General features: G+C 72.0%; 103 protein-coding genes, 3 tRNA genes, 1 pseudogene and 1 riboswitch (2 of these 108 running past the window's edge). Of the genes and pseudogenes, 59 read left to right on the top strand and 48 right to left on the bottom strand.

What is annotated here, in order from left to right; translation table 11 throughout:
* The 6 genes from FHS37_RS25785 to FHS37_RS25760 all read left to right on the top strand — a co-directional run.
* Positions 1–1,110, top strand: the 3' portion of a protein-coding gene (locus FHS37_RS25785; protein WP_184825364.1) for an MFS transporter. The gene continues 363 nt to the left of window position 1, outside the view; 1,110 of the gene's 1,473 nt are visible here — the last part of the coding sequence; its start codon lies off the left edge, out of view; it ends in the stop codon at positions 1,108–1,110.
* 32 nt (positions 1,111–1,142) lie between these two features.
* Positions 1,143–1,340, top strand: a complete 198-nt coding sequence (locus FHS37_RS25780; RefSeq protein ID WP_184825362.1) for a hypothetical protein — start codon at positions 1,143–1,145, stop codon at positions 1,338–1,340.
* Positions 1,340–1,714, top strand: a complete 375-nt coding sequence (locus FHS37_RS25775) for a type II toxin-antitoxin system death-on-curing family toxin (RefSeq protein ID WP_184825360.1) — start codon at positions 1,340–1,342, stop codon at positions 1,712–1,714. The genes FHS37_RS25780 and FHS37_RS25775 overlap by 1 nt, the downstream gene beginning before the upstream one ends.
* Before the next feature lie 117 nt (positions 1,715–1,831).
* Entirely contained in the window at positions 1,832–3,637 is a 1,806-nt protein-coding gene (locus FHS37_RS25770; RefSeq protein ID WP_184825358.1) for a DEAD/DEAH box helicase, read from the top strand.
* A gap of 304 nt (positions 3,638–3,941) precedes the next feature.
* Complete coding sequence (locus FHS37_RS25765) at positions 3,942–4,583, top strand: IclR family transcriptional regulator (RefSeq protein WP_184825356.1); 642 nt, start codon at positions 3,942–3,944, stop codon at positions 4,581–4,583.
* Between the two features lie 79 nt (positions 4,584–4,662).
* The gene (locus FHS37_RS25760; protein WP_184825354.1) at positions 4,663–5,454 is read left to right on the top strand and encodes a S16 family serine protease; all 792 of its coding nucleotides are present in this window, start codon (positions 4,663–4,665) and stop codon (positions 5,452–5,454) included.
* Between the two features lie 15 nt (positions 5,455–5,469).
* On the opposite strand, the gene FHS37_RS25755 is transcribed toward FHS37_RS25760, so the two are convergent.
* The 4 genes from FHS37_RS25755 to FHS37_RS25740 form a co-directional block, all read right to left on the bottom strand.
* The gene (locus tag FHS37_RS25755; RefSeq protein ID WP_375372320.1) at positions 5,470–6,363 is read right to left on the bottom strand and encodes an ABC transporter permease subunit; all 894 of its coding nucleotides are present in this window, start codon (positions 6,361–6,363) and stop codon (positions 5,470–5,472) included.
* Positions 6,360–7,601 carry an ATP-binding cassette domain-containing protein gene (locus FHS37_RS25750; protein ID WP_229889824.1) on the bottom strand — a complete coding sequence of 414 codons (1,242 nt, stop codon included), beginning with the start codon at positions 7,599–7,601 and terminating at the stop codon, positions 6,360–6,362. Before FHS37_RS25750 ends, FHS37_RS25755 begins: the two co-directional genes overlap by 4 nt.
* 91 nt (positions 7,602–7,692) lie before the next feature.
* Positions 7,693–8,340, bottom strand: a complete 648-nt coding sequence (locus tag FHS37_RS25745) for an ABC transporter permease (protein ID WP_184825345.1) — start codon at positions 8,338–8,340, stop codon at positions 7,693–7,695.
* 30 nt (positions 8,341–8,370) lie between these two features.
* Complete coding sequence (locus tag FHS37_RS25740; protein ID WP_184825343.1) at positions 8,371–8,841, bottom strand: Lrp/AsnC family transcriptional regulator; 471 nt, start codon at positions 8,839–8,841, stop codon at positions 8,371–8,373.
* Positions 8,842–8,963: 122 nt separating this feature from the next.
* Here FHS37_RS25740 and hppD point away from each other — a divergent pair, with 122 nt between their 5' ends.
* Complete coding sequence (gene hppD / locus FHS37_RS25735) at positions 8,964–10,112, top strand: 4-hydroxyphenylpyruvate dioxygenase (protein ID WP_184825341.1); 1,149 nt, start codon at positions 8,964–8,966, stop codon at positions 10,110–10,112.
* A 52-nt stretch (positions 10,113–10,164) separates the two neighbouring features.
* Here the strand turns inward: hppD and FHS37_RS25730 are convergent, their stop codons facing one another.
* Entirely contained in the window at positions 10,165–11,568 is a 1,404-nt protein-coding gene (locus FHS37_RS25730; RefSeq protein ID WP_184825339.1) for a tetratricopeptide repeat protein, read from the bottom strand.
* Between the two features lie 104 nt (positions 11,569–11,672).
* Between FHS37_RS25730 and FHS37_RS25725 the strand changes: the two genes are divergently transcribed.
* The 3 genes from FHS37_RS25725 (at position 11,673) to FHS37_RS25715 (ending at position 15,580) form a co-directional block, all read left to right on the top strand.
* On the top strand, positions 11,673–13,100 hold the full coding sequence (locus tag FHS37_RS25725) for an FAD-binding oxidoreductase (RefSeq protein WP_184825337.1): 1,428 nt from the start codon (positions 11,673–11,675) through the stop codon (positions 13,098–13,100).
* Between the two features lie 161 nt (positions 13,101–13,261).
* Complete coding sequence (locus tag FHS37_RS25720; RefSeq protein ID WP_184825336.1) at positions 13,262–14,773, top strand: RDD family protein; 1,512 nt, start codon at positions 13,262–13,264, stop codon at positions 14,771–14,773.
* An 84-nt stretch (positions 14,774–14,857) separates the two neighbouring features.
* Complete coding sequence (locus tag FHS37_RS25715) at positions 14,858–15,580, top strand: RDD family protein (protein WP_184825333.1); 723 nt, start codon at positions 14,858–14,860, stop codon at positions 15,578–15,580.
* Positions 15,581–15,619: 39 nt separating this feature from the next.
* Here the strand turns inward: FHS37_RS25715 and FHS37_RS25710 are convergent, their stop codons facing one another.
* Positions 15,620–15,898, bottom strand: coding sequence for a hypothetical protein (locus FHS37_RS25710; protein WP_184825331.1), 279 nt, complete (start codon positions 15,896–15,898; stop codon positions 15,620–15,622).
* 417 nt (positions 15,899–16,315) lie between these two features.
* On the opposite strand from FHS37_RS25710, the gene FHS37_RS25705 reads away from it, so the two are divergent.
* Both FHS37_RS25705 and FHS37_RS25700 read left to right on the top strand, forming a co-directional pair.
* The gene (locus FHS37_RS25705; protein WP_184825329.1) at positions 16,316–18,673 is read left to right on the top strand and encodes an immune inhibitor A domain-containing protein; all 2,358 of its coding nucleotides are present in this window, start codon (positions 16,316–16,318) and stop codon (positions 18,671–18,673) included.
* A 122-nt stretch (positions 18,674–18,795) separates the two neighbouring features.
* Positions 18,796–19,140: a hypothetical protein gene (locus FHS37_RS25700; protein WP_184825321.1), complete on the top strand. Its 345-nt coding sequence runs from the start codon at positions 18,796–18,798 to the stop codon at positions 19,138–19,140.
* 3 nt (positions 19,141–19,143) lie between these two features.
* On the opposite strand, the gene FHS37_RS25695 is transcribed toward FHS37_RS25700, so the two are convergent.
* Both FHS37_RS25695 and FHS37_RS25690 read right to left on the bottom strand, forming a co-directional pair.
* A complete protein-coding gene (locus FHS37_RS25695; protein WP_184825319.1) occupies positions 19,144–19,731 on the bottom strand; it encodes a nicotinamidase in 588 nt (195 codons plus the stop codon).
* A 142-nt stretch (positions 19,732–19,873) separates the two neighbouring features.
* Complete coding sequence (locus FHS37_RS25690) at positions 19,874–21,220, bottom strand: nicotinate phosphoribosyltransferase (RefSeq protein WP_184825317.1); 1,347 nt, start codon at positions 21,218–21,220, stop codon at positions 19,874–19,876.
* Between the two features lie 56 nt (positions 21,221–21,276).
* Here FHS37_RS25690 and clpS point away from each other — a divergent pair, with 56 nt between their 5' ends.
* From clpS to FHS37_RS25660, 7 genes are all read left to right on the top strand, one after another.
* A complete protein-coding gene (gene clpS / locus FHS37_RS25685; protein WP_184825316.1) occupies positions 21,277–21,594 on the top strand; it encodes an ATP-dependent Clp protease adapter ClpS in 318 nt (105 codons plus the stop codon).
* A gap of 12 nt (positions 21,595–21,606) precedes the next feature.
* On the top strand, positions 21,607–22,209 hold the full coding sequence (locus FHS37_RS25680; RefSeq protein ID WP_184825314.1) for a DUF2017 domain-containing protein: 603 nt from the start codon (positions 21,607–21,609) through the stop codon (positions 22,207–22,209).
* 386 nt (positions 22,210–22,595) lie between these two features.
* The gene (locus FHS37_RS25675) at positions 22,596–24,020 is read left to right on the top strand and encodes an amino acid permease (RefSeq protein WP_184825312.1); all 1,425 of its coding nucleotides are present in this window, start codon (positions 22,596–22,598) and stop codon (positions 24,018–24,020) included.
* Positions 24,021–24,153: 133 nt separating this feature from the next.
* On the top strand, positions 24,154–24,576 hold the full coding sequence (locus FHS37_RS25670; RefSeq protein ID WP_184825310.1) for a M67 family metallopeptidase: 423 nt from the start codon (positions 24,154–24,156) through the stop codon (positions 24,574–24,576).
* A gap of 79 nt (positions 24,577–24,655) precedes the next feature.
* On the top strand, positions 24,656–24,751 hold the full coding sequence (locus FHS37_RS40845) for a putative leader peptide (protein ID WP_311136956.1): 96 nt from the start codon (positions 24,656–24,658) through the stop codon (positions 24,749–24,751).
* A 119-nt stretch (positions 24,752–24,870) separates the two neighbouring features.
* On the top strand, positions 24,871–25,149 hold the full coding sequence (locus tag FHS37_RS25665) for a MoaD/ThiS family protein (protein ID WP_184825308.1): 279 nt from the start codon (positions 24,871–24,873) through the stop codon (positions 25,147–25,149).
* Between the two features lie 6 nt (positions 25,150–25,155).
* On the top strand, positions 25,156–26,106 hold the full coding sequence (locus FHS37_RS25660) for a PLP-dependent cysteine synthase family protein (protein ID WP_184825306.1): 951 nt from the start codon (positions 25,156–25,158) through the stop codon (positions 26,104–26,106).
* A gap of 79 nt (positions 26,107–26,185) precedes the next feature.
* On the opposite strand, the gene FHS37_RS25655 is transcribed toward FHS37_RS25660, so the two are convergent.
* The gene (locus FHS37_RS25655; protein ID WP_184825304.1) at positions 26,186–26,647 is read right to left on the bottom strand and encodes a type II toxin-antitoxin system PemK/MazF family toxin; all 462 of its coding nucleotides are present in this window, start codon (positions 26,645–26,647) and stop codon (positions 26,186–26,188) included.
* A 203-nt stretch (positions 26,648–26,850) separates the two neighbouring features.
* On the opposite strand from FHS37_RS25655, the gene FHS37_RS25650 reads away from it, so the two are divergent.
* The gene (locus FHS37_RS25650) at positions 26,851–27,603 is read left to right on the top strand and encodes an MBL fold metallo-hydrolase (protein WP_184825302.1); all 753 of its coding nucleotides are present in this window, start codon (positions 26,851–26,853) and stop codon (positions 27,601–27,603) included.
* A gap of 71 nt (positions 27,604–27,674) precedes the next feature.
* On the opposite strand, the gene FHS37_RS25645 is transcribed toward FHS37_RS25650, so the two are convergent.
* Both FHS37_RS25645 and FHS37_RS25640 read right to left on the bottom strand, forming a co-directional pair.
* A complete protein-coding gene (locus FHS37_RS25645; RefSeq protein ID WP_184825300.1) occupies positions 27,675–28,922 on the bottom strand; it encodes a PTS transporter subunit EIIC in 1,248 nt (415 codons plus the stop codon).
* Positions 28,923–29,134: 212 nt separating this feature from the next.
* Entirely contained in the window at positions 29,135–30,448 is a 1,314-nt protein-coding gene (locus FHS37_RS25640) for a PTS transporter subunit EIIC (RefSeq protein WP_184825298.1), read from the bottom strand.
* A gap of 183 nt (positions 30,449–30,631) precedes the next feature.
* Here FHS37_RS25640 and FHS37_RS25635 point away from each other — a divergent pair, with 183 nt between their 5' ends.
* From FHS37_RS25635 to rdgB, 4 genes are all read left to right on the top strand, one after another.
* Positions 30,632–30,865, top strand: a complete 234-nt coding sequence (locus FHS37_RS25635) for a PTS sugar transporter subunit IIB (protein WP_030868674.1) — start codon at positions 30,632–30,634, stop codon at positions 30,863–30,865.
* Between the two features lie 75 nt (positions 30,866–30,940).
* Positions 30,941–31,678, top strand: coding sequence for a ribonuclease PH (gene rph, locus FHS37_RS25630; RefSeq protein ID WP_184825296.1), 738 nt, complete (start codon positions 30,941–30,943; stop codon positions 31,676–31,678).
* 144 nt (positions 31,679–31,822) lie between these two features.
* Complete coding sequence (locus FHS37_RS25625; protein ID WP_184825294.1) at positions 31,823–32,221, top strand: hypothetical protein; 399 nt, start codon at positions 31,823–31,825, stop codon at positions 32,219–32,221.
* Positions 32,222–32,286: 65 nt separating this feature from the next.
* Complete coding sequence (gene rdgB, locus FHS37_RS25620) at positions 32,287–32,889, top strand: RdgB/HAM1 family non-canonical purine NTP pyrophosphatase (protein ID WP_184825293.1); 603 nt, start codon at positions 32,287–32,289, stop codon at positions 32,887–32,889.
* Positions 32,890–32,942: 53 nt separating this feature from the next.
* Here the strand turns inward: rdgB and FHS37_RS25615 are convergent.
* From FHS37_RS25615 to bcp, 4 genes are all read right to left on the bottom strand, one after another.
* A tRNA-Leu gene (locus FHS37_RS25615) sits at positions 32,943–33,015 on the bottom strand.
* 15 nt (positions 33,016–33,030) lie between these two features.
* Positions 33,031–33,690, bottom strand: a complete 660-nt coding sequence (locus FHS37_RS25610; protein ID WP_184825291.1) for an HNH endonuclease — start codon at positions 33,688–33,690, stop codon at positions 33,031–33,033.
* Positions 33,687–34,337 (bottom strand): HNH endonuclease signature motif containing protein, encoded by a 651-nt coding sequence (locus tag FHS37_RS25605; RefSeq protein WP_184825289.1) that lies wholly within the window; start codon positions 34,335–34,337, stop codon positions 33,687–33,689. Before FHS37_RS25605 ends, FHS37_RS25610 begins: the two co-directional genes overlap by 4 nt.
* A 142-nt stretch (positions 34,338–34,479) precedes the next feature.
* The gene (bcp, locus tag FHS37_RS25600; protein ID WP_184825286.1) at positions 34,480–34,947 is read right to left on the bottom strand and encodes a thioredoxin-dependent thiol peroxidase; all 468 of its coding nucleotides are present in this window, start codon (positions 34,945–34,947) and stop codon (positions 34,480–34,482) included.
* A 139-nt stretch (positions 34,948–35,086) separates the two neighbouring features.
* Here bcp and FHS37_RS25595 point away from each other — a divergent pair, with 139 nt between their 5' ends.
* The 3 genes from FHS37_RS25595 (at position 35,087) to FHS37_RS25585 (ending at position 36,343) form a co-directional block, all read left to right on the top strand.
* Entirely contained in the window at positions 35,087–35,416 is a 330-nt protein-coding gene (locus FHS37_RS25595) for a DUF3618 domain-containing protein (protein WP_184825284.1), read from the top strand.
* A 44-nt stretch (positions 35,417–35,460) separates the two neighbouring features.
* The gene (locus FHS37_RS25590; protein WP_184825282.1) at positions 35,461–35,817 is read left to right on the top strand and encodes a GroES family chaperonin; all 357 of its coding nucleotides are present in this window, start codon (positions 35,461–35,463) and stop codon (positions 35,815–35,817) included.
* Positions 35,818–35,921: 104 nt separating this feature from the next.
* Positions 35,922–35,988: riboswitch (guanidine-III (ykkC-III) riboswitch) on the top strand.
* Between the two features lie 34 nt (positions 35,989–36,022).
* Complete coding sequence (locus FHS37_RS25585; RefSeq protein WP_184825280.1) at positions 36,023–36,343, top strand: DMT family transporter; 321 nt, start codon at positions 36,023–36,025, stop codon at positions 36,341–36,343.
* Positions 36,344–36,401: 58 nt separating this feature from the next.
* Here FHS37_RS25585 and FHS37_RS25580 read toward each other — a convergent pair whose 3' ends face one another.
* From FHS37_RS25580 to FHS37_RS25565, 4 genes are all read right to left on the bottom strand, one after another.
* A complete protein-coding gene (locus FHS37_RS25580) occupies positions 36,402–39,407 on the bottom strand; it encodes a hypothetical protein (RefSeq protein ID WP_184825278.1) in 3,006 nt (1,001 codons plus the stop codon).
* A gap of 2 nt (positions 39,408–39,409) precedes the next feature.
* Positions 39,410–41,245, bottom strand: coding sequence for an HSP90 family protein (locus FHS37_RS25575; protein ID WP_184825276.1), 1,836 nt, complete (start codon positions 41,243–41,245; stop codon positions 39,410–39,412).
* Between the two features lie 88 nt (positions 41,246–41,333).
* Complete coding sequence (locus FHS37_RS25570) at positions 41,334–42,314, bottom strand: hypothetical protein (protein ID WP_184825274.1); 981 nt, start codon at positions 42,312–42,314, stop codon at positions 41,334–41,336.
* Between the two features lie 132 nt (positions 42,315–42,446).
* The gene (locus FHS37_RS25565; RefSeq protein WP_184825272.1) at positions 42,447–44,849 is read right to left on the bottom strand and encodes a transglycosylase domain-containing protein; all 2,403 of its coding nucleotides are present in this window, start codon (positions 44,847–44,849) and stop codon (positions 42,447–42,449) included.
* A gap of 277 nt (positions 44,850–45,126) precedes the next feature.
* On the opposite strand from FHS37_RS25565, the gene FHS37_RS25560 reads away from it, so the two are divergent.
* The 4 genes from FHS37_RS25560 to FHS37_RS25545 all read left to right on the top strand — a co-directional run bounded on the left by FHS37_RS25560 (position 45,127) and on the right by FHS37_RS25545 (position 48,620).
* The gene (locus FHS37_RS25560) at positions 45,127–45,927 is read left to right on the top strand and encodes an ABC transporter permease (protein ID WP_229889822.1); all 801 of its coding nucleotides are present in this window, start codon (positions 45,127–45,129) and stop codon (positions 45,925–45,927) included.
* A 49-nt stretch (positions 45,928–45,976) separates the two neighbouring features.
* Positions 45,977–46,741 (top strand): ABC transporter permease, encoded by a 765-nt coding sequence (locus tag FHS37_RS25555; RefSeq protein WP_184825487.1) that lies wholly within the window; start codon positions 45,977–45,979, stop codon positions 46,739–46,741.
* 3 nt (positions 46,742–46,744) lie between these two features.
* Positions 46,745–47,770: an ABC transporter ATP-binding protein gene (locus FHS37_RS25550; protein WP_184825268.1), complete on the top strand. Its 1,026-nt coding sequence runs from the start codon at positions 46,745–46,747 to the stop codon at positions 47,768–47,770.
* A gap of 64 nt (positions 47,771–47,834) precedes the next feature.
* Entirely contained in the window at positions 47,835–48,620 is a 786-nt protein-coding gene (locus FHS37_RS25545; RefSeq protein WP_184825260.1) for a DUF1707 SHOCT-like domain-containing protein, read from the top strand.
* A 92-nt stretch (positions 48,621–48,712) separates the two neighbouring features.
* Here the strand turns inward: FHS37_RS25545 and FHS37_RS25540 are convergent, their stop codons facing one another.
* Positions 48,713–50,080: an SGNH/GDSL hydrolase family protein gene (locus FHS37_RS25540; protein WP_184825258.1), complete on the bottom strand. Its 1,368-nt coding sequence runs from the start codon at positions 50,078–50,080 to the stop codon at positions 48,713–48,715.
* 223 nt (positions 50,081–50,303) lie between these two features.
* On the opposite strand from FHS37_RS25540, the gene FHS37_RS25535 reads away from it, so the two are divergent.
* Both FHS37_RS25535 and FHS37_RS25530 read left to right on the top strand, forming a co-directional pair.
* Positions 50,304–51,662 (top strand): DUF445 domain-containing protein, encoded by a 1,359-nt coding sequence (locus FHS37_RS25535; protein ID WP_184825256.1) that lies wholly within the window; start codon positions 50,304–50,306, stop codon positions 51,660–51,662.
* Between the two features lie 83 nt (positions 51,663–51,745).
* Positions 51,746–53,224, top strand: coding sequence for an MFS transporter (locus FHS37_RS25530; protein ID WP_184825254.1), 1,479 nt, complete (start codon positions 51,746–51,748; stop codon positions 53,222–53,224).
* A gap of 33 nt (positions 53,225–53,257) precedes the next feature.
* On the opposite strand, the gene FHS37_RS25525 is transcribed toward FHS37_RS25530, so the two are convergent.
* The gene (locus tag FHS37_RS25525; protein ID WP_184825252.1) at positions 53,258–53,560 is read right to left on the bottom strand and encodes a hypothetical protein; all 303 of its coding nucleotides are present in this window, start codon (positions 53,558–53,560) and stop codon (positions 53,258–53,260) included.
* Between the two features lie 204 nt (positions 53,561–53,764).
* Between FHS37_RS25525 and FHS37_RS25520 the strand changes: the two genes are divergently transcribed.
* The 5 genes from FHS37_RS25520 to FHS37_RS25500 all read left to right on the top strand — a co-directional run bounded on the left by FHS37_RS25520 (position 53,765) and on the right by FHS37_RS25500 (position 56,714).
* Positions 53,765–54,190 carry an Hsp20/alpha crystallin family protein gene (locus tag FHS37_RS25520; protein ID WP_184825250.1) on the top strand — a complete coding sequence of 142 codons (426 nt, stop codon included), beginning with the start codon at positions 53,765–53,767 and terminating at the stop codon, positions 54,188–54,190.
* Positions 54,191–54,305: 115 nt separating this feature from the next.
* On the top strand, positions 54,306–54,833 hold the full coding sequence (locus tag FHS37_RS25515) for a DUF2267 domain-containing protein (RefSeq protein WP_184825249.1): 528 nt from the start codon (positions 54,306–54,308) through the stop codon (positions 54,831–54,833).
* A 258-nt stretch (positions 54,834–55,091) separates the two neighbouring features.
* On the top strand, positions 55,092–55,466 hold the full coding sequence (locus tag FHS37_RS25510) for a VOC family protein (RefSeq protein ID WP_184825247.1): 375 nt from the start codon (positions 55,092–55,094) through the stop codon (positions 55,464–55,466).
* Between the two features lie 107 nt (positions 55,467–55,573).
* Complete coding sequence (locus tag FHS37_RS25505; protein WP_184825245.1) at positions 55,574–56,158, top strand: sugar O-acetyltransferase; 585 nt, start codon at positions 55,574–55,576, stop codon at positions 56,156–56,158.
* Between the two features lie 10 nt (positions 56,159–56,168).
* The gene (locus FHS37_RS25500; RefSeq protein ID WP_184825243.1) at positions 56,169–56,714 is read left to right on the top strand and encodes a TetR/AcrR family transcriptional regulator; all 546 of its coding nucleotides are present in this window, start codon (positions 56,169–56,171) and stop codon (positions 56,712–56,714) included.
* A 46-nt stretch (positions 56,715–56,760) separates the two neighbouring features.
* Here FHS37_RS25500 and FHS37_RS25495 read toward each other — a convergent pair whose 3' ends face one another.
* Positions 56,761–57,384, bottom strand: coding sequence for a hypothetical protein (locus tag FHS37_RS25495; protein ID WP_184825241.1), 624 nt, complete (start codon positions 57,382–57,384; stop codon positions 56,761–56,763).
* A 555-nt stretch (positions 57,385–57,939) separates the two neighbouring features.
* Between FHS37_RS25495 and FHS37_RS39845 the strand changes: the two genes are divergently transcribed.
* From FHS37_RS39845 to FHS37_RS25480, 3 genes are all read left to right on the top strand, one after another.
* On the top strand, positions 57,940–58,086 hold the full coding sequence (locus FHS37_RS39845) for a hypothetical protein (RefSeq protein ID WP_229889831.1): 147 nt from the start codon (positions 57,940–57,942) through the stop codon (positions 58,084–58,086).
* A gap of 193 nt (positions 58,087–58,279) precedes the next feature.
* Positions 58,280–59,116, top strand: a complete 837-nt coding sequence (locus tag FHS37_RS25485; RefSeq protein WP_184825239.1) for an aldo/keto reductase — start codon at positions 58,280–58,282, stop codon at positions 59,114–59,116.
* A 96-nt stretch (positions 59,117–59,212) separates the two neighbouring features.
* Positions 59,213–59,671: a pyridoxamine 5'-phosphate oxidase family protein gene (locus tag FHS37_RS25480; protein ID WP_184825237.1), complete on the top strand. Its 459-nt coding sequence runs from the start codon at positions 59,213–59,215 to the stop codon at positions 59,669–59,671.
* 502 nt (positions 59,672–60,173) lie between these two features.
* Here FHS37_RS25480 and FHS37_RS25475 read toward each other — a convergent pair.
* Both FHS37_RS25475 and FHS37_RS41140 read right to left on the bottom strand, forming a co-directional pair.
* A complete protein-coding gene (locus tag FHS37_RS25475; RefSeq protein ID WP_229889820.1) occupies positions 60,174–60,470 on the bottom strand; it encodes a DUF6247 family protein in 297 nt (98 codons plus the stop codon).
* 194 nt (positions 60,471–60,664) lie between these two features.
* Positions 60,665–60,766 carry a DUF397 domain-containing protein gene (locus tag FHS37_RS41140; protein ID WP_184825235.1) on the bottom strand — a complete coding sequence of 34 codons (102 nt, stop codon included), beginning with the start codon at positions 60,764–60,766 and terminating at the stop codon, positions 60,665–60,667.
* Here FHS37_RS41140 and FHS37_RS25465 point away from each other — a divergent pair.
* Positions 60,758–61,252: pseudogene (locus FHS37_RS25465) on the top strand (ATP-binding protein); the annotation flags it as partial. The gene FHS37_RS41140 and the pseudogene FHS37_RS25465 sit on opposite strands and share 9 nt — an antisense overlap.
* An 8-nt stretch (positions 61,253–61,260) precedes the next feature.
* On the opposite strand, the gene drmB reads toward FHS37_RS25465, so the two are convergent.
* The 5 genes from drmB to FHS37_RS25440 all read right to left on the bottom strand — a co-directional run bounded on the left by drmB (position 61,261) and on the right by FHS37_RS25440 (position 73,401).
* Positions 61,261–63,129, bottom strand: coding sequence for an MrfA Zn-binding domain-containing protein (gene drmB / locus FHS37_RS25460; RefSeq protein ID WP_184825231.1), 1,869 nt, complete (start codon positions 63,127–63,129; stop codon positions 61,261–61,263).
* Positions 63,126–66,371: a helicase-related protein gene (locus FHS37_RS25455; protein WP_184825229.1), complete on the bottom strand. Its 3,246-nt coding sequence runs from the start codon at positions 66,369–66,371 to the stop codon at positions 63,126–63,128. The genes drmB and FHS37_RS25455 overlap by 4 nt, the downstream gene beginning before the upstream one ends.
* Positions 66,368–68,272, bottom strand: a complete 1,905-nt coding sequence (locus FHS37_RS25450) for a UvrD-helicase domain-containing protein (protein ID WP_184825227.1) — start codon at positions 68,270–68,272, stop codon at positions 66,368–66,370. Before FHS37_RS25450 ends, FHS37_RS25455 begins: the two co-directional genes overlap by 4 nt.
* The gene (locus FHS37_RS25445) at positions 68,269–73,035 is read right to left on the bottom strand and encodes a DEAD/DEAH box helicase (RefSeq protein WP_184825483.1); all 4,767 of its coding nucleotides are present in this window, start codon (positions 73,033–73,035) and stop codon (positions 68,269–68,271) included. The genes FHS37_RS25450 and FHS37_RS25445 overlap by 4 nt, the downstream gene beginning before the upstream one ends.
* A 156-nt stretch (positions 73,036–73,191) precedes the next feature.
* Entirely contained in the window at positions 73,192–73,401 is a 210-nt protein-coding gene (locus FHS37_RS25440; RefSeq protein ID WP_184825225.1) for a hypothetical protein, read from the bottom strand.
* 489 nt (positions 73,402–73,890) lie between these two features.
* Here FHS37_RS25440 and FHS37_RS25435 point away from each other — a divergent pair, with 489 nt between their 5' ends.
* The 3 genes from FHS37_RS25435 to FHS37_RS25425 are packed head-to-tail and all read left to right on the top strand — an operon-like array spanning position 73,891 to position 77,894.
* Positions 73,891–76,035 (top strand): helix-turn-helix transcriptional regulator, encoded by a 2,145-nt coding sequence (locus FHS37_RS25435; RefSeq protein WP_184825223.1) that lies wholly within the window; start codon positions 73,891–73,893, stop codon positions 76,033–76,035.
* Between the two features lie 3 nt (positions 76,036–76,038).
* Positions 76,039–77,034: a hypothetical protein gene (locus tag FHS37_RS25430; RefSeq protein ID WP_184825221.1), complete on the top strand. Its 996-nt coding sequence runs from the start codon at positions 76,039–76,041 to the stop codon at positions 77,032–77,034.
* Positions 77,031–77,894, top strand: a complete 864-nt coding sequence (locus tag FHS37_RS25425; protein WP_184825219.1) for a DUF6339 family protein — start codon at positions 77,031–77,033, stop codon at positions 77,892–77,894. The genes FHS37_RS25430 and FHS37_RS25425 overlap by 4 nt, the downstream gene beginning before the upstream one ends.
* Positions 77,895–77,909: 15 nt before the next feature.
* On the opposite strand, the gene FHS37_RS25420 is transcribed toward FHS37_RS25425, so the two are convergent.
* Genes FHS37_RS25420 through FHS37_RS25400 form a run of 5 tightly spaced genes read right to left on the bottom strand, consistent with a single transcriptional unit; the run spans position 77,910 to position 85,232 of the window.
* Complete coding sequence (locus FHS37_RS25420) at positions 77,910–79,220, bottom strand: DNA cytosine methyltransferase (RefSeq protein ID WP_184825217.1); 1,311 nt, start codon at positions 79,218–79,220, stop codon at positions 77,910–77,912.
* 11 nt (positions 79,221–79,231) lie between these two features.
* Complete coding sequence (locus FHS37_RS25415; protein WP_184825215.1) at positions 79,232–80,227, bottom strand: DNA cytosine methyltransferase; 996 nt, start codon at positions 80,225–80,227, stop codon at positions 79,232–79,234.
* Positions 80,215–80,625, bottom strand: coding sequence for a very short patch repair endonuclease (locus FHS37_RS25410; protein WP_184825213.1), 411 nt, complete (start codon positions 80,623–80,625; stop codon positions 80,215–80,217). Before FHS37_RS25410 ends, FHS37_RS25415 begins: the two co-directional genes overlap by 13 nt.
* A gap of 54 nt (positions 80,626–80,679) precedes the next feature.
* On the bottom strand, positions 80,680–83,625 hold the full coding sequence (locus FHS37_RS25405; RefSeq protein ID WP_184825211.1) for a Z1 domain-containing protein: 2,946 nt from the start codon (positions 83,623–83,625) through the stop codon (positions 80,680–80,682).
* A gap of 53 nt (positions 83,626–83,678) precedes the next feature.
* Positions 83,679–85,232, bottom strand: coding sequence for an ATP-binding protein (locus FHS37_RS25400; RefSeq protein ID WP_184825209.1), 1,554 nt, complete (start codon positions 85,230–85,232; stop codon positions 83,679–83,681).
* A 510-nt stretch (positions 85,233–85,742) separates the two neighbouring features.
* Between FHS37_RS25400 and FHS37_RS25395 the strand changes: the two genes are divergently transcribed.
* A complete protein-coding gene (locus FHS37_RS25395) occupies positions 85,743–86,780 on the top strand; it encodes a PP2C family protein-serine/threonine phosphatase (RefSeq protein ID WP_229889819.1) in 1,038 nt (345 codons plus the stop codon).
* 17 nt (positions 86,781–86,797) lie between these two features.
* On the opposite strand, the gene FHS37_RS25390 is transcribed toward FHS37_RS25395, so the two are convergent.
* The 3 genes from FHS37_RS25390 to FHS37_RS25380 form a co-directional block, all read right to left on the bottom strand.
* The gene (locus tag FHS37_RS25390; protein WP_184825205.1) at positions 86,798–86,956 is read right to left on the bottom strand and encodes a hypothetical protein; all 159 of its coding nucleotides are present in this window, start codon (positions 86,954–86,956) and stop codon (positions 86,798–86,800) included.
* Positions 86,957–87,098: 142 nt separating this feature from the next.
* Positions 87,099–88,451: a S28 family serine protease gene (locus tag FHS37_RS25385; protein ID WP_184825202.1), complete on the bottom strand. Its 1,353-nt coding sequence runs from the start codon at positions 88,449–88,451 to the stop codon at positions 87,099–87,101.
* A gap of 112 nt (positions 88,452–88,563) precedes the next feature.
* Positions 88,564–89,577, bottom strand: a complete 1,014-nt coding sequence (locus FHS37_RS25380) for an SEC-C domain-containing protein (RefSeq protein ID WP_184825200.1) — start codon at positions 89,575–89,577, stop codon at positions 88,564–88,566.
* Positions 89,578–89,741: 164 nt separating this feature from the next.
* On the opposite strand from FHS37_RS25380, the gene FHS37_RS25375 reads away from it, so the two are divergent.
* The 4 genes from FHS37_RS25375 to FHS37_RS25360 all read left to right on the top strand — a co-directional run bounded on the left by FHS37_RS25375 (position 89,742) and on the right by FHS37_RS25360 (position 92,953).
* Entirely contained in the window at positions 89,742–90,065 is a 324-nt protein-coding gene (locus tag FHS37_RS25375) for a DUF6412 domain-containing protein (RefSeq protein WP_184825198.1), read from the top strand.
* Between the two features lie 131 nt (positions 90,066–90,196).
* Positions 90,197–90,913 carry a YidC/Oxa1 family membrane protein insertase gene (locus FHS37_RS25370; RefSeq protein ID WP_184825196.1) on the top strand — a complete coding sequence of 239 codons (717 nt, stop codon included), beginning with the start codon at positions 90,197–90,199 and terminating at the stop codon, positions 90,911–90,913.
* A 215-nt stretch (positions 90,914–91,128) separates the two neighbouring features.
* Complete coding sequence (locus tag FHS37_RS25365; RefSeq protein WP_184825481.1) at positions 91,129–91,986, top strand: fumarylacetoacetate hydrolase family protein; 858 nt, start codon at positions 91,129–91,131, stop codon at positions 91,984–91,986.
* Positions 91,987–92,230: 244 nt separating this feature from the next.
* On the top strand, positions 92,231–92,953 hold the full coding sequence (locus tag FHS37_RS25360; RefSeq protein WP_184825194.1) for a S1 family peptidase: 723 nt from the start codon (positions 92,231–92,233) through the stop codon (positions 92,951–92,953).
* A 73-nt stretch (positions 92,954–93,026) separates the two neighbouring features.
* Here FHS37_RS25360 and FHS37_RS25355 read toward each other — a convergent pair whose 3' ends face one another.
* Positions 93,027–93,551 carry a heme-degrading domain-containing protein gene (locus FHS37_RS25355; RefSeq protein WP_184825192.1) on the bottom strand — a complete coding sequence of 175 codons (525 nt, stop codon included), beginning with the start codon at positions 93,549–93,551 and terminating at the stop codon, positions 93,027–93,029.
* Positions 93,548–94,624: a Gfo/Idh/MocA family protein gene (locus FHS37_RS25350; RefSeq protein WP_184825190.1), complete on the bottom strand. Its 1,077-nt coding sequence runs from the start codon at positions 94,622–94,624 to the stop codon at positions 93,548–93,550. Before FHS37_RS25350 ends, FHS37_RS25355 begins: the two co-directional genes overlap by 4 nt.
* Before the next feature lie 79 nt (positions 94,625–94,703).
* Between FHS37_RS25350 and FHS37_RS25345 the strand changes: the two genes are divergently transcribed.
* From FHS37_RS25345 to FHS37_RS25320, 6 genes are all read left to right on the top strand, one after another.
* Complete coding sequence (locus FHS37_RS25345; protein WP_184825479.1) at positions 94,704–95,801, top strand: ROK family transcriptional regulator; 1,098 nt, start codon at positions 94,704–94,706, stop codon at positions 95,799–95,801.
* 207 nt (positions 95,802–96,008) lie between these two features.
* Complete coding sequence (locus tag FHS37_RS25340; protein ID WP_221500273.1) at positions 96,009–96,854, top strand: hypothetical protein; 846 nt, start codon at positions 96,009–96,011, stop codon at positions 96,852–96,854.
* 310 nt (positions 96,855–97,164) lie between these two features.
* Positions 97,165–97,944, top strand: a complete 780-nt coding sequence (locus tag FHS37_RS25335) for an HAD-IIA family hydrolase (protein WP_184825477.1) — start codon at positions 97,165–97,167, stop codon at positions 97,942–97,944.
* 134 nt (positions 97,945–98,078) lie between these two features.
* Positions 98,079–98,660 (top strand): hypothetical protein, encoded by a 582-nt coding sequence (locus FHS37_RS25330; protein ID WP_184825186.1) that lies wholly within the window; start codon positions 98,079–98,081, stop codon positions 98,658–98,660.
* A 2-nt stretch (positions 98,661–98,662) separates the two neighbouring features.
* Entirely contained in the window at positions 98,663–99,406 is a 744-nt protein-coding gene (locus tag FHS37_RS25325; RefSeq protein WP_184825178.1) for a class F sortase, read from the top strand.
* A 181-nt stretch (positions 99,407–99,587) separates the two neighbouring features.
* On the top strand, positions 99,588–100,622 hold the full coding sequence (locus FHS37_RS25320) for a glycoside hydrolase family 6 protein (RefSeq protein WP_184825176.1): 1,035 nt from the start codon (positions 99,588–99,590) through the stop codon (positions 100,620–100,622).
* Positions 100,623–100,724: 102 nt separating this feature from the next.
* Here FHS37_RS25320 and glxA read toward each other — a convergent pair whose 3' ends face one another.
* From glxA to FHS37_RS25305, 3 genes are all read right to left on the bottom strand, one after another.
* Positions 100,725–102,665 carry a radical copper oxidase GlxA gene (gene glxA, locus FHS37_RS25315; RefSeq protein ID WP_184825175.1) on the bottom strand — a complete coding sequence of 647 codons (1,941 nt, stop codon included), beginning with the start codon at positions 102,663–102,665 and terminating at the stop codon, positions 100,725–100,727.
* Complete coding sequence (locus FHS37_RS25310) at positions 102,662–104,695, bottom strand: glycosyltransferase family 2 protein (RefSeq protein ID WP_184825173.1); 2,034 nt, start codon at positions 104,693–104,695, stop codon at positions 102,662–102,664. Before FHS37_RS25310 ends, glxA begins: the two co-directional genes overlap by 4 nt.
* A 464-nt stretch (positions 104,696–105,159) precedes the next feature.
* A tRNA-Lys gene (locus tag FHS37_RS25305) sits at positions 105,160–105,233 on the bottom strand.
* Between the two features lie 224 nt (positions 105,234–105,457).
* Between FHS37_RS25305 and FHS37_RS25300 the strand changes: the two genes are divergently transcribed.
* The 3 genes from FHS37_RS25300 to FHS37_RS25290 all read left to right on the top strand — a co-directional run bounded on the left by FHS37_RS25300 (position 105,458) and on the right by FHS37_RS25290 (position 108,807).
* Positions 105,458–106,813 carry a peptidoglycan-binding protein gene (locus tag FHS37_RS25300; RefSeq protein ID WP_184825171.1) on the top strand — a complete coding sequence of 452 codons (1,356 nt, stop codon included), beginning with the start codon at positions 105,458–105,460 and terminating at the stop codon, positions 106,811–106,813.
* Positions 106,814–106,892: 79 nt separating this feature from the next.
* Positions 106,893–108,077: an SPFH domain-containing protein gene (locus tag FHS37_RS25295; protein ID WP_184825168.1), complete on the top strand. Its 1,185-nt coding sequence runs from the start codon at positions 106,893–106,895 to the stop codon at positions 108,075–108,077.
* 124 nt (positions 108,078–108,201) lie between these two features.
* A complete protein-coding gene (locus FHS37_RS25290) occupies positions 108,202–108,807 on the top strand; it encodes a lytic polysaccharide monooxygenase auxiliary activity family 9 protein (protein ID WP_184825166.1) in 606 nt (201 codons plus the stop codon).
* Positions 108,808–108,886: 79 nt separating this feature from the next.
* Here FHS37_RS25290 and FHS37_RS25285 read toward each other — a convergent pair.
* The 6 genes from FHS37_RS25285 to ehuB form a co-directional block, all read right to left on the bottom strand.
* Positions 108,887–108,960, bottom strand: a tRNA-Lys gene (locus FHS37_RS25285).
* 97 nt (positions 108,961–109,057) lie between these two features.
* Positions 109,058–109,816: an IclR family transcriptional regulator gene (locus tag FHS37_RS25280; protein WP_184825164.1), complete on the bottom strand. Its 759-nt coding sequence runs from the start codon at positions 109,814–109,816 to the stop codon at positions 109,058–109,060.
* A gap of 194 nt (positions 109,817–110,010) precedes the next feature.
* Positions 110,011–110,802 carry an ectoine/hydroxyectoine ABC transporter ATP-binding protein EhuA gene (gene ehuA / locus FHS37_RS25275; protein ID WP_184825162.1) on the bottom strand — a complete coding sequence of 264 codons (792 nt, stop codon included), beginning with the start codon at positions 110,800–110,802 and terminating at the stop codon, positions 110,011–110,013.
* Positions 110,792–111,442: an ectoine/hydroxyectoine ABC transporter permease subunit EhuD gene (ehuD, locus tag FHS37_RS25270; RefSeq protein WP_184825160.1), complete on the bottom strand. Its 651-nt coding sequence runs from the start codon at positions 111,440–111,442 to the stop codon at positions 110,792–110,794. The genes ehuA and ehuD overlap by 11 nt, the downstream gene beginning before the upstream one ends.
* Positions 111,442–112,155 carry an ectoine/hydroxyectoine ABC transporter permease subunit EhuC gene (gene ehuC, locus FHS37_RS25265; protein ID WP_184825158.1) on the bottom strand — a complete coding sequence of 238 codons (714 nt, stop codon included), beginning with the start codon at positions 112,153–112,155 and terminating at the stop codon, positions 111,442–111,444. Before ehuC ends, ehuD begins: the two co-directional genes overlap by 1 nt.
* Positions 112,152–113,040, bottom strand: the 3' portion of a protein-coding gene (gene ehuB, locus FHS37_RS25260; RefSeq protein ID WP_184825156.1) for an ectoine/hydroxyectoine ABC transporter substrate-binding protein EhuB. The gene runs 26 nt beyond the window's last position; 889 of the gene's 915 nt are visible here — the last part of the coding sequence; its start codon lies beyond the right edge, outside the window; the stop codon is at positions 112,152–112,154. Before ehuB ends, ehuC begins: the two co-directional genes overlap by 4 nt.

Here is a 113,040-nt window from a genome sequence, read left to right as displayed (position 1 = left end):
GGCGCGATGTGGCCGTTCATCCTCGGGCGGGCCGTGCAGGGGCTCGGCGGCGGGCTGGTCATCGTCGCGCTGTACGTGGTGGTCGGGCGGGCCTACCCGGAGCGGCTGCGGCCGGCGATCATGGCCGCGTTCGCGGCGAGCTGGGTCGTGCCGTCGATCGTCGGCCCGCTGGCCTCCGGCGCGGTGACCGAGCAGCTCGGCTGGCGGTGGGTGTTCCTCGGCATCCCGGTGCTGGTGGTGTTCCCGCTGGCCCTCGCGCTGCCCCAGATACGCCGCCTGGCGTCCGGCCCGGTGGGCGGCGGCACGGACGCGCCGGCCTCCTTCGACCGCCGCCGCATCCGGCTCGCCCTGGCGATCTCCTTCGGCGCCGGCCTGCTCCAGTACGCGGCCCAGGACCTGCGCTGGCTCTCCCTGCTGCCGGGCGCGGCGGGCGTGGCGCTGCTCGTCCCGGCGGCGCTGGGGCTGCTGCCGCGCGGCACGTACCGGGCGGCCCGTGGGCTGCCCTCGGTGGTGCTGCTGCGCGGCGTCGCCGCCGGGTCCTTCATCGCCGCGGAGTCCTTCGTGCCGCTGATGCTGGTCACCCAGCGGGGGCTCAGCCCCACGCTCGCCGGGTTCTCGCTCGCGGCGGGCGGCGCGACCTGGGCGCTGGGCTCCTGGCTGCAGTCCCGGCCGCGGCTGGAGCCGTACCGGGAGCGGCTGATGACCCTCGGGATGGTGCTGGTGGCGGGGGCCATCGCGGGCGCCCCGACCGTGCTGGTCCCCGCGGTGCCCGCCTGGACGACGGCCGTCGCCTGGGCCTTCGGCTGCCTCGGGATGGGCCTGGTGATCTCCTCCACCAGCGTGCTGCTGCTCCAGCTCTCCGCCCCCGAGGAGGCCGGAACCAACTCCGCCGCGCTCCAGATCTCCGACGGCCTGTCCAACGTCCTGCTCCTGGCCGTGGGCGGCGCCGCCTTCGCCGCCCTGGGCGGCGGCGCGGCCGGCCACGCGGCCGTGGAGGCCGCCGGCACCGGCTCCCACCCGGCCGCCTTCGCCGCGGTGTTCCTGCCGATGGCGGCGGTGGCGCTGGCGGGGGCGTGGGTGACGACGCGGCTGCGGGCGGAATCGGTATGACACCGAGTGGTACCACTCGGTGCCGTGGGAGCATGGCCGGACTGAACCTGCGCTTCACCGACGAAGAACTCGACGCCCTGCGTGAGCGTGCCGCTGCGGAGGGACGCGGCATGCAGGCCTGCGCGCACGACGCGGTGATCGCGGCCGTGAACGAACATTCGCGGCTGTTCGACGAGGCGGCCGAGCACGTGCTGAAGGCGGGTGGGGAGCTGAACCGGAGGCTCGCCTGATGCACCACCTCACCTTGCCCGAGCTGCTGAACCTGGCCCAGCGGCTCGGGGAGAGCGAGGTGCGCGACTACGGGTTGCCGGATTCGGCACGGGCGCGCCCGCAGTCGAGCGTCTTCGGCCAGGACGCCTACCCGGACGTGTGGCAGAAAGCCGCGGCCCTGAGGGAGTCCCTCGCCCGCCGTCACGCCCTCGTGGACGGGAACAAGCGCCTGTCCTGGTATGCGACCTGGGTCTTCCTCCACAGGAACGGGCATCCGCTGGACGCGGAGTTCGACGTCGACGAGGCGGAACGGTTCGTGTTCGACGTCTGCCGGGGCGTGCTGGACGTGCCCGAGATCGCAGCTCAGCTGCCGCGCTTCGCGCGCTGGCTGTGACGTCGGTCCCACCCCCGGGTGGCCCGGCACGGTCCGCGCGTCGACCGTGCCGGCCCGCCGGTAGGGTGGCCCGGTTGTCCTACGTAGCCGAGCCGCCCGACCCCCACGACGGAGACCGTGACTACCACCGCCAGCGCCAGCGCCGCCCCCCACTCGCACCACCTGTCGCCCGCCTTCCCCGGCCGCGCCCCCTGGGGCACCGCCAGCAAGCTGCGCGCCTGGCAGCAGGGGGCGATGGAGAAGTACGTCCAGGAGCAGCCGCGCGACTTCCTGGCGGTCGCCACCCCCGGCGCCGGCAAGACGACCTTCGCGCTGACGCTGGCCTCCTGGCTGCTGCACCACCACGTCGTGCAGCAGGTGACCGTCGTCGCGCCCACCGAGCACCTGAAGAAGCAGTGGGCCGAGGCCGCCGCCCGGATAGGCATCAAGCTGGACCCCGAGTACAGCGCGGGCCCGCTCGGCAGGGAGTACCACGGCGTCGCCGTCACCTACGCCGGTGTCGGCGTGCGCCCCATGCTGCACCGCAACCGCGTCGAGCAGCGCAAGACCCTCGTCATCCTCGACGAGATCCACCACGCCGGTGACTCCAAGTCCTGGGGCGAGGCCTGCCTGGAGGCGTTCGAGCCGGCCACCCGGCGCCTCGCGCTCACCGGCACGCCGTTCCGGTCCGACACCAACCCCATCCCCTTCGTGACGTACGAGGAGGGCGACGACGGGATCCGGCGGTCGGCCGCCGACTACACCTACGGGTACGGCTCCGCGCTCGCCGACGGCGTCGTCCGCCCCGTCATCTTCCTCTCCTACAGCGGCAACATGCGCTGGCGCACCAAGGCCGGCGACGAGATCGAGGCCCGCCTCGGCGAGCCCATGACCAAGGACGCGATCAGCCAGGCCTGGCGCACCGCGCTCGATCCGCGCGGCGAGTGGATGCCGTCCGTGCTGCGCGCCGCCGACCAGCGCCTCACCGAGGTCAGGAAGGCCATCCCGGACGCCGGCGCCCTCGTCATCGCCTCCGACCAGGAGTCCGCGCGGGCCTACGCCAAGCTCATCCGCGACATCACCGGCCACAAGGCCACCCTCGTGCTGTCCGACGACACCGGCGCGTCCAAGCGGATCGACGAGTTCAGCGCGAGCGACGACCGCTGGATGGTCGCCGTGCGCATGGTGTCCGAGGGCGTCGACGTGCCGCGCCTCGCGGTCGGGGTGTACGCCACCACCATCTCCACACCGCTGTTCTTCGCCCAGGCCGTCGGCCGTTTCGTGCGGTCCCGGCGGCGCGGCGAGACCGCGTCCGTGTTCCTGCCGACCGTCCCGGACCTGCTCGGCTTCGCCAACGAGATGGAGCGCGAGCGCGACCACGTCCTCGACCGGCCGAAGAAGGACGGCGAGGAGGACCCGTACGCCGAGTCCGAGAAGGAGATGGACGAGGCGAACAAGCAGCAGGACGAGGACACCGGCGAGCAGGACATGCTGCCCTTCGAGGCGCTGGAGTCCGACGCCGTCTTCGACCGGGTCATGTACAACGGCGCCGAGTTCGGCATGCAGGCCCACCCCGGCAGCGAGGAGGAGCAGGACTACCTCGGCATCCCCGGACTCCTCGAGCCCGACCAGGTGCAGCTGCTGCTGCAGAAGCGGCAGGCCCGGCAGATCGCGCACAGCAAGAAGAAGCCGGCCGAGGAGGCCGACCTGCTCGAACTGCCCGCCGAGCGGCGGCCCGTGGTCTCCCACAAGGAGATGATGGAGCTGCGCAAGAAGCTCAACTCCCTCGTCGGCGCCTACGTCCACCAGAGCGGCAAGCCGCACGGCGTCATCCACACCGAGCTGCGCCGGGTGTGCGGCGGCCCGCCGTCCGCCGAGGCGACCGCGGGGCAGCTGCGCCAGCGGATCGCGAAGGTGCAGGAGTGGGCCACGCGCATGCGGTGACACCGCGCCCGCACGCCGACCCGAGGGGCGGCCGTGCGTACCCGGACAAACGGGACCACTTTGTCGGCGGATGCGCCCGGATTCTGGACGGAGCCTTCCGCTGACCGAACCGGCTCGCTACTGTCCCGCTACGCACACGCCCCGTGGCAGCGCCGCCGCGGAGCGCAGCCGTGAAGCGACTGTGCCCGGAACACGGCCGGGCCGCCGGCCGATCGGCGGCCTCTGAAGCGCGTGACCGACGGGACTCGGTGACGTGTCTCCCGCAAGAGGGCCGCCGACCTCACCACTGTAAGGAGTGGGCGTCGTGACCGCGGAGACCTCTCAGACGCTCGACAGGGGCCTGCGGGTCCTCAAGCTGCTCGCCGACACGGACCACGGGCTGACCGTCACCGAGCTTTCCCACAAACTGGGCGTGAACCGGACCGTCATATACCGGTTGCTCGCCACGCTGGAGCAGCACGCCCTGGTCCGCCGCGACCTGGGCGGGCGGGCCCGCGTCGGGCTCGGCGTGCTGCGGCTGGGCCGGCAGGTGCATCCGCTGGTGCGCGAGGCGGCGCTGCCGGCGCTGCGGTCGCTGGCGGAGGACATCGGCGCGACGGCGCACCTGACGCTGGTGGACGGGGCGGAGGCGCTGGCGGTGGCCGTGGTGGAGCCGTCGTGGACGGACTACCACGTGGCGTACCGGGCGGGGTTCCGGCACCCGCTGGACCGGGGGGCCGCCGGCAAGGCGATCCTCTCGGCCCGGCAGCAGCGGTCGGACGACCCCGGCTACACCCTCACCCGCGGTGAGCTGGAGGCCGGGGCCTGCGGGGCGGCGGCGCCGCTGCTGGGCGTCACGGGCGTCGAGGGCAGCGTCGGCGTCGTCATGCTGGCGGACGTCGTCCCGGAACGGGTCGGTCCCCGGGTCATGGACGCGGCCAGGGAGGTCGCGGAGGCGCTGCGCTGAGGCGTACGCCGGTGCGGGCGGGACCCGGTCCCGCCCACCGCCGCCCGGCCGGACCCGGCCACCACGTTAGATTGATCCCGTGTTCTCTCGTCTCACGCGCCCCCAGGCCCTGGCCGTCTGTGCCGCCCCCGTCGTCGCCCTGCTGGCCACGGCGGTGTTCGCGCCGCTGCCGTTCTCGGTGGCGCAGCCCGGGGGGACGGCGGACGTGCTCGGCGAGTACCGGGGCGCGCAGGTGATCACGGTCTCGGGCGCACCGGTGCGCGAGACCAGCGGCCGGCTGCTGATGACGACCATCGTGGCGACCTCCCCGGACACCCGCGTCGCCCTCCCGGACGTGGTCGACAGCTGGTTCGACACCGACCGGGCGGTCATGCCCCGCGACGCGGTCTACCCGAGCGGGGACGACGTCGAGGAGATCGAGCACTACAACCGGAAGCAGATGGAGGAGTCCCAGGACGAGGCGACCGAGGCCGCCCTGAACCACCTGGACCGCGAGGACGAGGGCATCGAGGTCGACCTGGAGCTGGCCGACGTCGGCGGCCCCAGCGCCGGCCTGCTGCTCTCCCTCGGCATCGTCGACAAGCTGGACGGCGACGGCAGCGGCGGCGACCTCACCGGCGGCCGGGTCGTCGCCGGCACGGGCACGATCGACGCGGACGGCACGGTCGGCCCGGTGGGCGGCGTACCGCTGAAGACCCAGGCCGCCCGCCGGGACGGCGCCACCGTCTTCCTGGTCCCCGAGACCGAGTGCGCCCAGGCGCAGGCCGAACTCCCCGAGGGGCTGCGCCTGGTCCCGGTCACCACCCTCGGGGGCGCGATCGACGCCCTGGTCGCACTGGAGAAGGGCACCGGCAAGGTCCCGAGCTGTTAGGGCCCGCCCGGCGGATCACGCGTCCGCCTTCGACCCCCCCGGCCGCAGCAGCAGTTCGGCCAGGGAGGCCAGCCAGTCCACCAGCAGGGCCAGGGCGACGGCGAGGACCGCGCCCAGCACCAGCACCGGCATCCGCCGGCCGGTGATCCCGGCGACGATCAGTGTGCCCAGGCCGCCGCCCCCGCCGAAGGCCGCCAGCGTCGCCGTACCGACGTTCAGGACGAGCGCCGTCCGCACCCCGGCGAGGAGGAGCGGCACGGCCAGGGGCAGCTCCACCCGGACCAGCACGTCCAGCGGGGACATGCCGATGCCGCGCGCCGCCTCCGGCAGCGCGGGGGCGCCGGCCCGCAGCCCCGCGACGGTGCGGGACAGCACCGGCGGCACGGCGCAGGCGACGATGCCCGTCAGGACGGCCCCGCGGCCGCCGCCCAGCCAGACCACCGGCAGCGCGAGCAGACCGATCGCCGGGGCCGCCCGGACCGGGCCGGCGAGCGCCCGCGCGGCCCGGGCGGCCCCGCGGAACGTCCGGCGGGTCAGCAGGACGCCTAGCGGGACCGCGACGACCAGCACGAGGAGCGTCGAGACCGCGGTGAGCTCGACGTGCTGCCACAGTGCCCTGGACACCCGGCCGCCCGCCAGCGCGTCCCGGGAGGGCGCGTCGAGGTCGGCCCGCTCGAACCACAGCCAGGTCGCCAGCAGCACGACGACCAGCACCGCCGGCCGGAGCGTCAGCTTCTGCCAGGTCACCCGGGGCGGCTCCGCCACCGCGGGCGGGGGAGCGGACTGCGTCCCGTCCGAAGGCCCGCCGTCCTCGTCCCGGGGGGCGGGTCCCCGCACCCCGTCGTCCCGGAGGGCGGGTCCCCGCTCCCCGTGCCCACCCCGGGGCCGCCGTCCGGAAGAGGTCCTCACGCCCTCGCCTCCCCTCCGACGCCCTCCTGCGCGGCGTACGTCCGGTCGGCGCGCAGCTCCTCCAGTCCGTACCGGGCCTCCAGCGCCTCCAGCCGGCCGGCCTCCAGCAGTTCGCGCACGGAGTCCATCAGCGTCTCCACGCCGACGACGCCCTCGTACGCCCCGCGCCGCCCGGTGACCACCACCCGCCCCGCGCGGTCGGCGAGCACCGCCTCCAGCGCGTCCCGCAGGGTCGCGTCCCGGGTCACCGTGGAGCGCACCGGCCTGCCCGCACGGGCGGGCGAGCCCCCGGCCCGCAGCAGGTCGCCGCGCCCGAGCCAGGTGCGGGGGCGGCCCCACCGGTCGAGCACCAGGATCTCCTCGGTGCCGTCGGCGCACAGCCGGTCGAGGACGTACCGGGGCGGGTCGTCCACGGTCGCCGTCGGGCAGTCGGTGATCTCCACGTCCCGCACCCGGGCGAGGCCGAGCCGCTTCAGCGCCGCGCCCGCGCCGGCGAAGCCCGAGACGAAGGCGTCCGCGGGGTGGACGAGGACCGCCTCCGGGGTGTCGAACTGGGCGACGCGCGCGTGCTCGCCCAGCACCGCGACCCGGTCGCCCAGCTTGACCGCCTCCTCGACGTCGCGGGTGGCGAGGACGATCGTCCTGCGCGGCTCCCGCCGCAGCCGGACCAGCTCGTCCTGGAGGCGGCTGCGGGTGGTCGGGTCCACCGCCCCGAACGGCTCGTCCATCAGCAGCACCGGCGGGTCCGCCGCCAGCGCCCGGGCCAGGCCCACCCGCAGCCGCTGGCCGTCGGAGAGCCGGTGCGGACGGCGGTCGTGGAACGCGCCGGGGTCCAGGCCGACCAGGTCCAGCACCTCCTCCACCCGCGCCCGCACCCGGTCCGCCGGTTCGCCCAGCATCCTCGGCACCAGCGCGACGTTCTGCGCCACGGTCAGGTGCGGGAACAGCCCGCCGCCCCGGACCACGTAACCGATCCTGCGGCGCAGCCGCACCGGGTCCGTGCGGGCGACGTCCCGGCCGTCGATGCGGACGCGGCCTTCGGACGGCTCGACCAGCCGGTTGACCATCTTCAGCACGGTGGACTTCCCGCAGCCGGGCGGGCCGACGAGGACCACCGTCTCGCCCGCCCCGATCTCCATGCCGACGCGGTCGACGGCCGGCCGCGCACCGCCCGGGTACCGCTTGGTCAGGCCCTCCAGCTCGACGGTCGCCCCGGCGGCGGAGGGCCGGGACGACAAGGACGACCGCCACGACCGCAACGACCGCCACGACCGCAACGACAGGGACGGCCAGGACGAAAGGGGGGACCGGGGCGCCGTCCCGGGTGGCTCAGGCACGGATCCCCCCGGGCACGGTCAGCCGCCCGACCAGGACGTACGCGGCGTCGAGGAGGAGCGCGAGGACGACGATCCCGAGCGTGCCGGCGAGCACCTGGGCGAGCGCGTCGCCGCCGTCCGGCGAGGCGATCCCGCGGAGGATCGGGTTGCCGAGGCCGGGACCGGAGACGCAGGCGGCGAGGGCGGCGACGCCCGTCAGCGTCCGGGTGGCGCCCCGGATCCCGGTCAGGACCGCCGGCCAGGCCAGCGGCAGTTCCACCCGCGCCAGCCGGGCCGGCCGCGACATGCCGATGCCGTCGGCCGCGTCCAGCAGCGCCGGGTCGACCCCGCGCAGGCCCACGACCGCGCTCCGCGCGACCGGCACCAGCCCGAGCAGCGTCAGCGCCGTCACCGTCGGCGGCAGGCCGGGCCCCGCGACCGGGACCAGCAGGCCGATCACGGCCAGCGCCGGAACGGCCGACAGGGCCGCGGTGGCGTTCGCGGCGAGGGCGCCCGCCCGCGCGCCGCGGTGGGCGGCCACCCCGATCAGCACCCCGAGCACGGTCGCCGCCACCGTGCACGGCAGGACGACGGCGGCGTGCCGGCCCGCGTCGGTGAGCAGCTGCCGGTGGTGCTCGCCCAGGTACTCCCAGAAGTTCACGTCCGCTCACCCCCGCTCGGCCGGATCGGGTCACTCGCCGAGCGCCGCCTGCTCCACCAGCGGGATGATCCGCAGCGGAACGGGGTTCTCCATGACGATCGCCGTGGAGGCCCGGACGATGCCATCAAAACCGACGACGCGGTCGATCACCCGCTGGAGATCGGCGTTCGAGCGGGCCACCAGCCGGCACAGCATGTCCCCGGTGCCGGTGGTGGTGTGCAGCTCCAGCACCTCCGGCACGGTCGCCAAGTGGGCCCGGACGTCGGCTCCTTGCCCCTGCCGGATCTGCAGCGTGGCGAACGCCGTGACCGGGTAGCCGAGCGCCGCCGGATCCACCTCGGGACCGAATCCGCGGATGACTCCGTTCGACTGAAGCCGGTCCAGACGGGCCTGCACGGTCCCGCGCGCCACCCCGAGCCGGCGGGACATCTCCAGCACGCCGATGCGCGGCTCGCGCGCCAGCAGCACGATGATCCGGCCGTCCAGATGATCGATCGCCATTCCGCCCCTCCCGATGGTCATCCTGTACAGAGAGCCCGCCGGTACGGGCACACGACTGAGCACATTGCCCAGTGAATACGCGAACTATTGCGCACCTTGCAGGGCTGCACCACCCTGCCCCTATGACGCAGACCACACACCACACTCCCGAGACCACCGCCCGGCAGGCCGACCCCTTCCCGGTCAAGGGAATGGACGCGGTCGTCTTCGCCGTGGGCAACGCCAAGCAGGCGGCGCACTACTACTCCACCGCCTTCGGCATGAAGCTGGTCGCCTACTCCGGACCGGAGAACGGCAGCCGCGAGACCGCGAGCTACGTCCTGGAGAGCGGCTCGGCCCGCTTCGTCCTCACCTCGGTGATCAAGCCGTCCACCGAGTGGGGCGCCTTCCTCGCCGACCACGTGGCCGCGCACGGCGACGGCGTGATCGACCTCGCCATCGAGGTGCCGGACGCGCGCGCCGCGTACGCCTACGCCGTCGAGCACGGAGCCCGCTCGGTCGCCGAGCCGTACGAGCTCAAGGACGAGCACGGCACCGTCGTCCTGGCCGCGATCGCCACCTACGGCAAAACCCGCCACACCCTGGTCGAGCGCACCGGCTACGACGGTCCCTACCTGCCCGGCTACGTCGCCGCCGACCCGATCGTCGAACCGCCCGCCCAGCGCTCCTTCCAGGCCGTCGACCACTGCGTCGGCAACGTCGAGCTCGGCCGGATGAACGAGTGGGTCGAGTTCTACAACAAGGTCATGGGCTTCACGAACATGAAGGAGTTCGTGGGCGACGACATCGCCACCGAGTACAGCGCGCTGATGTCGAAGGTCGTGGCCGACGGCACGCTCAAGGTCAAGTTCCCGATCAACGAGCCCGCCATCGCCAAGAAGAAGTCCCAGATCGACGAGTACCTGGAGTTCTACGGCGGCGCCGGCGTCCAGCACATCGCGCTCAACACCAACGACATCGTGCAGACGGTCCGCCAGATGCGCGCGGCCGGCGTGCAGTTCCTGGACACCCCGGACTCGTACTACGACACCCTCGGCGAGTGGGTCGGCGACACCCGGGTGCCGGTCGAGACGCTGCGCGAGCTGAAGATCCTCGCCGACCGCGACGAGGACGGCTACCTGCTGCAGATCTTCACCAAGCCGGTCCAGGACCGTCCGACCGTCTTCTTCGAACTCATCGAGCGGCACGGCTCGATGGGCTTCGGCAAGGGCAACTTCAAGGCCCTGTTCGAGGCGATCGAGCGCGAGCAGGCCAAGCGCGGCAACCTGTAACGCCCGCGACGCGCGGGGCCGCGCGATCCGCCCGGCCCCGCACCGGGGCGCCTCAGGAGGACTCGGGCCCCGCCTGGACGGACGGTTCCCCCAGGCGGGCCAGCGCCGCCTTCGCCCGCTCCACCCGCAGCGGCGAGAAGTACGGGTTGATCCGCAGCGCCTCCCGCAGGTGCCGCCGGGCCGCCCCGTACCGCTCCGCCTCCCGCTCGATCAGGCCCCGGTGGAACACGTACAGCGCGCTGCGCACCCCGCCGCCCCGCGTCCCCTCCGTCGCCCGCACCGCGTACGGCAGCGCCTCCTCGGACCGGCCCGCCCGGTGCAGCGCCCAGCCCAGCGCGTCCGCCACCTCCGTCGACGGCTGCCGCTCCCACTGCGCCCGCAGCCGCCGCACCGCCGCCCGCGGGTCCCCGTGGTCCGCCTCGAACCGGCCCAGGACCAGGTCCTCGTCGCCCCCGTGCGCCGCGGCCAGCCGGACCCGGTCGCGCAGCAGGTCGTACTGCGCCCCGGCGGCCTGCCGCCGCCCCAGCGACTCGTACAGCTCGCCCAGCTCCAGCGCGTACTCGGGCCGGGGCTGCCGGGCCAGCGCCGCCCGGTAGGCGCTCAGCGCCTCCGCCGTCCGGCCCAGCGCCGCCAGCGCCCTGCCCTGTCCGGCCAGCGCCGCCCCCTGGTCGGGGTCGATCCGCACCGCCTCCCGGAAGAGCCGCAGCGCGTCCTCCCGGTCGCCGCGCTCCCAGGCCAGCTGACCGGCCCGCTCCAGGTACGCCGCCCGCTCGGCCGGCTCCCCGGCGGCCGACGCCGCGTCCGCCAGCTCGACCGCCGCGTCCTCCCGCCAGCCCCGGTCCCGGTGCATGGCCGCCGCCCACGCCATCGAGACGGGACCGGAGCGCAGCTCGGTCAGCCTCTCCAGCAGCTTCTCCGCCTCCTCGCGGTCGCCGAGCCCGGCGGACGCCTCGATCAGCAGCGGATACGTCGTCCACCGCTTCGGCTCCAGCTTCCGCGCCGCCTCGCCCCACCGGCGCGCCCCCGCGTAGTCCCGGCGGGCGTTCGCCAGCGCCGCCAGGCCCCGCAGCGCCGGTGCGTTCCCCTCGGGCCGCACCTCCAGCGAGGTGCGCAGCGCCTTCTCGGCCCGCGGCCAGTACGCCGGATCCGCCAGCCGCCGCGCCTGCTCCACCCGGGCCGCCCCGAGCACCGCCCAGGACTCCGCGTCCTTCGGATGCTTCTCCAGGTGCCGCCCGCGCTCCTCGACCAGCACCTCCAGATCGGGCAGCGAGGCCGGCACCCCGTTGGTGACCGCCGCGGCCGCCCGCGCCCCCGGATCCGGCGCGTCCGGCACCCCGGGCTCCCCCGGCAGCAGCACCAGTACCAGCCCTCCGCCGAGCACCGCGCACCCGGCGACCGAGGAGAGCAGCACCCGGCGGCGGGTCCGCCCGCCGGGTCCTCGTGGCTTGTCGTCCATGGCGCCCACTGTGTGCCACACCCCGCGTTCGTACGATGAACACACTCCGGCGTGACGCGGCTGCCGTACGCGGGGTTCACACCGATGGCCCCCGGTGCGACGCTGTGATCATGAGCCGTATCGAAGCGCGACGCGACGAAGACCGCGGCGAGGGCACGGTGACGGCCGGCCCCCTCGTCGACCGGCTGCTCGGCGGCCTGCCCCCCGAGGCCGTCCTCACCGACCCCGACGTCACGGCCTCCTACGCCCACGACATGGCGAGCTTCTGCCCGGCCGGCAGCCCCGCCGTGGTCGTCCTGCCCCGCACGGTCGAGCAGGTCCAGCACGTCATGCGCACCGCCACCGAGCTCCGGGTCCCCGTCGTCCCGCAGGGCGCCCGCACCGGCCTGTCCGGCGCCGCCAACGCCGCCGACGGCTGCATCGTGCTCTCCCTGACGAAGATGGACCGCATCCTGGAGATCAACCCGGTCGACCGGATCGCCGTCGTCGAACCCGGCGTCGTCAACGCCACCCTCTCCCGCGCCGTCGGCGAACACGGCCTCGCCTACCCGCCGGACCCCTCCAGCTGGGAGACGTGCACCATCGGCGGCAACATCGGCACCGCGTCGGGCGGGCTGTGCTGCGTGAAGTACGGGGTGACGGCCGAGTACGTGCTCGGACTGGACGTCGTCCTCGCCGACGGCCGGCTGATGTCCACCGGCCGCCGCACCGCCAAGGGCGTCGCCGGATACGACCTGACCCGCCTGTTCGTCGGCTCCGAGGGCTCCCTCGGCATCGTCGTCCGCGCGGTCCTCGCGCTCCGGCCCAAACCCCCCGAGCAACTGGTGCTGGCCGCCGAGTTCGCCTCCGGGGCCGCCGCCTGCGACGCCGTGTGCCGCATCATGGCCGGCGGACACGTCCCCTCCCTGCTCGAACTCATGGACCGCACGACGGTCAAGGCCGTCAACGACACGGCCCGCATGGGCCTGCCGGAGTCCACCGAGGCCCTGCTGCTCGCCGCCTTCGACACCACCGACCCGGCCGCCGACCTCGCCGCCGTCGGCGCGCTGTGCGAGGCCGCCGGCGCCACCCAGGTCGTGCCGGCCGAGGACGCCGCCGAGTCCGAACTGCTGCTCCAGGCACGGCGGCTGTCCCTGGTCGCCCTCGAGGCGGTCAAGGGCACGACGATGATCGACGACGTGTGCGTGCCCCGCTCCCGGCTCGGCGAACTCATCGACGGCGTCGAGCGGATCGCCGAGAAGCACCGGCTCACCATCGGCGTCGTCGCCCACGCGGGCGACGGCAACACCCACCCGACGGTCTGCTTCGACGCCACGGACCCGGAGGAGTCGCGGCGGGCCCGGGAGTCCTTCGACGAGATCATGGCGCTCGGCCTGGAGCTCGGCGGCACCATCACCGGCGAGCACGGCGTGGGCGTCCTGAAGAAGGAGTGGCTGGCGCGCGAGATCGGCCCGGTGGGGGTGGAGATGCAGCGGGCCGTCAAACAGGCCTTCGACCCGCTGAACCTCCTGAACCCGGGCAAGCTCTTCTGACCCCCCCCGCACCGCGCGCGGCTTCCCGGAAAACCTTTCGCCGGGTACCACAACGGTGCCCGAAAGGGGTGGGTCCGGCCGGACGGGCGGTCAGGTCCGCGCCCGTCTGATAGATGTGGTTCCCCCCGACCCACCCCTCGAGCAGATACGGGACGACGGACATGAGCGCCCCACCCCCGGCCCCCGGCGACGACACGCCCCGCGAAGGGTATTACCCGGACCCGTCCATTCCTGGATATGTCCGGTACTGGAACGGTGCCGCCTGGGTACCGGGCACGAGCCGTCCGGCGCCCAAGGACGGCGAGCCGCTCGTCCCGCCGCCCGGTGTGCGCCCGGCGCAGCCCTCCGTCGAGGAGACCGGCCCGCACTTCTTCGACGAGGACCCGGTCGACGAACCGGCCGCCTCCCCGGCCGAGTCGCAGCACGGCAGCCGGCCCGAACCCGCCTCGGCCTGGGGCGCCGACCGCTCCCGCCAGTCCGGCTTCGGCGGCGACCGGGACCGCAGGATCTCCTGGGGCGCCGACCCGAGGGTCCCGCACGCCCCCGGACCGGAGGCGGCGCCCGCGGGGACGGACACGGCGTCCGCGGGGACGGGCACGGCGTCCGCGGGGACGGGCACGGACCGGCCGGAGGCGGGTGCGGCGGTTCCGGACGGCACCTTCGTGTTCCGCAGGCCGACGGCGGAGCCCCGGCAGACGGCGGCCGCCCCGGCCGACGCCTCCGGGGGAGACCTCCGGGACGAGGGCACCATGACCTTCCGGGCCGTCACCCCGCGCACGACCGCGCCGGGCGGGGGGACGGCGCCCTCCGGTGCGGGCGCAGGCGCCGGGGCCCAAGGGGCCGCTGGACCGGGTGGGCCGGGCGCGGGCGCCCCGGCGGGGTCCGCCGCTTCCCAGGGGCCCGGGTTCGGGGCCGGGAAGGCGGCCGCCGCCCGTGCCGCCGCGGCCGCCCCCACGGCGCCGTCCGGTCCGCAGCAGATCGCCCCGGCCGTCCCCCCGCAGACCGCCCCGACCGTTCCTCAGCAGACCGCTCCGACCACCCCCGGCGCGCCGCTGACGAGCGGTCCCGGCGGCGGTCAGGCCTCCTGGGCGCAGCAGGTGCACCGGCTCGCGGGCGGCGAGGAGCCGCCGGTCGCGCCGTGGAAGCCGCCGGTCGAGGACCCGTTCCAGGCCGCCGCCCGGCGGCAGGCCGCGGCCCGGCCCGCGGCGCTCGGCAAGCGGCTGGTCGCGCGGCTGCTGGACACCGTCGTGCTCGGCGGCGTCACGGCCGTGGCGGCCGTACCGCTGGGCGCCAGGGCGGTGGACCACGTCGACGCGAAGATCGACGCGGCCAAGCTGTCCGGCGAGACCGTCACGGTCTGGCTGCTCGACGGCACGACCTCGGTGTACCTCGGCATCGTCCTCGCCGTCCTCCTCCTCGCCGGTGTCCTCTGCGAGGTGCTGCCCACCGTCAAGTGGGGCCGCACCCTGGGCAAGAAGCTGATGGGCATCGAGGTGCGGGACATCGAGGGGCACGAGGCGCCGGAGTTCGGCGCGGCCCTGCGCCGCTGGCTCGTCTACAGCGTCCCCGGCCTCCTCGTCGTCGGTGTCGTCGGCGTCCTGTGGTGCCTGTTCGACAAGCCCTGGCGCCAGTGCTGGCACGACAAGGCCGCGCACACGTTCGTGGCGGGCTGACGGCCCGCACCGCCCGGGAACACCGGTACTCCGGACGGCCGCTCGCCGGATGCGGGGCCGGGGGGTTCGCGGTCGACTCGGGCCATGAGCACCGAACCGCCCTCCGGCTCCGGCCAGCAGCCGCCGGACGACGACCCGTTCAGGAAGCAGCCTCCGCCGGGCGGCCCCGGAGGCACCGGCGGCCCCGGGACACCGGGAGAGGGCTCTCCGTACGACACCCCGTACGGCAGCCGGCCCCCGCCGTACCCGGGAGGCGGCGACCCGTACGGCGGTGGCGGTCCCTACGGCGGGGGCGGTGGCCCGTACGGCGGCGGTGGTCCCTACGGCGGCGGACAGGGTCCCGCCGACCCCCTCGCCGGCATGCCCCCGCTCGCCGACAGCGGCAGGCGCACGCTCGCCCGCATCATCGACATGGTCCTCGTGGGCATCGTCGTCTGGCTGCTCACCTGGCCGTTCGGGGTCAGCGAGTACGACGTCGACGGCGGTGAGATCAACGTCGGCAACTCCTTCTGGCAGTCCCTCATCGCCGCCGTCCTCTACGTCGCCTACGACACCTTCATGATCAACCGCTCCGGCCAGACCCTGGGCAAGAAGTGGCTGAAGCTGCGGGTGGCCAACCTCGACGACGGCGCCACCCCCTCCGGACAGACCGCGCTGATCCGCGCGGCCGTGCTGTGGCTGCCGTTCGCGTTCTGCTGCGCCTGCGTCTGGACCGCGATCTCCGGCGGCTGGAGCTTCTTCGACCGGCCCTACAGACAGGGCCTGCACGACAAGGCCGCCAGAACGGTGGTCGTCAGCACGAGTTGACGCGCACCGGACCGACGCGCACCGGACGGGACCGCCCGGTCAGGACGCCGCCCGCTCCCGCACCGGCTCGTGGGCCGCAGAGGGGACGGTGGCCCGTACCGGCTCCGGGGGAGCGGGCTGCCGCGCCGCGGCGGGGCGGGACCCGGAGGGCGGGACCGTCATGGCCACCAGCAGTCCGAGGCCGAGCGCCACGACGGCGACGAGGGCGATGCCCACGGCCGAACCCGTCCGTGACACCAGCAGCATGGCGAAGGTCGAGAAGACCACGGTGCACGAACCGTAAGCGAGCTGAGCGACAGTCGGACGGGGCATGGCCATCGTGTCCTAGGAAGTCGGGGGGTGTCGGCCTGGCTTTCCACCGGCTCAAGGGCGTTCCACCGGACGACTCTAACCGCGAGCGTGCCCGAGGGGAACGGACAGTAAGCGTGACCTAACCGACAGGTCCGATGCACGGGGGGCGCACGGATTCACGGTGTCCACATGGCGGGCGCATATGCGCGCCCGTCCGGGTCCGCGCGGGCATGTCCCGCATCCTCGGATCCGCACGGATGTGTCCGGAAAGCGGACGCGGCCTCCGCATAACGTGATTGAACTGTTCAAGTCAAGGTCTGTTTTTTCTGTCGAACCTCTAGTCAAATGTGGTCACTTGACTACACGCGTTGATCACGTGCGACGCGGGCCCTCCATCAACGGACCCTACTCGGCCGCGCGCACGAACGCGGGAGGGGACATCAAGTGACCAGTAGACCCTGGACGTTCAGAGCGGCCGCGATAGGCGTGGCCCTCGCGGCGGTCACCGCCACCTGCTCTGCGTTCACCGTGGCCCAGGCCGACACGGCCGACAAGGCCGACCGGCCCGGCACCGTGGACCGGCACGACCCGGCGGAGCACAACCACGTCGAGCACGACCTCGAGGGCCCGCTCTCCAAGACCCAGGAAGCCCAGCGCGAAGAGGCGCTGAAGCAGGTCATCTCCGGCAAGGCCGAGGTGAAGGAGAAGAACGGCTCGAAGGTCGTCCAGCTCAAGAGCAGGAAGGGCGACGCCAAGTACGTCGAGCTCGGCCGCGAGAAGACCGACAAGATCTTCACGATCCTGGTCGAGTTCGGGGACCAGATCGACAGCCGCTACGGCGGCACCCCGGGCCCGCTGCACAACCAGATCGCCAAGCCGGACCGCAAGAAGGACAACTCCACGGCCTGGCAGGAGGACTACGACCAGCAGCACTTCGAGGACCTGTACTTCGGGTCCGGCAAGGGCGTCGACTCGGTCAAGACGTACTACGAGAAGCAGTCCTCCGGCCGCTACTCGGTCGAGGGCGAGGTCTCCGACTGGGTCAAGGTCCCCTACAACGAGGCCCGTTACGGCAACAACGCCTGCGGCGACACCAACTGCCCGAGCGTGTGGAACGTCGTCAGCGACGGCCTGAACGCCTGGGTCGCCCAGCAGAAGGCGGCCGGCCGCACCGACGCCCAGATCAAGGCGGACGTCACCCGCTTCGACGAGTGGGACCGCTACGACCACGACGGCGACGGCGACTTCAACGAGCCCGACGGCTACATCGACCACTTCCAGATCGTGCACGCCGGTGAGGACGAGTCCGCCGGCGGCGGCGCCCAGGGCGAGGACGCGATCTGGGCCCACCGCTGGTACGCCTTCGGCACCGACGCCGGCGCCACCGGCCCCGAGCAGAACAAGCTCGGCGGCGCGCAGATCGGCTCCACCGGCATCTGGGTCGGCGACTACACCGTCCAGCCGGAGAACGGCGGACTCGGCGTCTTCGCCCACGAGTACGGCCACGACCTCGGTCTGCCGGACCACTACGACACCGCGGGCGGCGAGAACTCCACCGGCTTCTGGACGCTGATGTCCTCCGGCTCCTGGCTGGGCACCGGCAAGAAGGAGATCGGTGACCTGCCCGGCGACATGACCGCCTGGGACAAGCTCCAGCTCGGCTGGCTGAACTACGACACGGCCAAGGCCGGCGTCAACTCCTGGCACAAGCTGGGCCTCGCGGAGTACAACACCAAGCACAAGCAGGCGCTGGTCGTCGAGCTCCCGAAGAAGGCGGTCACCACCGAGATCGTCCCGCCCGCCCAGGGCGAGACCCAGTGGTGGAGCGGCAGCGGTGACAACCTCAAGAACACGCTGAGCCGTTCGGTCGACCTGACCGGCACGTCGAAGGCCGAGCTGACCTTCGACGGCTGGTACGAGATCGAGGCCAACTACGACTACCTCTACACCGAGGTCTCCACCGACGGCGGCGCCAACTGGACCGCCGTCGACGGCACGGTGGACGGTCAGCCGATCCCGCGCGACGCCGCCGACAAGCCGGCCCTGCACGGCACCCTCGACGGCCACAAGAAGTTCGCGTACTCCCTCGACGCCTACGCGGGCCAGAAGATCGACCTGCGCTTCCGCTACCAGTCCGACGGCGGCGTGGCCCTCAAGGGCTTCACGGCCGACGCGATCACGGTCACCGCGGACGGCGCGCCGGTCTTCTCCGACGACGCCGAGACCGCGGACGAGGCGTGGACGAAGAACGGCTTCTCCCGCGTCGGCGGGTCCTTCACCGAGGACTACGCGCAGTACTACATCGCCGAGAACCGCCAGTACGTGTCGTACGACAAGACCCTCGAGGTCGGCCCGTACAACTTCGGCTTCACGGCCCGCCCGGACTGGGTCGAGCACTACGCGTACCAGAACGGCCTGCTGATCTGGAAGTGGGACACCTCCCAGGCGGACAACAACACCAGCCAGCACCCGGGCACCGGCCTGGTCCTCCCGGTCGACTCGCACCCGACCGCGCTGAAGTGGTCCGACGGCACGCTGATGCGCAACCGCATCCAGACCTACGACGCGCCGTTCAGCAAGTACCGCACCGACGGCATGACGCTGCACAAGGCGGACGTGGCGACGTGGATCCCGGGGTCGAAGGGTGTGTCGGTCTTCAACGACCGGACGAACGACTACTACGACGAGTCGAACCCGACCGGTGGCGTCAAGATCACTGACACCAACACGAAGATCAAGATCCTCAAGGAGGCCCGGGACGGCTCGACGATCGAGCTCGAGGTCGGGCCTGCGGGCAGGTAAATAGCGTCTTCGCAGGTCAGAGTATGATCGGCGGCGACCCCCTGGCGGGTCGCCGCCGATCCGTGTTTAGGTGCGTCCTGTGGTTCTCTTATTGACACCGGATGACACGGGGGTATGACCGCATGGCCGCAGGAGGCTTCTGCAAGTTGCCGAACGGCACCGTGGTGGTGGCGCTGAACCTGCCCAGCCCCGCCGCCGACGGACCGGCCGGGGTCCGCGTGCTCGTCCACGCGCAGAACCGGGCGCGCGCCCTGACCAGGCTGCGCAACCTGGGCCTGCGGTCGGTCTACCTGCGGGGCAACGCCGCCCCGCCGACCCCCGACGAGATCACGGCGGTGCTGCACCACCCCGACGGCCTGATATGGCGCACGGCGCCCGGCGGCGGCGTGCTGACCGGCCCCGCGCCGTCCGTGGAGCTGTGGCGTCCGATCAGGTCCCTGCTCGGACGCCCCACGGCACCCGCGTGACGGTCACTGGACGACCGGCTTGCCCGAGAGCTCCACGCCCGCCGCGCGCATCTCCTCGATCGCCCGCTCGGTGGTCTCCTGGGCCACCCCGGCGGTGAGGTCGAGCAGGACCTGGGTGCGGAAGCCCTCGCGGGCGGCGTCCAGGGCGGTGGCGCGCACGCAGTGGTCGGTGGCGATGCCCACCACGTCCACCTCGTCGACCTCCCGGGCCCGCAGCCAGTCGGCCAGGCCCGTGCCGTTCTCGTCGGTCCCCTCGAACCCGCTGTACGCCGCCGCGTACGCCCCCTTGTCGAAGACGGCGTCGACCGCGCCGGAGGCGACCGCGGGGGCGAAGTTCGGGTGGAAGCCGACGCCCTCGGTCCCGGCGACGCAGTGCGCGGGCCAGGAGTGGACGTAGTCGGGGTTGTCGGCGAAGTGCCCGCCGGGGGCGATGTGGTGGTCGCGGGTGGCCACCACGTGCCGGTAGCCGGCCGGGGCCTGCCCGATCAGCTCGGTGATGGCGGCGGCCACGTCGGCGCCGCCGGTCACCGCGAGGCTGCCTCCCTCGCAGAAGTCGTTCTGCACATCGACGACGATCAGGGCGCGGCGCATGGTCGGTGTCCTTCGGCTATGGGGTCGGGTGGGGAGCGGCCCGGCCGGTGAACCTCCGAGCCTATGGAACGACGGTCGGTGCGGACGGGGGGACGGGAGGGAGGGCGGGAGTCCTGACCCGCCCGTGACGGCACATGCCGTTCTAGCTACCCGAGCCTCCGTGCACGTACTCCGTCGGAATGACGGGTTCCCCCCGGGAGAGCTGTGTAGCCGACAGGGGGAGACCCGCACGGGCCGCCACGTGCCGGTCGCGGACCGCGTCCAGCGGCTCGCGCGCGACCACCTCGCCGCCCTTCACCAGCTGCACCAGGAGCTGCCGGTCGGCCAGGTCGTCGGGCACCTCGCCGGTGCCGACCACCTCGGCCTCGGCGACGCCGTACGCGTCCAGCCGCCGGGCGGCCCACTTCCGGCCGCCGACGGAGGTCTTGCCGCCGGAGGACCTCTTCGCCACCGGCACCAGCGGCGCCCGGGGGTCGTCGGAACCGGCGCGGGCGACGAGCTTGTAGACCATGGAGGCCGTCGGGTGCCCGGAGCCGGTCACCAGCTGGGTGCCCACCCCGTAGGCGTCCACGGGCGCCGCCGCCAGCGAGGCGATGGCGTACTCGTCCAGGTCCGAGGTCACGAGGATCCTCGTGCCGGTGGCGCCCAGCTCGTCCAGCTGCTGCCGCACCCGGTGCGCCACCAGCAGCAGGTCACCGGAGTCGATGCGCACGGCCCCCAGCTCCGGCCCGGCGACCTCGACGGCCGTACGGACCGCCTCGGCCACGTCGTAGGTGTCCACGAGCAGCGTCGTGCCCCGGCCCAGCGTCTCCACCTGGGCCCGGAAGGCGTCCCGCTCGCTGTCGTGCAGCAGGGTGAAGGCGTGGGCGGAGGTGCCCACGGTCGGGATGTTGTAGCGGAAGCCGGCCGCCAGGTCGGAGGTGGAGGTGAAGCCGCCGACGTACGCGGCCCGGGCGGCGGCCACCGCGGCCAGCTCGTGGGTGCGCCGGGCGCCCATCTCGATCAGCGGCCGGTCACCGGCGGCGGACGACATCCGGGAGGCCGCCGCGGCGATCGCCGAGTCGTGGTTGAGGATCGACAGGATCACCGTCTCCAGCAGCACGCACTCGGCGAAGCTGCCCTCGACCCGCATGATCGGCGAGCCCGGGAAGTACACCTCGCCCTCCGGGTAGCCCCAGATGTCACCCGAGAAGCGGTACGAGGCGAGCCAGTCCAGCGTCTCCTCGTCGACGATCCCCTTGCGGCGCAGGAAGCCGAGGACGTCGGCGTCGAAGCGGAAGTTCTCCACCGCGTCCAGGACGCGTCCGGTGCCGCCCACGACGCCGTAGCGGCGCCCCTCGGGCAGCCGCCTGGTGAAGACCTCGAAGACGCTGCGCCGCCCGGCCGTACCGGCCCGCAGCGCGCCCTGCAGCATCGTCAGCTCGTACTGGTCCGTGAAGAGCGCCGTCGAGGGAACGTCCACCGGCAGCCCAAGGTCCGCTGTGTTCATGACGAGGATGGTACTCCCTTTTCGTCGGTGTGACGATTTCTGGGGGTCGTGGCAGCATGGGCAGTGTGACGTCACCCGCACCCCTGGAGATCGAGCGCACCGAGTCGGCGGAGGAGGCCTTCGCCGTACCCGAGCCCGACGTCCCGTGGATCACCATCGTCCACAACGACCCGGTCAACCTCATGAGTTACGTGACGTACGTCTTCCAGACGTACTTCGGCTACTCCAAGGACAAGGCCACCAAACTCATGCTCGACGTCCACCACAAGGGCCGGGCGGTCGTCTCCAGCGGCACCCGCGAGGAGATGGAGCGCGACGTCCAGGCCATGCACGGCTACGGTCTGTGGGCCACCCTCCAACAGGACCGGAAGTAGCGAACCGCCTCCATGCCAGGACACTTCGAACCGCTCCCCGGCGGCGGCGCGGCCGTCGCCCTCGACGACGTCGAGATCTCCATCATCCGCTCCCTGGCCGTGCAGCTGATGGAGCTCATCGGCCCCGGCCCCGCCGAGGACGCCTCCGGCGACCCGCTCGCCGAGCTCTTCGCCGAGGGCCCGAGCGAACCGCCCGCCGACCCGGTGCTGCGCCGCCTCTTCCCGGACGCCTACGGCGACCCCGGGGGCGCCCCCTCGCCCGAGGACGCCGAGGAGCAGCGGGCGTACTCCGCCGAGTTCCGCCGCTACACCGAGAACGACCTGCGCGCGGGCAAGCGCGAGAACGCCCTCGCGGTGATCCGCTCCCTGGACGCGCTCGCCTCGGCCGGTGAGGGCGGGGCGGTGCTCGAGCTGGCGCCCGAGCAGTCGCGGCAGTGGCTCGGCGCCCTGAACGACCTGCGCCTGGCCATCGGCTCCCGCCTGGAGATCAGCGACGAGGACGACAACGACCTCCTCCTCCACCTCCCCGACGAGGACCCGCGCAAGCCGATGGTGATGGCGTACCTGTGGCTCGGCGGCCTCCAGGAGACGCTGGTCTCGACGCTCATGCCGTGAACCGGCGCCACCGGCGCATCCGGCACCGTATGTGCCGGATGCGCCGGATGTCCGGACAAGTCGCTGATCCGTTCGCTCAGCGGACGCTCAAATCCGGATAACGATCGCGTCACCGAGCCCGCCTCCTATGGGCCCCCGGGTGCGTTTTGTCCGCTTCTCTCTGTGGGGCACGTCACACCTCGCCCGCGCGATCAGTGCGGCGGCCGCGGTACACCTTCACGACCGCCCGGCGAACGCCACCCGAACGTTCGGCCGGGTGCGCCACCGAGCCGGTCACCGCCGGCCAGGCACGAGCGAACAGCTCAGCTCCATCAGTCCGGGGGGATCGTGACCCGATCTGCGGCCGACCAGCGGCCCGGATCGGCATGGAGAAAGGCGCACCACCCATGACCTCACCGCAGGTCGACAAAGAGGCCGTACCCGAGGAGGGGTACGAGCGCGGCCTCAACAGCCGTCAGGTCCAGATGATCGCGATCGGCGGCGCGATCGGCGTCGGCCTCTTCCTGGGGGCCGGGGCGAACATCGCCAAGGCCGGGCCCAGCCTGATCGTCATGTACGCCCTCGCCGGCGTCATCATCTTCTTCATCATGCGGGCGCTCGGCGAGCTCCTGCTCTACCGCCCCGTCTCGGGCTCCTTCGCCGAGTACTCGCGCGAGTTCCTCGGCCCGTTCTTCGGCTACTTCACCGGCTGGACGTACTGGCTGATGTGGGTGGTCACCGGCATGGCGGAACTCACCGCCGCCGCCATCTACATCAACTACTGGTTCCCGGCGATCCCGCAGTGGACGTCGGCGCTGGTCTTCCTGATCATCCTGTTCGCGGCCAACCTGATCTCGGTGAAGCTGTTCGGCGAGATCGAGTTCTGGTTCTCGATGATCAAGGTCACCGCGATCATCGGCATGATCGTGATCGGCCTCGGCGTGCTCACCCTCGGCTTCAGCCAGGCCGGTGACACCGCCTCCGTCTCCAACCTGTGGGCCTTCGACGGCTTCTTCCCCAAGGGCATCGGCTCGTCCCTGATGACCCTGCAGGGCGTCATGTTCGCCTACCTCGCCGTCGAGCTCGTCGGCGTCACGGCGGGCGAGTCCGAGAACCCGGAGAAGACCCTCCCCAAGGCGATCAACACCCTGCCCTGGCGCATCGCGCTGTTCTACGTCGGCGCGCTCACCGTCATCCTGTGCGTGGTCAAGTGGACCGAGTTCTCCGACGGGGTCAGCCCCTTCGTGAAGGCGTTCGCGGTCATCGGCATCCCGGCCGGCGCCGGCATCGTCAACTTCGTCGTGCTGACCGCCGCCCTGTCGTCCTGCAACTCCGGCATGTACTCCACCGGCCGCATGCTGCGCAACCTCGCCGACAACGGCGAGGCCCCGCGGGTCTTCCAGCGGCTGTCGTCCACCAAGACCCCGGCGCTCGGCATCGCCACCTCGGTGGTCTTCATGGGCATCGGCGTGGTCCTGAACTACACCGTCCCGGAGAAGGCCTTCGGCTACGTCACCTCCGTCGCCACCGCGGCCGGCATCTGGACCTGGCTGATGATCCTGGTCAGCCACGTCCTCTACCGCCGCCACGTCGTCGCGGGCCGGCTGCCCGCCTCGTCCTTCCCGGCGCCCGGCGGCTCGGTCTGCTCCTACGTCGCCATCGCGTTCCTGCTCTTCGTCACCGCCCTGATCGCGATCGACGCGGACGCCCGCATCTGCCTGTACGTGATGGCCGGCTGGGCCGTCGCCCTGGGCATCGGCTGGGCCGTCCTCAAGAGCCGCAACCCGGAGGTCACCAAGCGCCGCGAGCCGGACTTCGAGAAGGTCGGCTGACCCCCGCGCAGGGCGCCCGGTCGCGGGGAGTACTCGTGGCACTCCCCGCGGCGGCCGCTCAGGGCGTCCGGCATTCGGGCCGCCGCGTACCACCCCTCGGTACGCGGCGGCCCGTCTGCTTATCCTGAGCCCCATGCTGACCATCACCCAGGCCCTGTACGACAAGATCGTCGCCCACGCGCGCGAGGACCACCCCGACGAGGCGTGCGGCGTGGTGGCGGGCCCGGTGGGCTCCGGCCGCCCCGAGCGCTTCATCCCCATGCTGAACGCGGCCCGCTCGCCCACCTTCTACGAGTTCGACTCCCAGGACCTGCTGAAGCTGTACCGCGAGATGGACGACAACGACGAGGAGCCGGTGGTCATCTACCACTCCCACACCGCGACCGAGGCCTACCCCTCCCGCACCGACATCTCCTACGCCAACGAGCCCGGCGCCCACTACGTCCTGGTCTCCACCGCCGACGCCGACGGCGCCGGAGAGTTCCAGTTCCGCTCCTTCCGGATCCTGGAGGGCGAGGTCACCGAGGAGGAGGTCGAGGTCGTCGAGGCGTACTGATCCCACATGCCGGCACCGCTGCGTCCGGGATGTGAGATCACACTCCGGATCCCGGACCGGGAATCGATACGATGACCCCATGGTTCTTATCGACGTGAGCGACAAGGCGCAGGGCACGCTGCTCGTGGCGCGGCTGCACGTCGACCTGTGCAGGCTGAACAGCGCCATCTGTTGACGTTCCGCCGCCGCCGTACGGCCGTGAGCCGCGGCGGCTCCCCCCGGTGCCCCGGGCCCCGGGGACACCAGCGCGCGCCGTTTCGAACCTACGACACCTTCCGACAGGAGCCCTCAGCCATGGCCATCGAGGTCCGCATCCCGACCATCCTCCGCCAGTACACCGACGGTCAGAAGGCGGTGGAGGGCACCGGGAACACCCTCGCCGAGCTCTTCGCCGACCTCGAGACCCGGCATGCGGGCATCCAGGCCCGCATCGTGGACGGCGAGCAGCTGCGCCGCTTCGTCAACGTCTACCTGAACGACGAGGACGTCCGCTTCCTCGACGGCATCAACACCAAGCTCGCCGACGGCGACAACGTCACGATCCTGCCGGCCGTGGCCGGCGGTATGGCCTGATCGGCGATGCGGTACGACTCCCCGCTGGCCGCGGTGGGCAACACCCCCCTGGTGCGCCTGCCGCGGCTGTCGCCGTCCCCCGACGCCCGCATCTGGGCCAAGCTGGAGGACCGCAACCCCACCGGCTCGGTCAAGGACCGCCCGGCCCTGTTCATGATCGAGCAGGCGGAGAAGGACGGTCGTCTCACCCCGGGCTGCACCATCCTCGAGCCGACCAGCGGCAACACCGGCATCTCGCTCGCCATGGCCGCCAAGCTCAAGGGCTACCGCATGGTGTGCGTGATGCCCGAGAACACCTCGCAGGAGCGCCGGGACCTGCTCGGCATGTGGGGCGCGCAGATCATCTCCTCCCCGGCCGCGGGCGGCTCCAACACCGCCGTGCGGGTCGCCAAGGAGCTCGCCGCCGAGCACCCCGACTGGGTGATGCTCTACCAGTACGGCAACCCCGACAACGCCGGCGCGCACTACGCCACCACCGGCCCCGAGATCCTCGCCGACCTGCCCTCGATCACGCACTTCGTGGCCGGCCTCGGCACCACGGGCACCCTGATGGGCGTCGGCCGCTACCTGCGCGAGCACAAGCCCGACGTGAGCGTCGTCGCCGCCGAGCCCCGCTACGACGACCTGGTCTACGGCCTGCGCAACCTCGACGAGGGCTTCGTCCCCGAGCTGTACGACGCCTCCGTCCTCACCACCCGCTTCTCGGTCGGCTCCGCCGACGCGGTCACCCGCACGCGCGAACTGCTCCAGCAGGAGGGCATCTTCGCCGGCGTCTCCACCGGCGCGGCCCTGCACGCGGCCATCGGCGTCGCGAAGAAGGCGCTGAAGGCGGGGGAGTCCGCCGACGTCGTCTTCGTCGTCGCCGACGGCGGCTGGAAGTACCTGTCGACCGGCGTGTACACGGCCGCGACGACGGAGGAGGCCATCGAGACGCTCCAGGGCCAGCTCTGGGCGTAGGCCGACCCCGCACGTCGAAGGCCCGAGGGGCCGAAGGGCCGGAGGCACACCTCCGGCCCTTTTCGCGCGCCCGGGACGGTCACCCCGCGAGATACCGCACCTGGTCCCACAGCACCGGGTCCACCACGCCCACCCGGCGCCGGAAGTCCCCCACCGGGACCTCGCGCAACTCGTCCGTCTCCAGGAAGCTCGCCCGCCCCTGCGCGTCCCCGACGGAACCCGGGGGCAGCGCGATCACTCCCGCCCGCTCGTCCCGGAACCTCGTCGTGATCTTCGCGACGGTCGCCCGCTCCCCGCGCACCGACAGCACCAGACACGGCCGGTCCTTGCTCCCGGGCCCGTCCTCGTAGGGCACCCCGGCCCACCAGATCTCCGCCGGCCGCGGCCGGCCCGCGTCCGCGCCGGCCCGCCCCCTGGGACGGGGGAGCCGGATCCGGCGAGCCCGGGGCGGCCGCCGTCCCCGGCCCCACCCGTCGACGAGCGTGGCGACCAGCGCGAGCAGCACCACCGCGGCGAAGGCGAGCCACCAGGACGTGTCCATGTCCCGACGGTACCGGCGCGGACCGCCTCCGCGCGCCCCCGCACGGCACCCGGAAGCCCTGCTTCCAGCCGAACCGGTGACAGCACAGGTGAGTTCGCCCACAACAGCCCCTGGCGGAGGAGCGACCAAAGGTTTTGCGCCTTACGCTCGACGAACCGCACGACCCCCGTCTTCACATCCCCGCCAGCGGAGGTTTCTGCTTCATGAAGCTCACCGTCGTCGGCTGCTCGGGGTCGTTCCCGTCCGCGGAGTCGGCCTGCTCGAGCTACCTCGTCGAGGCCGACGGCTTCCGGCTGCTTCTCGACCTGGGCAACGGCGCCCTGGGCGAGCTGCAGCGCCACTGCGGTCTCTACGACCTCGACGCGATCTTCCTCAGCCATCTGCACGCCGATCACTGCATCGACATGTGCGCGTACTTCGTGGCGCGCTACTACCGGCACGACGGCGGCCGCTGCGCGCCCCTCCCGGTCTTCGGGCCCGAGGGCACGGAACACCGGCTGACCACCGCCTACGCCGACACCCCCTCGGCCTCCTCCATGAGCGAGGTCTTCGACTTCCACACGGTCAAGCCGTCCACCTTCGAGATCGGCCCGTTCCTCGTGCACACCGAGCGCGTCGCGCACCCGGTCGAGGCGTACGGCATCCGCATCGAGCACGGCGGGACGGCGCTGACCTACTCCGGCGACACGGGAGTGAGCCCGGCCCTGGACGAACTCGCCCGCGACGCCGACCTGTTCCTGTGCGAGGCCGCCTTCACGCACGGCAAGGAGAACATCCCCGACCTGCACCTCAACGGCCGCGAGGCGGGTGAGACCGCGGCCCGCGCCCACGCCCGCCGCTTGGTCCTCACCCACATCCCCCCGTGGACCGACCCGCAGGTCAACCTCGCCGACGCCCGCGCGGTGTACGACGGCCCGGTGGGGCTGGCGGCGCCGGGGGCGACGTACGAGATCTGACACGGGACGGCCGGGGCCCCGGGAGCCGCAACGGCTCCCGGGGCCCCGGTGTCATGTCGTACGAGGACGGCTCACGCCTTCGCGGTGTCCTCGACCTCCTCCTCGGGCTCCCGGCCCGGGGTCGGCAGGTTGAACTTGACGATGGCGAAGCGGAAGAGCACGTAGTAGATCACCGCGAAGACCAGACCGATCGGGATGATCAGCCAGGGCTTGGTCGCCAGGTTCCAGTTGAGGGCGTAGTCGATGAAGCCCGCCGAGAAGGTGAAGCCCGCGTGCACTCCGAGCGCCCAGGTGATCGCCATGGACAGGGCGGTCAGCAGCGCGTGGATCACGTACAGCGCCGGGGCGATGAACATGAACGCGAACTCGATCGGCTCGGTCACACCGGTCACGAAGGACGTCAGCGCGAGGGAGACCATCATGCCCGTCACGGCCTTGCGGCGCTCCGGGCGGGCGGCGTGCGCGATGGCGATGGCGGCGGCCGGCAGACCGAACATCATGATCGGGAAGAAGCCGGACATGAACTGTCCCGCGTCCGGGTCCCCGGCGAAGAAGCGGTTCAGGTCGCCGTGGACCACCTCGCCGGCGGCGTTGGTGAAGTCACCGATCTGGAACCAGGAGACGGTGTTGACGAACTGGTGCATGCCGACCGGGATCAGCGCGCGGTTGATGAGACCGAACAGGCCCGCACCGACGGCGCCCAGCCCGGTGATCCACTCACCGACGTTCGAGATGCCCTCGCCGATCGGTTCCCAGACCAGGCCGAAGAAGACGCCCACCGCGGTGCCGACGAAGGCCATGATGATCGGGACGAGACGGCGGCCGTTGAAGAAGCCGAGCCAGTCCACCAGCTTCTTGCGGTGGTAGCGCTGCCACAGCACCGCGGCCAGCAGGCCCATCAGGATGCCGCCGAGGACACCGGGGTTGTTGTAGGTGGCGGCTATGTCCGCGCCGTCCTGCACCTTCGCCTCGGTGACGGGGAACGCCTTCAGGACGTTGCTGTAGACCAGGAAGCCCACCAGGGCGGCCAGCGCGGTGGAGCCGTCGGCCTTCTTCGCGAAACCGATCGCGACACCGATGCAGAACAGCATCGGCAGGTTGTCGAAGATCGCGCCACCGGCCGTGGCGAACACCGCCGTGACCTTGTCGGGCAGGTTCAGCTTCTCCTGGACGTCGGTTTGACCGAGTCGCAGCAGGATGCCGGCCGCCGGCAGTACGGCGATCGGGAGCTGAAGGCTGCGGCCGACCTTCTGCAGGCCCTGGAAAAGACCTGATCCCCGCTTCTTTGCGGGGGCCGCCGATGCGGTGGCGGTGCTCATACTTCCTCCATCGGGTGGTGGTCTACACCACTCAGTGGTGTAGACCTGTTGTAGCACGATGAAGGCCGCGCAAGGAACCCGCGAATCCTGCTACCGGCGGGCTACCCACCGTGCCCGCCCGGGCCCCCGGCCGGAACCCTCCTCGGAGCGCACCGAAAAGCCCCCGGGCCACGAGGTCCGAGGGCTTGGACAGCCGCCTCCAGCCTAAGCAATCACGCCTTCGTGGCGTCCTCCACCTCCTCCTCCGGCTCCCGCCCCGGAGTCCTCAGGTCGAACTTCGTGATCGCGAGGCGGAAGACGGCGTAATAGACCGCCGCGAGGACCAGACCGATCGGAACGATCAGCCACGGCCTGGTGGCCAGGTTCCAGTTGATGACGTAGTCGATCAGCCCGGCCGAGAAGCTGAACCCGTCCTTCACCCCCAGCCCCCACGTCACCGCCATCGACACGCCCGTCAGCACCGCGTGGACCGCGTACAGCACCGGCGCGACGAAGAGGAACGAGTACTCCAGCGGCTCGGTGATCCCGGTCACGAACGACGTCAGCCCCACCGACAGCATCAGCCCGCCCACCTCCTTGCGGCGGTGCGGCTTCGCGCAGTGCGTGATCGCCAGCGCGGCGGCCGGCAGGGCGAACATCATGATCGGGAAGAAACCGGTGGTGAACTGGCCCGCGGTCGGGTCGCCCGCCAGGAACATGTTGATGTCGCCGTGCACCACCGTGCCGTCCGGCCTGGTGTAGCTGCCGAACTGGAACCACATCGGCACGTTCAGGAACTGGTGCAGCCCGATCACCAGCAGCGCCCGGTTCGCCACGCCGAACACACCCGCGCCCCACGCGCCCAGGTCGCTGAGCCAGTCGCTGAAACCCTCCAGCGCGTCGCCGATCGGCGGCCAGGCCCACAGGCACAGCGCCGCGAACAGGATCGCCACGAACGCCATGATGATCGGCACCAGCCGGCGGCCGTTGAAGAAGCCCAGCCAGTCCACCAGCCGGGTGCGGTGGAACCGCTGCCAGAAGTAGGCCGTCAGCAGCCCCATGACGATGCCGCCGAACACCCCCGGGTTCTGGTACGTGAAGGCGGTCACCGTCTCCGCCCCCTCGGTCACCCGGCACCCGACCTGCGGCACCGCCCGCGACCCCTCCGGGCAGTCCTCCGGGAACTGCCGCAGCACGTTGAAGTAGACGAGGAACCCCGCCACCGCCGCCAGCGCCGTCGAGCCGTCCGCCTTCTTCGCCATGCCGATGGCCACGCCGACGCAGAACAGCAGCGGCAGCCCCAGCGAACCGTCCAGCAGCGCGCCGCCCGCGCCCGCCGTCACCTTCGAGACGTTCGTCCAGCCCAGCCCCTCGTCGCCGAACACGTCCGGCTGCCCCAGCCGGTTGAGGATGCCCGCCGCCGGCAGCACCGCGATCGGCAGCTGAAGACTCCGGCCCATCTTCTGCAGACCCTGGAACAACCGGTTCCAGCGTTCGCGCGGGGAACCGACCGTCTTCCCGGCGCCGGCGGAGCTGTCGGTGCTCATCCGGTCCCCTTCGCTCGGCGCCGCTCGACGGGTTTGGCGACACTCCGCCTGGTGGTGTAGACCAGTCGGAGGACGGTTCCGCTGTCGTGACGCCATCATTCGGTACCCACGACATGACCGCTCGCAAAGATGGGCCAACTGTGGGTTACTGCGACAAAGCGGTTCGGATCAGGGAGAACGAACATGGCCACCAAGGCTGAGAAGATCGTTGCCGGGCTCGGCGGCATCGACAACATCGAAGAGGTCGAAGGCTGCATCACCCGCCTGCGCACCGAGGTCGTCGACCCGGCCAAGGTCGACGAAGCCGCCCTGAAGGCCGCAGGCGCCCACGGCGTCGTCAAGATGGGCAGCGCCATCCAGGTCGTCATCGGCACCGACGCCGACCCCATCGCCGCCGAGATCGAAGACATGATGTGAGCCCCGCTCACCCCCAGGGGCCCCCACCCCACCGCGGGAGGGGCCCCTTCCCCGTGTCCGGCTAGGCTCGACGCCATGTCTCGAATCGACGGCCGCACCCCCGAACAACTCCGCCCGGTCACCATCGAACGCGGCTGGAGCAAGCACGCCGAAGGCTCCGTCCTCGTCTCCTTCGGCGACACCAAGGTCCTCTGCACCGCCTCCCTCACCGAGGGCGTCCCGCGGTGGCGCAAGGGCAGCGGCGAAGGCTGGGTCACCGCCGAGTACGCCATGCTCCCCCGCGCCACCAACACCCGCGGCGACCGCGAGTCCGTCAAGGGCCGCATCGGCGGCCGCACCCACGAGATCAGCCGCCTCATCGGCCGCTCCCTGCGCGCCGTCGTCGACTACAAGGCCCTCGGCGAGAACACCGTCGTCCTCGACTGCGACGTCCTCCAGGCCGACGGCGGCACCCGCACCGCCGCCATCACCGGCGCCTACGTCGCCCTCGCCGACGCCGTCGCCTGGGCCCGGTCCAGGAAACTCGTCCGCCCCGGCCGCCAGCCCCTCACCGGCACCGTCAGCGCCGTCTCCGTCGGCATCGTCGGCGGCGTCCCCCTCCTCGACCTCTGCTACGAGGAGGACGTCAAGGCCGACACCGACATGAACGTCGTCTGCACCGGCGACGGCCGCTTCGTCGAGGTCCAGGGCACCGCCGAGGCCGAACCCTTCGCCCGCGACGAACTGGACGCCCTCCTCGACCTCGCCGTCGCCGGCTGCGCCGAACTCGCCGCCGCACAGCGCGCCGCGCTTGATACCGTCCTCGAAAAGTAAAGGACGCACCAAGAAGGGTGGTCGACGCGGAGCAACCGCGCCGGCCGTCCCCGCGTCTGAACGAGTACGGGCGCGCGGCTCGACCCCGCGCGCCCGGCCAGTGAACCGGGCCGACCACCGGCCCGACGAGGGAGGGACCGTTCCATGGCCGCGAGCCGCCGACGCCGCACCGCAGCCGTCGCCGCCACCCTGGCGGCCGTCGCGCTGACCGCCGGACTCACCACCGGCTGCGACGCCGTCGACAAGGCACTGGACTGCGTCCAGACCGCCGACGCCGTCGCCGACAGCGTCACCGACATGCAGCAGGCCGTCGAGAACGCCTCCAACGACGTCACCCAGCTCGAGGAATCCCTCGCCTCCATCGACAAGAACCTCGACGAGATCGGCGACAAGACCGACAACGCCGACGTCTCCAAGGCCGTCGACGACCTGGGCAAGGCCGTCGACAACGTCCGCACGTCGATCGAGAACGGCGACAAGACCCCCGACATAGGCCCCGTCACCGACGCGGCCGGCGAACTGACGAAGGTCTGCACCCCGTAGGCGCACCGCGGGGAGCGGAACGGACCGGAACGGAACGGCCCATGGGGCCCGGGATACTGGACCCCATGACCCGCCTGATCCTCGCCACCCGCAACGCCGGAAAGATCACCGAACTGAGGGCCATCCTCGCCGAGGCCGGCCTGCCCCACGACCTCGTCGGCGCCGACGCCTACCCCGACGTCCCCGACGTCAAGGAGACCGGCGTCACCTTCGCCGAGAACGCCCTCCTCAAGGCCCACGCCCTCGCACAGGCCACGGGCCTGCCCGCCGTCGCCGACGACTCCGGCCTCTGCGTCGACGTCCTGAACGGCGCCCCCGGCATCTTCTCCGCCCGCTGGGCGGGCCGCCACGGCGACGACCGGGCCAACCTGGACCTCCTCCTGGCCCAGCTCTCGGACATCGCCGACGAACACCGGGGCGCCCACTTCGCCTGCGCGGCGGCCCTCGCACTGCCCGACGGCACCGAGCGGGTGGTCGAGGGCCGGCTCACGGGCACCCTGCGCCACGAGCCCGCCGGCACGAACGGCTTCGGCTACGACCCGATCCTCCAGCCGGAGGGCGAGACGAGGACGTGCGCGGAACTCTCCCCCGCCGAGAAGAACGCGATCAGCCACCGCGGCAAGGCCTTCCGCGAACTGGTTCCGGTGGTACGGGAGCTGCTGGGCTGACCGCAGAAGAGCCCCGCACCTTTGAATCCAAGGTGCGGGGCTCGTTTCGCCTGTGCGCCCGGTCGGATTCGAACCGACAAACACGACCACCTAAAGATCGCCGCTCGGCCATTGGCGTACGGGCGCTGGCCGCGCACAACATTACCGGGCCTGAGTATGCCGCCGCTGGCCGCCTCTGCACCAGGTCTCCGTGGATGCGTGGCAGTTGGGGCAGAGCAGTCGCAGGTTCTCCTTCCGGTCGTCGCTCCAGTCCCCGTTGATGTGATCGATCTCCAGGGTCATCGGCCTGCCGAGCCATTCGGGCGCCGTACCGCACTCGGCGCACTCGTAAGGCACACCGACTTCTCGGAGCGCCCGACGCAGGAGGGCGGTCCTCGTGCGGCGTCGGCCCTCGTGCTTGACCAGGATGTCCTCGGGCTGCCTGAGAGGAACCGCGCCTGGCTTGCCGCGCCGATGGGCCTGCCCCAGGAAATGCGCCGTCGAGACGTTGTCCTCAGCGATCCACTGGCGCAAGAGGGCGCGTTGCGCACCGTTGTCCGGACGCCCCAGCCGACGCAGCAACTGGGCGATCGAGATCGAGTCGGCTACTGCCGCACCCAGCTCTTCTGCGGTGGGGCGCGGCGGTTTGCCGGAAGGGCTGAAATGGGAGATGTCTAGGCCGAAGTGCGCGAACCGCCTCGTGAGGTATCCGTGGAGACTTCCGTAGGGCTGAGTGCCGAAGAAGGCGATGACCTCGTCGAGGCTGGAGCACTGTTCGGCTGCTTGCTCCAGCCGTTCGCGGGTGTACTGGTTGCCGCTCATGCGCGGCCCTCGGCGCGTGCCTTGCCGCGTCCCCGGTAGTTGTCTGTCGTCGAGTGGCAGTTGGGGCAGAGGAAACGAAGATTCGTGATGCGGTTGTCCCACCAGTTCCCGTCGATGTGGTCGACCTCCAGTGGGAGCGGACGCCCTCGCCAGACGTTTTCCACGCCACAGAGCGCACACCGCTCCGGCACCCCCGATGCGGTCATGGCCCACTTGAGCCGGTCACTTTGAATGCGCCGGGCACAGGCGGGTTCTTGCGCGACGAGCAGGCCCTCCGGTGACCGTGGCCGCTTCGGCCGGCCGCGCCCGGTGGGCAGCTGAAAATGTGACGTGTCGATGCCGTACGCCTTGATCCGTCGGCTGATGTGGGTGTGGTGTCCGCCGGCCACAGCCAGCCCGAGATGCCGGAGCACCTCGCACATGTTGGTCGACGCCGAGACGGCTTCCTGAAGGATCTCCCTCGTCCACTTCACCCCCTCCCGCTCGAAGTGGGAGACATCCACCCCGAGCTTCTTCATCCGCTCGAGCAAGTACTGCCGTGTCGAACTCTTCGGATCCACCCCCAACCGCACCAGCGCCTCCGTCAGTGTCCGTGCTCCCCGAGCCGCCTCCTCCAGGCGTTCCCTGGTGTACGCACTGGCCCCCATCGAGTCCCCTCCGTCGTTCCGCGTCCGGCTGTCCGTTCGCGGTCTCGTACGGAGTAACGAACCGGTTATCGGACGGTCACGTGCGGAATGCGGAACGGCCCGTACCGGTGATCGGGTACGGGCCGTTCCGAGGGGGCGCGGGTCAGATGGCCAGGTCCTTGATGATCTTGGCCACGTGGCCCGTCGCCTTGACGTTGTACAGGGCGCGTTCGACCCTGCCCTCCTCGTCGACGACGACCGTGGAGCGGATGACGCCGACCACCGTCTTGCCGTAGAGCTTCTTCTCGCCGTAGGCGCCGTACGCCTCCAGGACCCGCTTGTCGGGGTCGGCGAGGAGGGTGACCCTCAGGGACTCCTTCTCGCGGAACTTCGCCAGCTTCTCCGGCTTGTCGGGGGAGACGCCGATCACGTCGTAGCCCGCGCCGGCGAGCAGGTCGAGGTTGTCGGTGAAGTCGCAGGCCTGCTTGGTGCAGCCGGGGGTGAGCGCGGCCGGGTAGAAGTAGACGATGACCTTGCGGCCCCTGCGGTCGGCCAGGGACACCTCGTTGCCGTCGGCGTCGGGCAGGGTGAAGGCGGGGGCCTCGTCCCCGGGCTGGAGGCGTTCGCTCATCGGTCTGGTCTCCTCGTACGTACGCGCTGCGTGGATCGGGTGCCGGGAACGAGGGTAACCGGGGGTCCTGACAGTGCGGCGCGGCGCGAAGCTGACAGACTGTCCGGCACAGGTATCAGCGGATTTCGGAGGCGACACGGTGGCGGACACGGCGGACACCAGAACCCCGGCGCAGATCGAGGCGGACATCAGGCGCCGTCGTGCGGTGCTGGCCGAGACCCTGGACGAGATCGGCGTGCGGGTGCACCCGAAGACGATCGTGGGGGACGCGAAGGCCAGGGTCGTCGCCAACGTGGACCACACGCTCGGGCGGGCCTACGTCCGCGTCAACCACGTGGTGAGCGACGTGAAGGCGCAGTTCGTGGACGCGGAGGGCGCGCCCCGGCTGGAGCGGGTGGTGCCGGCGGCGCTGCTGGTGGTCGGGGTCGTGGGGCTGCTGACGATGACCGCGCGGCGGCGCAAGGGCTGACCCGCCCGCGTGCGGATGTGGTGAAGGCAGGTAGGTTTCAGGACGTGAGCGCCAACAGACACGAGCACAGCCCCCAGCACGACAAGCTGCCCATCCGGATGCTGCACGACCGCGTACTCGTGCGGCAGGACACGAGTGAGGGCGAGCGGCGTTCCGGGGGCGGGATCCTGATCCCCGCGACGGCGGCGGTGGGCCGTCGGCTGGCCTGGGCCGAGGTCGTCGCGGTGGGGCAGAACGTACGGACCGTGGAGCCGGGTGACCGGGTGCTGTTCGATCCGGAGGACCGGGCGGAGGTCGAGGTGCGGGGCGTCGGGTACGTGCTGATGCGGGAGCGGGATCTGCACGCCGTGGCCGCGGACCGGTTCGAGGGTTCCGAGGATTCGACCGGCCTGTACCTGTAGTCCCGCTGGTTCCGCTGGTTCCGCGAAGGAACCGGGGAGGGGCCGGTGACCGTGGTCACCGGCCCCTCCCGGCTGTTCCGGGTAGGGTGGAGGGACCCGTGCGGAAGCCGCACGGCTTCACGGGCCCCGACGAGACGCGCCGTACCGGGGTGAAGGAAAAGACGACGCACCCCCGTTTCCGTTCGTGTCCCGGAGGTGCCTGGTCATGGCATGGGTCCTGCTCGTCGTCGCCGGTCTGCTGGAGGTCGGCTGGGCGATCGGCATGAAGTACACCGAGGGTTTCACCCGCCTCGTTCCCAGTGTTCTCACGGGGGCCGGCATCGTCGGCAGCATGCTGCTGCTGTCGTACGCCGCCCGGACGCTGCCCATCGGCACCGCCTACGGAGTGTGGGTGGGGATCGGCGCGGCCGGGGCGGCGGTGCTGGGCATGGCGGTGCTGGGGGAGCCGGTGACCGCCGCCCGGATCTTCTTCATCTGCCTGCTGGTGGTGGCCGTGGTGGGGCTGAAGGCGACCTCCGGTCACTGAGCGGGCGGCCGGGTCCGGTGCCGGGGCGGGCCGTCGTCCCGGCACCGGACCCGCCGTGTCACTCCCCGTCGCGCAGCCGGGCCGCCAGGGCGGTCAGCGGCTCGGTCTCCTCGGTGTGGCCGAGGGCGGTCAGGCGGGAGACCGCCGCGTCGAGGCGGGCGAGGGCGGGGGCGGGGCGTTCCAGGTAGACGCCCTCCACGGCGCCCGCGAGGCGGACGCACTCGGCCCACTCGCCGGCGTGGTCCTGCTCCGGTCCCGGTTCGCCGAGCAGGGCGAGGGCCTTTTCCAGGGCGGTCAGGGCGTCCTCGTGGGCGCCGGCGTAGGCGTTGACCCGTCCGTGCTCGTAGGCCAGGGCGGGGTCCAGCGGGCGGCCGTGGGCCTCGTACGCGGCGGCGCGGGCCTCGTCGGCGATCCGGCCGGCGTCGGCGAGGAAGGCGCGGGCGTCGGCCAGGCCGTCGGGGCCCTGCTGCTGGGCCTGGAGGCGGGCGAGTTCGCGCAGGCAGTTGCTGAGCACCTCGTAGCGCGGGGCCCGGGCGTGGGCGGCGAGTGCCTGGTCGGCGGCCTTGCGGGCCCGGTCGAACTCGCCGGACTCGGCGAGGAGCACGGCCGTCTCCGCGGCGATCATGGCGTGGCTGCCCGGGTCGTCGTCCCAGCCGGCCGACTCGGCGGCGAGGGCGACCAGTTCCGCCGTGGCGGCCTTGAGGTCCCCTCCCGCGTGCAGGGCGCGGGCGCGGGTCAGGCGCAGTTGGGCGACGAGCCGGTCGTCCAGCTCTCCGGCGGTGACGTCCGGTTCGGTCAGCAGGGAGTCGAGCAGCGCGATGCAGTCCTCGACGCGGCCCAGGTCGAGGCTGAGCCGGGCCGCGTTGGCGTAGGTGCAGAACGCGTCCGTCCGGCTGCCGTGGCGGAGGTCCAGCTCCGCCGAGCGCGTCAGGTGCCGCAGCGCCTCGTCGGGCCGGCCCAGGTGCATGCAGGCCTCGGCCAGGTCGCCGTGGACGCGGGCGGTGCCGACCGTCTCGGCCGGCCAGTCGGCGGCCAGGCGCAGGCTTTCGGTCAGGTCCGCGTGCGCGGCCTGCGCGTCCCGGAGGCCGAGCCGGATCCGGCCGCGCAGGCCGAGCGCGCGGGGCAGGTGCCAGGCCGGGCCGTGGGTCCTCAGCCGGTCGAGGAGGCCGTCGAGCTCGGTGACCGCGGCGGGCAGGTCGCCGGACATGGCGTGGGTGGTGGCCCGCAGCAGCCGGGCTCCGGCGATCTGTCCGGCGACGTCGTGCCGGGTGGCGAACGCGTGCAGCAGGTCCACCTCGGCGAGGACCGGTGCGACGTGCTCCTCGCTCCCCGACGTCTGCAGGCGCAGGCCGAGCGCGGTCGCCCGCAGTCGCAGCAGGCGGGCCTCCTGGTGCGGGGCGAGGCCGGGCGTCTCCTCGTGCAGGCGGACCATGGCCGCGTGGGCGGCGGTCAGCGCGGCGACCTTCGCCCCGGCCGCGCCGGTGGCCCTCGTCCCGGCGCCGTCGGTGTCCTCCGCCTCCTGCGTCTTCGCCGCGCCGGTGGCCTCCGCGGGGAGTTCGGCGGCGGCGAGCAGGGCGCAGGCGCGGGCGAGCGCCGCGTGTCCCGGCTCTCCGGCGTCCTCGTACAGGCCCGCGGCCTCCTCGTGGAGGGCGGCGGCGTCGGCGTGCTCGTCCTTGTCGCCCGCCCGGCTCGCCTCGTCGGCCAGCAGGTCCGCGTGCAGCCGGACGAGCGGGCCCACGGCCGGGTCGTCCGGGTGGGCGTAGCCGCGGGCGGTGACGAGCGTGCGCAGCCGCGCCCAGCAGGCGTCCGCGTCCGGGTGCCCCTGCTCGTCCAGCGACCGCGCCCGCAGGATGAGCTCGGGCAGCGACTCGGGGAGGGTGGCGGCCGTGCGGGCGGCGGGCGCGGCGGCCGGGGTGGCGGGGGCGGCCGGGGCCACGTCGTCGAGGCTGCGGGTGCGCAGGGTCAGTTCCAGTGCGTCCAGCAGCGGGGCGCGGTCGAGGCGGGTCCTGCGGCGGTCGGTGTGGGCCGGGGTGCCGTTGCGGGCGTCGAAGCGGGCGGCGAGGTCGTCGGCGCGGCCGCGCACCTCGGCGCGCAGGCCGGCCACCGTCCAGGTGCGGCCCGCGAATCCGGCGGCGGGCAGTGCGCCGTGGCCAAGGAGTTCGACGCGCTGGAGGAGGACCTCCACGCCGGTGAGGAGGTCCAGCAGGTCCCGCGGCGAGTCCACCTCGTCGAACAGGGTCCGGTTCTCGGCGAGCAGTTCCAGGCCGCGGGCCTCGTTGCCGGTGAGCGCGCAGAACTCCAGGTGCCGGCCGACCTCTCCGGCCATCGAGGGGTTGCGGCGGCAGCCGCGGTAGCCGGCGAGGTGCAGTGCGCGGGCCTCGTCGGTGCGGCCGGTGCGCAGCAGGGGCAGCAGCGCGTACGAGACGGAGCGGGCCGGTTCCTCCTGGCAGGACTCCTTCCCGGCCAGGACGGGCTCCCAGGTGCGCAGTGCCCGCTCGTCGTCGCCCGCCTCGAGGTGGTACAGGGCGCGGTCGCAGGTCTCGCAGGCCTCGCAGTCGCTGAGCCGGGTGCGGGCGCGGCCGGCCCACAGCTCGTAGGCGAGGGCGGTGTCCTCGCCGACGTGGGCGGCGAGCTGGTAGGCCTGTCCGTAGTAGGGCTGGAGGTCCAGGCCGGCCCTCTCGTAGCGGTCGCGCATCTCCGTCAGCCACTGGCGCAGGCTGGCCAGCGGTATCTCGGGCAGCGCGCGCAGGGCGTTGGCGACCCACTTGAACCGCCAGAACAGCGTGTGGCGCAGGCGTTCGTCGAAGACGTCGGGCTGTTCGTCGAAGAGGGTGAGCAGGCGGGCGAAGACGACGGGGGACTTGCGGGGTTCGGAGCCGTAGGTGTACGCCTCCTGGAGTTCGAGGAGGGCGTGGATCAGCGGGACGGGCTCCGCGAACTGCTCGGCGGCGTCGACCAGTTCCTCGGCGGTGACGGTGCGGGTGCGGCCGTAGGGGCGCCGGTCGTTCTCCCGGAGCGCCTGGTACAGCTCGTCCGTGCTCTGGGGGTGGGGTGCGGTGGGCATCGTCAGCTGTCCTTGCGGAGGGCGTGGGCGAGGAGGTCGAGGAAGGAGCGGTTGATCAGGCTCGACTCGGCGGGCCTGAGCGGACGCCGGGACAGCAGCGCGGCCTGCCCGTAGAGGGCTTCGGCGCTGGTGCGGGCCAGCTCGGGCTCGTCGATGGCGACGGCGGTGCGCACCAGCGGGTTGAGCTGGTTGAGGATCAGCTGGGCCCGTGGGGCCTCCTGGCGCAGGGCGCCGAGGATGTCGCCCCACAGGCCGCCCTCCTGCTCGCGGGCGAGCCGGGAGCGGGTGCGTTCGTGGCGGGCCTCGCGGCTGTCGACGAGGAGGGCGGGGGCGGAGGCGGGCTGGAAGGTGCGCAGCGCGACGTCGCAGTCGAAGACGGCGAGGGCGTCGCGGGCCTGGGCGAGGTAGGCCGCGGCGGCCAGTTCCGTCTCCCGGTCGACGGGGTCGAGGTGGGCGGTGAGGGTCGCCGGGTCGAGGTCGGCGACGCTCACCTCCGGCCGGATCTCGGGCAGCCGGTGGACCAGGTCGCGGTCGTAGGTGTAGCCGCCGTTGACGACGCCGAGTCCGGCGGCCGAGGCGATCGCCGCGACCTGCCGGAACTCCTCCACGCTCGACGTCACGAGCACGGTGCGGTGGGTGCGTGCGAACTCGTCGAGGGTGGTGTGCCCGTCGGTGGTCTCGAACGGCAGCCAGGGCAGCAGCATCCGCAGGATCTCGTCGTCGTGCACGGCGAGGGACTTCACGGCCAGGTGGTGGACCTGGAGGAAGCGGTGGAGCAGGTCCGGGTCGCTGGCGGCGGCCCGGGCGATCCACGCGCGCAGCTTCTCGGCGAGGGCGTCGCGGACGGCGGCGAGGGTGTCGTCCTCGTACAGGGACTCGCGGGACGCCGTCGGGCGCAGGCTCTCGGCGTCGACGACGCAGCGGACGAAGAACGCCCACTCGGGCAGGATCTCCTCGGCCTGTTCGGACAGCAGCATGCCCTTGACGTGCACGCGGTGGCCGTGGCGGCGCCCGGCCGGCACCGCCTCGGGCAGCACGCACGCGATGCCCTTCAGGCCCACGGCCGGCAGGTCCAGCTCGATGGTGTCCAGCGGCGTGAACCCGAAGACTTCTTCGCCGTACGCGGCCAGGGCGCGGGAGCGGGCTCCCGGCGTGGGGTACGTGCGCGCCCAGGGCGCGGCCTCGGGGTTGACCGGGGCGCCCGGGCCGCCCGTGCCGTCGTCGAAGGTCACCGGGTGGCGCAGCAGGGAGCCGAAGTGCCGGGCCAGCGCGTGCACCTGCGCCGGGCGGGTCCACTCGCCCGCGTCGGCGCGCGGCGTCAGCGTGACGGTGGTGCCGGGACGGGGGCGGGCGGAGGCGGGCAGGGCGCGGACGGTGTAGCTGCCGTCGCCGCGTCCCCGCCACTCCACGGCGGGGGCGTCGGGGGTGCGGGCGGAGCGGCTGAGGACGTGGATCTCGTCCGCGACCAGGAAGCAGGAGAGCAGGCCGATGCCGAACTGGCCGATGAAGTCGCCGCGCTGTTCGGCGATCTTCTCGGCGCGCTTGCTGCTGCGGCCGATGGTGGCGAGGAAGGTGTGCACGTCGGCCTCGGTGAGGCCGACGCCGTCGTCCTCGACGCGTACCACCGAGCCGTCGGCGTACAGGCGGATGCCGAAGGAGCCGGCGGGGGCGGCCGGTTCGAGGCCGTGCCGGGCGGTCAGCGCGTCCACCGCGTTCTGCATCAGTTCGCGCAGGTAGACGCGGGGGCTGGAGTAGAGGTGGTGGGAGAGGAGGTCGACGAGGCCGCGCAGGTCGACCTGGAAGGTGCGGTCGGCGCCGGCGTTTTCACGGAGAGTCATCGGGCAGTCCGGGGTGGAGGGAGCGACGGGAGGGGAGTGGTGGTGGCCATCGGCGCGGACGGGGGGCCGGGCGCCGCGGACCGGCGGCTCAGAAGGCCTTGCGGAAGCGCGCGTACGCCTTCTGCGGGTCCGCCATGAACGTCCATGGCCACTCGGTGAACACACCGTCCAGCTCGCGGAAGACGTGCGAGGCCTTGCTGCTACCGGCCAGCGAGAGGGCCATGGCGAACATGTTGTAGTCGCCGTGCCAGCCCAGGCGGCGCTCGTACGCGTGGTGCAGGATGCTGCGTTCCGCCGCTTCCCTCAGCTCGGTGCGGATCCTGGGGTCCTGCAGGCAGTCGCCGTTGTCCGACTCCACCCACTGCTCGACGTACGCCATCGCGATGACACAGCCGAGCCGGTGCCCGTCGGGTGCGGCGGCGAAGGCCTCGCGGGCGAACTCCAGGGCCTGCCCCGGCTGACCGCCCCACCGCGGCTGCAGCTGCGAGATCCACTCCAGGTGGATGTCCAGGTTCAGCGGGTCGCGGCGCAGACCGGCTTCGAGCCGGGCCTCCTTGACGCTGTCGGGCACGGACATGCCGCGTCCGGAGGTGAGCAGATGCCGCCACGGCGTGATCCAGTCGGGCCGGAGCTCCGCGGCCTCCAGGAGGTGCTCCTCGGCGATCCGCAGCCGCTCGTGGAAGACCTGCCACTGCTCACGCGAGACGTCCACGGCACGGGCGGACGTACGCGCCTCCCAGCCCCAGTGGACATGGCGCGCACCGGAGATCAGCAGGGCGGCCGCCCGGTGCTCCTCGTCCTCGTCGGCGGCCCGGACGATCCACTCCTCGACACCGTCGACCACCGCCAACTGACCGAGCACCGCCTGCTCCCGGCCGAGATCGAAGGGCGCGAGTCCCTCCTTGACCGCCGCCCAGTCCCCCGCGTCCGCGGCCTCCACCAGAGCGAGCACCCTCGGGTCGCCGAGCGCCCGCAGAGTGGAGACCCCGTGCTTCCCCTTGCGCGGAGCGAGCGCGGGCGGATCCCCCGCGGATCTGTCCTCACCCCTGCCGAACAGCTTCCCCAGCATGCCGCGCCCTCCCCTGGTCCCGCGTGATCGTCCGGTGCAGCATAAGCGGCCCCACCGACACCGTTTCCACAGGGTTTTCACCGGTCCCCGCGGGCCCCTCCACGCCTTCGGCCCGCTCCGCCGGAGGGGGGCCTACTCCCGTTGCCGGCTGTTCTGGAGGAGGGCGCCGGCCAGGCCGTCGTCGCCGTCGTCACCGTCGGTTCCCCCGACGCCGGTGTCGCCGCCGGTGGTGCCGCCGGTGGTGCCGCCGGTCGCGGTGGCGCCCGTGGCGGTGCCGCCGGTCGCCGTGCCGTCGGTCGGGGTGGCGTCGTCGGTCCCTTCCCGCGTCCCGCCGTCGGTCTGCCCCTGGGGGGCGCCGGGGGTGCGGTCCTGCGTCCGCTCGTCGTCCGGCGTCTGGCCGCTGCCGCCGTCGCCCGTCGGGTCGCCGGGAGCCGGGCCGCCGGTTCCGGTGGCGGTGCCGGTGGCGTCGACGGGCGGCAGGGTCCGGTCGGCGCCGGGCTGGATCCGCAGGTCGAAGCCCTGGACCGGCTCGCCCTCGAGGGCTTCCCGGGTGTACTGGCCCCAGATCTCGGCGGGGGCGCCGCCGCCGTTGACGCGGGGCAGGCCCATGGCGCCGTAGAGCTCCTTCTGCGCGGCGGTGACGGGGTCCTGGCCCATGACGGCGACCACGGTGGCCAGGTCGGGGGTGTAACCGGCGAACCAGGCGGCCCTGTCCTCCTCCGCGGTGCCGGTCTTCCCGGCGGCGGGGCGGCCCGCGGAGAGGGCGGCGGTGGCGGTGCCGTTCTGGACGACGCCGCGCAGGACGGAGGTGGTGGTGTCGGCGGCCTGGCGGCTGACGGCCTGGCGGGTCTTCCGCTCGGGCAGCTCCACCGTCTGCTTCCCGTCCTTGGTGACCTTCTCGATCAGCTTGTACGGGCGGTGCTCGCCGTGGTTGGCGAGGGTCGCGTACGCCTGGGTCATGTCCAGGACGCTGGCGGTGGCCACGCCGAGGGCGATGGACGGGCCGGCGTCGTCCAGGCTGGGGGTGTTCTTCGACAGGCCCAGGTCGATCGCGGTCCGCCTCACCTCGTCGGGACCGACGTCCACGGCCATCTGCGCGTACACGGCATTGACGGACTTGTCGGTGGCCTCGCGGACGGTGATGTCGCCGTAGTCGCGGTGGTCCTCGTTCTCGGGGGCGTAGCGGTCGCCGCTCCAGCCCTGGACGGGGCGTTCGCTGGTGCCGTCGTAGACGGTGTTCGGGGTGATGGGGCGGCCGTCCTGGGTGGTGGACCCGTTGTCGACGGCGGCGGTGAACACGAACGGCTTGAAGGCGGAGCCGACCTGGTAGTCCCGGCGGGTGGCGTTGGGGGTGTACTGCTTGACGTAGTCGATGCCGTTGTACATCGCGACGACCTCGCCGGTCCTCGGGTCGATGGAGGCGCCGCCCGCGCGGACGTAGGTGTCGACCTCGCGGTTCTCCTGGTCGAGCCGGTCCATCAGCTTGTCGTTGACGGCGTCGACGAAGGCGTCCTGCTTGTCCTTGCGCAGGGTGGTGGTGATGCGGTAGCCGCCCGCGTCGAGCGAGGCCTCGTCGACGATCCCGTTCTCGATCAGGTGGTCCTTCACGATGCGCACGACGTAGCCGCGCTGGCCCGACAGGCCGGTGGAGACGGTGGTCTCCCTGGGCACCGGGAACGTCATGCCGGTGCGCTCGGACGCGCTGAGCCAGCCCTCCTCGACCATGCCGTCCAGGACGTAGTTCCAGCGGGCCTCGACGGCCGCGCGGTTCTCCGGGTGGGCGATGACGTCGTACTGGCTGGGGGCGTTGACGAGGGCGGCGAGGTAGGCGGCGCGGCCGGCGTCCAGGTCGTCGGCGTCGATGCCGTAGTAGGCGTGGGCGGCGGCCTGGATGCCGTAGGCGTTGCGGCCGAAGTAGCTGGTGTTGAGGTAACCCTCGAGGATCTTGTCCTTGCTCTGCTCGCGGTCCAGCTTGATGGCGATGAAGAACTCCTTCACCTTGCGGGTGACGGTCTGCTCCTGGCGCAGGTAGTAGTTCTTCACGTACTGCTGGGTGATCGTGGAGCCGGACTGCCTGCCCTTGCCGGTGGCGGTGTTCCAGGCGGCGCGGACCATGGCCTGGGGGTCGATCGCGGACTCGCTGTAGAAGTCGCGGTCCTCGGCGGCCAGGACGGCGTGCCGGGCCTCCCGGGAGATCCGGTCGAGGGCGACGTTCTCCCGGTTGACCTCACCGTCGCGGGCGAGGACGGTGCCGTCGGCGTACAGGTAGACGTTGGCCTGCTGGACGGCGAGGGCGTTGGCGGGCGGGATCTGCACGAGCGTGTAGCCGAGGGCGAAGCCGCCGACGACCAGGAGGGCGCCGACGAGGAAGGTGCCGAGCACCATGCGCCGGGTGGGGACCAGCCGTCGCCGTCCGGTGGGCCTGTCCTTGACCTTGCCCCTGCCTCCCGCCGGGCGCTGCGGGGCGTCGGCCGCCTGAGGCTCTCTCGGTGCCCAGCCCTGGCCGGGCTGCTGCGGCTGCGGCTCGTCGCTCATGTTGTGCTCGGACTCCTGTTTCGCCTCGTTCGTACGCGTACGCCTGGTGCGTTCCTCTTGGTGCCTCTTATTGAAGACTGTCGCATCCGGCGGCCGGTCACCCGCCGACGGCGCGCGCCGCGTACACATGTGCCGTGTCACACGCATGGCCCCGTGACCGGTCCTGCGGTGCCCCGCAGGGGTGCCCCACGGGTACCGGAAAATGCATGGCAGGCGGTCCGCCGCGCCCACTAGGCTCCTGCGCTTCGGTGCCGGGTGCGGGAGGAGGCGTGCGGGCGTGGGTTCGGGGCGGTTGTACCTGGCCGTCGCGGTGGGGGGCTTCCGGCGGTACGCGACGTACCGGGCGGCCACCGCGGCCGGGGTGTTCACCAACACCGCCTTCGGGCTGATCCTGGTGTCCACCTACCTGGCGCTGTGGGAGGCCAGGCCCGGTCTCGGCGGGTACGAGCAGGCGCAGGCCGTCACGTACGTGTGGCTGGGACAGGCGCTGTTCGCGGCGCTGGCGGTCCAGGGCGGCGGGTTCGAAACCGAACTGATGGAACGCATCCGTACGGGTGAGGTCGCGATCGACCTGTACCGGCCGGCGGACCTGCAGCTGTGGTGGCTGGCGAACGACCTGGGGCGGTCGCTGTTCCAGTTGCTGGGGCGGGGGGTGGTCCCCTTCGCCTTCGGCGTGCTGGTGTTCCCCGTGGCGCTGCCGCGCGACGCGCTGACGTGGCTGGCGTTCCTGGTCGCGGTGGTCCTCGCGACGGTGGTGAGTTTCGCGATCCGCTACCTGGTGGCGCTGAGCGCGTTCTGGCTGCTGGACGGCACGGGCGTGCTGCAGATCATGATGGTCGCCGGGCTGTTCTGCTCGGGGATGCTGCTGCCGCTGAACGTGTTCCCGGGGACGCTCGGCGAGGTGGTGCGCGTCCTGCCGTGGGCGTCGCTGGTCCAGGGGCCCGCGGACGTGCTGCTGGGGGAGGCCGGGACGCTGTCCACCTACCTGCTCCAGGGCGGGTGGGCGGTGGCGCTGCTGGCGGCCGGGCGGCTGCTGCAGTCGGCGGCGACGCGACGGGTGGTGGTCCAGGGTGGGTGAGGGCGGCCGGCTGGCCCAGGGGGTGCGCGCCTACGGGCTGATCGCCGGGATGTGGATCCGTTCCACGATGGCCTACCGGGCGTCCTTCGCGATGACCGCGGTCGGCAGCCTGGTGGTGACCGGGCTCGACTTCGTCGGGATCATGCTGATGTTCTCGCAGGTCGACGCGCTCGCCGGGTACGCGCTGGCCGAGGTGGCGTTCCTCTACGGCCTGTCCGCCACGTCCTTCGGGATCGCCGACCTGGCGCTGGGCTCGATGGAGCGGCTGGGGCGCCGGGTGCGCGACGGCACGCTGGACACGCTGCTCGTGCGGCCGGCGCCGGTGCTGGCCCAGGTCGCCGCGGACCGTTTCGCGCCGCGCCGGATCGGCCGCGTGGTGCAGGGCCTGCTGGTCCTGGGGTACGCGCTCGCCTCCCTGGACATCGACTGGACGGCGGCGAAGCTGCTGCTGATGCCGGTGACGCTGGTGAGCGGGGCGGCGATCTTCTGCGCGGTGTTCGTGGCGGGCGCGGCGTTCCAGTTCGTGGCGCAGGACGCGTCCGAGGTGCAGAACGCGTTCACCTACGGGGGGACGACGCTGCTGCAGTACCCGCCGACGGTGTTCGCGCAGGAGCTGGTGCGCGGGGTGACGTTCGTGCTGCCGCTCGCCTTCGTCAACTGGCTGCCCGCGAGCCACGTGCTGGGGCGGCCGTATCCGCTGGAGCTGCCGGGATGGGTGGCGTTCGCGTCGCCGCCGGTGGCGGTGGCGTGCTGTGCGCTGGCGGGCCTGGCGTGGCGGGCGGGGCTTCGCTCGTATCGGAGTACAGGGAGTTAGCCGGTGGACGACGGCAGGGGCAGGGGCGGCGGCAGCGGTGGCGGCGGCGACGGGTTCATCACGCTCGACCGCGTGGAGAAGGTCTTCGACGTGCGCCGGAAGGCCGGGTTCCTGAAGCGGGAGCGGCAGCGGGTGCGGGCCGTCGACTCGCTCTCCTTCACGGTGGCGCGCGGCGAGATGGTCGGCTACATCGGGCCCAACGGCGCGGGCAAGTCGACCACGATCAAGATGCTCACCGGGATCCTGACGCCCAGCGGCGGCCGGCTCCGGGTGGCCGGGATCGACCCCTCACGGGAGCGGACGCGGCTCGCCCACCGCATCGGGGTGGTGTTCGGGCAGCGGACGACGCTGTGGTGGGACCTGCCGCTGATCGACTCGTACCGGCTGGTGCACCGCATGTACCGCATCCCCGACGCGCGGTACCGCGAGAACCTCGACCGGATGGTCGAACTCCTCGACCTCGGCGACCTGTTGGACGTCCCGGTGCGGCAGCTGTCGCTGGGGCAGCGGATGCGCGGCGACATCGCGGCGGCGCTGCTGCACGACCCGCAGGTGCTGTACCTCGACGAGCCGACGATCGGTCTGGACGTGGTCTCCAAGACCAAGGTGCGGGCCTTCCTGCGGGAGTTGAACGCCGAGCGGGCCACGACGGTGCTGCTGACCACGCACGACCTGCAGGACATCGAGCAGTTGTGCTCGCGGGTGATGGTCATCGACCACGGCCGGCTGATGTACGACGGTCCGCTCGCCGGGCTGCACGAGGCGGGGGAGGGCGAACGGACGCTGGTGGTGGACCTGGAGCGGGAACTGCCGCCGATCGACGCGCCGGCGCCCGCGCGGGTGGTGCGGGTGGAGGGAGCGCGGCAGTGGCTGGCGTTCCCGGCGTCCCGGTCGGCGGCCCCGATCGTGGCGCGGATCGCGGCGGAGTACCCCCTGGTCGACCTGTCGGTGCGGGAACCGGACATCGAGGCGGTGATCGCGAAGATGTACGCCGGACGGGCCGGGCGGGCCGACCGGGCGGCCCCGTAGCCGTGTGACGGGGCCGGGAGGGTCTCGTAGCCGTGCGGTGGAGGTAACTCGTAGGCTGCTGTGTATGACCGACGACGCAGCCCCGGACCTCCGCGCCTCCGACGCCGACCGCGAGCGGGTCGCCGACATCCTGCGGGACGCCTTGGCGGAGGGGCGCCTGGACATGGAGGAGTTCGGGGAGCGGCTGGACGCGACGTACAAGGCGCGCACGTACGGGGAACTGGCACCGATCACCCGCGACCTGCCGACCGCCCAGGGCGCGGCCGTCCCCGCCGTCTCCCTGAGCAAGGACCCCGAGCGGGACGGGAATTGGACGGGCCGGATCATCGGCGGCGACGACGAGGGGACGTCGACGTGGGCCGTGGCCGTCATGTCGGGCTTCCAGCGCAGGGGGCACTGGACGGCGCCGCGCCGCTTCAACTGCTTCGCGTTCTGGGGCGGCGGGGAGATCGACCTGCGCGAGGCGAACTTCGCGGACCGCGAGATCGTGATCAACGCCGTGGCGGTCATGGGCGGGATCGACGTCGTCGTGCCGCCCGGGGTCGAGGTCGTCGTGCGCGGTGTCGGGGTCATGGGCGGTTTCGACCACCGGGAGGAGGGCGTGCCGGGTGAGCCGGGCGCCCCGCGCGTGATCGTCACCGGCTTCGCCTTCTGGGGCGGCGTCGGCGTCCAGCGCAAGCTGCCCCGCGCGGAGAAGCAGCGCCTGCGCGAGGAACGCCGCCGCGAGAAGCTGGAGCGCAAGGAGCAGCGCCGCCGGGAACTGGGGGCCTCCCTCCCCGGCCTCCACGACCACCTGGACCTCCACGGCTCCCGCGAGGAACGCGGGACCCGCAGGCGCGACGACCGCTGAGCGCGCCGGTCCGGCCCCTCCGGGGAGTGCCGGGCGGGGCGGCGGGGACGGAACACGCGGCCGCGGCCGCCCGGGTCCCCGCCCGTGACCCCCTACAGCTGCGCCGGAGCGCCGCCCTCCAGGTCGTCCAGGTCGAAGGCCTCGGCCATCCTCGCGTACCCCTTGTCGCTCGGGTGGAGGTGGTCGCCGGAGTCGTAGTCGGAGCGCAGGCGCCGCGGGTCGTACGGGTCGCGCAGCGCCTCGTCGAAGTCGACGACCGCGTCGAAGACGCGCCCCGCGCGGATCTCCGCGTTGACCCGCTGCCGCACCGCCTCGCGCGCGTCCGTGTGGCCGCGGTGGCCGCCGAAGGGCATCAGCGTCGCGCCGACGGCCTTCAGCCCGCGCGCGTGGGCCCGCTCGACGAGGGCGTTCATCCCCGCGACGATCCGGTCCGGGTCGGCGGTGCCGGGCCGGCGCAGGATGTCGTTGACGCCGAGGGCGACGACCACGACCTCGACGTTCGTGCGGCCCAGGACGTCGCGGCCGAAGCGGTTCAGGCCGCTGGGGTTCTCCGGGGGGCGGCCGAGGCCGTCGGCGAGGATCTGGTTGCCGCTGATGCCCGCGTTGACGACGCCGTGGCGCGGCAGGTCGCGCCCGTCCGCGAGCGCCTCGCGCAGCCGGTCGGACAGGACGTCCGGCCAGCGGTTGTTGCCGCCGGTGGTGGAGGTGATGCCGTCGGTGAGCGAGTCGCCGAGGACGACGACCGTGCCGTCCGACTCGTCGCTCAGGACGTCCAGCGCCGTCAGGTACCGCCAGACGGTGCTCCGCCCGGTGTACGGCGTCCCGGTCGTGTCCCGGGTGTGCTCGCCGTCGGCGACGTAGGAGACCTGGCGCGCGTGCCGGTGGTAGGTGACCGGACCGGACGCGACGGGGGAGTACGTGGTGACCAGGACGTCCCCGTCCTGCGGCACGGGGACGCGCACGGCGTCGCTCGTCACCTGCCCGCCGGGCGGGACGACGACCGTCGGGTCGCCGGTGAAGGTGAGGGGGCGCATCGTCCCGGCGAGCGCGGCGGCCGTGCCGGAGCCCGCGGAGACGGCGATCGAGGCGTGGGTGACGGTGAGCGGCGACTGGCCGTAGAGGTTGGACAGCGTGACGCGGGCACCCGTACCGCCGGCGCTGGTGTGGACGACGTTGCGCACCGAGCGGCCGGCCAGTCCGGTCAGCTCGGTGCCGGGCTCGCCCCCGACCGGGGACGCGGCCCAGGAGCCGACCCAGGTGCCGGTGGAGGCGGGCGCGGCCGGGTCGCCGTCGCGGGCGGGGCCGCCGGCGAGGGTGCCGCGGCTCCGCGTGCCGTCGTCGGCGGCCGCACCGACGTAGATGGCGGCGGAAAGGGCCACGACCGCGGCGACGACCGCGGCGAGCAGGGCGCGGTGCTTGGCGGGCGGCGCCCCCGCGCCCCCGTCACGACCCCGGGTCATGCTGTTCTGTTCTCCTCGGGAGACGGGAGCCCGAGGCTCCGATCCGATCGACCCATGATGCGTCATGGGCGGGGAATGGCCGGCGAGACCCCCGCGCGTTCCCCCTCCGGACAGACGCCGGGAACTCCTGTTCCGTTCCGGGAGTCGGTCAGGAAGGGACAATGTGTGAGGGATCACCGGACGAGGGATCACTCTGCGAGGGATCACCGGACGGGTGGAGCGGATGGAACGGTGGATGGAACGGACGGAAGCGGCGGAGACCGAGGACCGGGGCGCCGACGGGCAGCATGCCCGCACCGGCGCCGTCACGAACCGCGCGATGACGACGTTCAGCCCCGCGGACGAGGAGAAACGGCGCGGAGTGCGCCGGATGAAGCTCACCGCCACGGGACTGCTGCTGTTCGTCGCCCTGGTCTACGTCCTCGCCAAGTGGGCCTCCCACCAGGGCGCCGGGGCCTGGGCGGGCTACGTCGCCGCCGCGGCCGAGGCCGGCATGGTCGGCGCGCTCGCCGACTGGTTCGCGGTCACCGCGCTCTTCCGCAGGCCCCTCGGCCTGCCCATCCCGCACACCGCGATCATCCCCACCAAGAAGGACCAGCTCGGCGTCTCCCTGGGCGACTTCGTCGGTGAGAACTTCCTCTCCGAGGACGTCGTGCGCGGGCGGCTGCGCGCCGTCGGCATCGGCAGCCGGCTCGGCGCCTGGCTCTCCGTCCCCGAACACGCCGACCGGGTCACCGCCGAACTGTCGGCGGCCCTGCGCGGCGCGCTGACCGTGCTGCGCGACTCCGACGTCCAGGCGGTGGTCGGCGAGGCCATCACGCGTCGCGCCGACGCCCAGGAGGTCGCGCCCGGAATGGGCAAGCTGCTGGAGCGGATCGTCGCCGACGGCGGCCACCGGCGGGCCGTCGACGTGCTCGTCTCCCGGGCGCACGACTGGCTGGTGCTGCACGGCGACTCCGTGATGGACGCCGTGCAGGGCGGCGCGCCCGGCTGGACCCCCCGGTTCGTGGACCGCAAGGTCGGCGAGCGCGTCTACAAGGAACTGCTGCGCTTCACCACCGAGATGCGCGACATGCCCGCCCACCCCGCGCGCGGCGCCCTCGACCGCTTCCTCAGCGACTTCGCCTCCGACCTCCAGTCCGACACCGACACCCGTGCCCGGATCGAACGCCTCAAGGGCGAGGTCCTGCACCGGGACGAGGTGCAGGACCTGATCGCCTCCGTCTGGACCGCCGTACGGTCCATGATCGTCTCCGCGGCGGAGGACGAGCGCAGCGAACTGCGGCTGCGGGTGCGCGCCTCGCTGCTCTCGCTGGGCGCCCGGATGGCGGCCGACCCCAAGGTGCAGGGCAAGGTCGACGGCTGGCTGGAGAGCGCCGCGGTGTACGTCGTCACCACCTACCGCAAGGAGATCACCTCCCTGATCACCGACACGGTGGCGAGCTGGGACGCCGAGCACACCACCAGGAAGATCGAGGCCAACATCGGCCGCGACCTGCAGTTCATCCGCATCAACGGCACGGTCGTCGGCTCCCTGGCCGGCCTGCTGATCTACACGGTGTCGCGGGCGCTGGGGGCCTAGCGGGGCGCGGGCGGGGAGCGGGCGGGCGTGAGGACGCCCCTCCCGGGCAAACGACGGTGGTCACTTCGTCGAGGAGGGCGCCCATGACCACCGCGCAGGCCGGGACCGGCCGTACCGTCACCACCACCATTCCCGCACGACTGGACCGCCTGCCCTGGTCGCGCTGGCACTGGTCGATCGTCATCGGCCTGGGGACCGTGTGGATCCTCGACGGGATGGAGGTGACGATCGTCGGCAACGTCGCCGGCCGGCTCTCCGAGCCCGGCAGCGGACTGCCCGTCACCTCCGGCCAGGTCACCGGCATCGCCGCGGCCCTGTACGTGATCGGTGCCTGCACGGGCGCCCTGTTCTGGGGCCGGCTGACCGACATCTACGGCCGCAAGAAGCTGTTCCTGATCACCCTCGCGGTCTACCTCGGCGCCACCGCCATGACCGCGCTCGCCTTCGACACCTGGTGGTTCTTCCTCTTCCGCTTCCTCACCGGCTTCGGCATCGGCGGCGAGTACGCGGCCATCAACTCCGCGATCGACGAGCTGATCCCGGCGAAGTACCGGGGCCGCGTCGACCTGCTGATCAACGGCAGCTACTGGCTGGGCGCGGTCGCCGGCGCGCTGCTGTCGATCGTCGCGCTGGACACGTCGGTCTTCCCGGCGGACGTCGGCTGGCGGCTGACCTTCGCCCTGGGCGCCGTCCTCGCCCTGGTGATCCTCCTCGTCCGCCGCCACGTCCCCGAGAGCCCGCGCTGGCTGCTGATCCACGGCCGGGACGAGGAGGCCGAGCGGCTCGTCTCCTCCATCGAGGAACGGATCGAGGCCGAGAAGGGCGAGCCGCTGCCCCGCGCCGAGACCGAGATGACCATCCGTCAGCGCAGGCGCACCACCTTCACCGAGATCGCCCGGACGGTCTTCGCCGCGTACCGCAGGCGCTCGGCCCTCGGCTTCGCCCTCTTCATCGGCCAGGCGTTCCTCTACAACGCCATCACCTTCGGCTACGGCGCGATCCTCATCCGGTTCTTCGACGTCCCGTCCGGCCACACCGGCTACTACTTCGCCGTCATCGCGGTCGGCAACTTCCTGGGTCCGCTGCTGCTCGGCAAACTGTTCGACACGGTCGGCCGCCGGATCATGATCTCCGGCACGTACCTGCTCTCCGGCGTGCTGCTGTTCGGCACGGCCTGGCTGTTCGACCGGGGCTCGCTGAGCGCGGTCACCATGACGGCCTGCTGGTGCGTGGTGCTGTTCTTCGCCTCGGCCGGAGCCTCCAGCGCCTACCTCACGGTCTCCGAGATCTTCCCGATGGAGACCCGGGCCATGTCCATCGCCTTCTTCTACGCCGTCGGCACCGCCGCCGGCGGCATCAGCGGCCCCCTGATCTTCGCCGAACTCACGAACACGGGCGTGGTCGGCGACACGGTCTTCGCCTTCCAGATCGGCGCCGGCCTGATGTGCGCGGCGGGCGTCGTGGCCGCCCTCCTCGCGGTGAACGCGGAACGCCGCTCCCTGGAGGACATCGCCACCCCGCTGTCGGTGACCGAGGCGCAGCGGGAGACGGCGGAGACCTGACCGGGCCGCCGGGGCCGCGGGAGGGCCCGTGCCTCACCCCCGCCGGTCGGCCACCGCCCACGACGTGAGCGCCACCGCTCCCGCCACCCCGAACACGGCGGGCCAGGCGCCGACCCTCTTCGCCAGCGGGTGCGACCCCGCGAAGGCGGCGACGTACGCGGCCGACAGCGCTCCCGCGGCCGCCCCGCCGGCCCGCTCCCGCCACTGCCGCGCGGCAGCGACCCCCGCGACGGCGAGGACCACGCCGCCCAGCTCCCGCTTCCGCGTCCAGCGGGCCACGCCGTACCCGCCGACGAGCCCGCCCGCGGCCACCACGGAACTCGGAACCTTCGCCATCCCTGCCTGCCTCCTGCCACTGCGCCCCTCGGGGCGGAGCCTCACGGAACTCCGAGGCTAACGCCCCGGGGGGCGATACCGGTGGTCAGGCCCGGGGCGAGTCAAGGTGAGCCGGGGCTTGTCAACTTTTCTCCTTCGGGCTATATAAGAAATTGACCGTAGGGCATCGCACCGAACGAGTCAGCCGAGAGGAGTGGAACCGTGATGCTCATGCGTACCGACCCCTTCCGCGAATTCGACCGACTCGCGCAGCAGGTCTTCGGCACGGCGTCCCGCCCGGCGGTGATGCCGATGGACGCCTACCGGGCGGGGGACGACTTCATCGTCCACTTCGACCTCCCCGGCATCGACCCCGAGACGATCGAGCTGGACGTCGAGCGCAACGTCCTCAACGTGCGCGCCGAGCGCCGCTCCCCGGCCCCCGAGGGTGCGGAACCGGTGGTCGCCGAACGCCCCACCGGCACCTTCACCCGCCAGCTGTTCCTCGGCGAGACCCTGGACACGGAACGCATCGACGCGTCGTACGAGGCCGGCGTCCTGACCCTGCGCATCCCGGTGGCCGAACAGGCCAAGCCGCGCCGCATCCAGATCACCGGCGGCGACGGCGGCCGCAAGCAGATCGGCGGCTGACCCCGCCGCGCACCACGCGTCCCGCGGACACCGGAAGTCCGCGGGACGCCCCATGCCCGTCCGACACGGAGGGCGACGGAGTCCCGGAGAAACCGGAGTGGGAGAGGAGACCCAGATGACCACGCTGACGCCGCAGAAGCCCGCGCACCTGAACCCGGAAGGGGACGTCCCGGCTCAGGTTTCCCCGGCCCCGGCCCCGACGCTGTCCCCGTCGCCGGAGTCCCCGGAGTCCCCGTCCCCGGACAGCGGCTGGCGCGAACTGGTCGACGCCGTACGGGAGTCGGGCCAGTACCCGACGCGGTCGGAGGCGGAGAGCGTCACCCGCATCGTCCTCTCCGCCCTCGGTGGCCACGTCGTCGGCGACGAACGCGTCGACCTGGCCCGCGCCCTGCCCGAGGAGGCGGCGAGAGTGGTCGCGTCCCAGATCCCGGCGACCCGCGAGCTGACGGCCGCGGAGTTCGTCGACTCGGTGGCGGCCCGCATCGAGGGCGCGACCCCGGCCACGGCCCGCTGGGACGTCAGCTCGGTCCTGAGCGTCCTGCCCCCGCTGGTCGGCGACGCCCTGGTGACCCGCATCCTGGCCCAGCTGCCCCCGGGCTACGCCCTGCTCTTCGGCCGGGCGGAGCTGGTCCCGGCGGAGTGACCGCCCGGGGGCCCTCCTCACCCGTCGGAACCGTCCCGGGGTCCCTCCTCACCCGTCGGCACCGCCCCGCCGGGCTTCGCCGGTGCCGGTATCCGGGGCGGTACCGGCGCCCCGCCCGCGGCGGCGGGGCGTCCCCCGCTCCCGGTCGGCCCGCCGGCCCGCCTGCCCGCTCACCCGGCAAACGGTTCGACGGCCCTCCTGCCCACAGGGCATCCTGCGAGTGCGCTGCACCGTCGACCCGCCAGTTCCGGAGGGCCGTTGAACCCCACCATCCGTCACATCACCTTCGACTGCACCGGCGACCCGTACGACCTCGCCTCGTTCTGGAGCGCCCTGCTGGGCAGGCCGCTCTCCGACGACGACAAGCCGGGCGACCCGGAGGCCCTGATCGCGGACCCGAACGGCGGTCCGGGCCTGCTCTTCGTCCGCGTGGAGGAGGGCAAGACCGCCAAGAACCGCCTTCACTTCGACCTGAGGCCGCAGGGCCGCACCCGCGCGGAGGAAGTGGCCCGCGCCCTCGGTCTCGGCGCCCGCCGACTCGCGGACCACACCCGCCCCGACGGCACGGGCTGGGTCGTCATGGCTGACCCGGAAGGCAACGAATTCTGCGTGGAACGGGGCGAGAAGGGCTGACGTCGCCGGGCGCGCCCGCGGGCCGACGTGCACACCCGCGGGCCGACGTTCGGGCTCGTGGGCCGATGTACAGACCCGCGCACGCCTTGGAGCGTACGATCGTACGCATGCCGACGGACGACTACTTCGCGAACGACCCGCGCACGAACCTCGAGCGCATGCTCGCGGGCGACCTCTACATCGCCGACGACCCGGAGATCGCCCGCCGTCTGCAGCGCGCGATGCGACTCGCGGCCCGCTACCAGGCCGTCTACCCCGAGAACCCCGCCGAGGCGAGGCCGATCCTGACCGAGCTCCTCGCCTCGGTGGGCGAGGGCGCCGAGGTGCGCCCGCCGCTGTACGTCGACTACGGCAGCAACATCAGCATCGGCGCCCGCACCTTCGTCAACTACAACCTGACCGCGCTGGACGTCGCGCGGATCACCATCGGCGAGGACTGCCAGATCGGCCCGAACGTCCAGCTCCTCACCCCCACCCACCCCGTGGAGCCGCAGCCCCGCCGCGACAAGCTCGAGGCCGCGCTGCCCATCACCATCGGCGACAACGTCTGGCTCGGCGGCGGCGTGATCGTCTGCCCCGGCGTGACCATCGGTGACAACTCCGTCATCGGCGCCGGCGCGGTGGTCACCAAGGACGTCCCGGCGAACGTCGTGGCCGTGGGCAACCCGGCCCGCCCGGTCCGCACGATCTGATCCCGCCCGTATGGCCACCGGACACACCGACCCCCACCGCCGCGAGCGCATCCTCGCGGCGGCGCTCGACCTGATCGCCGAGGAGGGCGTCGCCGGCGTCTCCCACCGCAAGATCGCCGCGCGGGCCCGGGTCCCGCTGGGCTCGATGACGTACCACTTCACCGGCATCGACGACCTGCTGCTCCAGGCCTTCACCGGCTACGCCGACCACGTGGTGGCCGTCTTCGAGCAGCACCTGGGCGGCGCCACCACCGCGGACGAGGCCCGCGAGGCGGTCACCGACCTCATCCACACCCTCTCCGAGAACCCCCGCCGCGACCTGATCCTCACCCAGGAGCTCTACACCCTGGCCGCCCGCCACGAGCCCTACCGCGCCCTGTGCGCCCGCTGGATGCGCCGCAGCCGCGCCCTCCTGGAACACCACTTCCCTCCGCCCACGGCCCGCCGACTGGACGCCCTCATCGAGGGCCTGACCCTCCACCGCGCCCTGGACGACACCCCGTCCGACCGCGCACTGACCCGCGAGGCGGTCGCCCGCATCACCGCCGCACCCTGACCCGTGCCCGGTACCCGCACCCGAGTGCCCCGGGAGCGGGCCGGTCTCAGTTCAGCATGTTCCAGATGACCGCCGAACGGGCCTCGGAGATCAGGTCGTCGAGGACCGAGCCGCCGTCGCCACCGCGCTGGGGCTCCGGTGCCCGCTGCTCCGGCGTCTCCGGCGTGAGGTACCACAACGGAGCGCCGCCGGGGAGGGCGGCGACGGCCGGGAAGCGCAGGTCACCGGCGAACCACAGCACCCCCCGGCCGTCGGCCGTCCCGAGCCAGACGTCGGTGGGGACGGAACCCCGGAAGGACGCCGCGACGCTCTTGTCCGGGGCCAGCAGCACGACGCGGCGCTCGGACGACCTCCCCGGGACCTTCTCCAGCCGGCACGGCCACACCTGCCAGCGGTTGGCCTCCAGGATGCGCAACAGCCGCTTCGGGCCCAGCCGCGTGGTCAACACCCAAGCGGCCACGAGGACGCAGGCGGCCGGACCTGCGAGGAAGGGCAGGAGTTCCGTCCCGAACACGGCGCTGAGAACCAGCACTTTGAGGAGCAGGAACAAGGCCACCCAGAGGACCCCGCGGTGGGCGGCCTTCCTGATCCGCCCCACCTGCGCCCGCATCCCGGGCGTGTCCACCGCAGGATGCGGTGACACCTGGTACCCGTACTCTTCGGCAAGCATCCGTCCCCCGGTGCGTCGGCTGTGCCAAACGTGTCGGTCGAATGCTAGTGACGTCCGGTCAGGCTCGTACGGTTGTCCGTCGGGCGGCCTGTTCGCCGTGAACCCTGTCGACCGCTGCCGGAGGCCGACGGCATCCGGCAGCGGCTGCCCGCCGACCCCGTCACGCGCATCCCCGGCCCTGCTCCCCCCTGACCGTCGCGTGCGGACCCCCGCCGAAGTCGAAGATCATCAAGAATGCGGAATGACCCGCGTGCCGATGACGAGCATCCCGAGGACGGCGAAGACCGGTGACGCTCGGGCGGCCGGCCGAACCCTCGCCAGAGCCTTCGGCGACGACCCGACGATGCGGTGGTTCTTCCCCGACGACTCCTCCCGCGAGGCCGCGTTGGGCCGTTACTTCACCACACTCTTCACCCGCCGGTACGTCAAGCACGGCGAGCGCCGCCACCTGCCCGTCCACGGCGTCCCCGAAGATCGACGGCGCGATCGCCGGCTGGTCCCTGAGCTGCTCGGGCGGCTCCGTGCGAGGTGGCCGGCTGGCTCGAGGACACCCGGATGGACGGCAAGTGCGCCGTGGTCCGCATCAACGCGGGCAACGGCGACTACCGGACGAAGCAGGCCTGCGGCTCCAGGGTCCGCGAGCAGTTCGACTTCACCTTCGCCGGGACGGACAAGGCCGAGGTCCGCCTGGCCATCGCCTGATCCCGCCGCTCCGGGACGGGCCGCGGTGCCCGCCCCGGAACGCCCGGGCGCGCACCCGCCCGACGGGGGAACCGGGCGGGTGCGCGCCCCGCACCGGCGCGACCGGCAGCGCCGCCGGGAGCGGGGAAACGGGCTGTCGGACCGCGGGCCGCGTTGTTAACGTCCCCCTCGGGCGAGGAGGAGGAGACAGCGCATGACGTCGACCGCGTTCTTCATCGGCGGGGACTTCGCAGTACGGCGGCTGGGTTTCGGCGCCATGCACCTGCCGACGGAACCGGGTCCGGCCCGCGAGACCGCTGTCGCGGTCGCCCGGCGGGCCGTCGAACTGGGCATCACGCTGATCGACACCGCGTACCTGTACGGCGGCGGAGCCAACGAGGAGCTCCTGGCCGAGGCCCTGCACCCCTACCCCGACGACCTGCTGGTCACCACCAAGGTCGGCGTCGCCCGGACCGGCCCCGGTGGCGAGTGGAAGCTCGACGGCCGGCCGGCCGTCCTGCGCGACCAGGTCGAGCGGGCCCTGCGCCGCCTGCGGGTCGAACGGATCGAACTGCTCCAGCTGCACCGCGTCGACCCCGAGACACCGCTCGCCGACCAGGTGGGCACCCTGCGGGACCTGCGGACCGAGGGCAAGATCGGCAGAATCGGGCTGTCGGAGGTCACCGTCGGCCAACTCCACCAGGCACGGCGGATCGTCGACATCGCGAGCGTGCAGAACCGCTACAACCTGCTCGACCGCGCACACGAGCCCGTGCTCGCGGCCTGCGAAGCGGCGGGGATCGCGTTCCTGCCGTGGCGCACGGTCGCCCGGGGCGAGTCGGGGGCGGAAGCGGAGGTCGCCGCCGTCGCGGCCGAGCTCGACGCCACCCCCACGCAGGTCGCACTCGCCTGGCTCCTCGGCCACTCACCCGTCATCCTCCCGATCCCCGGTACCGCCCGGATCGATCACCTGGAGGAGAACCTGGCCGCGGAACGCCCCGACCTGCCCCCGGCGCACCGCGAGCGCCTGGACCGCCTGTCCGTCCACTGACCCCCGGGCAGGCGGAACCGGCCCGCTTCCACAACTGCGGTCCAACGCAGCGGACTTGTGAGGAATCGTTGGCCGGCCACGGCTGTTGACGCCGTCATGACCCGACGACCGGCGCCCCGCCCCCTGTCCGACCAGGCCCTCTCCGACCTGCTCGGCGAGCAGCAGTTCGGCACGCTCGCCACCGTCAAGCGCAGTGGCCACCCCCACATGACCACCATGGTGTACAGCTGGGACCCCGGAGCCCGCATCGCGCGGTTCTCGACCACGGCCGACCGGGTCAAGGTCGGCCACCTGCGGCGCGACCCGCGCGCGGCACTGCACGTGACGGGCGGCGACGTGTGGTCGTTCGCCGTCGCCGAGGGCGAGGCCGAGGTCTCCGCCGTCACGACGGTCCCCGGCGACGCGGTCGGACGCGAACTGCTCGAGATGCTCCCGCAAGCGGCGAGGCCCGAGGACGAGGACGCGTTCCTCGAGCAACTGGTCGCCGAACGCCGCCTGGTCATCCGCCTGAAGGTGGACCGGCTGTACGGCACGGCGCTCGACGTCGAGGGCTGAGCGGCGCGGTGACGGCACGGCGGCCGGCGGTACGGGCCGCACACCGCCGGCCGGTCACCGGCTCCTCGCCCGCACTGTTCCCGGAGGAACCCCCCGTCCGTGACACGCCCCGCCGCGACCCGGCAGGTGATCGACCTCCGCACCGACGGGCGACGGCATCATCACCACCGGCCCCGGCCCCGGCCCCGGCCCCGGCCGCCGGTCCGGAGGACGCCGTCGGCCCTTTGGCGGCGTCATGCCCCGGCTGCCGCCACCACCCTTGATGAAAGCCGAACGACTTCATGAAAGCTTGAGCGACTTCTGGGCCGGAAGTGGGGCAGGTTGTCGAACGCTCCACGAGACGGCCTGTAGGGTGACACGCCTGGCGAATCCGCCCCCAGAGCCCGCCGGATTCGCCGATGCGTCTCTTCCAGCTTCTGGCACAGCACTTCCAGATCCTGTTCGACTCCTAAGTCCTTCGCTCATTGGGCGGCCCGTGCGGTAGCGGCCGCGATCGCACCGCTCACGCTTTCTCACCGTCCTGCTTCAGTCGTGCTGCCAGGTCGGTGCCCTCCTGCACGGCGATGTCGAAGTCGGGGTCCTGATAGAGACGAATCCGCCCCCGGTAGTCGACGATCACGGTGGCGACCGCATGGAGATCCGTCTCCGACGAGGCCTCCAGCGCACGCTGGAGATCTGCTTCGAAGGTCTCCTGGTCGCCGGGAAAGCCGTGTCCGGACCGCAGGGCAGCCCGGATATCGCCGATGGTCCTCAGCTGCAGTGGTGCGGGGGTCGGTGCCTCCGCACGCTGTGCGCTCACGATCCTCTGCTCCTTGAACTCCCCTGTCCTACGAGGAGCGTCCTACATGTCCGCATCCCGCGCAGGCCACGCGCGGAACCGAGGGAGGGAGGCACTGTGGAGGCGGCCGGCCGGACGTCACTCGCTCACCGTCCTTCGAACCGGTGAGCGGCCTGAGCGTGCTCTTCCACCACAGGTGGCTGCGAACCCTCGGGTCAGCGAGCCAGCCGGTCGTCCTTGAGTGCTTGCAGGAAGGATGCCCAGGTGCGGTGCGTCACGGTGACCACAAGGGCGTCCGTGTCCTTGGAATCACGCACGTCGGCGTCGGCACCCCGGGCTCGCTCGTGGTGTCCATGAGCGAGACGCACCTGCGCATCGAGGTCCACGACCCCGACACGCGGGCCCTGCCCGCCCTCGTCGCCGCGGACGTCGACGCCGAGGGCGGTCGGGGCATGACACTCGTCGACGCCCTCACCGACCGCTGGGGCGTCCAGCTCCGCGAGGACCGCAAGGTCACGTGGTGCGAACTGGCCACCGGGCTCACCTCACCGGACGGTCACCTGCGGGACCCGTCGGTGACGCGGGTCGAGGTGCTGCTGGACCTGTACGCGGCCTTGAGGCCGCCGACCTGCTCCTACGAACCGGGGCCCGGCAGGGTGGGCCGGGCGGTGGCGGAGGAGTCCGTGATCGACATCGTCACGGACTTCCTCCGCTGGCTCCGGGCTCACGGCTACGACGCGGACGAGGTGCTCGACCGCGCACAGAGCCGCTGCGAGGCCACCCACGCGGAGAGCGGGCGGTGAGGCTTGCTTCAGCCCGTCGGTACCTGCCGGAAGAATCCCACCGAGGGATCATCCGGAGTGCCCACCAGCAGTGCGCGGTCCAGCAGGATGTTGTTGTGCTCGCAGCTCGTCTCCGGGAGCATCACGCAGGCGTGGCAGGCAGCGAGATTCGTCCCGGTCGAGCCGGCCGCCTCGGCCTCCATGCAGAGCGGGTCGGAGGAGCACCACTCGGCCCGGCGGATCGCCGAACGCACCGCACGGTCGAGGAGCTCCGGTTCGCCCTGGGCGACGAGGCCGCCGAGGCTTCCCGCCGAGTCGCTCGTCGCCGTGTAGATCAGTACTCCGGCCATGTCGTCCGCGGCGTACAGGCGCTCGCGCAAGGAGGCGGACGGATAGCCCGCCTCCAGGCTCCACTCGTTGATGAGGACGTGGGCCAGGGTGTGCAACAGCACCATGCGAGGGGTCGCCGGGGACGGCACGGCCCGGTTCGGGTCGTCGGCCCGCTGCTCGAGCACCCGCTGGTGAGCGGTACGCATGCGCTCGACCCGATCCACCACGGCCGACGCCTTCTCCCAGGAGTCCAGGCGGCTCTCGTCCAGGCGCAGGAAGACCCCCTCGCCCTGGACCTCCATGGCCGGCAGCCAGCGCAGCGGCTTCTCGGAGAGCGGCATTTCTTTCGCATCGGTCGTCGACTCGGCGTCGACGAGGCGGGTGAACGCCTTCAGGGCCCGCACCTCGCGAAGCTTCTTCACCAGCATCGGACCGGTGATCCCGAGCGGTTGGAGCACACTCGGGTCACCGAGTGGCGTCTCACAGACGAACTGCTCGTCACGGGACTGCTCGCTCTCGTCGTTGCCCGAGCGCAGACGCTCGTACTCCTTGTTGCGGAGGGCGCGATAGCGGTGGTCGAAGCTGGGTGCCTTGTCGTCCTCCGGGTCCTCCTCGCGTTCCGCGTCGAGCAGGGCCATGACCTCGTCCAGCGGGACCGGGCAGTTGCCCTGGAACGCTCCTTGGAGGTAGATCCGGATGTGCTCACGGTCGTCGAACTGGCGCAGCGCGGCCCAGTGTTCCGCGAGCGGATCGGCACGACCACTGCTCCACGGAGGGATGGAGAGCGCCGACTTCAGCACCGGCTGCCACACCGACGAGGAACCGCGCTGCAGGGTGCGCAACGGGAGCCCGCACCCCGCCGGGTCCGTCGCGGAGGAGCCGAGCCACGGGCGGGCACCTCGGCAGGTGAGGCGCAGGTCCTTCAGCGCGTTCCTGCGGAAGGAACCCTCCATCGAGACCTCGGGCACCTGATCACAGGTGCAGGAGATGACGATCGAGCGGAGCGAGGAGGTGCGTCCTGTCGTGCGCATCCTGAGCTTGCCGCCGCACTTGCCGATCCTCGCGGAATCACGGTCGGGCGAGCGGTGCACCCACTGCCAGTAGGGGAACTCGTCGAGGTGCCCGGCCTCGCAGGCGACGACGAAACGGGAGGGGACGAGATCCACCTCGCACGTGCCGCAGATGCTTCGACCTGCCGGTGGGGAGAAGTCGCGGTGCGGTTGCAGGTCGTTGCACTCGGGACACGAGTGCATCAAGGGGAAACGGCGGACCCGAAGGCCGTCCTTGCTGGTGTCGTCGGACGCCGGTGGCAGTCGGAAGTGGTCGACATCGAGCAGTCGGGCCAGTCGCCGTTCATGGACGACGGGCGACTCGTCCCTGCGCCAGCTGCGGTCGGCCTCGTCCAGCCCCGAGACGACGAAGGACTCGTGGTCGACGGCGATGAGCGACCCGACACCGTACGTGCTGATCACCTGGGCCCGGCGGACCGTGCCGCGGCGGGGGAGGTTGTGAGCCGGGGCGGTGCCGTTCGCCGCGGTCCGACGGCGACGGTTGGGGGGCGGGGTCATCGGGTTCCCTCCATGAAAAGGGCGGACTCGGCGTCGACGTCGCGCAGGCTCCACAGGGTGGGCCACGCCTCGCGGTCCTCGGAGTCGTCGTCGTACGACTTCAGGATCGAAGGGGCACGGTTGCCCCGCTTCGGCTCGAAGAGCAACTCGCCGTGAACGTCGGCCTCCTGGCACCACCAGTCGACGAACTCGTCGAAGCCCTGCTCCACGGCCGCGGCCTCCGAGGGAGTGACCGCGTGGACGCGGTCCAGGAGCAGGGACCTGATGCGGCCCCGAAGGATGTGCTCGTAGGACTCGACCCGTCCGGCGCCCTCGTTCGGGCGGGCTGCCGGGACCAGGATGCGGGCCAGAGCGACGATCACCGCGTGCAGTCCCCGTTCGCGCGCTCGGGCGGAGAACGGGGTGACGGAGGTGGACTCGACCTCGCGGTAGAGGGCCGAGTGGTAGTGCTGGAAGTTCTCGTAGTGCGAACGGTCCCGGGCTCGGGCCGAGTTGAGCATGACCGCGACCAGGCCGGGGTGGGCACGGCCGACGCGGCTCGTGGCCTGGATGTACTCGGCGGTCGTCTGCGGTTGGCCCATCACGGCCATCAGTCCGAGTCGGTCCACGTCCACGCCGACCGCGATCATGTTGGTGGCGAGCAGGACGTCCACGGTGTCCTCGTCCGGGAGCCTCTTCTCGATGCCCTTCAGGCGCGTGGGGATCTCGCTGGCGTCGATCCGGCTGGTCAGTTCCGAGTAGTTGGCCACCGAACGCACCGCCACGCCCTCGCGGTCGGCGAGCAGCTCGAGATAGGCCACCACGTCGTCATGAACCTGGAGTTCGGCCGCGGAGAGCAGCCGCAGGCTGTTGAAGTAGCCGATGAGGCTCCAGTACGCGTCGCGCACCTTGTCGTCGGTGTCCGCGTGCATGGCCCGGTGCAGCAACGTGGCGTACGTGCGGATCAACAGGGTGGACTGACTGGTGCCGGGAGCCAGGAGGCCGACGTAGCGGCGGCTCGCCTTCTCCTCGCGCGGGGTCTCCACGGCGAACCAGGAGTCGCGGGAGTCCAGGCCGGCGGGCGGGAACTGCCTCACATCGCGGGCGAAGAGGTGACGGCCCTGGTCGGCGGCGCGCCGGATGGTCGCCGTGGAGGCGATCACCTTGGGCCGGCCGGCCAGCGCGTCGACAGCGGTCTCGTAGAGGCCGGTGAGGGTGCCCAAGGGGCCGGAGATCAGGTGGAGCTCGTCCTGGACGATCAGCTCCGGGGGAGGAGTGCCGTCGGTCGGATCGTCCAGGTTGAACAGTGCGGAGGTCGCTGGACGCCACGGCATCGACGCGAACTTGTCGACGGTGGCGATCACCAGCGTCGGACGCGCGTCGTACACCGCCTCGTCGATCAGGTGGACGGGAAGACCGCCGGAGAAGTCGCAGTCCGCGCCGGGGCAGCGGATGTACATCCGCTTGGCGTCCTCGTCTACCTCGTAGTCCCGGGCGTCGAGCCGGGTCCCGCACCAGGGGCAGGCGTGCAGCTGGACGGGGTTCTCGGTGGCGAGACGCTTGTCGAGGTCGGCACGTAGCTCGTCGAGCCTGGCGGCGGCCTCGGCCAGCGTGTTGGGGGTGGCCGAGCGTCCCACCCACATGCCGATGGAGAACGGCTCGTTGCCCAGCTCGGGCGTGTGGCGCCTCATGTGTTCCATGGCGCAGAGCAGGATCGCCGCACGTTCGAACTGCTGCAGGGTGAGCAGCCGCAGCGTGTAGCGCATGAGGACGGTGACACCGCCGCCGTTCGCGCCCTTGCGGATGCGGCGCAGGAAGGACGTCAGGGCGATCAGACCGAGATAGGCCTCGGTCTTGCCACCACCGGTCGGGAACCAGAGCAGGTCGGAGATCTTCCGGTCGTCGTGCGCGGGGTCGTCGATGCCGGCCATGCAGAGCAGCAGGAAGGCGATCTGGAAGGGACGCCAGCGGCCTGTGGACGGGTCGGGGCTGCCGACGCGTCCGCCCTTCACCCAGGCGCTGCGGGCGCGCTGCTCGGCCATGGCACGGTTGGCGAGCCGGAACGCCCGCATCAGGTCGGGCTTGGTCCGCAGCAGCTCGATGCCCCCGCGGATCCGGCCGAGCGCCTCGCGACAGGCTTCCATCTGGTCCCGCGCGGGCTGTTCGTGAGGGCCGCCCGCCAGGGAGTCGGCTTCGACCGACTTGCGGGCGATCCAGTCCTCGTACCCCGTCGCCAGTGCCTCCAGGGCGGCCAGAACCTCGGTGTCGGGCTTCTCGGCCAACCCCAGCATCGACAACGACGAGCTGTCGATCTCCGGATTGGAGTCGGTCAGCAACACCTCCACGCTGGGTACGAACTCGCTGCGTACCTCGGGGACGGCGGCCGGGATGCTGTCGGTCACGCCGATCGGCGACGGGACCCAGTCCCAGGCGGCGGCACAACCGTGGCCGACGGCGAAGGTCGGGGCATGACGGTGCAGCAGCCGACCGGTGGCGACCTCCGGGTCGTGCGCGACGTCCGGGGCGGGCCGCTCGACGAAGGCACTGGAGCCGTCGCCGGCCCATACCGTCAGACCGCACTGGAACAGGGCGAAGGCGTCCTGGAGGTCCCGCTCACCGACTTTCTGCCTGTTGATCAGCGTGACCGTGACGGTGACCGTGCCGCTGGTCGGATCGGGGCGGCGGACGATGACGTGCAGGGCGACCTTGTCCGGCACGAGGTCGATCACCTCGCCCGGGGTGGAAGCGGTCACGTCGATGCTCTTCTCGGGGAGCTGGAGTTCCTTGCGCCGCCACCGCTCCCGCTGCTCCGCGACGGTCCGGGCCTCGGCGCGGCGGGCGGGGACCGGGTTGCCGTCCGCATCGGTGGGCTCGTAGACCGCCGCGCGCGTCGAGACCACGATCGTGTCGCTTATGGCCGGGTCGACCGCGAAGGTCAGACCCATGGAGGACGGGCGCTTGTCGCCCGAGACACCGGATTCCTGCGCGGCACCGGACTCCTCGGCGTCCTCCCGGGCGAGAACGGGCGCTGCGTCCAGCCCGTCCTGCTCGGCCGCGTTCTCGGCCCTGCGCTCCCGCGAGGCACGCGGATACAGCACGCCGGTCAGGTAACGGTCGATCGGCGCGTCCTGAGCGAGAACCTCGTCCCGGTCCTCCGGTGCAGCGTCCTCGGCGGGGCCGAAGAGTTCCCTGCGCAGTCCCGCGAGGAGTTCCTCGTCCCGCACCCGATAGTGCTCGGAGTGCCGACCTGCCACGTGCGTCATGCGCCCTGCTCCTCTTCGTCGTCAGCCCGCCGAAACATGCCGATGCCGGTGATCCGCGGCACGATCCACACACCTCGGTCGCCCAGGCCCGCGTTGGCGCCGGCCGCGACGCTGCCCGTCACCGTCTCCAAGGTGTCGATCCGCAGGCCGTGGATCTCGTCGGGCCACCACGGGTCCCACGTCCGGTTCACCTTCTGCACCCGGAACAGCTCCTGCCGGAACCGCTCCGAGGCCTCGCCTATCTCCCGTCCCCGGTGCAGCAGGGCGTACGGCGGGCTCTGGGCCTCACCCGCCGGCAGATCGTGACGCTTGCGCAGCAGTACCTCCTGACCGGGACCTACCTCATGCAGGAGGTAGGTCTGGGTCGCCACGGCGTCGGTCGCGTGACCGGGCGGGTTGTCCCGGCAGACGTCACCGGCCTCGGCCACCACGCCGAACCTGTCGTACGACCGCCACCCGCCGACGAACCGTCGACCGTTCTTGCGGTTCCCCGCCCTCTTGATGATCGGCAACTCGGGGGAGCGGACGTGGTAGAGGTCCTGCCGGGCGCGGGTCATCGCCACGTACAGGGCGCGGGCCTCCGCGGGGAGGTCCGCCTCGGCACCGTACTGCTTGTGGAGTTCGGCGACGGTCGGCGGAGTCAGGACGATCACCCGGTCGAACTCCAACCCCTTGGCCCGGTGCACGGTGGAGACGACGATCCGCGCCGTCTCCGGGTCGGCCGCCTCGTCGGGGAAGCGGCCGTCGGTGACCAGGCGACGCAGCCGGTCCAGATCGAGGGCGGTGCGTCCGGGCGAGCGGGTGGCGCGTCGCAGCACCGTCCACAGGGCGCCCGCGTTCGGTTCGTGGGGCAGCGGGATCTGTTCCAGCAACGAGCGGAACCGGTCCTCGGACAGGCCGGTCGCCTCGGTACGGCGCAGCAGCTCGGCCACCCAGTAGGGCACCGGTCGCTCCTCGAGAGGACGGCGCAGCCGGTGCCCGATGCCGTTCTCGTGGAGCAGCCGGGAGACCACCAGCGCCTGCCGGTTGTCGCGGGTGAGGACGGCGCAGGTGTCGTCGAGGTCCCGCAGACCCTGCAGCGTGTACTCGTCGGTGAGATCGCCCAGCGAGTTCACCGGGTCCAGGAGGAGGTCGCGCAGTTCCTCGTACAGCGTGGCGGCCTCGTCCGCGTCCCGGACCCGCTGGAGCCGGGGGCCGTGAGACAGCGCGACCCGTGCCTCCGGGGTGACGGCCCGGAAGTTCTCGGTGAGACGCAGCTCCACCAGGTCGTCGGGGTACGAGCTGCGCAACCATTCGAAGAACCGGCCGGTCTCGTCGTTGCGCTCGGCCGGGTCCTCGATCTGGAAGCCGTACACGGACTGGGCGGCGTCACCGACCACGGTGAAACCGCAGGTGTCCTGGTAGCGGTCGAGCAGTGACTCCACCAGTTCCCGACGGTCGCCCAGCAGGTCCTGCACCTCGTCGATCACCACATGGGACGGCGGGACCGAGTCGCCGGCCTCCAGCGCGCCCTCCTCGACGGCCTCGGCCGCGGCCCTGATCCGCTCGTCGAAGGAGGTCGTGGTCCAGTCCCGGTCCGGGTACGCCTGGAGGAGCACCCCGTACGCCCAGGCGTCGAAGGTCTGGGCGCGCACCCGGCGGGCCCGGTCCCCGTGCCGGGTGATGCGCTCACGCAACTCACGGGCGGCCGCCCGCGAGAAGGTGAGCACCAGAATGTCGGTGGCTTCCAGCGACTCCTCCGGATCCTCGTGCCCGCACAGGGCGTCGAGTCGACGCACCAGCGTGTGCGTCTTCCCCGCGCCGGCCCCGGCGGTGACCAGGACCCGTGCGTCCCAGGGCTGCTCGACGACGGTCCGCTGCTCGGCGGTGAGCGGCGGACTGCCGAGGTAGACGTCGGTCACGTACGGCTCCAGAGGTGCTCGAACTGGGTGAAGGCCAGCGCGGTGTCGAAGTTGGCGATGTTGTCGTCGACGTTGAGGATCAGGCAGGTGTCCTTGCCGCCGTTCTTGGGGCCGCGCAGGCCGCGACCGATCATCTGCTGGTACACGTTGGTGCTGTAGACCGGCCGTGCCACCACCACGACCCGGGTCGCGGGCGCGTCGAACCCCTGGGTGAGGACTCCGTAGTTGGTGAGTACACGGATGCGGCCGCTCCTGAAGTTCTCGATCCGCGTCCGACGGTCCTGCGTACTGGTCGTCGAATCCACGGCGGCGGACCGGACTCCTCGGTCGTTGAGCATGGCCGCCAGGTACTTGGCGTGGTCGACGGAGGTGGCGAAGAGCAGCGTCGGCCAGTCCGGCGGCAGTGCGGCCACCGATTCGACGATGCGCAGACTCCGCTCGTGGTCGTCGGCGAGCCGCTGCTCGGCGGCGCGGGACAGCATCGCCATGCGTTCGGCGTGCGTCTTCTCCTCCTGGTCGAGCACGATCCGACCGCCCTCCAGGGTGCGGTGCTCGACCTGGGCGAGCATGCCCCACTCCTGCAGATCCCGGTACGGGTCGCCGGACGGGAACACGCCTTCGTCGAGTCGTCGGTTGCCGAAGCGGGTGATCAGTCGGCGCGTTTCGTCCTCGTTGGTGTTGCGGAACGGGGTGGCGGTCAGGCCGAGCAGATGCCGGCGCGTCTCGTACTGGGTCAGGCCCAACAGGCCGAGGACCTCCGTGTACCGCTTGGAGATGGCGGTGTGCGCCTCGTCCACGATCACGAGCGCGGGCTCACGCAGCCACGCGTACTGGTCGGTGCCCAGGCACCGCTCCAGTTTCGCGTCCGTGGCGACCACCAGATGGGGATGCTCGACGACGTTGCCGGCCTCGTTGCTGCTCCACAGCCGGCTGATGGTCAGAGGGCGCTCGGCGCCGACCTTGCTCCAGACGAACTTCCAGCTCTGTACAGCCTGTTCGCACAGTTCCTCGGTCTGCGCTATCCACAGCAAGGGCCCCTTGAGGTCACCGACCCGCTTCACCCAGCGGATCACGGCCTCGGCGGTGACCCGTGTCTTGCCGGCGCCCGTGGGCAGGGACAGCATGCCGCGCTGCGGGGCGAGCCGGTCGAGCAGGGTGGAGATGTTCCGAACCAGGTCCTCCTGGTAGTCGTGGAGCCTGGGGAAGTCCCGGGGCCCCTCGATCGTCTCGGAGGAGGGCGGTGAGGGAGTCCTGGAACCGGCGAACGTCACAGGCAGGCGCAGGTCGGAGACGAATGCGATGGCGGCCGACGAACCCCCGTACCCCACCGGTGCGTTGGGGAAGCGTGCCTGGATGTCCCGGGCGTGCTGCTGGAGCACCCCGTCGCCGTGCGCGTTGAACGCCATCTGGGCGATGCGGCGCCCGGACGGCTCCACGCCGCCGGTCGCCTGCAGCTCGGCGTCCATCAGCCCTTCAGGCAGGCCGGCCCTGAGCGCGTCCGCGCCGATCAGCAGCTCGAGTTTGGTCACGACGTCCTCGGCGTCGCGCACGGCCTTCTGTGCCGCCTTCAGCGCACTGTCCTTGGCCATGCGGTCCTGATGCTCCAACACCGCGCGGCATCCGGACGCGCCCAGGCCGAGGCCGAGCTCGCGGTCGATCAGCCGCAGCATGGGCTCGGGCTCACGCGGTACGAGGATCTTGACCGTGCCGTTCTGACGCACGGCGTCCAGGGGAGAGGCGTGCGTGCCGTTGGGAGTACGCGTGACCTCTTCCAACTCGGTGCACCGCTGCACCATGCTGTTCCGGTTGCCGCTGTTCAGGCGCTGCCGCAGCGCCGGGAACAGCTCGACGAGGGGAACGGGGTCGCCCTCGGGCACCTCGCGGGTCTCCCGACTGATCACGTCGGCGTAGCGGAGCATGCCCCACTTCTCGACCATCAGTTCGGCGTCCTCGGCGGTCGGCACGAGCAGGGCGGGGAGCTGCTCGGCCCGCAGGGCCCGGTACTCGGCGGCACCGACGGCGAGGGTGATCTCGTCGTCGGGACGGGTGTCCCAGGTGTCACCGATCCGGCAGCGAGTGAGGGAGTCCTCGGGGAAATCCGCCCCGAACCGGGTCAGCATCACGTAGGTGGCGCCGACGAAGGCGTCGTCCTCGCTGCGGGACACCTCGGCGAGAAGCGCGTCCCAGCGGTCGGCGGGAACCTCGTCGACGGTGATCGGCAGTCGCAGCTTGCGGGCCTTCTCGGGGGAGATGTCGGCGACCGGCAGCACATCGCGGTAGGCGGCGAGCTGGGGGCCGACGGCCTCCGTCAGTGGCTTGATCCCCTGGGAGGTGGTGACCCTGCCGTGCTTGCGCAGCATCCATCGGATCGGGGACATCACCGCCTGCCGAGTACTGGTCTGGGCGCCGAACTGACGCGTCCAGTTGTCCACCACGGCGTCGTCGGGCAGCGCCTTCAGGAAGGCGGCGCGGGACTCCTCGGACAGGTCGCGGAAGAGATGGAGGGGGCCACCGATCGCGGCACCCTCGACCTTCATCCTGTTCAGCGCGGGGCGCGGGGCACGGCTGTCCAGAGAACGCAGGTAGGAAGCGTGGACGGCTGCTCGGTACTCTTCGAACCAGGCCTCGTCGGCCTGCGGCTGCACGCCGCCGGCCGGCCGATCCCGCAGGCCGATCAGGGAGAAGAAGGACGCGTCGTCGGAGTGGAACGCCATGTCGACGGCGACGCTCGGATCGCGCTCGGCATCGACGACGACACCGGGCAGCATGCAGTCCGCGACCGGTCGGAAGTGCTTGTCGGCCGTCCGTACCCGGAGCGTCGTGCGCGGGTCGGGCACGCGCTCCAGGACCTTGTGGGCCAGCCGACGGATGCCGGCCTGACGGAACAGCTCCCAGAAGCGCTCCCAGTCGGACTCCCCGTAGTGGTCGAAGCCCTGGTCGAGGACACTGGCGAACCGGCCCTCCACGTCGGCCTCGCGGATGCCGAGGACGTTGAGCGCGTGCGCCAGCGATGGGTCCTGGGCGAGCTCGTCGACGACGTACACCGTGGACTCGCGCAGCCCGTCCTGGTGCTCGGCCCGGCGGAACACCTTGCCGTGGACCGGGGGGACCAGCCCGTGCTCCTCGGTCAGCACGATGTGGGCCTTGCGGGCCTCGTCGGCGAAGGGGGAGCGCTTCTCGATCATGTCGGCCAGGATGCGGACGGCCACCGCCGACGCCTCGACGGTGCCGTTCGCGACGAGGGCCTCCAGCCAGTCGCGGACCCCGGCCCGCTCGTGTCCGGCGGCACCGAGGACGTGCTCGACCTTGCCGGAGCGCAGGGCGTCGGCCTCCACGCTCGGGTGCAGCCAGTCCGAAGGACGCCCGGGGCACTCGTGCCACATCCGCAGCCATCGCGTGAGCTGCTTCAGGTCCTTGTCCAGCCGCGGGTGGACGCGCAGGTGCTTGGGGGCGCGCAGGACACCGTCCTGGTCGGGCAGAGAGGGACTGGTAGCGGTGCGGGCCCAGATCTCCCGGGTCAGGAACTCGTCCGCCCAGCTGATCGACTCCTTCACACGACCGGGGAGCAGCGGGAGGTAAGCGGCTGGGTCCTCGGCCGGGGCGAGTGCGGGGAGGGAGTCGACGACCAGCTTCGCCGACACTCTGATCATTTCCTGGTTGAACGGGGAGGAGTCGAGCAGGTTCTGCCGGTCCTCGTTGGTCTTCCACGCCCCGTTGAGGATGCCGCTGAGCGACATCTCGTACTTGGTGGGGAAGAAGGACCAGAACTTGCCGCGGCCACGGGAGCGAGGGCTGACGTGCAGGCCGCTCTCGGCGTCCCGTTCCAGCGCGGGGACGGCCCAGGACAGGTCGAGTGCGACCCGGTCGTGCAGCTCTCCGGCGTCCGCACGGGCCGCGGGACCCGGCTCGTGCGTGGTGGTGAACACGCGCCACCGCTCCGTGGAGAGAGCCTTCCCCGTGCGCTCCTCGGTTACGGTGTGCAGGTCACCGGTCTGCTGGGAGGTCAGGATCCGGCGCGCCATGGGCCTGGGACGGTGATCCTCCAGCACGACCTTGGCGACGTGAGGCGAGAAGAGCTGGAACCCGACCGGGAACTCCTCACGGGGCTCGCCGTGGTCCTTGCCACGGTTGCCGTGCATGTCCTTGCCCAGCCGGTCATCGGCCTTCGGGAGCAGCGGGAGCCGCACGACCGTGGTCGCCCAGGTCAACAGCTGGTCCAGTACGGGGTCGGAGGCGCGCTCGGCCCGCATGTCGAGTGGGCGGGCCATCCGCAGGACGGGTGCGTCGAACTCCGGGCCGTAGCGCTCCGTCACACCGGGCACGGCCTTGATCTGCTCGTAGGACCAGGCGCGGTCGAATCCGAAACTTCCGGTGCGGCTGAAGAATTCCGGCGCGTCGGTCACCACGAGGACCGACTTCACACCGACCCCGAAGCGTCCGATCTGCCCGCCACGCTTCTTCGACATGCTCATTCGAAGGATGGTCTCCGCCCCTTCCGGGGTGACCGGGTTTCCCTCGTTGGCGCAGTACAGGTGGGACTCTGTGAGGACCACGTGGACGCGTCCGCCAGGTTCGCCCGCGATTTCGTCGGCCGCGTTCTGGACGAGCTCGAAAAGCTGGCGATCACCGTACCCGCCCTGCGTGATACGACGCTCGCCATTGGCGTGTTCGGCCACGAGGCCGGGGTCCACCGCATACGTCTGCAGGACTCGGGAGGACTGTTCGAGAACGGTTTCGATCACCGCTGAGGACGAGGACGGCACAATCACTGCGCTCCTGGTGTCAAAGGTGGATGAAAGTCTGGTGGCGGGCCGGACCGCCGGTTGTGTGCGAGCCGGCCCATGGTTCATCGCGCACTGGTGGTCGGAGCGTCTGTCCGATGAACGAGTACGCAGGTCATACGGGTGAAGTGCCCGGTGTCAGAGAGCGGGAGGGCTCTCGTCCGGCAGTGCCTGCACTGCCTTGGCCAAGTCGTCGGGGAATCCAACGAAAAAATCGTCCTCGGACAGTTCGTGTCGGTTCAAGACGTTCGGGACTTCGGCCTTGCTCACCGTCCGCCGAACATCCAGCTCAACCGCGTTGCGTTCCCGATGGGAGAGCAGCAACGGGTAACAGTCGTCCTCGTTCAATGAGTCCCCACCCCTGTCGAGTAATGTCCTGTGATTCGCACCAGGGGTGTAATCGGGCCACGCCCCATGAGACGAAAGGATTTTCGCTGCGGGATTCTCTGCCGGTGATCACGTTAGCGGCTGGGTCCCCCGACCGCCAGAAATTTTCAAAAACGTTTCCCCACGCGCCCGTTGGGCGCATTCGGACACACCACTGGCCAGCCGCCGGATCCCCCGGACAAACCGGTTCGCGAGCGAGTTGGCTTTCCCAACATGGCGAATGTATCCGGGTTTTGAGGTACTGGCAAGCCTCAACCTCTGCTCACCCGAAAGCAGTTGGTGGCCTCCGCTCACGCAAGACGGGCGTGAAGGCGTGAAGTGGTCGAATCGGACTATTCGGGCGAGATGGTTGGACCTGTCGTGCCCCCTTGTGCGGTTAACTTTTGGTTGACGTGATCGTGATCGTCAAATTAGCCTCCCTCGTACGACCCGAGGAAGAGCAGGTGGCGCGTGGAGACAGGTGAGGAGTTCGGGCCGTGGCTGGCCCGGCAGCTCAAGCTCGCGGGAAGGACGCAGGCCGAACTGGCCAAGGAGCTCGGGTTGACCCGAGCCGCCGTCTCCGCGTGGATCGCCGGACGGTCGACCCCACGCCCTACCGTGATGACGGACATCGCCAGGGTGCTGGGTACGGACGTCGGTACGGTGCACACCCGCACCACCGACGCCCAAGCCGGCCTCCCTGTCACCTGGTACCACCGCCCCGGCTACCCCGACGGCGGTCGTGACCTGGGCAATGCCGCCGCCTTCGCCTTCGACGCCGACGTCCAGGTCCTCGCACGCGAGACGTGCCAGAACAGCCTCGACGAGCGGTTGACAGAGAACGGTCGTCCGGTCCGCGTCCGTTACACCCTGCACGAGCTGACGGGTGAGCACCTGGACGCCTTCCGCGAGGCGATCCTCTGGAACGACCTTTTCCCGCACTACTCAGCCGTCTCGGAGCTGGCCGGCAACCAGAAAGTCGGCCGAGTCGTCGACGCCGGTGTACGCGACATGTACGAGAAAGGCCGTCTGGTCCTGCTGCGGGTCGACGACTACAACGCCTCCGGACTCACCGGCGACGACTACGCGGACGGCAAGTTCGCCGCCGTCGTCCGACGGCAGCTCGAGAGCCTGAAGTCAGGCCCGGCCGCCGGTGGTTCGTACGGTCTGGGCAAGGCCACGCTGTGGGCCACCAGCGCCCTCGGGCTCGTGCTCATCAACTCCACTCTGTCCGTGCCGCACGAGGGGCGTACCGAGCGACGGGTGATCGGTCGTCTCGAACTGCCCTGGCGGGAGGTCGAAGGACGCGCCTACGCGGGCCCCGCCTGGTTCGGGCGCCCCGACCCCGACACGCCTGGCGCCGAGGTCGCCCGTTCCTGGTGGGCCGACGGGGAGACCGTGGACCGCCTCCATCTGAGCCGGGAAAGCGACGAACCCGGTACGTCCTTCCTGATCGTGGGCGCGCACGACGTGGCCAGCCTCGAAGGGGAGGCCCACGACCAGGACGGGAAACCTCGTGCGGAGGAGGGTCCCGAGGACACGCGCGACATCGGCAGAATGCACGGCCGCTTGGTCGAGGCGCTGGGGCGCGACTTCTGGGCCGCCATGATCGGTGGGGGTGGACGGCTCCCGCTGCTTGAGGTCTCCGTCCGTGCTCTGCGCAACGGCGAGGAGGTCGTGCCGGAGACGAAGGTGGACCCGTCCGTCGAGCAGCCCTCCCGTACCCGCGCCCTGCGGGCCCACTACGAGGGCACCACGGTGGATCGGCTCACCGAAGCCGGGCAGGTGGCCTTCAGAAACGTTCCTCTGAAGCTGCCCCTGGCCGGAGGCGCACGCGGGACGCTCGGCACCCACCAGGCGGTCCTCCTGGTCACCGAGGCCGCCGGCGACAACGACACCCCCAAGAACCAGGTGCACTCGCTGCGCGGCAACCGCATGACGGTCAGGAAAGCACCGGTTTCGAACCTGCCGCTCGGCACCAACCCCTTCCAAGCCGTCCTCCTGGTCGGTGAGGCCGCCGGTCAGTCGGCCCCCTTCGCGAAGGAGGCCGAGGAGTTCCTGCGCGCGGCGGAACCACCCGAGCACGACCGCTGGGGGCAGACGGAGGAACTGACACTGCGCTGGTCCCCTTCCGCGTATCGGCGGATCCAGAATCTGACCACCGAGGTCAACAGCGCGGTCAGGGAACTCGTCGCCCGCCCGAAGCGCGGCAGGGGCGAAGGCGGTGAGGCGCTGCGCAAGGCGCTGACCGTCAAGAGCCGGCCCAAGGCCAAGGTGCCCTCCGGGCCGGTGGTGCCGGCGCTGGACGCGCTCGAGGCGACGATCGGTGACCAGGGGGAGTGGTTGATCACAGCCGAGGTGAAGATCCCGCGCGGTGACGAGATCGTCCCGATGGTGCCGGTCGCCCAGTTGGACGTCCGCTCCGGGGGACGCCCGCGACTCGACTGGGCGGAACTCGTCGCAGTGGAGGGCTGCGAGGTGGAGAACGGGATCCTGCACTTCCCGTCCGGCACACGCCGCGCGAAGTTCCGAGGAGCCACCGATGTCTCCAGCCACCCGGTGAGGACCACGCTCACCCGCCTCGTCGTCGAACTGCGCGTGGGCAAGGGGGCGTGACGCGTGAAAATTTACCCGTACAAGCGACTCAGCCGCCCGATCACGCTCAGGGTGACGTCGGTCTCCCTCAAGTTGTCCGACGGTACCCGTGATCCACTCGACACCAGCGCCTACTCGGTTCAGGAGCAGGCCGTCGCCCTCGGCGTCGCGGGCCACACGGACTGGGTGAGTGCGACGATCGGTCTCTCGGTCACGCTGCCGCCCGGCGCCGACGCTCCGGACGCTGCCTGGTCCGATCTGCGCGTCCTCGCGGTATTGACCGACGGTGAGACCAACGTCCGTACCTCGACGGCCCTCACACGCGACACGGAGGGCAGCCACGACTGGTCGGGCTACCTGGAGGTACTGCGCGACGACCACCTGGGACGTGCCTCCCTCAGCGCGTACGCCATCGGGACGGTCGACGGAGTGCGGGGACGGTCGATCACCGAGACCGACCGGAGCTGGGTCGTGGACACCGTCTCCGACGAGCCGGTCAGAGGTCTGCGACTGGATGTCCGGAAGGCGTCGTTCAGCAAGAGCTCCAGGGAATGGCTGCGTGCCTACGCCGACGCGCCCTGGCTCGTGGACACCACGGCACGGGTTCCCACGGTGTTCGTCAACACCGACATCGACGGGATCGTCGGGCTGCTGGACAGCAACGGCTCCGGTGTGGACAGCAAGGTGCGCGACCTCCTCGTCGCCCAGATGGCCACGGACGTGTGGACGGCGGTCTTCCACGGCGCCATCGGCGACCTGGAGGTGGAACCGGGCGGTGGCCCGGTCTTCCCGACCGACTGGCAGGGCGAGGTGCTGCGGGAGATGCTCCCGGACGTCGTCCCCGGCGTACACGTCGAGGAGGCCCTGCGCCAGGTCCACAACCGACGCACCGGTGACTCGGGCTGGGCCGAACTGCAGACACGCATCCATTACGCGGCGGTCCGGCGTGCCGATGCCGCCAAGGCGGTGGGCTACATGATCCGCAGCCTGGAGCGGACGAACAGGGAGAACGAGACGTGATCACCCAGCCCCACCACGTACCGGAGCGCCTGGCACTGCTTTCCGGCGCGGCCGTGGACACCTTCCTCACCGAGGGACTGCTCAGGGGCGAACAGGTTCACAGCGGCATCGACCTCGCCAAGGTCGCCGAGCCGCTCCCCGAGGACGACGCCCGGTGGTGGGTCGAGCCGATCCGCAGCCTGGTCGAGGACGCCATGTTCGAGTTCCGCAACGAGCGCACCAAAGCCGACGCCTGGCTCGCGCCCCGACTCCATGCCACCTTGCGTCTGACGCGGAGGGAAGCGGCGGACAAGCGCCTGTGGAACCACCTGGCGCTGGCCGTAGCCCCTGACTATGTCGTGTGGCGTCACCTGTCGGAGTCGGCACAGCGCGTCGCTGCAGAGCGCTTCCGGGGCCCTTCGGACCGGCAGTGCTTCTCCCGTCTGTGGTGGGCGGCCGAAATCTTCCGGAACGGGCCGGATTACGGGCCTGTCGAGACTGCTTGCGGCAACCAGGACCTCATCCACACCGTCCTCCGGTTGGGCTTGCTCGACCACCGCCCCACAGCGCAGGCCGTCGTCCGTCTTCTGCAGGACGGAAAGATCACCACTGGACGCGAAGTCAACGGGCTGAGCGTCGCCATCAACGCGGCCGGAGCGACCTTGATCTACGACGTCCTCGCACCGGACGAGCCCAGGGATCCCGCTCGTCTGCGGGACTGGATCGCCGAGGCGGAGACAGCCCCACCGGTCTCACGCCACGACCTCCCCGAAGGGCCGGACGAGGATCCCGTCCCGGAGGAGTCCCTGGCTGCGCTCACCGACTACTTCGCCGATCTGTTCGAGACCGCTCCGGTCAGGGGCCGGAAGAGCGAGGACTGATACGGCGCCGTCGAGCTACTCGGGACGCGGGCAGCGGGCGGTGCAGCCGTCCGATGTCCCGCAGCCGTGGCTCCGCAGCTTGGCCCGCTGCTCCTCCGTGGCCGGCACCCACGGCTCGCGCATCGTCTCCGGGGTCGGAGCGGGAAGACCGAGCGCGGCGCTCAGGAGGTGTGCCCCGAAGAGGGGCGGCACGGCGTTGCCCACCTGCTGGGCCCTCGCCGTACCCGACCACGGGTAGTCCGGCGGGAAGCTCTGCAGCATCCCCGCCTCGTTCATGCTGAACCTCGGACCCTCTCGGACGACGTCGGGGTGGTGGTCGCCGACGGGCTCGAAGACCACGAAGCGCGAGATACGGCCGGTGACGGTGGTGGCGGGCTGTCGATCGGTCCGTACCCCGCGTCGCCCCGGGTTTCCGGAACTGCCGTAGTTCGACCGGATCAAGAAGGGCGTCCTGCGCCCCGGGTGCGTGCCGACCGGCTCGGCGAGGGCGTCGCCCATCGACTTCCAGTGCTCCAGACCGTCGTCCTCCGTGGGGCGCTGTCGTGGGTCGGGGACGTCCATGTCATAAAGGGTCGGCTGAGTCGTCGGTGCCGCGATACCACCGTTCCTGCGGTTCCACTCCTTCGCCTCGTAGGCGCGGTGGGTCGGTGCGGGCAGTGAGGGCTTGCCGAGTCCCTCACGACGGGCGATCAGCACGGCGCGGGACCGGGTTTGCGGCACTCCGTAGGTCTCGGTCCTCAGGACGTCGACGGCGACCTGGTACTTGGTGCCGTCGGGCAGACCGACCTCCTGCAGGACCTCGGCGTATCCCTCCCAGAGCGCCACTACGGAGGGGACCTGCTCCAGAATGATGACGTCGTACGGTCGGTGCCCGCGGTTCGGGCTCCTGGTGGCCTGGATCGCGTATCGGAGGGGTTCGAGGACCAACGCGGTGCGCGGGTCGCTGAGCTTCCTCAGCTCCTTGTCGATCTCCGCGTCGGAATCGCCCGCCATGAGTCGTTTGATGTAGCCCTTGACCTCCTCGAGCGCCTTGCGTCCGGCGCCCCGTCCCGCCACCGAGTACGTCTGGCACGGCGGACCACCGGCGAGCACGTTGATCTCCGGCGGGAGCGACTCGAAGGATTCCCTGCGAACCGCGCTCACGTCGGCGTGGAGGGTGTCCAGGCCGGCCGCGTAGCGCGTCAGGCACGCGCTCCTGTCCCACTCGATCCCGAGACTCGGGAGACCCAGCTTGTGACCAGCGACGTCCAACCCACCGGGCCCTGCGAAGAGGTCCAGGACAAAGGGCTTGTCGAGGATGGACTGGTGGGGCGGCGTGCTGGTCATGTGGCGGAAGTCTAGCCGGCGGCGGGGGCCGCCGGCTGCCCGTGGAGGGCTTCGGCGACGGCCCGACCCAGCACTTGGCCGACGGGGGGCGGTGTAGCGTGCCCGATCTGGCGGTACCGGGCGGTCTTCAGACCAGTGACCTCCCACGATCCGGGGAACCCCTGAAGCAGCGCCGCCTGCTCGACTGTGATTTTCACCATGTTGTCCCTACCGAGCGAGGGATCCCACACGAAGTCGGGGCCGGGAACCTCGTTGCCCACCGTGTGGGCATTGACGCCCATGGTCGCCCACTTCCGTTTGGCCCCGGTCGGCCCGAGGTCGGCGCCCCCTCGGTTCTTCGAGCCTCCGACGAGGGTGGGAGCCGGTTGATCGGCCTGAGCGGCCCAACGGGCTGCGTCCGGCCAACCGCGTGCCGCCATGGACGGTCCCAGGGCGGCACCGACCGTCATGGGTTGCCGCACCGTGGGCGTCGGCGGACGGAACGCCTCGGCCCAACGTCGTTCGACGGCCACCAACACACCCTGCTTACGGTTCTGTGGCACCCCGAAGTCGACGGCGTTCACGATGAACCAGCTGAACTCATAACCCAAGTGAGCCAGTTCGGCGCGCGCGAAGTCGCGGAAGCGCTGATACCTGTCCGAGTGGGCGAGATCGGGAACGTTCTCGATGATCACCGCTCGCGGCCTGATGGCGTGGGCCAGATAGACCGCGGCCTCCAACAGGCGCTCCTCCAGACCTGATTCGGCCCGTTGGGCGGTCGCACTCGACTTCACCCGCGGCAACCCCGCCGAGAGGAGATCCACGTCGTAGCTCTCGGGGTGCTCGGACGGGTCGAAGTCGAGCAGGTCGGTGTTGAGCACGTTCCAGTGCGGCCGGTTGGTCCTCAGGGTCGCGACGGCGTCAGCGTCGTCGTCCAGGAGCAGCCGCGGTTCGAATCCGGCCTGCTCCAGGCCGAGGGCGAGTCCGCCCGCCCCCGAGCACACGTCCACGAAGGTCAGTCCCCCCACGCCTCCTGCTTTCCCGCCCGCTCCGCCAGGCGCCGCTCCACAACCGCCCTCACCCGGGCGGCCACGTCTCCCGGATCCTCATGCTCCCAGAAGCGCAGCACCGTCCACCCCAGAGCGGTCAGATGCTCCGTCGTCTCCAGATCGCGGGCCATGTTCCGGTCGAGCTTCTTGCGCCACCACTCGGCGTTGGCCTTCGGCTGCGTTGCGTGCTCCGGGCACCCGTGCCAGAAACACCCGTCGATCAGGACAGCGATCTTGGCCCGGGTGAACGCCACGTCGATGCGTCGCCGCGCCATTCCCGGCACCGGGTACTCCACGCGGTAGCGCAGGCCGGCCGCGTGCAGCAGACGACGCACGGCCAGCTCGGCGTTCGTGTCCTTGCTGGCCTGTCGGGACATGCGTGCTGAGACGCCGGGAGAGGAAGGCCTCACATTGTCCAATGGTGTCGCGCCTCAGGAGTGTGTGTCGTCTCGGTCGATCACGATCGCATCCCGCCGGCCCGAGTCGATCGCGCGGAACCGAACCAGCGGGCGACCGGTTCCCACCGACGACTTCGGCGCGACGAAGGAGAAGGCCATGACGACGTCACCGGCGTTCACCGTCCCGTCGGCGGTGAGCCGCGGCTCGGACTCGACCACCGGGTAGAGCAGCAGCGCCCCTCGCCGCGGGCGGACGAACTGCTCGACCGATGCGTTCCCGGCCGTCTCGACGGCGCCCGCGGTGCGCAGGGCGGCGGCGCGGTGCTTGGGCTCACTGAGCGCGCCGAAGAGCGAGCCGCGTCGTCGGGTACGGCGGGCCAGGGTGAACGGGCCGTGCCCCAGGATGCGGGCCTCCACACGCCTGGTGGAGGTCTGCAACGGCGTGATCACCAACCAGTCGTCGATCTTTGCCGGCTGTCGGCCCGCTTCCAGCAGGAACTCCAGGTGCGGCGAGAACTGGCTCGGGATCGACCACCGCAGGTCGCACAGCACCTTTGTCAGCGTCTCGTGCGAGACCGTGCCCACGCGCGCCTCGTACGCGGGACCGTCCCCGACGGACAGACGCACCGGGTCCTGACTCAGTGCGGCGAGGACCGACTCCCAACGCTCGGTGTTGTGGGCCAGCTCGTCCGGGGCCTCCGGGTAGGCGGTCGGCTCCACCCAGGTCCCCGGTGACCGCACCTCCACCAGCTCCGCGTTGAACATCTTGTTCCGAGCCGACGGCTTCACCCACGGCAGGTGCTGGGCCACCAGCGGCGGGATCTGGGCGGGGGTGACCTGAGGACGACCGTCCACCATGGGTGCGTAGCGGGCCAGTTCGGCGCGGAAGAGCTCCTCGTCGCGGCAGATCGCCTCGAAGGCCTCGTACAGGTCGACCGTCTTGGCGTTGCGACCGCGGCCGAGCGTCTCCTCCCGACCGATGTAGAGGCGGACGAGATCGCGGTACCCGCGCCGGAAACCGAACCAACGGCCCATCTGCATCAGAGTGTCGGCCTGCTGCGTCGTGCGACGGTAGTACGTGATCGTCAGGCCCTCGACCGTGAAGCCACGGGACAGCTTCGTGCCGCCGACCAGGATCTTCCAGACGTTCGGGGTGCGGTCGAAGTCCAGGTCGGGCTGGCTGTAGTCGTGTTCGCTGTCACCGTTGACGACGATGACGGGGCCACCGCCCTTGTTGATGAGGCGGCGCGCGTCGGTGACGTACGGCTTCAGTTCGTCGTACGTCGCGGGGGTGGGCAGGCCGCCTCCGTCCGCGTGGGGACGGAAGTCCTTCTCGAAGAGGGAAGCCAGGCGTGCGTGGCCCTCCGGGCGCGTGTGCGCGGCGTTGTGCCACATGGTGTTGATGCGCAGGGCGAGCGCGGTGTGCTCGACCATGCGGACCGATTCGTGCACGAGCATCGTGTGATGCCGGAACGAGTCGGAGGGGACGCCGTGGGCGGCGCGGTAGCACTTCAGAGCGCCCGTGAGGACGAAGGCGTCCAGGGCTTCCTGAAGACGGTCGCCCGTGGAGTCGTAGATCCCACGGACGTGCCTCCGTTCGGCCTCGCCCTCACCACCGCCGACGTCGTCCAGGTCGTGGAAGTCCTGAACACCCATGTAACCGCTGGGGCGGGGGAGGGAGATCAGGAAGTCGCGCGGGAAGATGTCCTCCTCATCGCCCGGATCGATGAAGACGTTGGCGAAGGGAGTCGCGGTGTAGCCGACGTACTGGGCGCGCGGAAGCAGTCCCAGGAGCTTGGATATCAGGCCGTTGATGGCCGTGCGCTCGGTGCTCCCCCGTTCCCACTTCTTCGGGTCCGAGGTGTTCACGGAGGCCTGGTCGGACTCGTCGTCGATGATGAGGGTCGGCAGCTCTCCCAGGATCCCGTGGATCTGCTTGAGGTCCTTGACGAGCTTCGTGAGGACGGCCTTGTTCTTCTTCACCACGAGGATCCGCGCCGCGGCGTGGTGGAGGTTCGCCGGATCGTGCAGCGGGCGAGCGGGGACGCGCTTCTCGAACTCCAGCGCCCGGATGCCCTGGGCCAGGCTCTTGTAGTCGTTGTCGCGTGTGGTCAGGCGCTCGATGTCGAACGCGCCGAGCGTGGAGGGACGACCACCGTGTCGTACGAACTTCGGCCAGTCCTCGTCGTCGCCCACGTAGTCCACACCGACCAGGGAATCCACGTCCGTGACGTCCGCGCCCCGCAGGATGTTCTCCTGGCCGATCAGCTCCATGTCGAGGCGCCGCTGGGTCTGGGCGCGCAGCAGGTTGAGGGTGCCCCCCAGGACGATGACGAGACGGTAGCCGGCGTCGATGGCCTTCGCGGTCACGCCGGTGAAGTTCGCCGTCTTGCCGGACTGGACGTAGCCGACGACCAGGCCCTTCGCCTGTCGGGCCGTCGGCTGTTCGGGATCGGTGAGGCGCTCGACGACCGCCCGGCTCGCCTGGTCGAGGCCGGCGATGGCGGCCTCGGACCATCCCTTGTCGCGGAGCTTCTGTTCGTACGCCGTCCAGTAGAAGGACCTGGCCGCCGCGCGTTCCGGGGTGTACCACGGGGTGAACTCCCGGGTGATCACCGTCGCACCGGGCACCTTCGCCACGGGTACGGCCTCGTCCAGGGCCTTGCGCAGTTCGGTTCCGAACCGGAGCCGTTCGTACACCACGGCACGCCGTTCGTCGGTGCGCGCCGGGGAGTCCGCTCCCCACGGCGGGTCCTCCGCGAAGTCCCAGGCGGTCAGGTGGCGGTCCCACAGGGCGATCAGCGCGTCGTCACCGCTGATGAGGAGGGAGCGGAACAGCTCCTCGCCCAGGTCCGCGTCGGGGTGGGAGTCATCCGCGGCGAGCGCCGCCCAGCGTTCGAAGTGACGCGGCATGCTGCCCATCCCCGCCAGCGCGGAGGTGTGGATGTCGAGGAGCACACCGGACGGAGTGTTGGTCATCTCTTGTCCTCGGTCGGGGGCCGGAGCGGGCCGGGAGCGGGAGCGGTACCGGATCAGTCGGCCGCCTGTGCACGGCGTTCGCGGTGCGCGCCTGCCGCTGCCAGGAGGATGGTGTTCCAGTAGTCCACCCGGTCCTGGCGGCCACGCTCCCAGCGCCCGAGACCGAAGCAGTCCTCGAGCAGCAGGTACAGCAAGGTCTTCGTGACGGGGGCGTCGTTGCTTCCGCCGCGCCTGCCGTCGTTGAAGTCGCTGCGGAAGGCCTTGTTGAGGAGGACGGTGTTGTTCTCGCGGTCCAGGTCGAAGAACTTGTCACCGGGAAGGGAGACCCAGGAGAACGCGATGGGCTCCTCACCCGGCTTCTCGGGCAGCTCCTCCTTGACGACCCGCTTGATCTTCGGGTCTATCCCCTTGCCCGGGAGCGTCACGGGCTTGCGGACGATCTCCGTGCGCTTCGCGCCCTCCCGGTAGGCGGCCTCGGCGTCGCCGAGGAACCCGTGGAAGGTGTTTCCGGAGGCGTCCACGGCCTTCTCGACGCCGAGCGTGAAGGCGGGCGTGACGGTGACGCTCTCCTTCTTCACGTCGAGGCTCAGGACGCTGTTCTCGTGGGACGGAAGGTCGACGGCCACGCGAGCGAGAGCGAGGTGACCTTCGGGATTGCGGAGACCGTTCCAGCCGCCGGCCTGGACGAGGCGGTCGTTGCGGTAGAAGTAGAAGCCCTGGCGGTCGGCGAGGGACCCGATCTGCCGGAAGCCGGCCTGCTTCGACTTGGCGGGCCAGATGTGCGCGGTCAGTCGTACGTCCCCCAGGCCCTCCACGGGGGCCGTGAACGTACGGGGGTAGCCCGCCTTCCCGGGCACCTTGTAGCCGAAGGGGTCCAGCGCCTCGACGGCGATGTGGTCCACCTCCTCGCCGAGCCGGCCCTCGCCGCTGCTCACGTCCCACACGGCGATGTCGAGCTTGAGGCCGTTCTGGAGGAACCGGTGCAGGTAGAGGCCGAGGTGCGTCTCCAGACGCGCGATCGCCTTGGACAGGTAGTGGTCGCTCTGGCCGGTCGTCACCGTCTCGAAGGCCCGCACCTGGTCCCAGCGCACGATCGTGCCGTGCCACTCGATGATGCCGTCGTACCGGTCCACGAGTTCCTGTGCGTAGCGGGGGTCGACGGTGTCACAGCGGAAGCCGTCCTCGATGCCCTCCGCGGTGAGACGGCGCCCCGCGGCACGGCTGCGCTTGGTACGGCTGACCACGGTCAGCGACGACGCGTGGGACAGCGAGGCGGCCTTCAGGCCCGTGCCGTACATGCCGAGGGCGCTCTCGCCGTAGTCCCGGCGCCGGCCCACCGTCATGGCGGCGTCCAGGCCCGCGTCGTCCATGCCCCTGCCGTTGTCGATGATCAGGAGGGTGAGGATGCGCTTGGCGTCACGCAGGAAGTGCACGACGATCTCGTCGGCGCCGGCGTCGATGGAGTTGTCGATCAGGTCGGCGATGGCGACCTCGAAGCCGTAGCCCTGGTTGGTCAGGGCCTTGCCGTAGCCGGCGTCCGGGGGCAGATGGGCGCTGCCGGTCGTGGGGACCTCGTACTGCCAGACGGTGCCGGGCTCGTAGGTCATCGTGCTTCCTCGTGTACGCAGGTCTGGGCCTGCTCAGCGTGTGACGGCCCTCCGGATCGGTTGGTCTGTGTGACCGTACTGCAAAGGTCGGACATAGAGCCGGTTGGGTCGCGAGGTGGGGAGTATTGGTCCCGAATCTTCCGATAGGCGATGCCTGATGCACGGGTGGGAAGGCGAACTCCTTCGCGTATGTCGGACGAGTGTGTTGCGCATCGCAAGGGGGCTGGGCACGGGCGTGCTTCACGCTGCGGAGCATGACGGGCAGGCGTGGCAGCGCGGAGTCACAACCGGCCCCCGCCCGTACCGGGGCGGGAACCCGTGGTGCTCCGGTCGCCGTGGTCGGGGATGTGGCAGAGACTGGAATCCGGATTCTGTCCAGGAACGCACCCGGAGCGCAGGAGAGTGGGACCCGTCCGTGCGTCACCGCCCCGCGAAAGGCGGTGGTTTCGATGGCTGCCTGCCGCACTGATCCTCGGCGTGTTCGTCCTCGACCTCCTCACCCCGCGAGGCGTGAGGGTGTTCCCCCTGCTGGCGGCCGCCCCCGTGCTGGTCGCGCCCTGGTTCTCCCTGGCCGGGACGATCGCCACCGGCGGGGCGGCGTTCCTCGCCGCGGTGATCCTGCCGCTGGTGAGGGGCAGGCTGCCGTTCGGCGTCGACGACGTCGTCCCGTTCTCGACGTTCGTCACCCTGACCCTCCTGGCCGCGGTCTTCAACCGGATGCTGGCCCGTGAGCGGCGGCAGCTGAAGAACGCCCGCGAGGTCGCCGAGACCGTCCAGCGCGCGATGCTCCCCTCCCCGCCCGGACGGATCGGGCCGCTGGCCGTGGCCGTCCGGTACGAGGCCGCCGCGCGGGAAGCCGCCATCGGGGGCGACCTGTACGCGATCCGCCCCACTCCCCACGGCGTCCGGCTGATGATCGCCGACGTCCGGGGCAAGGGCCTGGGCGCGGTCCGAACCGTCAACGCGCTGCTGGGCACCTTCCACGAGGCCGCCCTCCGCGCTCCGGACCTGCCCGGTGTGGTCCGCTGGCTGGAGGACCGGGTGCGGGAGGCCAACGTCGCCGAGGGCGGGACGGGACTCGAGACGTTCGCCACCGCCGTCGTCGCCGAGTTGTCCGGCGACGGCTCCGTCCTGCGCATGGCCAACCGGGGACACCCGGCGCCGTTGCTGGTCCACCGCGGCCGGGCCCGCCCGCTGGAGCCGGGCACGCCCTCACTGCCGCTGGGCCTGGCCGACCTCGGCGTCCCGGACGGCCCCCCGGACGTCCCCGTCGACCGGTACGACCTGCCCGAGGGGGCGGTCCTGCTGCTGTTCACCGACGGCGTCGTCGAGGCCCGCGACCACCGCGGGGTCTTCTACGACCCCGTCCCGCGGCTGTCCCGCCCCTTCCCGCCGGACCCGGACCGGGTGCTGGACGCCCTGCTCGCCGACCTGTACCGGTACACCGCGGGTCACCTCGGCGACGACGTCGCGCTCCTCGCCGTCGGTCTGCCCCCCGACGCCGACGACGGCCCCGCCCGTCCACCGGAGGGAACCCGCTCGGCGTAGGGGCCCTTCCGGACCCCTCACGGGAACGCCACCGCCCCCGTCGCCACCCCGAACAGCACGAAGAAGATCCCCCGGGTCGTGTCGGCCGTGGCCGAGCAGGAGACGTTCCCCGGGCGGCCGTCCTCGGTGTGGACGACCACCACCCGGCGCGGGCCCCTCGGGTCGTAGCGCAGCACGACCGGGACGCCCCGGCGGAGGGGGTGCGTCTCGTGGTCGAGGGGGGTGCGGCGGTAGGTCCGGGTGGCGGGGCCCGGGGCCGCGTCCGCGTCCCGGCCGCGCGGGTCCGCGGCGACCGCGTGGCCGGGAGGAGGCCGCCGCTCAGGCGCGGGCGGCCCAGCGGGTGAGCATCGCGGTGGCCTCGGCGCGGTCCGCGGCGGGGAGGGCGGCGATCTCGGTGTGGTGGTTGGCGCCGGGCACCCACAGGACGCGGGAGTCGTGGCGGCCGGGCGGGAAGGGCTCGGCGACCGAGGGGTCCTGCGTCCCGTTGACGAACAGCAGGCGGGCGCCGCGGCGGCGGACCCAGCGGTCGACGTCCGGCATCGCGTCCGGGTCGAAGCGCAGGGGGACGTCGCGGGGGACGAAGGAGCGCGGCTCGGTGGCGCCCGGGTGGCGCAGCAGGTCGTCCAGGTGGGCGGTGGGGACGTCGAGGTAACCCATCTCGGTGCCGAGCTGGTACCAGTACGGGACGTACGCGCGGGCGACCGCGTCGGTGTAGAGGGCCAGGCCCGCGGTGTCGTCCAGCCAGGCGTAGAGCTGGTCGGCGGTGGCGTCCGGGCCGGGGAGGGCGGCGCGGTCCGCCGCGCCGCCGCCGTTCTGCCAGAACATGAAGGGGGCGCGCAGGACGGCGATCTCGAACGCCTTGTCGGCGCTGCCGACGATGCGGAAGGCGGTCCCGGCGGCGGCCGTCTCGGCCTCGTAGCGGGCGACCAGTTCCGCGCGGTGCAGCAGGAGCCGGCGCTGGGCGTGCTCGATGGCCTCGCGGTCGGCGGCCGTGCCCACGGTCCCCAGGAAGCGGAGGTAGGCGGAGTCGTCGCGGTCGTCGACGTTGTTCGGGGCCGCGTAGGCCACGGTGCCGTCCACGTCGTGGGGGTGGAAGCGGCGGTGGTAGACGCTCGCCATGCCGCCCTTGCTGCCGCCGGTGGAGATCCACGCGCCGGGGTAGAGCCGGCGGAAGGTGCGGACGACGCGGTGGTGGTCGTCGGCCGCCTGGCGGATCGTCAGGTAGGAGTAGTCGTGGGGCCGGGGGCGCGAGGTGCCGAAGTAGCGGTGCTCGGCCTGGAGCTGGTTGCCGCCGAGGAGGACGGCCGGTTCGGTGAGCCGGGGCGTGAGCACGGCCTCGTACCCGGTGGTGAACAGGACGGTGGGGCGCTCGGCGGACGTGTGGAGCAGGGTGAGGCGCTGCTCGAACGTGCCGGCCGAGGGGTCGGTGTGGTCGACCGGCTGGCGCAGTCCGAGCACGAAGAAGCGGTACCCCGGTCCGGCGTCCGGCCGTTCCTCCACGATCCGCACCCCCGGCAGGGAGGCGATGCGCCGCACGACGTCGTCGTCGGCGGGTGCGGGCGGCGTCCCGGTCAGGGCGCGGGCCGGTGCGGACGCCGCCGCGGCGAGCCCGGCCGCCGGGGCCGCCGCGGCGGTCGAGAGCAGCAGGCGTCGTCTGGTCCAGAGGTGCATCGGGTGTCCTTCCCTCGGCGTCGGCTGCCCTCAGTACAGCCGCCGCCGTGGTGCGGAAGGGTCCCGTGCGCGGGGGATCCGTCTCCCCCGCGCGGGGGAGGGCCGGGGCCGGTCACCCCGCCCCGTGGCACTCCCCGTACGCGCGGCCCGACCCGCACCAGCACGCCGCCCCCCGCTCCGGCGGCCAGGCGACCGCCCGGCCCCGGGCCGCCAGCGTCGTCGCGTACTGCGGCAGCAGCGCCGCGTCGCCGGGCGTCGCCCCCTCCGACGCCGCGAAGGCCTCGTACGACGGGACCGTGCCCGTGACGACGCCCAGGTTCGGCGTGCCCGACGCCGCCAGCTCCCGCAGGGCCGCCTCTATGGCCGCGAGGTGCTCCCCGTAGGACGGGTACTCCTCCGCCAGGGACGGGTACGCCTCCGTCAGCTCCGCCAGCTCGTCCGCCGGCCAGTGGAGGATCGCCACCGGGAAGGGGCGGGACAGCGCCTCCCGGTACGCGCCCAGCTCCGCCCGCAGCCGCGTGATCTCCGCCTGGAGCTCCGCCGGGTTCTCCGAGCCCAGGGACCACACGCGCTTGGGGTCGTGGAGCTCGTCCAGGGTGATCGGGAGGGTGTGGACGGAGTCGGCCAGGGCGTCCCACCCGTCGTGGGCCGCGCCCAGCATCCTGCGGACGCGGTGGCGGCCGAAGAGGAGGGGGCGGGTGGCGCGCGGGGGCTCCGCCCCGTCGGTCAGGAGCAGGCGGACCGCCTGCGTGAACGTCTCGTGCGCCTGCTCCAGTTCGTCGTGGGCCTCCAGGGCCTCCGCGACGATCACCCAGGGGGCCGGGTCGCGCGGGGACGCCGTGCGGATGCCGTCGATGATCGCGCGGGCCTCCGCCTCGTGGCCGTACTCCCAGAGGTTCGAGGCCTTCAGGGCGCGGACCAGGAAGGGGTTGTCCAGCCCGGTGCCGGTGGCCAGCAGGCGGTCGTAGAGGGCGGTCGCGGCGGGGCGGTCGCCGGCCAGTTCCCGGTGGGCGGCGGCCCGCAGCAGCAGGGCCTCGGCGTCCTCGGGGTACAGCTCGGCGGTCCGCTCCAGGCGTGCCGCTTCGGAGGGGTGGTCGACGTTTTCGGCGGGCGTGTCGGGGCGCATGGGGGACACCGTACTGCCGTCCGGTGACAGACGTGAGGGAGCGGCGGGCCCCGGGGCGCCCCGGTCCGTACGGGGAACGTCCCCTCCGGGAACCGTCCGCCGGTCCCGGACGTTGGGGGTGTGCCGGGATGTGGTGTCAGGGAAGGAAAGGGAGGGGAGGGCGAGTGATCCGTCGTCGGACGAACCCGCGTTCCGCCGTCCCCGCCGTGCTCCTCCCGCTGCTCCAGGTCGTCCTGCTGGTCCTGTCGGACGCCGGCGGCCTCTCCGCCGGTGTCGCGCTCGCCGCGACCGCCGCGGCCGGTGCCGCGCTCGTCACCTGTGCCCTCGTCGCCGCGCGCAGCGCGCCCGTCGTGCCGCCCACCCGGGTGCGCACGGCCATCCGCGACCGTGACCGGCGCACCGCCTTCCTGCCGCAACGCGATCCCGACGCCAAGGGACGCACCCGGCCCCGGGCGCCCGGACGCGCCCTCCCGGCGACCGTCGCGTAGGGCACCCGGAACCCGTCCTCACCTCCGTCCACCGCGCCCCGCGTGGGTCGTCACGCCGTCGTTCCCCTCTTCCCTTCCGTCCCGGTGCGTCCGGGACCCCCGGCACGACGAGACCCCCGGAGGGCTCACCCATGTCCGTCTTCGCCAGCCTGGTCGAGCAGCTGGCCGACCTGCTCCGGCCGCTGTTCGGCGCCTCCGCGGCGGCCGCCGCGATCGTCCTGTTCACCGCGCTCGTACGACTCCTCGTCCACCCCCTGTCCCGGGCCGCCGCGCGCGGGCAGAAGGCCCGGGCCGCACTCCAGCCGAAGATCGCCGAGCTGCGCCGCAGACACGGCAGGAACCCCGAGAAGCTCCAGAGGGCCGTGCTGGAACTGCACGCCCGGGAGAAGGTGTCCCCGCTGTCCGGGTGCCTGCCGAGCCTGTTCCAGCTGCCGGCGTTCTTCCTGCTGTTCCACCTGTTCTCCAGCGAGACGATCGGCGGACGGGCCAACGAGCTGCTCGGGCACGAGCTGTTCGCCGCGCCGCTGGGCGGGCACTGGGCCGACGCGCTGGCCGACGGCGGGGCGTTCGGAGGTCCCGGACTCGTCTACGTCGGGCTGTTCGCGGTCGTCACGGTCGTCGCCTTCTTCAGCTACCGCCTGTCCCGGCGGATGACGGCCGCCAACCCGGCGGTGTCCGCCGCGGGCGGGGGCGAGCAGGTGCCGGGGATGGCCGCGGTGACCAGGGCGATGCCCTTCATGTCCTTCCTGACGCTGGTCACCGTGGCGGTGATGCCGCTGGCCGCCGCGCTGTACGTGGTCACCAGCACGACGTGGAGCGTGGCGGAGCGGGCCGTCCTGTACCGGTGAGGGGACCGGTGGAGGGGCCACCGGTGAAGAGCCGCCGGTGGGAGGGGCCGCCGGTGGCGGTCCGGTGCCGCGCCCGCGGTGGGTCCAGTACGTGAACGGGGTCTTGCGGAGTGGACGTTCGCCTTGGAGGATCGACCAGTCCTCCGATGGCTGTGCGCGCTGGCCGCACCCGGGCCGTGGGCATCGGCGGGCCCGCGATCGAGGGAGACGTGATCATGAAGCTGCTGCGAGTCGGTACGGCGGGACAGGAGCGGCCCGCGCTGCTCGACGCCGACGGGACCCTGCGTGACCTCTCGGGTCTCGTCGCGGACGTCGACGGGGCGCTGCTCGCCGACGAGGCGGCGCTCGACCGGATCCGGGCCGCCGCCGGCACCGGTGAGCTGCTCGCGCTGGACGAGACGGGACTGCGGATCGGACCGCCGCTGGCACGGATCGGCAAGGTCGTCTGCATCGGGCTCAACTACCACGACCACGCACGCGAGACGGGCGCTGAGCCGCCCGCCGAGCCGGTGGTCTTCTTCAAGGCGCCGGACACGGTCGTCGGCCCGAACGACACGGTGCTGGTGCCGCGCGGGTCGGTCAAGACCGACTGGGAGGTCGAACTGGCCGTCGTCATCGGGCGTACGGCGCGGTACCTGGAGTCGGCGGAGGAGGGGCTCGCGCACGTCGCCGGGTACGCCGTCGCGCACGACGTCTCCGAGCGGGAGTTCCAGATCGAGCGGGGCGGGACCTGGGACAAGGGCAAGAACTGCGAGACCTTCAACCCGCTCGGGCCGTGGCTGGTGACCGCCGACGAGGTCGCCGACCCGCAGGACCTGTCCCTGCGGCTCTGGGTCAACGGGGAGCTCAAGCAGGACGGCACCACCGCCGAGCAGATCTTCCCGGTGGGCGAAGTCGTGCGCTACGTCAGCCAGTTCATGACGCTGTACCCGGGGGACGTCATCAACACCGGTACGCCGGCGGGGGTGGCGATGGGGCATCCGGAGCCGAAGCCGTTCCTCCGGGCGGGGGACGTGGTGGAGCTGGAGATCGAGGGGCTCGGGCGGCAGCGGCAGGAGCTCGAGGACGCGTAGCGCTCCGCCGGGGAGCCGGGCGACCACGGGGCGGCGTCCGGCTCCCCGCGCTGCCTCTCCCGCATCCATAACACGGTGTTATCGCCAAGCGTTAGTACCCCGTTCGGGGTTCCTCCGGGATTCTGGGCGTGCCCATGACGAACTTGCCGTCGGCAGGCGGCGGTTCGTCGTGGGCGCGGCCCACGGGGCCGCCGACCCCCACACGCACACGTCCAGGCGACGTGTCTCCCCGAATCGAGGAACCTTGCGCATATCAAGGCTCGTTCCCGCCCTCGCCGCAGCGGCGGTCTCCGTCCTCGCGCTTCTCGTCCCCACCGCGACCGCGACCGCGGCGCCGGCACCCCCGACCACCAAGGCCCCGCAGCCCATCATCGGCGGCGGGTACGCCTCCAGCGGACCCTGGGCCGCCCGGCTGTTCTCCAACGGCAGGGAGACCTGTTCGGCCACGATCATCGCCCCGACCTGGATCCTCACCGCCAAGCACTGCGTCACCGGCGGCGGACTGTCGTTCCGCATCGGCAGCCTGGACCAGCACAGCGGCGGCACCGTGGCCAACGGCGTCCAGACCCACACCCACGGCGCGGACCTGGCGCTGGTCCGCCTCGACCGTTCCGTGTCGGCGACCTACGCCAGACTCGGGCAGCCGGGCACCGTGCGCGCCGGCCAGAACGTGCAGGTGTACGGCTGGGGCGCCACCTCCCGGTGCGGCTCGGAGGCCAACTGCCAGTCCCGCTACCTGAAGGTCGCCAACGTCACGGTCACCGGCGGCTGCAGTGACGCCTACGGCGGCTCCGCCATCTGCGCCCGCCGGGGCGACGGCATCACCGCCGGCGGCGACTCCGGCGGCCCGATGATGGCGAACGGCGTCCAGGTCGGCGTCGCCTCCACCAGCGACCGCCAGACGACCACGGCGTACACCAACGTGACGGCGTACCGCTCCTGGATCCAGTCGATCGCCGGCGTCTGAGCCGTTCCCGCCCCCGTGCGGACACCGGGCCCTCGCCGCGCCGCGGCGAGGGCCCTCCACGGCGGGGCGGGCCTCAGCCCGACGCGGCGGGCCCGCGGTCGGCCAGGAACCGCTCCAGGGCCTCCACCACGAAGCGGTGGTCCTGGAGCTGGGGCAGGCCGGAGACCGTCACCGCGCCGATCACGCCCACGCCCTCGACGGTGATCGGGAACGAACCGCCGTGCGCCGCGTACGTGTCCGGGTCGAGCCGCGAGGACTCCTCGAACGTGGTGCCCTTGGCCCGGTGCCGGGCGCCCACCAGGTAGGACGCGCAGCCGTAGCGCTCCACGACCCGGCGCTTGCGGGCGATCCAGGCGTCGTTGTCGGGCGCCGAGCCGGGCAGCGCCGCGTGGAAGAGCTGCTGGCCCGCGCGGTGGATGTCGACGGCGACCGGGGCCTGCCGCTCCCGGGCCATCTCCACGAGCAGCGAGCCCAGCGCCCAGGCGTCGTCGTGGGTGAACCGCCGGAAGACCAGGCGGCGTTCCTGCGCCTCCAGCTCCTCCACGCTCGGGGCGGGCTCCGGCCGGCCGGCGGCCTGGTGGGTCCGATCGGTGGTCACAGCGTCACCGTCACCTTCTCGAGGGCCGAACGGCGGGCCGCCTCCAGCACGTCCAGTGCGGCGGCGGCCTCCAGCGCGGTCACCGGGTTGGGGCCGCCCTCCCGCAGGGCCTTCGCCACGGCCGCGTAGTAGGCGGGGTAGTCGCCCGGCAGGGTCGGCTCGGGGCGTCCGCCGCCGGTCACCGGGGACTCCCCGGAGCCGACGCGGCCCCACAGCTCCTCGGGCTCCGTGCCCCAGCCGGCGTCCGCCGCGCCGGGACGCCGGCCCTCGCGCAGGGCGGCCTCCTGCGGGTCGAGGCCGTGCTTGACGTAGCCGGCCTTCGAGCCCAGGACGCGGAACCGCGGGCCGAGCTGGGCCGTGGTCGCGGAGACGTGGAGGTGGGAGCGGACGCCGTTCGCGTGCGTGAGCGCGATGAAGGTGTCGTCGTCGGTCTGCGCGCCGTCGCGGCGGACGTCCGCCTCGGCGTAGACGGCGGTCGCCGGACCGAAGAGGACGAGGGCCTGGTCGACGACGTGGCTGCCGAGGTCGTAGAGCAGACCTCCGATCTCTGCGGGGTCGCCCGACTCCCGCCAGCCGCCCTTGAGCTGCGGCCGCCAGCGCTCGAAACGGGACTCGAAGCGGTACACGTCGCCGAGCGCGCCCTCGGAGAGCAGCTTGCGGAGGGTGAGGAAGTCGTTGTCCCAGCGGCGGTTCTGGAAGACGGAGAGGAGCAGGCCGCGCTCCTCGGCGAGCGCCGCCAGCTCGCGCGCCTCGGCCGCCGTGCCGGCGACGGGCTTGTCGACGACGACCGGCAGACCGGCCTTCAGGGCGGCGCCGGCGAGCGGGACGTGCGTCCTGTTCGGCGACGCGATGACGATCAGGTCGAGTTCGTCGGCGCGGCCGAACAGCTCGTCCGGGGTCGCGGCGACACGGACGTCCGGGAACGCGGTGCGGGCCTGCTGCTGCCGCTCGGGGTTCGAGGTGACCACCGTGTCGAGCGCGAGGCCCTCGGTCGCGGCGATCAACGGGGCGTGGAACACGGAGCCCGCGAGGCCGTAGCCGACGAGGCCGACGCGGAGGGGGGTGCCAGTCATGGCACTACTTTCGCAACGCTGTTGCCAAAGTGCAAGCAGAGGAGAGAATGGGCGGGTGAACAGGACCAACGGCGGGGGGATGCGCAGGGCGACCGGTGGGGTCAACCTGCTCGCCCTGCGCAGCCACAACACCGCGCTCGTGCTCGACCTGCTGCGGACGGCGGGTCCGGAGGGCATCAGCCGGCTGGAACTCGCCGAGCGGACCGGACTCACCCCGCAGGCGGTCAGCAAGATCACGGCCCGGCTCCGGGAGGACGGCCTGGCGGCGGAGGCGGGGCGCCGGGCGTCCACGGGCGGCAAGCCGCGGACGGTCCTGCGCCTGGTGCCGGAGGCGGGCCACGCGGTGGGCGTGCACCTGGACCGGGACGAGCTGCGGGCCGTCCTGACCGACCTCGACGGGACGGTGGTGGCCCAGCGGCGGGCTCCGCTGGACCTGGGCGCCGGGGCGGAGGCGGTGCTGGCGCGGGTGGCCGGAGTGGTCGGGGCGCTGGGGGACGGGGCCGCCGCGCGGGTGCGTTCCCCGCTCGGCGTCGGGGTCGTGCTGCCCGGGCCGCTCGATCACGAGCGGGGCGTGCTGCACCGGGTGACCGGGTTCCCCGAGTGGGACGGCTTCCCGCTGCGCGACGCGCTGGCGGAGCGGCTGGGGTCGGTGCCGGTGGTCGTCGACAAGGACACCAACGCGGCGGCGCTCGGGCTGGCGGTCGGGGGAGAGGGCGGATCCTTCGCCTATCTGCACCTCGGTACCGGGCTCGGGGCCGGGCTGGTGATCGGGGGCAGCGTGCACCGGGGGCCGCGGACCGGGGCGGGGGAGTTCGGGCACCAGGTGGTGCAGCTGGACGGGCCACCCTGCGGGTGCGGTGACCGGGGCTGCGTGGAGGCCCTGTGCCTGGGGGCCGTGGAGCGGGGCGACACGCAGGAGGCGGCACGGGTGCTGGGCGTCGGCGCCGCGAACCTGGTGGGCCTGCTGGACATCGACCGCGTCCTGCTCGGCGGCCGCACGGTCGAGGCGGACCCGGAGGCGTTCGTGCGCGGCGTACGGGCCGTGCTGGACGCGCGGGCCCGGCGCACGGGGGACGCGCCCGTACCGGTACGGGTCGCCTCCGGCGGCGGGCACGGGGTCGCCGAGGGCGCGGCCCAGCTGGTGCTGGCGCCGGTGTTCGGGCGCGGGGAGGGGTGAGGAGGCGGGCGCGAGACGGGGCGAGAAAGGGAGGGAGAAGGGCCCTCCGTCGGGAGGGAGCCCCTCGCCCCGGGCGGAGGCACACTTCCCGGAGCGGCGGACGGCCCCGGCTCCTCGGCCGGACGGGCGGAGCCGTGCCCCGGTCGGACGGGTCCGGGCGGGTGCCGGCGGGCGGAGTCGCCGGCCGTCCGGCAGGGTCATGTGTCCATGCGACTCTGCACGCCCGCGTCCCTCTGCCTGGCGGCGGCGACGGCCGCCGTCCTCCCCGCCGCCGCCCCGGCGCGCGCGGAGGCCCCGCTGCCCGCCTGCGCCTCCGCCGGGGACCGCGTCTTCCCGCTCACCACACGCCTCCGTGACGGCCCCGCCTCCTACACGGCCGGCGGCGGATCCGGGACCTGGTACCTGGAGCTGACCAACACCACCGGACGCTCCTGCACCGGCATCCACCCCGTCGTCGTGCTCGTCGACGAGGAGCGGGCGCTGGAGCCCTCGCAGCCCCGTCTGGAGTTCCACGACGGGAAGCGGTCCCACCTCGTCCGGTTCGAGAGCACCGACCGGGACGAGCTCGTCGGCGCCTTCGCCGACGAGGACGCGGGCTTCCCCGGGTTCACCGTCGCACCCGGCGGGACCCTCACCGTGGAGGTCCGCCTCGCGGTCGCTCCGGACGCCGTGCCCAACGAGGTCACCGCCAACGCCGCCGTCGTGCAGCGCCACGAGGACGACGGCGACTGGGTCGGCCAGTCGAACGACTACCGGTTCCGCATCACCGCCGCCGCTCCCGCGAGCCCCGCCCCGCCGACCCCTCACCGGCCCCGCCCCGACGCCTCCGACGCTCCCGGCACCGACGTCCGCACCCCCGCCGAGCCCTCCGGCCCCACCGACCCCGCCTCCCTCCTCTCCGCCGCCCCCGGCACCGCCCCGCCCGGCCGCCCCCTCCCCGTCCCCGGCGAACTCGCCGGCACCGGCTTCCGCTCCCTCCACGCCCTCCTCACCGCCGCGGCCGTACTGCTCACCGGCGCCGGCGCCGTGCTCCTGGCCCGCGGCCGCCGCTGACCGGGCGGCAGCCGTCCGCGGGCATCCCCGCGTGGACCACCCGGAGGTCCAGGATCCCGCCGCCCCGTCCGCTCCGGCGCCGCCGGGCACGGCCCCGTCACCGGCGCCCCGCCTCGCCCTCGAGGAGCCGGCGGACGGCGTGGAGGTCCTCGAGCCCGACGGGAACGACACCGGGAAGGACCTCGCGCCGTACGCCGACACCTGGAGGGAGGCCACCGGAAGCCGGTCCGGTCCGGACCGTTCCGCCAAGATCCGGGCTCTGTTTAGGCTGGGGCGCACGCAGGACCGCGTACGGCAGGAGATCCCGCACATGGCAGACCGCAAGCCCATCGAGTCGTGGCTCACCGACATGGACGGGGTGCTCATCCACGAGGGCGTACCGATCCCCGGAGCCGACGCCTTCATCAAGAGGCTCCGGGAGTCCGGCAAGCCCTTCCTGGTCCTCACCAACAACTCCATCTACACCCCGCGCGACCTGCACGCCCGGCTGCGCCGCATGGGCCTGGAGGTGCCGATCGAGTCCATCTGGACCTCCGCCCTCGCCACCGCCAAGTTCCTCGACGACCAGCGCCCGAACGGCTCCGCGTACGTCATCGGCGAGGCCGGCCTGACCACCGCGCTGCACGACATCGGCTACGTCCTCACCGACCACGAGCCGGACTACGTCGTCCTCGGCGAGACCCGCACCTACTCCTTCGAGGCCATGACCAAGGCCGTGCGGCTCATCAACGGCGGCGCCCGTTTCATCTGCACCAACCCCGACGAGACCGGCCCCTCCACCGAGGGGCCGCTCCCGGCGACCGGCGCGGTGGCCGCGCTGATCACCAAGGCGACCGGCAAGCAGCCGTACTTCGCGGGCAAGCCCAACCCGCTGATGATGCGCACCGGGCTCAACGCCATCGGGGCCCACTCCGAGAGCAGCGCGATGATCGGCGACCGCATGGACACCGACGTCCTGGCCGGCATCGAGGCCGGGATGCAGACGTTCCTGGTGCTCACCGGCCTGACCCTGCCGGAGCAGGTGGAGAACTTCCCCTACCGGCCGTCCAAGGTCGTGGACTCCATCGCGGACATCGTCGACCTGGTCTGACCGCACCGCGCACCACCCGGCCCCGGGCTCGGACCCCCACCGCCCGACGGGCCACCCGTACGGAGCAATCGGGGCACCGCGAGGATGCGGTGCCCCGAGGTGCGGGGGACGCTCCAGGTGACTGGAGGTTCACGATGGGTTCCCTGCGGCTCGCCCTCTGCACCGGCGCCCTGGCCGCGGCCGCGTACGCGCCGACGGCGTACGCGGCGGGCGGCGAGGGCGTCTCGGTGGTTCCGGCGGCTCCCGCGCCCGGCTCCGAGGTCACCCTCGAGGTGGCCGGGTGCACCGGGCGGACGGCGGTCGCCGTCTCCCCGGCGTTCGTCTCGGACGCACGGCTCACCGTCGCCGGCGACGTGCTCGTCGGCGAGAGCCGCGTCCGGTCCTCGCTCACCGCGGGGACGTACGGCGTGAGGGTCGACTGCGGCGGGACCGAGCGCACGGGCACCCTCGAGGTCGCCCCCGCCTCCGCCCCCTCCGGACGACCCACCGCCTCCGCCCCCTCCGGGCGACCGGCCGCCCCCGCCGTACCGGTCACGCCGGCCTCGCCCGTCGCCCCCGTCGACGCCGGCGGCGGCGCCACCGCGCGCATGGCCGCCGGCACCCCCCGCGAGGGCGGGCCCGGCACGGCCCAGACGGTGATCGGACTGGCCCTCGTGGCGGCCGCGGCGGTGGCCGTCGTACGCGACCGCGTCCGGCGGAGCGGCGGAGCGGGCTGACCATGACGGAGCAGGAGCGTTCCCCGTCGTCCGGCACCGGGCGGTTGCTCGCCGGCGCGGCCTGGCTGGTGCTGCTGCTGGGACTGTGGCTGTGGGGCCGCGAGACGACCGGCGTCCCGTCCGGGACCTCCGGGCCCACCACGGGCGACATGGCGGCCGCCGGACGCCCGCCCCAGGTCGAACTGCCCCCGGCGCACCGCCCCTTGGGCACCGCGCCGCCGCAGCGCCTCGACATCCCCGCTCTCGGCGTCCGGGCACCGGTGATCGCCCGCGGCCTGGACGGACGCGGGGCGCCCGAACCGCCGCCGTTCGACCTGCCGGGCGTGGTCGGCTGGTACGCGGACGGGGCGGCGCCGGGAGCGGCCGGCACCGCGCTGATGGTGGGGCACGTCGACACCGAGACCCGGCCCGCCGTCTTCCACGAGGTGGGCACGCTGCGGCCCGGCCAGGGGATCAGGGTGGTCCGCGCGGACGGCGGGGTCGCCGAGTTCACCGTCGAGGACGTCCGGGTCGTCGACCGGGACGACTTCGACGCCCGGCAGGCCTACGGGCCGCGCCGCGCCGGCCGGGCGGAGCTCCGGCTGGTCACCTGCGGCGGCAGCTTCGACCGGGCGAGCGGCCACTACACGGCCAACGTGATCGTCTCGGCGTACCTGACCGGGACGACGACCGGGGCGACGGCCGGGACGCCCACCGGGCGGGTGACCGGAGCGCCGGCCGGAACCGCGACCGCGACCACCCGTTGAGCACCCGCGCGGCGGCCCGCGCGTCACCCGGCCGGGTCGGCGGCCCGCTCCCTCCCCGAGGCCGCCGGCCGGGCTGTAACAGCCTGCGGACAACGGAGGGCTCGGCCTCGTGGGGGCCGCGGGACGTATGTCAGGATTGGGGCTCGGAACACTTGGAACAAGTGCACCCAAGGGGGGTTGGATGTACGACAGCAGGGGGGTCGGCGCGTTCGCCGGGAGGCGGGCGTCCGCAGTGGCGCTGGGGGCGGCGCTGCTGATCACGGGGTGTTCCTCCTCCGACGACAAGGGGGGCGGGTCGGGGAGGACCGCCGACGCGGGGATCACGCAGCAGCCGAAGGAGTCCGACCCCTTCTGGGTCAACCCGGACGGCACCGCCGCACAGCAGGTCGCCGCCCTGGAGAAGGCCGGCAAGGAGGCGGAGGCCCGGCAGATCCGCAAGATCGCCGAGCAGCCGGTCGGCGAGTGGATCAGCCCGGAGAACCCGGAGGAACAGGCCCGCGGCTTCACCGAGGCCGCCGACGAGGCGGGCCGCACCGCGCTGCTGGTCCTCTACAACATCCCGCACCGCGACTGCGGCCAGTACTCGCAGGGCGGAGCCGCCGACGGCGACGCCTACCGCGCCTTCGTCGACGGCGTCGCCAAGGGCATCGGGGACCGGCCGGCGACCGTGATACTCGAGCCCGACGCGGTGCTGCACCTGGTGGACGGCTGCACCCCGGAGCAGTTCCACGAGGAGCGCTACGACCTCCTCAAGGGCGCCGTCGCCAAGCTGAAGGGCCTGGAGAACACCAAGGTCTACCTGGACGCGGGCAACGCCGGCTGGGGCAACCCCGACCAGATCTTCGAACCGCTCAAGCGGGCGGGCATCGACCAGGCAGACGGCTTCTCGGTGAACGTCTCCAACTTCTACTCCACCGAGGACTCCATCGCCTACGGCAAGCAGCTCTCCGCCAAGGTCGGGGGCAAGCCCTTCGTCATCGACACCAGCCGCAACGGCAACGGCCCGTACACCGGGGGCGCCGCGGACGAGCGCTGGTGCAACCCGCCCGGCCGCGCGCTCGGCGAGACCCCGACGGTGAAGACCGCGGACCCGCTGGTCGACGCCTATCTGTGGGTGAAGCGGCCCGGCGAGTCGGACGGCGAGTGCAAGGGCGGGCCCAGGGCGGGCCAGTGGTGGGCGGACTACGCGCTGAAGCTCGCCAGGGCCAGCGGCTGATCCCCTCGGGGCGAGGACCGGAGGGGACAGGGAACAGGGAGCGAAAGGGAGAGGGCGCCCTCCGCACGGAGGGCGCCCTCTCTTTTCCGTCCTGCCGCGGGATTACGGCACCTGGACCCACTGGGCCTTGCTCGGCGTGCCCTCGGCGTCGGTGACGAACAGCATGTACCAGCCGGCCTGGACCAGGTTCCGGCTCTCCGGCACCGTCACGGTCAGCTTGTCGCCGTCGGCCTCGAAGTCCAGCGCGATCGACCGCTGGTCCACGTCGGTGACGTGGGTCGAGGCGCTCGGCCGGATCAGCCGGGCGCTCTTGACGCGCGCGGCGTCCTTCGAGGTGAACGTGGACGACTCACCGCGCTCGATGGTCTTCGGCCCGCCCGACAGCTCGGGCTGCTCACGGTCGCCGTACAGGTACGGCGGCGTGTAGATCTCGATGCGCTGCTCGAACTTGCCCGGCTTGGTGTTGGCCTTGTCCGCGAACAGCGAGTCCGAACCGAAGAACATCACACGGCCGTCGGGCAGCAGGATCGAGCCCGAGTGGTAGTTGCGGCCCACCAGCGGGTCGGCGACCCGCTTGAACTCGTTCTTGTCCGTGTCGTAGATCCGCGCCTCGAGGATGTTGGAGTCGCTGCGCCCGCGGTAGTCCTCCGAGCCGCCGGAGACGAGGATGTCGTCGTTCGGCAGGATCGAGGCCTGCGGGTAGCGGGTGCCCTTGTCCAGCGAGGGGCCGTCGACGAACTTCGGGTCGTCGGCCTTGAGGTCGACGATGCGGGTCTTCTCACTGGCCAGCCGGGACTCGCCGACCCCGCCGCCGCCGATCACCATGTACTTCTCGTCCTGTGCCGGCGGCAGCAGCACCGTGGCGGACGTCTCCAGCATGTTGGCGTCGCTCATGCCGGGGATCTTGGTGAACTTGTTGGTCTCCACGTCCCAGACGCCGGGGTCGCGGCCCACGTCGTCCGGCCCGTAGCCCGCGTTCGAACCCGAGTAGAAGACCTTCCCGTTCTGCATCAGGAACAGCGCCGGGTACGTCGGGAACTGACGCTCCTTCTCGGTGTACGTCCACTCCTTGGTCTCCGGGTCGTAGACCTCGTTCTTGCCCGGGACCAGCTGGCCGATGTCGTCGAGGCCGGAGACGCTGAGGATCTTGCCGTCGCTCAGGGTGGTGAGCGTCGGGTACCAGCGGGCCTCCTTCATCGGGTCGACCTTGATGTACTTCTCGGCGACCGGGTCGAACTCGTAGGCGTCCCGGATGCCCTGGAAGTCCTTCTTGTCCAGGGCGAGCTTCTCGGCGATGCCGTACGTGTTGCGCGCGTCGGCGCCGGTGAGGCCCTGCACCCTGTAGTTGTCCTGGGTGCCGGTCTCGTACTTGGCGCCCTCCTTCTGCGCCTCGACGTAGACGCGGCCGTAGCCCGGGGTGTTGCCCAGGAACTCGCCGGTCTCCTTGTCGAACTTCTTCTCGGCGCGCGGGATGAGCACCGGGTCCTTCGAGACGAAGGTCTTGCCGTTCTCCTTGCCCGTGAACTTCGTCCCCGCGGGCAGGGTCATCGGCTTGTCGGGGTTCTCGTTGTGGACGATCATCAGGCCGCCGGCCTTCTTCACGTCGCCCTTGAGCTTCTCGTACCGCTTGGTGCCGCCCGCGATCAGCAGGTTGCCGTTGGCGAGCTGGGTGTGGCCGGTGCAGAACAGGTCGGTCGGCGTCGGGACCTTCTTGATGGTCCCCTTGACCGGGTCCCAGATCCGGGTGTCGTACTGCTTCGCGTCGAAGTTGTCCTGGTTGTTGCCCGAGCCCGCGACGAGCAGCACCTTGCCGGTGCGCAGCAGCGCCGCGTGGATGGTGTTCTGCCGGTACTCCTCGGGAAACTCGATGATCTCCCACTTGCCGTTCGCGGCCTTGTACTCCGGCTGGTTGATCTTGTACTGGTGGTATTTCTCGGTTCCGAAGCGGTACAGCCACGGACCGTTCATCCCGGCCAGCGCGAGTACCACCGCCGTGCCTATCGCGATCCGACGGGCGCGACGGCGGCCTGCACGGTCAGTCATTCCTTACGTCCCCCAAGTCCACCAAGGGCGATTTGCATGGTCTGGTCGTTTCCGGGGTTGCCGCCCCCGGGCCCTCCCGGCCCTTCGGGGCCCCCTGGTCCGCCCGGTGCGCCGTGGGAGCCGGCCCAGCTGGGCCGGGCGTGCGGCTGGTGGGGGGCGTGCTGCTGCGGCAGCTCCTGCGTCCGGGGCGCGGAAGCGTCCTCCGGCTGCCGGCCCCCCGCGTGCGCACCGGGCTTCTTCCTGTCCTGGCGCATGCCGTGGCGCCAGGCGAACATCGGCGCCGCGGTGATCAGCAGGGCGAAGGTCGCCCAGATGACCATCGCCGGGTGCGCGTGTCCGTAGACGAAGCCCGCGGCGATGGAGCCGGCGAAGATCAGGATGAAGTACCAGTGGTACCGGAAGGTTCCGAACCAGGTGTCCGGGCTGGCCGAGTCGCCCTTGGGGGTGACCACGAACTTGCTCTTCTTGCGCAGGACGGAGTCGATCAGCGCCTTCGCGTAGAGCGGTGCCGACAGCGCGGACATCACCATGCCGGCCACACCGCCGGATCCCTCCGGCTCGTGCGGCGAGACGTTGTGGCGGCGGTTCCAGACGTACAGGCCGATCTGCAGCGCGGAGGCGTTGCCGTAGAGCATCAGCCAGACGGCCGGGTCGATGTTCACACCCGAGGCGCCCAGGCCCAGGAACAGCGCGCAGCTCAGCGCCGCGAGGATCCAGTTCAGGGCGGACATCGGGTAGAAGATGATCATCATCGTGTAGTTGAAGAGCTTGCTCGGCGGGAGCGAGTACCAGCCCTTCCAGTACTGCTTGAGGATCGTCTCGTACGTCCCCCGGGACCAGCGCATCTGCTGGGTGAAGAAGTCGGTCCAGGCGTTGGGGCCCTCACCGACCGCGAGCACGTCCGGGGTGTAGACCGAGCGCCACTTCCTGCCCGTCGCCGGGTTCTTGGCGCGGTGCATCTCGAAGCCGGTCGCCATGTCCTCGGTGATCGAGTCGTACAGACCGCCGATCTGCTTCAGCGCCTTGATGCGCACCGCGTTGGAGGTGCCCACGAACATGGGCGAGCCGTAGCGGTTGCCGGCCCGCTGGATCAGCGCGTGGAACAGGAACTGCTGCGACTCGGCGGCCTTGGTGACGAAGTTGTCGTAGTTGCCGTACACCTGCGGGCCGATGACGAAGCCGACGTCCGGGTCGCGGAAGAAGCCGAGCATCCGCTCCAGGTAGTTCGGCAGCGGCACGTGGTCGGTGTCGACGGAGGCGAAGAAGTCGTAGTCGTCGCCGTGCGCGTCCAGCCAGGCGTTGTAGTTGCCGTGCTTGGTCTTGGCGCGGTGCGGGCCCTTCTTCTGGTTCCACTTCGCGACGCCCTTGCGGGAGAAGTGGTGCACGCCGAGCCGGGCGCAGACCTCCTTCACCTCGGGGTCGTCGCCCTCGTCGAGCAGCCAGACGTGCATGGTGCCCCGGTGGCGGATCTTGACCGCCGCCTCCAGGGTCTTCGTCACCATCTCCAGCGGCTCCTTGCCGGGCACGAAGGAGGTGAGGAAGGCCACACGGGTGCCGGTCTCCGGCACCACCGGTATCGGGTCGCGGGCGACCAGCGTGGCGTGCGCGTTCGACAGCACGTTCATGCAGCGGAAGAACTCGATCAGACCGATCGAGACGAGCATCACGACGTCGAGGGCGGGCAGCCACTCGAACGCCGGGTAGTCGCGCTCGGTCCAGTGCGAGGGCTGCAGCAGCCACACCAGCAGCACCAGCGACAGCACCGGGGCCGCGGCCAGCATCAGCGCGATGCGGATGCGGTGCGGCTCCTGCGAGATCAGCGAGCGGTACTGGACCTTGTAGGGCTTGTTCGGATCGGGCTGGGTGAGGGGACCCGCGAGCCGGCTGTAGTGCTCGTAGTCGTATCTCGGCAGCGCCTTCTTGATCCGGCGGAACGCGCCCGTGTTCCAGTTCCGATGCGCCGGCACCCTGAGCTGGGTGGTCTGGGACGGGTCGTCGTCCCTGCGGGCGCCCGTCGGCGTCGACGTCATGAGTCATCCCCCCACACGCGGCAGCACCGCGTGTTTCGTCGCTTCCTTCCGTCCGCTCCGGGCCCCCTCGCCCCTCACGGACGTATCAGTGGTGGACCGCTGTCCCCACGTCACCCACACTTTATAGACACGGCACAGCGCTCTTCCGGTTGCATGATGCCCCCCTCGGCATCACTTCATGGACGGGGCCCTCGCCCCGCACCGCGGCAACCGGTTTCCCGGACCCCCCAACAGCCGCGAATCCGCGGCAACTCGAAGAATCCAGGTTCTACGGTGTTCATCATGATCGCAAGACGCGAAACACGGTGTACACCGGTCATACGCGCCCATTGTGGCCCCTGGGGGAGGCCCGTGGGGCCGATGTTCCGTACGTGTGGCGGGAGGGTTCCGCTCACCGGGCGCGCGGGGGATTCCGGCCAAAAACCGACGGGCTCCTCGCTCGCACGAGAAGCCCGTCCTGTCGGTGCGCCGCCAGGGACTCGAACCCCGGACCCGCTGATTAAGAGTCAGCTGCTCTAACCAACTGAGCTAGCGGCGCGCGCTGACGATCCAACTTTACAGGACCCCGGAGGGTGCTCCCGACCACCGGCCACCGGAACGTCCCCCGGGCCGTCCCCCGCCCCGGCCTCCGGCCTCCGTCCACCGGTCGGCCCACCGCGCGTACACCATTCGGACCGTCAACATGCGCGTGACGAAGACGGTTGCGAAACTGCCGTCGTGCACAGGCGCGGAGTTTTTCGACGACAGTGTGAGGGGCCACGCATGGAGTCACCGGTGTTCGAGGAATTCGATCCGGCGGGCGACTGCGACTGCCCCGGCTGCGTTCACTGGCGGCGCGTCCTGCCGCATTCCCCGGCCGGCCGTCCCCTCGGTCATCCGGCGGCGGACCGGATTCCGGCCGCGGCGGCCACGGCGACCGGCGCGCACGCGGCGCCCGCCCTCGCCGCCCCGTCCGCCGCCGGGCGGCCCGCAACCCCGGCCGTTCCCTCCGTTCCCGCAGGTGACGGGCCTGACGCCACCCAGGTGGCGAGGACTCCGCTGCACGGTCCAGGCGGTCGGGCGGCCCCGCCCGCGTGCCCCGCGCAGGCGTCCGCGACCACCCGCGCGTCCATCGTCGAGCGGGCCCGGGAATGGGTCGAGGAGAAGGTCCCGTACAGCCTTTCCCCCTACTGGTCCGACGGTTCCCGGCGGGACCGTTCGGGTCATGTCTCGGCGGCGTGGGGCCTGCCCGGAAACGAATGGACCGGAAGTCCCGGAAAGTACGCGGAGGGAAACGCCGAGGAAAACACCGAGGGCGAACTCCGGCCGGATGACGTGCCGGTGCCGCACCATCCGGCCGGCCCCCACGGGAAATCCCGCATCGTCCCCTTCGGCGGCCGGGCGGACGCCGGGCGCACCTCCTGCGCGGCCCACCGGCAGGCCCGTCCGCACACCCGCCGCACGACCGCGCCGTACGCCCACCGGCACGACCCCGCGCGCCGCGTCCCGTACCGCCACAAGGGCGTGACCGGGACGGCGGCGGGCGCCGGGCGGGAGGTCGCGGGGCCGTCCGCCGCGCCGGGCCGGACCCCGTTCCCCGGAACGGCGTACTTCGGCCCCGGCGCCCACAACCGGTACGTCACCGAGCTCGGCCGCATGCTCGCCGGCCGCGACGGGGCCCGTTTCCACGCCGTCGGTCCCGGACCGCGCTGGACGGACGCGGACCGCAGGGCGACCCGGGCGTTCCGGCGGGCCCAGGGCCGGCGGGGCGCCGCCGCGGACGGGCTGCCGGGGCCGCTGACCCGGGACCTGCTGGTGACCGGCGGGGGCAGGGACATCCCGGCCGGAGCGTCCGGTCCGCCCGCGCCCGCACCGCCCTTCGCACCCTCCTCGCACGGGGTGCCGGGTTGTCCGGGCCGGGCGCTGCTGCGGCCGGGCGCCGACGACGCCCATGTCGCCCGGCTGGGGAGGCGGCTGGTGGAGAAGGGGTTCGGCCGGTACTTCACGCGGGAGCCGGGGCCGCGCTGGAGCGAGGAGCACCGCCGCGGGGTGGAGGCCTTCCAGCGCGCCCAGGGCCGGCGCGGCGGCGCGGCGGACGGCCACCCGGGCCCGGAGACCTGGCGGCGGCTCTTCTCATGACCCAGGGGCCCACGACCCACCGGACCCGGGCCCGACCATCCCCGACGTGACGCATCTGGCGCGGAGGCTGGAGGCACGCATGACCACGACCACTTCCCCCGTCCCCGAGTCCGGGCCGCCCGCGGCCGGTGCCGCGGCGCCCCGGCCGGTCCGGCTCATCCACACCGAGTCCACCACCGAGATCCCGGTCCACATGCTGTTCCGCGACGACCGCGACGACTCCGACCCGGCGCCGGTGCGACTGCGGCCCGCGGTCGTCAGCCGCCGGCCGGGCGCGGAGGAACAGCCGGGAGAGGGGGCGGAGGAGCGGCCGGGACCCCGGCGCCCGGCCGCCGTGCGGACCCGGCCGCCGGTACGGCCCCGGTCGTCCGTGCCCCGGGTGGACCCCGAGCTGGTGGAGCGGTCCGCCCGGGTGCTGCCCGGCCCCGTCGGGGTGCTCGCCGGGGTGTGCGGGGCGGCGGGCTGCGTGGCCACCTCGTGGTGGGCGGGGGTGCTGCCGCCGCTCGCAGCCGAGGCGCTCGGGGGCACGGCGCACGGCGGCGCGGCCGGGCTCGGCCCCGCGCAGTGGGCGGCGTACGCGGCGGCCGGCACCCTCGGGCTGTTCGGCTTCGGCGGGCTGGCCCGCGGACAGACCGGGCGGGCCTGGGTGCTCGGCCTGTTCGGCCGCTACCGGGGGACGGTCCGGCGGACCGGACTGCTGTGGGTCAACCCGCTGCTGCTGCGCCGCCGGGTCGACGTGCGGCTGCGGCACTGGCGCAGCGAGCCGGTGCCGGCGGCCGACCGCAGCGGGGTGGCGCTGCGGGTGGTCGTGCTGGTGGTGTGGCGGGTGCGGGACACCGCGCGGGCGACGCTGGTGGTCGAGGACCACGAGAGGTACCTGCGCGAGTGCGTCGAGGCGGCGCTGCTCCGGGTGCCGGTGCCGGCGCCGGGCGCGGGGCGCGGAGCGACGGACGCGGCGGAGGACGCGCTGGCCCGGCTGGTGGCGGCGGACACCGCGCCGGTGGGACTGGAGGTGTTCGCGGTCCGGCCGGTCCGGGTGGAGTACGCGCCCGAGGTGGCCGCCGCGATGCACCGGCGCCGGATCGCCGCGCTGGACGCCCAGCACCGGGCGAGCGTGCTGACCTCGGTCGTGGACTCGGTGGAGGACACGGTGACCCGGCTGACCATGCGGGGGCTGGTGGAGCTGGACGACTACGAGCGCAAGGTGCTGGTGAAGGACCTGACGGTGGCGTTCTGCGCGGGGCGGGGGGAGACGGCGCCCTGAACGGCCGGGGAACGGGTTCTGTGATTGGTATGGACATGCCTAGTCCGCGTCCCTACTCTGTGACTTGGTCTAGACCTACCTGCACGGCTCACTGATCTCCCCCACGTTCACCAGGAGCGGCAGCATGCGCACACGGACCAAGCTGTACGCAGCCGCGGTGGGACTGGCCACGACCGGAGCGCTCGCGCTCTCCTCCGGTGGTGCCAGCGGCCACGGCTACACCGACCTGCCGGTCAGCCGGCAGAAGCTGTGCCAGAACGGCACGGTGACCAACTGCGGCGCCATCCAGTGGGAGCCGCAGAGCGTCGAGGGACCGAAGGGCTTCCCCGCCTCCGGCCCCGCGGACGGGCAGATCTGCTCGGCCGGCAACACGCGGTTCGCCCAGCTCGACGGCCCGAGGACCCCGTCGGGCGGAGCCTGGCCCACCACCCGGGTGTCGGGCGGCCAGAGCTACACCTTCCGGTGGCAGTTCACGGCCATGCACGCCACCACCGACTTCCGGTACTACGTCACGAAACCGGGCTGGAACCAGAACCACCGGCTGTCCCGGTCCGACCTCAACCTCACCCCGTTCCTGACGGTGCCCTACGGCGGACAGCGGCCGCCGCAGACGCTCTCGCACAGCGGCCGGCTGCCGTCCGGGCTGAGCGGGCACCACGTCATCCTCGCGGTGTGGACGGTCCACGACACCGGCAACGCGTTCTACGCGTGCTCGGACGTCACGTTCTGAGCGTCTCCCCGGGTATCGGACCGGGCGTCGCCACGGCAACGCACAAGGGCCTCTCGTTCCCACGAGAGGCCCTTCGGTGTGCGCCGCCAGGGACTCGAACCCCGGACCCGCTGATTAAGAGTCAGCTGCTCTAACCAACTGAGCTAGCGGCGCATGACTCCCGCCGTCCGCTTCCCGCGGCCGGCGACGAAGTAAATACTACCTGGTCCCGGGGGATGCTCCCGACCACCACACGGTGAACGGGCCGGTCCTAGATCGTCAGCGAGAGCAGCACCGGGGCCGCGTTGCGGTTGAGGGCGTCCGCGGCCCGGCGCAGCCGGTGGGCGTGCCGGACCGGCAGGGACAGGGCCAGGCAGCCCACCGAGGAGCCGGCCGTGATCGGGACGGCCGCGCAGACCGTGCCGACCGCGTACTCCTGGAGGTCCAGGACCGGCACGGTGGGCGGCTGCGCCTCCAGCCGGGAGAGCAGCAGCGTGTCGCTGGTGATGGTGCGCGAGGTGAGCCGGGCCATCTTGTGCCGGGCGAGGTGGTCGCGCCGGCCGTCGTGGTCGAGCTGGGTGAGCAGGCTCTTGCCGACCGCGGTGGCGTGCGCCGAGCAGCGGAAGTCCACCCACTCGTTCACCTTCGGGGTGGCCGGACTGTCGGCGTACTGGGTGACCTTCACCTCGCCGTCCACGTACCGGCTGATGTAGACGGCGGCGCCCACGGAGTCGCGCAGCCGCTCCAGGGTGTGCTGGAGCTTGTCGCGCAGGGCCTCCTCGTGGCCCTGGGCCGTGCCGAGGCGGGCGAAGGCCTGCCCGGTGACGTACGCGCCGTCGGCGGCGTGCTCGACGTAGGCCTCGCGGCGCAGCATCCGCAGGAGCGCGGTCAGCCGCTCCGTGCCGAGGCCGGTCTCGCGGGCGAGTTCGGTGTCGGTGACTCCTGTGGTGCGCCGCGCCACCGCCTCCAGGACGCGCAGGGCGTCCTGGACCGAGTGGTGCGGGGCGGTCGGCTCGTGCCTCAGCGCCACGGTTTCCCCCTGCGCTCGCTCTTGGGCCGCAATCCGGTCAGCGAATCCCCTCCACGATAGCCGTCGAGCGGCTCCGGGGAAGCGGGGGTTGACAAGTCCGCGGCCCTCTCAACTGCGCGGCAGACCCTCTGACATATGCCAAAGGCACGCGCCAGAGCGGGGACCTGGGACGTCGGCCCGCACACGCCCCGTGGTCACAGGACCGCGCTGAGGAATTCCCGCGTCCGGTCGTGCTCGGGCTCGCTGAAGATCTTCTCCGGCGGACCCGCCTCGATGACCCGGCCCGAGTCGAACATCAGCACCTGGTCCGAGATGTCCCGGGCGAAGTTCATCTCGTGGGTCACGCAGAGCATGGTGATGTCGGTGGAGCGGGCGATGTCCCGCAGCACGTCCAGGACGCCCGCGACCAGCTCCGGGTCCAGCGCCGAGGTCACCTCGTCCAGCAGCAGCACCTGCGGCCGCATCGCCAGCGCCCGCGCGATCGCCACCCGCTGCTGCTGGCCGCCGGACAGCTGCGCGGGGTGCTTGTCGACGTGATCGGTCAGCCCGACCATCTCCAGCAGCTCCCGGGCCCGCTCCTCGGCCGCGTCCTTGGACAGGCCGAGCACGGTGACCGGGGCCTCGGTGATGTTCCTGAGCACCGTCATGTTCGGGAACAGGTTGAACTGCTGGAACACCATCCCGATCTTCTTGCGGACCTCGCGGACCTGCTTCTCGGGCGCGGGGAACAGCCGCTCCCCGTCCACGGTGATCGTGCCCTCGTCCGGCTTCAGCAGCGTCATCAGCAGCCGCAGGATCGTGGTCTTGCCCGATCCGGACGGCCCGATCAGGGTGACGTGCTTGCCGGCGTCCACGGAGAAGTCCAGGTGGTCCAGGACCGTGTGGTTCCCGAACCGCTTGGTGACCTGCTCCAGGCGGATCAGCTCGCCCGTGCTCCTCGGGCTCTCGGGCTTCTTGTCGAACGGGGCGTGGGTGTCAGTGGACAAGGCGTCGCTCCAGGGCTCGCAGGGCAAGGGAGGCCAGGTAGGAGATGACGATGAAGGCGAAGCCGATCACCGTCAGGGGCTCGGTGAACTGGAAGTTCTGCTGGGCGAACAGCCGTGCCTCGCCGAGCATCTCCAGCACGGTGACGGCCATCAGCATCGGCGTGTCCTTCAGCATCGAGATGACGTAGTTGCCGAGCGCGGGCACCACCCGGCGCACGGCCTGCGGCAGGATCACCGCGGTCCACGTCCGGCGCAACGGCAGGTTCAGCGCCGTCGCCGCCTCCCACTGGCCCACCGGCACGGCCTCGATACCGGCCCGGTAGACCTGCATCGTGTACGTCGAGTAGTGCAGACCGATGGCGAAGACGCCGGTGGTCAGCGCGGAGAAGGTGATCCCCCACTCCGGCAGCACGTAGAACAGGAAGAACAGTTGCACCAGCAGCGGGGTGTTGCGGACGAACTCCGTCACCGCCCCGACCGGCCAGGTCACCCAGCGCGTCGGCACCCGCATCAGCAGCGCCCACACCAGACCCAGCGCGAACGAGATCAGCGAGCCCAGGACCAGGATCTGCAGGGTGACCAGCAGGCCGTCCCAGAAGTGCGGCATGAAGTCGGCGACCGCGCTCCAGTCCCACTTCATCAGACCGCACCTCCCACGTTGGTGGTCTCGGGCCGCTTCAGCTCCACGTCCGGCTCACGTGCCGGAGCCTTGCCGACCCCCGCCTTCAGCTTCCTCTCCAGCCCGCGCATCAGACGGGTCAGCAGGAAGGCGATCACGAAGTAGATCAGCAGGACGTACGTGTAGATCTCCGCGCTCTCCTGCAGCGCCAGGCGCACCAGGTGGGCGCTGAACGCCAGGTCGCCCATGCCCATGATCGACACCAGAGCGGTGCCCTTGAGCAGTTCGACCAGCAGGTTGGAGAACGGCGGGATCATCTCCGGCACCGCCTGCGGCAGCAGGATCAGCTTCATCCGCTGCCAGGGCGTGAAGCTCAGCGCGATGCCGCCCTCGCGCTGGGCCGGGTCGACCGCGGCGAGGGCGCCGCGCACGATCTCCGAGCCGTACGCCCCGAAGGTCAGGCCGAGCGCCAGCGTGCCCGCCCACAGCGGCACCAGCTGCCAGCCGAAGGCCGGGGGCAGCACGAAGAACACCCAGAAGATCATCACCAGGGCCGAGGTCCCGCGGAACACCTCGGTGTAGAAGCCCGCGAGGAAGCGGACGATCCACAGCCGGTGGGTGCGCGCGACACCGGCCACGAAGGACACCGCCGTCGCCAGCAGCGCGCTGAGGACGAGCAGCTGGATCGTGACCCAGACGCCCTGCAGCACCAGTTCCCAGAGTCCCGAGGTCATCCGCCGCAGAGCTCCTTCGCGGTCATGTCCGTCATCTCGTCCTCGGTGAAGCCGAACGGCTTGAGGATGCGGAGCAGTTCACCGCTCTCCTTGAGCGCCCGCAGCTCGGCGTTGAAGGCGTCCCGCAGCTTCGTCTCGGTCGGCCGGAAGGCGAAGCCGCCGCCGTCGACGTGCGGCTCGCCGTCGACGATCGGCTTGAACGGCTCCGTGACCTCGGCCTTGTTCGACTTCTTCACCACCTCGCGGGTGGTGAGCGCGGTGCCGGCGAAGACGTCCGCGCGTCCGGCCTCCACGGCGTTCAGCCCGGCGACCTGGTCGGGGACGATCAGGATGTCGCCCTCCGCGTACCCGGCCTCGACCGCGTACGCGATCTCCGCGTACCCGGTGCCGGTGGCGAACCGCGCCTTCTTCTCGACGACGTCCCGGTAGTCGTGCAGGCCCAGCGGGTTGCCCTTGCGGACGATGAACGAGTCGAGCATCTGGTAGTCGGGGTCGGAGAAGATGACCTGCTCACAGCGCTCGGGGTTGATGTACATCCCGGCGGCCACGACGTCGAACTGCTGGGAGTTCAGCCCCGGTATCAGCGACCCGAACTCGGTCGGCACGGGCTGGACCCGGTCCACACCGAGGCGCTTGAAGATGACCTTGGCCAGCTCCGGCGCCTCACCGGTGAGCTCGCCGTCCTTGTCGATGTAACCGAACGGGATCTCGCCCGCGATGCCCAGCCGGGCGACGCCCGCCGCCCTGAGCCGGTCCAGCAGGTCACCGCCGTCCGCGCTCGCCTCGGTGGGCACGCGGGAGCAGCCCGCGGCGCCCAGCGCGCCGAGCGCCGCGACCCCCGCGAGCAGCGATCGACGTGAGGGTCCGGAGGTCTCCCGGCGCCGT

The sequence above is a fragment of the Streptomyces griseomycini genome, assembly GCF_014203535.1.
GTDB classification, from domain to species: Bacteria; Actinomycetota; Actinomycetes; order Streptomycetales; family Streptomycetaceae; genus Streptomyces; species Streptomyces griseomycini.
The sequence above is the reverse complement of the archived record's forward strand: the minus strand, read 5'-3'. Positions and strand labels throughout refer to the sequence as shown.

Coding starts and splice junctions, on each gene's coding strand:
- FHS37_RS25780 (WP_184825362.1), top strand. CDS start 1,143: ATGGCCGGACTGAACCTGCGCTTCACCGACGAAGAACTCGACGCCCTG.
- FHS37_RS25775 (WP_184825360.1), top strand. CDS start 1,340: ATGCACCACCTCACCTTGCCCGAGCTGCTGAACCTGGCCCAGCGGCTC.
- FHS37_RS25740 (WP_184825343.1), bottom strand. CDS start 8,841: ATGGCGATCGATCATCTGGACGGCCGGATCATCGTGCTGCTGGCGCGC.
- hppD (WP_184825341.1), top strand. CDS start 8,964: ATGACGCAGACCACACACCACACTCCCGAGACCACCGCCCGGCAGGCC.
- FHS37_RS25730 (WP_184825339.1), bottom strand. CDS start 11,568: ATGGACGACAAGCCACGAGGACCCGGCGGGCGGACCCGCCGCCGGGTG.
- FHS37_RS25720 (WP_184825336.1), top strand. CDS start 13,262: ATGAGCGCCCCACCCCCGGCCCCCGGCGACGACACGCCCCGCGAAGGG.
- FHS37_RS25715 (WP_184825333.1), top strand. CDS start 14,858: ATGAGCACCGAACCGCCCTCCGGCTCCGGCCAGCAGCCGCCGGACGAC.
- FHS37_RS25710 (WP_184825331.1), bottom strand. CDS start 15,898: ATGGCCATGCCCCGTCCGACTGTCGCTCAGCTCGCTTACGGTTCGTGC.
- FHS37_RS25700 (WP_184825321.1), top strand. CDS start 18,796: ATGGCCGCAGGAGGCTTCTGCAAGTTGCCGAACGGCACCGTGGTGGTG.
- FHS37_RS25695 (WP_184825319.1), bottom strand. CDS start 19,731: ATGCGCCGCGCCCTGATCGTCGTCGATGTGCAGAACGACTTCTGCGAG.
- FHS37_RS25690 (WP_184825317.1), bottom strand. CDS start 21,220: ATGAACACAGCGGACCTTGGGCTGCCGGTGGACGTTCCCTCGACGGCG.
- clpS (WP_184825316.1), top strand. CDS start 21,277: ATGGGCAGTGTGACGTCACCCGCACCCCTGGAGATCGAGCGCACCGAG.
- FHS37_RS25680 (WP_184825314.1), top strand. CDS start 21,607: ATGCCAGGACACTTCGAACCGCTCCCCGGCGGCGGCGCGGCCGTCGCC.
- FHS37_RS25675 (WP_184825312.1), top strand. CDS start 22,596: ATGACCTCACCGCAGGTCGACAAAGAGGCCGTACCCGAGGAGGGGTAC.
- FHS37_RS25670 (WP_184825310.1), top strand. CDS start 24,154: ATGCTGACCATCACCCAGGCCCTGTACGACAAGATCGTCGCCCACGCG.
- FHS37_RS40845 (WP_311136956.1), top strand. CDS start 24,656: ATGGTTCTTATCGACGTGAGCGACAAGGCGCAGGGCACGCTGCTCGTG.
- FHS37_RS25665 (WP_184825308.1), top strand. CDS start 24,871: ATGGCCATCGAGGTCCGCATCCCGACCATCCTCCGCCAGTACACCGAC.
- FHS37_RS25660 (WP_184825306.1), top strand. CDS start 25,156: ATGCGGTACGACTCCCCGCTGGCCGCGGTGGGCAACACCCCCCTGGTG.
- FHS37_RS25655 (WP_184825304.1), bottom strand. CDS start 26,647: ATGGACACGTCCTGGTGGCTCGCCTTCGCCGCGGTGGTGCTGCTCGCG.
- FHS37_RS25650 (WP_184825302.1), top strand. CDS start 26,851: ATGAAGCTCACCGTCGTCGGCTGCTCGGGGTCGTTCCCGTCCGCGGAG.
- FHS37_RS25645 (WP_184825300.1), bottom strand. CDS start 28,922: ATGAGCACCGCCACCGCATCGGCGGCCCCCGCAAAGAAGCGGGGATCA.
- FHS37_RS25640 (WP_184825298.1), bottom strand. CDS start 30,448: ATGAGCACCGACAGCTCCGCCGGCGCCGGGAAGACGGTCGGTTCCCCG.
- FHS37_RS25635 (WP_030868674.1), top strand. CDS start 30,632: ATGGCCACCAAGGCTGAGAAGATCGTTGCCGGGCTCGGCGGCATCGAC.
- rph (WP_184825296.1), top strand. CDS start 30,941: ATGTCTCGAATCGACGGCCGCACCCCCGAACAACTCCGCCCGGTCACC.
- FHS37_RS25625 (WP_184825294.1), top strand. CDS start 31,823: ATGGCCGCGAGCCGCCGACGCCGCACCGCAGCCGTCGCCGCCACCCTG.
- rdgB (WP_184825293.1), top strand. CDS start 32,287: ATGACCCGCCTGATCCTCGCCACCCGCAACGCCGGAAAGATCACCGAA.
- FHS37_RS25610 (WP_184825291.1), bottom strand. CDS start 33,690: ATGAGCGGCAACCAGTACACCCGCGAACGGCTGGAGCAAGCAGCCGAA.
- FHS37_RS25605 (WP_184825289.1), bottom strand. CDS start 34,337: ATGGGGGCCAGTGCGTACACCAGGGAACGCCTGGAGGAGGCGGCTCGG.
- bcp (WP_184825286.1), bottom strand. CDS start 34,947: ATGAGCGAACGCCTCCAGCCCGGGGACGAGGCCCCCGCCTTCACCCTG.
- FHS37_RS25585 (WP_184825280.1), top strand. CDS start 36,023: ATGGCATGGGTCCTGCTCGTCGTCGCCGGTCTGCTGGAGGTCGGCTGG.
- FHS37_RS25580 (WP_184825278.1), bottom strand. CDS start 39,407: ATGCCCACCGCACCCCACCCCCAGAGCACGGACGAGCTGTACCAGGCG.
- FHS37_RS25575 (WP_184825276.1), bottom strand. CDS start 41,245: ATGACTCTCCGTGAAAACGCCGGCGCCGACCGCACCTTCCAGGTCGAC.
- FHS37_RS25570 (WP_184825274.1), bottom strand. CDS start 42,314: ATGCTGGGGAAGCTGTTCGGCAGGGGTGAGGACAGATCCGCGGGGGAT.
- FHS37_RS25565 (WP_184825272.1), bottom strand. CDS start 44,849: ATGAGCGACGAGCCGCAGCCGCAGCAGCCCGGCCAGGGCTGGGCACCG.
- FHS37_RS25555 (WP_184825487.1), top strand. CDS start 45,977: ATGTGGATCCGTTCCACGATGGCCTACCGGGCGTCCTTCGCGATGACC.
- FHS37_RS25545 (WP_184825260.1), top strand. CDS start 47,835: ATGACCGACGACGCAGCCCCGGACCTCCGCGCCTCCGACGCCGACCGC.
- FHS37_RS25540 (WP_184825258.1), bottom strand. CDS start 50,080: ATGACCCGGGGTCGTGACGGGGGCGCGGGGGCGCCGCCCGCCAAGCAC.
- FHS37_RS25535 (WP_184825256.1), top strand. CDS start 50,304: ATGGAACGGTGGATGGAACGGACGGAAGCGGCGGAGACCGAGGACCGG.
- FHS37_RS25530 (WP_184825254.1), top strand. CDS start 51,746: ATGACCACCGCGCAGGCCGGGACCGGCCGTACCGTCACCACCACCATT.
- FHS37_RS25525 (WP_184825252.1), bottom strand. CDS start 53,560: ATGGCGAAGGTTCCGAGTTCCGTGGTGGCCGCGGGCGGGCTCGTCGGC.
- FHS37_RS25520 (WP_184825250.1), top strand. CDS start 53,765: ATGCTCATGCGTACCGACCCCTTCCGCGAATTCGACCGACTCGCGCAG.
- FHS37_RS25515 (WP_184825249.1), top strand. CDS start 54,306: ATGACCACGCTGACGCCGCAGAAGCCCGCGCACCTGAACCCGGAAGGG.
- FHS37_RS25505 (WP_184825245.1), top strand. CDS start 55,574: ATGCCGACGGACGACTACTTCGCGAACGACCCGCGCACGAACCTCGAG.
- FHS37_RS25500 (WP_184825243.1), top strand. CDS start 56,169: ATGGCCACCGGACACACCGACCCCCACCGCCGCGAGCGCATCCTCGCG.
- FHS37_RS25495 (WP_184825241.1), bottom strand. CDS start 57,384: ATGCTTGCCGAAGAGTACGGGTACCAGGTGTCACCGCATCCTGCGGTG.
- FHS37_RS39845 (WP_229889831.1), top strand. CDS start 57,940: ATGGACGGCAAGTGCGCCGTGGTCCGCATCAACGCGGGCAACGGCGAC.
- FHS37_RS25485 (WP_184825239.1), top strand. CDS start 58,280: ATGACGTCGACCGCGTTCTTCATCGGCGGGGACTTCGCAGTACGGCGG.
- FHS37_RS25480 (WP_184825237.1), top strand. CDS start 59,213: ATGACCCGACGACCGGCGCCCCGCCCCCTGTCCGACCAGGCCCTCTCC.
- drmB (WP_184825231.1), bottom strand. CDS start 63,129: ATGACCCCGCCCCCCAACCGTCGCCGTCGGACCGCGGCGAACGGCACC.
- FHS37_RS25455 (WP_184825229.1), bottom strand. CDS start 66,371: ATGACGCACGTGGCAGGTCGGCACTCCGAGCACTATCGGGTGCGGGAC.
- FHS37_RS25420 (WP_184825217.1), bottom strand. CDS start 79,220: ATGACCAGCACGCCGCCCCACCAGTCCATCCTCGACAAGCCCTTTGTC.
- FHS37_RS25410 (WP_184825213.1), bottom strand. CDS start 80,625: ATGTCCCGACAGGCCAGCAAGGACACGAACGCCGAGCTGGCCGTGCGT.
- FHS37_RS25405 (WP_184825211.1), bottom strand. CDS start 83,625: ATGACCAACACTCCGTCCGGTGTGCTCCTCGACATCCACACCTCCGCG.
- FHS37_RS25400 (WP_184825209.1), bottom strand. CDS start 85,232: ATGACCTACGAGCCCGGCACCGTCTGGCAGTACGAGGTCCCCACGACC.
- FHS37_RS25385 (WP_184825202.1), bottom strand. CDS start 88,451: ATGCACCTCTGGACCAGACGACGCCTGCTGCTCTCGACCGCCGCGGCG.
- FHS37_RS25380 (WP_184825200.1), bottom strand. CDS start 89,577: ATGCGCCCCGACACGCCCGCCGAAAACGTCGACCACCCCTCCGAAGCG.
- FHS37_RS25370 (WP_184825196.1), top strand. CDS start 90,197: ATGTCCGTCTTCGCCAGCCTGGTCGAGCAGCTGGCCGACCTGCTCCGG.
- FHS37_RS25365 (WP_184825481.1), top strand. CDS start 91,129: ATGAAGCTGCTGCGAGTCGGTACGGCGGGACAGGAGCGGCCCGCGCTG.
- FHS37_RS25350 (WP_184825190.1), bottom strand. CDS start 94,624: ATGACTGGCACCCCCCTCCGCGTCGGCCTCGTCGGCTACGGCCTCGCG.
- FHS37_RS25345 (WP_184825479.1), top strand. CDS start 94,704: ATGCGCAGGGCGACCGGTGGGGTCAACCTGCTCGCCCTGCGCAGCCAC.
- FHS37_RS25340 (WP_221500273.1), top strand. CDS start 96,009: ATGCGACTCTGCACGCCCGCGTCCCTCTGCCTGGCGGCGGCGACGGCC.
- FHS37_RS25335 (WP_184825477.1), top strand. CDS start 97,165: ATGGCAGACCGCAAGCCCATCGAGTCGTGGCTCACCGACATGGACGGG.
- FHS37_RS25330 (WP_184825186.1), top strand. CDS start 98,079: ATGGGTTCCCTGCGGCTCGCCCTCTGCACCGGCGCCCTGGCCGCGGCC.
- FHS37_RS25325 (WP_184825178.1), top strand. CDS start 98,663: ATGACGGAGCAGGAGCGTTCCCCGTCGTCCGGCACCGGGCGGTTGCTC.
- FHS37_RS25320 (WP_184825176.1), top strand. CDS start 99,588: ATGTACGACAGCAGGGGGGTCGGCGCGTTCGCCGGGAGGCGGGCGTCC.
- glxA (WP_184825175.1), bottom strand. CDS start 102,665: ATGACTGACCGTGCAGGCCGCCGTCGCGCCCGTCGGATCGCGATAGGC.
- FHS37_RS25310 (WP_184825173.1), bottom strand. CDS start 104,695: ATGACGTCGACGCCGACGGGCGCCCGCAGGGACGACGACCCGTCCCAG.
- FHS37_RS25300 (WP_184825171.1), top strand. CDS start 105,458: ATGGAGTCACCGGTGTTCGAGGAATTCGATCCGGCGGGCGACTGCGAC.
- FHS37_RS25295 (WP_184825168.1), top strand. CDS start 106,893: ATGACCACGACCACTTCCCCCGTCCCCGAGTCCGGGCCGCCCGCGGCC.
- FHS37_RS25290 (WP_184825166.1), top strand. CDS start 108,202: ATGCGCACACGGACCAAGCTGTACGCAGCCGCGGTGGGACTGGCCACG.
- ehuD (WP_184825160.1), bottom strand. CDS start 111,442: ATGAAGTGGGACTGGAGCGCGGTCGCCGACTTCATGCCGCACTTCTGG.
- ehuC (WP_184825158.1), bottom strand. CDS start 112,155: ATGACCTCGGGACTCTGGGAACTGGTGCTGCAGGGCGTCTGGGTCACG.